Source organism: Robertmurraya sp. GLU-23 (genome assembly GCF_052983275.1).
In genome coordinates this window covers 57672-173014 of the sequence record NZ_JBRKCV010000002.1, presented here as the reverse complement: position 1 = coordinate 173014, position 115343 = coordinate 57672, and the positions used below count along the sequence as shown (strand labels likewise).

Annotated in this window: 123 protein-coding genes (2 of these 123 cut by a window edge); 34 read left to right on the top strand and 89 right to left on the bottom strand. The window is 36.9% G+C overall.

The genetic code is table 11. The annotated features are described in order from the left end of the window. The 16 genes from murG to ACVBAX_RS05130 all read right to left on the bottom strand — a co-directional run. Positions 1 to 145, bottom strand: partial view of an undecaprenyldiphospho-muramoylpentapeptide beta-N-acetylglucosaminyltransferase gene (murG, locus tag ACVBAX_RS05205; RefSeq protein WP_447116151.1) — the 5' portion only. 962 nt of this gene lie to the left of the window's left edge; 145 of the gene's 1107 nt are visible here — the first part of the coding sequence; the start codon lies at positions 143 to 145; the stop codon falls past the left edge of the window. Positions 146 to 351: 206 nt separating this feature from the next. Further along, on the bottom strand, positions 352 to 1452 hold the full coding sequence (gene spoVE, locus ACVBAX_RS05200; protein ID WP_119707456.1) for a stage V sporulation protein E: 1101 nt from the start codon (positions 1450 to 1452) through the stop codon (positions 352 to 354). A gap of 95 nt (positions 1453 to 1547) precedes the next feature. Further along, a complete protein-coding gene (gene murD / locus ACVBAX_RS05195) occupies positions 1548 to 2900 on the bottom strand; it encodes a UDP-N-acetylmuramoyl-L-alanine--D-glutamate ligase (protein ID WP_447116150.1) in 1353 nt (450 codons plus the stop codon). Next, positions 2901 to 3875, bottom strand: coding sequence for a phospho-N-acetylmuramoyl-pentapeptide-transferase (mraY, locus tag ACVBAX_RS05190; protein WP_430773832.1), 975 nt, complete (start codon positions 3873 to 3875; stop codon positions 2901 to 2903). It abuts the gene before it with no gap. A gap of 147 nt (positions 3876 to 4022) precedes the next feature. Continuing rightward, positions 4023 to 5492, bottom strand: coding sequence for a UDP-N-acetylmuramoyl-L-alanyl-D-glutamate--2,6-diaminopimelate ligase (locus tag ACVBAX_RS05185; RefSeq protein WP_447116149.1), 1470 nt, complete (start codon positions 5490 to 5492; stop codon positions 4023 to 4025). Between the two features lie 148 nt (positions 5493 to 5640). Then, positions 5641 to 7590 (bottom strand): stage V sporulation protein D, encoded by a 1950-nt coding sequence (locus ACVBAX_RS05180; protein WP_447116148.1) that lies wholly within the window; start codon positions 7588 to 7590, stop codon positions 5641 to 5643. Positions 7591 to 7687: 97 nt separating this feature from the next. After that, a complete protein-coding gene (locus ACVBAX_RS05175; protein WP_447116147.1) occupies positions 7688 to 9925 on the bottom strand; it encodes a penicillin-binding protein in 2238 nt (745 codons plus the stop codon). Continuing rightward, positions 9925 to 10278: a cell division protein FtsL gene (gene ftsL / locus ACVBAX_RS05170; RefSeq protein ID WP_119707451.1), complete on the bottom strand. Its 354-nt coding sequence runs from the start codon at positions 10276 to 10278 to the stop codon at positions 9925 to 9927. The genes ACVBAX_RS05175 and ftsL overlap by 1 nt, the downstream gene beginning before the upstream one ends. A 21-nt stretch (positions 10279 to 10299) precedes the next feature. Then, complete coding sequence (rsmH, locus tag ACVBAX_RS05165) at positions 10300 to 11232, bottom strand: 16S rRNA (cytosine(1402)-N(4))-methyltransferase RsmH (protein ID WP_447116146.1); 933 nt, start codon at positions 11230 to 11232, stop codon at positions 10300 to 10302. A gap of 39 nt (positions 11233 to 11271) precedes the next feature. After that, on the bottom strand, positions 11272 to 11703 hold the full coding sequence (mraZ, locus tag ACVBAX_RS05160; RefSeq protein WP_251515898.1) for a division/cell wall cluster transcriptional repressor MraZ: 432 nt from the start codon (positions 11701 to 11703) through the stop codon (positions 11272 to 11274). Positions 11704 to 11911: 208 nt separating this feature from the next. Continuing rightward, complete coding sequence (gene bshC, locus ACVBAX_RS05155; protein ID WP_447116145.1) at positions 11912 to 13546, bottom strand: bacillithiol biosynthesis cysteine-adding enzyme BshC; 1635 nt, start codon at positions 13544 to 13546, stop codon at positions 11912 to 11914. A gap of 96 nt (positions 13547 to 13642) precedes the next feature. Then, positions 13643 to 14032, bottom strand: coding sequence for a DUF3397 domain-containing protein (locus ACVBAX_RS05150; RefSeq protein WP_430773826.1), 390 nt, complete (start codon positions 14030 to 14032; stop codon positions 13643 to 13645). Further along, entirely contained in the window at positions 14033 to 14935 is a 903-nt protein-coding gene (locus ACVBAX_RS05145; protein WP_447116144.1) for a 2-dehydropantoate 2-reductase, read from the bottom strand. It lies immediately after the preceding gene. A 110-nt stretch (positions 14936 to 15045) separates the two neighbouring features. After that, positions 15046 to 16581, bottom strand: a complete 1536-nt coding sequence (locus tag ACVBAX_RS05140; protein ID WP_447116143.1) for an acyl-CoA carboxylase subunit beta — start codon at positions 16579 to 16581, stop codon at positions 15046 to 15048. Positions 16582 to 16618: 37 nt separating this feature from the next. Next, positions 16619 to 16831, bottom strand: coding sequence for an acetyl-CoA carboxylase biotin carboxyl carrier protein subunit (locus ACVBAX_RS05135; RefSeq protein ID WP_447116142.1), 213 nt, complete (start codon positions 16829 to 16831; stop codon positions 16619 to 16621). Positions 16832 to 16846: 15 nt separating this feature from the next. Next, positions 16847 to 18181 (bottom strand): acetyl-CoA carboxylase biotin carboxylase subunit, encoded by a 1335-nt coding sequence (locus ACVBAX_RS05130; protein WP_447116141.1) that lies wholly within the window; start codon positions 18179 to 18181, stop codon positions 16847 to 16849. 248 nt (positions 18182 to 18429) lie between these two features. Between ACVBAX_RS05130 and ACVBAX_RS05125 the strand changes: the two genes are divergently transcribed. Beyond that, positions 18430 to 18894, top strand: coding sequence for an N-acetyltransferase (locus ACVBAX_RS05125; RefSeq protein ID WP_430773821.1), 465 nt, complete (start codon positions 18430 to 18432; stop codon positions 18892 to 18894). Between the two features lie 40 nt (positions 18895 to 18934). Here ACVBAX_RS05125 and ACVBAX_RS05120 read toward each other — a convergent pair whose 3' ends face one another. The 4 genes from ACVBAX_RS05120 to ACVBAX_RS05105 all read right to left on the bottom strand — a co-directional run bounded on the left by ACVBAX_RS05120 (position 18935) and on the right by ACVBAX_RS05105 (position 21262). Then, positions 18935 to 19513 carry an RsfA family transcriptional regulator gene (locus ACVBAX_RS05120; RefSeq protein WP_430773820.1) on the bottom strand — a complete coding sequence of 193 codons (579 nt, stop codon included), beginning with the start codon at positions 19511 to 19513 and terminating at the stop codon, positions 18935 to 18937. Positions 19514 to 19633: 120 nt separating this feature from the next. Beyond that, positions 19634 to 20392: an enoyl-CoA hydratase/isomerase family protein gene (locus tag ACVBAX_RS05115; RefSeq protein ID WP_447116140.1), complete on the bottom strand. Its 759-nt coding sequence runs from the start codon at positions 20390 to 20392 to the stop codon at positions 19634 to 19636. An 87-nt stretch (positions 20393 to 20479) separates the two neighbouring features. Then, on the bottom strand, positions 20480 to 20653 hold the full coding sequence (gene rpmF, locus ACVBAX_RS05110) for a 50S ribosomal protein L32 (protein WP_023615018.1): 174 nt from the start codon (positions 20651 to 20653) through the stop codon (positions 20480 to 20482). Between the two features lie 84 nt (positions 20654 to 20737). Further along, on the bottom strand, positions 20738 to 21262 hold the full coding sequence (locus ACVBAX_RS05105) for a YceD family protein (RefSeq protein WP_447116139.1): 525 nt from the start codon (positions 21260 to 21262) through the stop codon (positions 20738 to 20740). Positions 21263 to 21426: 164 nt separating this feature from the next. On the opposite strand from ACVBAX_RS05105, the gene ACVBAX_RS05100 reads away from it, so the two are divergent. After that, positions 21427 to 22653, top strand: coding sequence for a nucleotidyltransferase (locus ACVBAX_RS05100; RefSeq protein ID WP_447116138.1), 1227 nt, complete (start codon positions 21427 to 21429; stop codon positions 22651 to 22653). Between the two features lie 7 nt (positions 22654 to 22660). Here the strand turns inward: ACVBAX_RS05100 and ACVBAX_RS05095 are convergent, their stop codons facing one another. Together ACVBAX_RS05095 and ACVBAX_RS05090 are read right to left on the bottom strand one after the other, a co-directional pair. Next, positions 22661 to 23689: a SepM family pheromone-processing serine protease gene (locus ACVBAX_RS05095; RefSeq protein ID WP_447116137.1), complete on the bottom strand. Its 1029-nt coding sequence runs from the start codon at positions 23687 to 23689 to the stop codon at positions 22661 to 22663. Positions 23690 to 23694: 5 nt separating this feature from the next. After that, positions 23695 to 24477, bottom strand: a complete 783-nt coding sequence (locus ACVBAX_RS05090) for a patatin-like phospholipase family protein (protein ID WP_447116136.1) — start codon at positions 24475 to 24477, stop codon at positions 23695 to 23697. Between the two features lie 207 nt (positions 24478 to 24684). Between ACVBAX_RS05090 and ylbJ the strand changes: the two genes are divergently transcribed. Further along, positions 24685 to 25899 (top strand): sporulation integral membrane protein YlbJ, encoded by a 1215-nt coding sequence (ylbJ, locus tag ACVBAX_RS05085; RefSeq protein WP_447116135.1) that lies wholly within the window; start codon positions 24685 to 24687, stop codon positions 25897 to 25899. Positions 25900 to 25935: 36 nt separating this feature from the next. On the opposite strand, the gene coaD is transcribed toward ylbJ, so the two are convergent. From coaD to ACVBAX_RS05070, 3 genes are all read right to left on the bottom strand, one after another. After that, positions 25936 to 26421, bottom strand: coding sequence for a pantetheine-phosphate adenylyltransferase (gene coaD, locus ACVBAX_RS05080; protein ID WP_447116134.1), 486 nt, complete (start codon positions 26419 to 26421; stop codon positions 25936 to 25938). A 13-nt stretch (positions 26422 to 26434) separates the two neighbouring features. Further along, positions 26435 to 26998 (bottom strand): 16S rRNA (guanine(966)-N(2))-methyltransferase RsmD, encoded by a 564-nt coding sequence (gene rsmD, locus ACVBAX_RS05075; RefSeq protein ID WP_447116133.1) that lies wholly within the window; start codon positions 26996 to 26998, stop codon positions 26435 to 26437. A gap of 296 nt (positions 26999 to 27294) precedes the next feature. Next, complete coding sequence (locus tag ACVBAX_RS05070) at positions 27295 to 28722, bottom strand: stalk domain-containing protein (RefSeq protein ID WP_447116132.1); 1428 nt, start codon at positions 28720 to 28722, stop codon at positions 27295 to 27297. Between the two features lie 155 nt (positions 28723 to 28877). On the opposite strand from ACVBAX_RS05070, the gene ACVBAX_RS05065 reads away from it, so the two are divergent. Further along, a complete protein-coding gene (locus tag ACVBAX_RS05065; protein WP_430773811.1) occupies positions 28878 to 29267 on the top strand; it encodes a DUF7147 family protein in 390 nt (129 codons plus the stop codon). 31 nt (positions 29268 to 29298) lie between these two features. Here the strand turns inward: ACVBAX_RS05065 and ACVBAX_RS05060 are convergent, their stop codons facing one another. The 5 genes from ACVBAX_RS05060 to ACVBAX_RS05040 all read right to left on the bottom strand — a co-directional run bounded on the left by ACVBAX_RS05060 (position 29299) and on the right by ACVBAX_RS05040 (position 31373). Further along, a complete protein-coding gene (locus ACVBAX_RS05060) occupies positions 29299 to 29574 on the bottom strand; it encodes a YlbG family protein (RefSeq protein ID WP_119707429.1) in 276 nt (91 codons plus the stop codon). Positions 29575 to 29670: 96 nt separating this feature from the next. Continuing rightward, positions 29671 to 30108 carry a YlbF family regulator gene (locus ACVBAX_RS05055; protein WP_447116131.1) on the bottom strand — a complete coding sequence of 146 codons (438 nt, stop codon included), beginning with the start codon at positions 30106 to 30108 and terminating at the stop codon, positions 29671 to 29673. A 59-nt stretch (positions 30109 to 30167) separates the two neighbouring features. Next, positions 30168 to 30581 carry a hypothetical protein gene (locus ACVBAX_RS05050; protein ID WP_430773808.1) on the bottom strand — a complete coding sequence of 138 codons (414 nt, stop codon included), beginning with the start codon at positions 30579 to 30581 and terminating at the stop codon, positions 30168 to 30170. Between the two features lie 106 nt (positions 30582 to 30687). Next, positions 30688 to 30927 carry a YlbE-like family protein gene (locus ACVBAX_RS05045; protein ID WP_430773807.1) on the bottom strand — a complete coding sequence of 80 codons (240 nt, stop codon included), beginning with the start codon at positions 30925 to 30927 and terminating at the stop codon, positions 30688 to 30690. A gap of 14 nt (positions 30928 to 30941) precedes the next feature. Further along, positions 30942 to 31373, bottom strand: coding sequence for a YlbD family protein (locus tag ACVBAX_RS05040; protein WP_447116130.1), 432 nt, complete (start codon positions 31371 to 31373; stop codon positions 30942 to 30944). 118 nt (positions 31374 to 31491) lie between these two features. Here ACVBAX_RS05040 and ACVBAX_RS05035 point away from each other — a divergent pair, with 118 nt between their 5' ends. Both ACVBAX_RS05035 and ACVBAX_RS05030 read left to right on the top strand, forming a co-directional pair. Further along, on the top strand, positions 31492 to 31977 hold the full coding sequence (locus tag ACVBAX_RS05035; protein ID WP_447116129.1) for a PaaI family thioesterase: 486 nt from the start codon (positions 31492 to 31494) through the stop codon (positions 31975 to 31977). Positions 31978 to 31989: 12 nt separating this feature from the next. Continuing rightward, the gene (locus ACVBAX_RS05030; RefSeq protein WP_430773804.1) at positions 31990 to 32358 is read left to right on the top strand and encodes a hypothetical protein; all 369 of its coding nucleotides are present in this window, start codon (positions 31990 to 31992) and stop codon (positions 32356 to 32358) included. Between the two features lie 24 nt (positions 32359 to 32382). On the opposite strand, the gene ACVBAX_RS05025 is transcribed toward ACVBAX_RS05030, so the two are convergent. Continuing rightward, positions 32383 to 33420, bottom strand: coding sequence for a CAP domain-containing protein (locus tag ACVBAX_RS05025; RefSeq protein ID WP_447116128.1), 1038 nt, complete (start codon positions 33418 to 33420; stop codon positions 32383 to 32385). Between the two features lie 194 nt (positions 33421 to 33614). Beyond that, positions 33615 to 34046, bottom strand: coding sequence for a CBS domain-containing protein (locus ACVBAX_RS05020; protein ID WP_447116127.1), 432 nt, complete (start codon positions 34044 to 34046; stop codon positions 33615 to 33617). 220 nt (positions 34047 to 34266) lie between these two features. Here ACVBAX_RS05020 and ACVBAX_RS05015 point away from each other — a divergent pair, with 220 nt between their 5' ends. Beyond that, complete coding sequence (locus tag ACVBAX_RS05015; RefSeq protein ID WP_447116126.1) at positions 34267 to 34626, top strand: YugN family protein; 360 nt, start codon at positions 34267 to 34269, stop codon at positions 34624 to 34626. Between the two features lie 26 nt (positions 34627 to 34652). On the opposite strand, the gene ACVBAX_RS05010 is transcribed toward ACVBAX_RS05015, so the two are convergent. After that, positions 34653 to 34997 (bottom strand): hypothetical protein, encoded by a 345-nt coding sequence (locus tag ACVBAX_RS05010; RefSeq protein WP_447116125.1) that lies wholly within the window; start codon positions 34995 to 34997, stop codon positions 34653 to 34655. Between the two features lie 151 nt (positions 34998 to 35148). On the opposite strand from ACVBAX_RS05010, the gene ytvI reads away from it, so the two are divergent. Continuing rightward, complete coding sequence (gene ytvI / locus ACVBAX_RS05005; RefSeq protein WP_430773799.1) at positions 35149 to 36210, top strand: sporulation integral membrane protein YtvI; 1062 nt, start codon at positions 35149 to 35151, stop codon at positions 36208 to 36210. 45 nt (positions 36211 to 36255) lie between these two features. On the opposite strand, the gene ACVBAX_RS05000 is transcribed toward ytvI, so the two are convergent. The 8 genes from ACVBAX_RS05000 to cyoE form a co-directional block, all read right to left on the bottom strand. Further along, positions 36256 to 37431 (bottom strand): GNAT family N-acetyltransferase, encoded by a 1176-nt coding sequence (locus ACVBAX_RS05000; RefSeq protein WP_447116124.1) that lies wholly within the window; start codon positions 37429 to 37431, stop codon positions 36256 to 36258. Between the two features lie 76 nt (positions 37432 to 37507). After that, on the bottom strand, positions 37508 to 37975 hold the full coding sequence (locus ACVBAX_RS04995) for a DUF420 domain-containing protein (protein WP_430773797.1): 468 nt from the start codon (positions 37973 to 37975) through the stop codon (positions 37508 to 37510). Between the two features lie 25 nt (positions 37976 to 38000). Beyond that, positions 38001 to 38906, bottom strand: coding sequence for a cytochrome c oxidase assembly factor CtaG (ctaG, locus tag ACVBAX_RS04990; RefSeq protein ID WP_447116123.1), 906 nt, complete (start codon positions 38904 to 38906; stop codon positions 38001 to 38003). Positions 38907 to 39038: 132 nt separating this feature from the next. Beyond that, positions 39039 to 39374, bottom strand: coding sequence for a cytochrome c oxidase subunit IVB (gene ctaF / locus ACVBAX_RS04985; RefSeq protein ID WP_447116122.1), 336 nt, complete (start codon positions 39372 to 39374; stop codon positions 39039 to 39041). Between the two features lie 4 nt (positions 39375 to 39378). Next, a complete protein-coding gene (locus tag ACVBAX_RS04980; protein WP_251515961.1) occupies positions 39379 to 40008 on the bottom strand; it encodes a cytochrome (ubi)quinol oxidase subunit III in 630 nt (209 codons plus the stop codon). Next, positions 40008 to 41876 carry a cytochrome c oxidase subunit I gene (ctaD, locus tag ACVBAX_RS04975; RefSeq protein WP_430773794.1) on the bottom strand — a complete coding sequence of 623 codons (1869 nt, stop codon included), beginning with the start codon at positions 41874 to 41876 and terminating at the stop codon, positions 40008 to 40010. Before ctaD ends, ACVBAX_RS04980 begins: the two co-directional genes overlap by 1 nt. 31 nt (positions 41877 to 41907) lie before the next feature. Next, positions 41908 to 42978 (bottom strand): cytochrome c oxidase subunit II, encoded by a 1071-nt coding sequence (gene coxB / locus ACVBAX_RS04970; protein ID WP_430773793.1) that lies wholly within the window; start codon positions 42976 to 42978, stop codon positions 41908 to 41910. 119 nt (positions 42979 to 43097) lie between these two features. After that, complete coding sequence (gene cyoE, locus ACVBAX_RS04965) at positions 43098 to 44030, bottom strand: heme o synthase (RefSeq protein ID WP_447116121.1); 933 nt, start codon at positions 44028 to 44030, stop codon at positions 43098 to 43100. 627 nt (positions 44031 to 44657) lie between these two features. On the opposite strand from cyoE, the gene ACVBAX_RS04960 reads away from it, so the two are divergent. Next, positions 44658 to 45596, top strand: a complete 939-nt coding sequence (locus ACVBAX_RS04960) for a COX15/CtaA family protein (protein ID WP_430773791.1) — start codon at positions 44658 to 44660, stop codon at positions 45594 to 45596. A gap of 39 nt (positions 45597 to 45635) precedes the next feature. Here the strand turns inward: ACVBAX_RS04960 and pyc are convergent, their stop codons facing one another. The 3 genes from pyc to ACVBAX_RS04945 all read right to left on the bottom strand — a co-directional run bounded on the left by pyc (position 45636) and on the right by ACVBAX_RS04945 (position 50819). Beyond that, a complete protein-coding gene (gene pyc, locus ACVBAX_RS04955; RefSeq protein ID WP_447116120.1) occupies positions 45636 to 49073 on the bottom strand; it encodes a pyruvate carboxylase in 3438 nt (1145 codons plus the stop codon). A gap of 74 nt (positions 49074 to 49147) precedes the next feature. Beyond that, positions 49148 to 50362, bottom strand: a complete 1215-nt coding sequence (locus tag ACVBAX_RS04950) for an FtsW/RodA/SpoVE family cell cycle protein (RefSeq protein ID WP_447116119.1) — start codon at positions 50360 to 50362, stop codon at positions 49148 to 49150. Positions 50363 to 50549: 187 nt separating this feature from the next. Next, positions 50550 to 50819, bottom strand: a complete 270-nt coding sequence (locus ACVBAX_RS04945) for a YlaN family protein (RefSeq protein WP_377057867.1) — start codon at positions 50817 to 50819, stop codon at positions 50550 to 50552. A gap of 206 nt (positions 50820 to 51025) precedes the next feature. Here ACVBAX_RS04945 and ACVBAX_RS04940 point away from each other — a divergent pair, with 206 nt between their 5' ends. Beyond that, positions 51026 to 51523 carry a peptidyl-prolyl cis-trans isomerase gene (locus ACVBAX_RS04940; RefSeq protein ID WP_430773788.1) on the top strand — a complete coding sequence of 166 codons (498 nt, stop codon included), beginning with the start codon at positions 51026 to 51028 and terminating at the stop codon, positions 51521 to 51523. 74 nt (positions 51524 to 51597) lie between these two features. On the opposite strand, the gene ACVBAX_RS04935 is transcribed toward ACVBAX_RS04940, so the two are convergent. After that, positions 51598 to 52977 carry a PhoH family protein gene (locus ACVBAX_RS04935; RefSeq protein WP_447116118.1) on the bottom strand — a complete coding sequence of 460 codons (1380 nt, stop codon included), beginning with the start codon at positions 52975 to 52977 and terminating at the stop codon, positions 51598 to 51600. Between the two features lie 120 nt (positions 52978 to 53097). Between ACVBAX_RS04935 and ACVBAX_RS04930 the strand changes: the two genes are divergently transcribed. Beyond that, on the top strand, positions 53098 to 53697 hold the full coding sequence (locus ACVBAX_RS04930) for a YhcN/YlaJ family sporulation lipoprotein (protein ID WP_430773786.1): 600 nt from the start codon (positions 53098 to 53100) through the stop codon (positions 53695 to 53697). Positions 53698 to 53724: 27 nt separating this feature from the next. Here the strand turns inward: ACVBAX_RS04930 and ACVBAX_RS04925 are convergent, their stop codons facing one another. After that, complete coding sequence (locus ACVBAX_RS04925) at positions 53725 to 54180, bottom strand: pyridoxamine 5'-phosphate oxidase family protein (RefSeq protein WP_447116117.1); 456 nt, start codon at positions 54178 to 54180, stop codon at positions 53725 to 53727. 143 nt (positions 54181 to 54323) lie between these two features. Between ACVBAX_RS04925 and ACVBAX_RS04920 the strand changes: the two genes are divergently transcribed. Continuing rightward, positions 54324 to 54524, top strand: a complete 201-nt coding sequence (locus ACVBAX_RS04920) for a YlaI family protein (protein WP_447116116.1) — start codon at positions 54324 to 54326, stop codon at positions 54522 to 54524. A gap of 51 nt (positions 54525 to 54575) precedes the next feature. Here the strand turns inward: ACVBAX_RS04920 and ACVBAX_RS04915 are convergent, their stop codons facing one another. Genes ACVBAX_RS04915 through typA form a run of 3 tightly spaced genes read right to left on the bottom strand, consistent with a single transcriptional unit; the run spans position 54576 to position 57049 of the window. Further along, positions 54576 to 54863, bottom strand: a complete 288-nt coding sequence (locus ACVBAX_RS04915; RefSeq protein ID WP_447116115.1) for a hypothetical protein — start codon at positions 54861 to 54863, stop codon at positions 54576 to 54578. A gap of 4 nt (positions 54864 to 54867) precedes the next feature. After that, entirely contained in the window at positions 54868 to 55188 is a 321-nt protein-coding gene (locus ACVBAX_RS04910; protein ID WP_430773783.1) for a YlaH-like family protein, read from the bottom strand. A 22-nt stretch (positions 55189 to 55210) separates the two neighbouring features. Continuing rightward, entirely contained in the window at positions 55211 to 57049 is a 1839-nt protein-coding gene (typA, locus tag ACVBAX_RS04905) for a translational GTPase TypA (RefSeq protein ID WP_430773782.1), read from the bottom strand. 182 nt (positions 57050 to 57231) lie between these two features. Here typA and ACVBAX_RS04900 point away from each other — a divergent pair, with 182 nt between their 5' ends. Beyond that, a complete protein-coding gene (locus tag ACVBAX_RS04900) occupies positions 57232 to 57417 on the top strand; it encodes a YlaF family protein (protein ID WP_119707397.1) in 186 nt (61 codons plus the stop codon). A gap of 26 nt (positions 57418 to 57443) precedes the next feature. Here the strand turns inward: ACVBAX_RS04900 and ACVBAX_RS04895 are convergent, their stop codons facing one another. From ACVBAX_RS04895 to ACVBAX_RS04885, 3 genes are all read right to left on the bottom strand, one after another. Then, positions 57444 to 57908: a GNAT family N-acetyltransferase gene (locus ACVBAX_RS04895; RefSeq protein WP_447116114.1), complete on the bottom strand. Its 465-nt coding sequence runs from the start codon at positions 57906 to 57908 to the stop codon at positions 57444 to 57446. Continuing rightward, complete coding sequence (locus ACVBAX_RS04890) at positions 57895 to 58692, bottom strand: inositol monophosphatase family protein (protein ID WP_447116113.1); 798 nt, start codon at positions 58690 to 58692, stop codon at positions 57895 to 57897. The genes ACVBAX_RS04895 and ACVBAX_RS04890 overlap by 14 nt, the downstream gene beginning before the upstream one ends. 183 nt (positions 58693 to 58875) lie before the next feature. Beyond that, a complete protein-coding gene (locus ACVBAX_RS04885; RefSeq protein WP_066059919.1) occupies positions 58876 to 59070 on the bottom strand; it encodes a hypothetical protein in 195 nt (64 codons plus the stop codon). 198 nt (positions 59071 to 59268) lie between these two features. Here ACVBAX_RS04885 and ACVBAX_RS04880 point away from each other — a divergent pair, with 198 nt between their 5' ends. After that, positions 59269 to 59889, top strand: a complete 621-nt coding sequence (locus ACVBAX_RS04880) for a DUF1054 domain-containing protein (RefSeq protein ID WP_447116112.1) — start codon at positions 59269 to 59271, stop codon at positions 59887 to 59889. A 76-nt stretch (positions 59890 to 59965) separates the two neighbouring features. Here ACVBAX_RS04880 and ACVBAX_RS04875 read toward each other — a convergent pair whose 3' ends face one another. Further along, positions 59966 to 60235 (bottom strand): UPF0223 family protein, encoded by a 270-nt coding sequence (locus tag ACVBAX_RS04875; protein ID WP_430773778.1) that lies wholly within the window; start codon positions 60233 to 60235, stop codon positions 59966 to 59968. Between the two features lie 186 nt (positions 60236 to 60421). Here ACVBAX_RS04875 and ACVBAX_RS04870 point away from each other — a divergent pair, with 186 nt between their 5' ends. Further along, on the top strand, positions 60422 to 61891 hold the full coding sequence (locus ACVBAX_RS04870) for an aminotransferase class I/II-fold pyridoxal phosphate-dependent enzyme (RefSeq protein WP_447116111.1): 1470 nt from the start codon (positions 60422 to 60424) through the stop codon (positions 61889 to 61891). Positions 61892 to 61972: 81 nt separating this feature from the next. Here the strand turns inward: ACVBAX_RS04870 and ACVBAX_RS04865 are convergent, their stop codons facing one another. After that, positions 61973 to 62101, bottom strand: a complete 129-nt coding sequence (locus tag ACVBAX_RS04865) for a GapA-binding peptide SR1P (protein WP_430773776.1) — start codon at positions 62099 to 62101, stop codon at positions 61973 to 61975. Between the two features lie 180 nt (positions 62102 to 62281). Next, positions 62282 to 62581 carry a DUF3055 domain-containing protein gene (locus ACVBAX_RS04860; protein ID WP_119707390.1) on the bottom strand — a complete coding sequence of 100 codons (300 nt, stop codon included), beginning with the start codon at positions 62579 to 62581 and terminating at the stop codon, positions 62282 to 62284. Positions 62582 to 62755: 174 nt separating this feature from the next. Here ACVBAX_RS04860 and ACVBAX_RS04855 point away from each other — a divergent pair, with 174 nt between their 5' ends. Beyond that, entirely contained in the window at positions 62756 to 63190 is a 435-nt protein-coding gene (locus tag ACVBAX_RS04855) for a DUF1885 family protein (protein ID WP_447116110.1), read from the top strand. Between the two features lie 51 nt (positions 63191 to 63241). Here ACVBAX_RS04855 and ACVBAX_RS04850 read toward each other — a convergent pair whose 3' ends face one another. Continuing rightward, on the bottom strand, positions 63242 to 63484 hold the full coding sequence (locus tag ACVBAX_RS04850) for a hypothetical protein (RefSeq protein ID WP_447116109.1): 243 nt from the start codon (positions 63482 to 63484) through the stop codon (positions 63242 to 63244). 171 nt (positions 63485 to 63655) lie between these two features. Between ACVBAX_RS04850 and ACVBAX_RS04845 the strand changes: the two genes are divergently transcribed. Further along, positions 63656 to 64033, top strand: coding sequence for a small peptidoglycan-associated lipoprotein (locus ACVBAX_RS04845; protein WP_447116108.1), 378 nt, complete (start codon positions 63656 to 63658; stop codon positions 64031 to 64033). A gap of 34 nt (positions 64034 to 64067) precedes the next feature. On the opposite strand, the gene lpdA is transcribed toward ACVBAX_RS04845, so the two are convergent. From lpdA to ACVBAX_RS04820, 5 genes are all read right to left on the bottom strand, one after another. Next, positions 64068 to 65477, bottom strand: a complete 1410-nt coding sequence (gene lpdA / locus ACVBAX_RS04840; protein ID WP_447116107.1) for a dihydrolipoyl dehydrogenase — start codon at positions 65475 to 65477, stop codon at positions 64068 to 64070. A 4-nt stretch (positions 65478 to 65481) separates the two neighbouring features. Next, positions 65482 to 66792, bottom strand: a complete 1311-nt coding sequence (locus tag ACVBAX_RS04835) for a dihydrolipoamide acetyltransferase family protein (RefSeq protein WP_447116106.1) — start codon at positions 66790 to 66792, stop codon at positions 65482 to 65484. A 93-nt stretch (positions 66793 to 66885) separates the two neighbouring features. Continuing rightward, positions 66886 to 67863 (bottom strand): alpha-ketoacid dehydrogenase subunit beta, encoded by a 978-nt coding sequence (locus ACVBAX_RS04830; RefSeq protein WP_066059899.1) that lies wholly within the window; start codon positions 67861 to 67863, stop codon positions 66886 to 66888. A gap of 3 nt (positions 67864 to 67866) precedes the next feature. Further along, positions 67867 to 68982 (bottom strand): pyruvate dehydrogenase (acetyl-transferring) E1 component subunit alpha, encoded by a 1116-nt coding sequence (pdhA, locus tag ACVBAX_RS04825; protein ID WP_447116105.1) that lies wholly within the window; start codon positions 68980 to 68982, stop codon positions 67867 to 67869. 461 nt (positions 68983 to 69443) lie between these two features. Continuing rightward, entirely contained in the window at positions 69444 to 70088 is a 645-nt protein-coding gene (locus ACVBAX_RS04820) for a YkyA family protein (RefSeq protein ID WP_447116104.1), read from the bottom strand. Positions 70089 to 70334: 246 nt separating this feature from the next. Here ACVBAX_RS04820 and def point away from each other — a divergent pair, with 246 nt between their 5' ends. The 3 genes from def to rnjA all read left to right on the top strand — a co-directional run bounded on the left by def (position 70335) and on the right by rnjA (position 73284). Further along, positions 70335 to 70889, top strand: a complete 555-nt coding sequence (def, locus tag ACVBAX_RS04815; protein WP_447116103.1) for a peptide deformylase — start codon at positions 70335 to 70337, stop codon at positions 70887 to 70889. A gap of 511 nt (positions 70890 to 71400) precedes the next feature. Beyond that, positions 71401 to 71613 carry a DNA-dependent RNA polymerase subunit epsilon gene (locus tag ACVBAX_RS04810; protein WP_447116102.1) on the top strand — a complete coding sequence of 71 codons (213 nt, stop codon included), beginning with the start codon at positions 71401 to 71403 and terminating at the stop codon, positions 71611 to 71613. Positions 71614 to 71616: 3 nt separating this feature from the next. After that, positions 71617 to 73284, top strand: coding sequence for a ribonuclease J1 (rnjA, locus tag ACVBAX_RS04805; protein ID WP_447116101.1), 1668 nt, complete (start codon positions 71617 to 71619; stop codon positions 73282 to 73284). A gap of 38 nt (positions 73285 to 73322) precedes the next feature. Here the strand turns inward: rnjA and ACVBAX_RS04800 are convergent, their stop codons facing one another. The 10 genes from ACVBAX_RS04800 to ACVBAX_RS04755 all read right to left on the bottom strand — a co-directional run bounded on the left by ACVBAX_RS04800 (position 73323) and on the right by ACVBAX_RS04755 (position 82794). After that, positions 73323 to 73982, bottom strand: a complete 660-nt coding sequence (locus ACVBAX_RS04800) for a potassium channel family protein (RefSeq protein WP_119707379.1) — start codon at positions 73980 to 73982, stop codon at positions 73323 to 73325. A 95-nt stretch (positions 73983 to 74077) separates the two neighbouring features. Continuing rightward, positions 74078 to 75904 (bottom strand): ABC transporter ATP-binding protein, encoded by a 1827-nt coding sequence (locus ACVBAX_RS04795; protein ID WP_447116100.1) that lies wholly within the window; start codon positions 75902 to 75904, stop codon positions 74078 to 74080. A gap of 9 nt (positions 75905 to 75913) precedes the next feature. After that, a complete protein-coding gene (locus tag ACVBAX_RS04790; protein ID WP_447116099.1) occupies positions 75914 to 77668 on the bottom strand; it encodes an ABC transporter ATP-binding protein in 1755 nt (584 codons plus the stop codon). Positions 77669 to 77811: 143 nt separating this feature from the next. After that, complete coding sequence (locus ACVBAX_RS04785) at positions 77812 to 78267, bottom strand: TlpA family protein disulfide reductase (protein WP_447116098.1); 456 nt, start codon at positions 78265 to 78267, stop codon at positions 77812 to 77814. 81 nt (positions 78268 to 78348) lie between these two features. Then, positions 78349 to 78891, bottom strand: a complete 543-nt coding sequence (locus ACVBAX_RS04780) for a peroxiredoxin (protein WP_119707375.1) — start codon at positions 78889 to 78891, stop codon at positions 78349 to 78351. A gap of 183 nt (positions 78892 to 79074) precedes the next feature. After that, on the bottom strand, positions 79075 to 80196 hold the full coding sequence (locus ACVBAX_RS04775) for an N-acetyldiaminopimelate deacetylase (RefSeq protein ID WP_447116097.1): 1122 nt from the start codon (positions 80194 to 80196) through the stop codon (positions 79075 to 79077). A 61-nt stretch (positions 80197 to 80257) separates the two neighbouring features. Further along, positions 80258 to 80968 carry a 2,3,4,5-tetrahydropyridine-2,6-dicarboxylate N-acetyltransferase gene (gene dapD, locus ACVBAX_RS04770; RefSeq protein WP_430773761.1) on the bottom strand — a complete coding sequence of 237 codons (711 nt, stop codon included), beginning with the start codon at positions 80966 to 80968 and terminating at the stop codon, positions 80258 to 80260. 73 nt (positions 80969 to 81041) lie between these two features. Then, positions 81042 to 81920 carry a LysR family transcriptional regulator gene (locus ACVBAX_RS04765; RefSeq protein WP_447116096.1) on the bottom strand — a complete coding sequence of 293 codons (879 nt, stop codon included), beginning with the start codon at positions 81918 to 81920 and terminating at the stop codon, positions 81042 to 81044. A 68-nt stretch (positions 81921 to 81988) separates the two neighbouring features. After that, entirely contained in the window at positions 81989 to 82432 is a 444-nt protein-coding gene (cbpB, locus tag ACVBAX_RS04760; protein ID WP_430773759.1) for a cyclic-di-AMP-binding protein CbpB, read from the bottom strand. A 125-nt stretch (positions 82433 to 82557) separates the two neighbouring features. After that, entirely contained in the window at positions 82558 to 82794 is a 237-nt protein-coding gene (locus ACVBAX_RS04755) for a YkuJ family protein (RefSeq protein ID WP_066059865.1), read from the bottom strand. Positions 82795 to 83039: 245 nt separating this feature from the next. On the opposite strand from ACVBAX_RS04755, the gene ACVBAX_RS04750 reads away from it, so the two are divergent. After that, positions 83040 to 83285 carry a glutaredoxin family protein gene (locus ACVBAX_RS04750; RefSeq protein ID WP_447116095.1) on the top strand — a complete coding sequence of 82 codons (246 nt, stop codon included), beginning with the start codon at positions 83040 to 83042 and terminating at the stop codon, positions 83283 to 83285. Positions 83286 to 83300: 15 nt separating this feature from the next. On the opposite strand, the gene ACVBAX_RS04745 is transcribed toward ACVBAX_RS04750, so the two are convergent. The 3 genes from ACVBAX_RS04745 to ACVBAX_RS04735 all read right to left on the bottom strand — a co-directional run bounded on the left by ACVBAX_RS04745 (position 83301) and on the right by ACVBAX_RS04735 (position 85696). Further along, the gene (locus ACVBAX_RS04745) at positions 83301 to 83936 is read right to left on the bottom strand and encodes a DUF3993 domain-containing protein (protein WP_447116094.1); all 636 of its coding nucleotides are present in this window, start codon (positions 83934 to 83936) and stop codon (positions 83301 to 83303) included. A gap of 234 nt (positions 83937 to 84170) precedes the next feature. Next, complete coding sequence (locus ACVBAX_RS04740) at positions 84171 to 84401, bottom strand: hypothetical protein (protein WP_447116093.1); 231 nt, start codon at positions 84399 to 84401, stop codon at positions 84171 to 84173. Between the two features lie 80 nt (positions 84402 to 84481). Beyond that, the gene (locus ACVBAX_RS04735) at positions 84482 to 85696 is read right to left on the bottom strand and encodes an EAL-associated domain-containing protein (protein ID WP_447116092.1); all 1215 of its coding nucleotides are present in this window, start codon (positions 85694 to 85696) and stop codon (positions 84482 to 84484) included. 189 nt (positions 85697 to 85885) lie between these two features. Here ACVBAX_RS04735 and ACVBAX_RS04730 point away from each other — a divergent pair, with 189 nt between their 5' ends. Next, entirely contained in the window at positions 85886 to 86509 is a 624-nt protein-coding gene (locus ACVBAX_RS04730; protein WP_447116486.1) for a C39 family peptidase, read from the top strand. A 39-nt stretch (positions 86510 to 86548) separates the two neighbouring features. Here the strand turns inward: ACVBAX_RS04730 and fadH are convergent, their stop codons facing one another. After that, positions 86549 to 87313, bottom strand: a complete 765-nt coding sequence (fadH, locus tag ACVBAX_RS04725) for a 2,4-dienoyl-CoA reductase (protein WP_447116091.1) — start codon at positions 87311 to 87313, stop codon at positions 86549 to 86551. A gap of 195 nt (positions 87314 to 87508) precedes the next feature. On the opposite strand from fadH, the gene ACVBAX_RS04720 reads away from it, so the two are divergent. Then, positions 87509 to 88390: a metallophosphoesterase gene (locus ACVBAX_RS04720; RefSeq protein WP_447116090.1), complete on the top strand. Its 882-nt coding sequence runs from the start codon at positions 87509 to 87511 to the stop codon at positions 88388 to 88390. A 13-nt stretch (positions 88391 to 88403) separates the two neighbouring features. Here ACVBAX_RS04720 and ACVBAX_RS04715 read toward each other — a convergent pair whose 3' ends face one another. The 3 genes from ACVBAX_RS04715 to ppx all read right to left on the bottom strand — a co-directional run bounded on the left by ACVBAX_RS04715 (position 88404) and on the right by ppx (position 94379). After that, positions 88404 to 90515, bottom strand: coding sequence for a putative bifunctional diguanylate cyclase/phosphodiesterase (locus tag ACVBAX_RS04715; RefSeq protein WP_447116089.1), 2112 nt, complete (start codon positions 90513 to 90515; stop codon positions 88404 to 88406). Between the two features lie 152 nt (positions 90516 to 90667). Further along, positions 90668 to 92758 carry an RNA degradosome polyphosphate kinase gene (locus tag ACVBAX_RS04710; protein ID WP_447116088.1) on the bottom strand — a complete coding sequence of 697 codons (2091 nt, stop codon included), beginning with the start codon at positions 92756 to 92758 and terminating at the stop codon, positions 90668 to 90670. A gap of 100 nt (positions 92759 to 92858) precedes the next feature. Beyond that, complete coding sequence (gene ppx / locus ACVBAX_RS04705) at positions 92859 to 94379, bottom strand: exopolyphosphatase (protein WP_447116087.1); 1521 nt, start codon at positions 94377 to 94379, stop codon at positions 92859 to 92861. Between the two features lie 188 nt (positions 94380 to 94567). Between ppx and ACVBAX_RS04700 the strand changes: the two genes are divergently transcribed. Continuing rightward, complete coding sequence (locus ACVBAX_RS04700; RefSeq protein WP_430773748.1) at positions 94568 to 95032, top strand: YkyB family protein; 465 nt, start codon at positions 94568 to 94570, stop codon at positions 95030 to 95032. A gap of 45 nt (positions 95033 to 95077) precedes the next feature. On the opposite strand, the gene ACVBAX_RS04695 is transcribed toward ACVBAX_RS04700, so the two are convergent. Beyond that, the gene (locus ACVBAX_RS04695) at positions 95078 to 95983 is read right to left on the bottom strand and encodes a chemotaxis protein (RefSeq protein ID WP_430773747.1); all 906 of its coding nucleotides are present in this window, start codon (positions 95981 to 95983) and stop codon (positions 95078 to 95080) included. A 364-nt stretch (positions 95984 to 96347) separates the two neighbouring features. Between ACVBAX_RS04695 and ACVBAX_RS04690 the strand changes: the two genes are divergently transcribed. Continuing rightward, positions 96348 to 97502, top strand: a complete 1155-nt coding sequence (locus tag ACVBAX_RS04690) for an aminotransferase A (RefSeq protein ID WP_430773746.1) — start codon at positions 96348 to 96350, stop codon at positions 97500 to 97502. Between the two features lie 38 nt (positions 97503 to 97540). Here the strand turns inward: ACVBAX_RS04690 and ACVBAX_RS04685 are convergent, their stop codons facing one another. Next, the gene (locus ACVBAX_RS04685) at positions 97541 to 98416 is read right to left on the bottom strand and encodes an NAD(P)-dependent oxidoreductase (RefSeq protein WP_447116086.1); all 876 of its coding nucleotides are present in this window, start codon (positions 98414 to 98416) and stop codon (positions 97541 to 97543) included. Positions 98417 to 98483: 67 nt separating this feature from the next. Further along, positions 98484 to 98933, bottom strand: a complete 450-nt coding sequence (locus tag ACVBAX_RS04680; protein WP_447116085.1) for a hypothetical protein — start codon at positions 98931 to 98933, stop codon at positions 98484 to 98486. A 137-nt stretch (positions 98934 to 99070) separates the two neighbouring features. On the opposite strand from ACVBAX_RS04680, the gene ACVBAX_RS04675 reads away from it, so the two are divergent. Further along, positions 99071 to 99733 (top strand): GNAT family N-acetyltransferase, encoded by a 663-nt coding sequence (locus ACVBAX_RS04675; protein WP_447116084.1) that lies wholly within the window; start codon positions 99071 to 99073, stop codon positions 99731 to 99733. A gap of 195 nt (positions 99734 to 99928) precedes the next feature. Here ACVBAX_RS04675 and ptsP read toward each other — a convergent pair whose 3' ends face one another. Both ptsP and ACVBAX_RS04665 read right to left on the bottom strand, forming a co-directional pair. Further along, positions 99929 to 101644 (bottom strand): phosphoenolpyruvate--protein phosphotransferase, encoded by a 1716-nt coding sequence (ptsP, locus tag ACVBAX_RS04670; RefSeq protein WP_430773742.1) that lies wholly within the window; start codon positions 101642 to 101644, stop codon positions 99929 to 99931. Between the two features lie 2 nt (positions 101645 to 101646). Next, a complete protein-coding gene (locus ACVBAX_RS04665) occupies positions 101647 to 101910 on the bottom strand; it encodes a phosphocarrier protein HPr (protein WP_066058111.1) in 264 nt (87 codons plus the stop codon). A 464-nt stretch (positions 101911 to 102374) separates the two neighbouring features. Between ACVBAX_RS04665 and ACVBAX_RS04660 the strand changes: the two genes are divergently transcribed. After that, complete coding sequence (locus tag ACVBAX_RS04660) at positions 102375 to 102752, top strand: PilZ domain-containing protein (protein WP_447116083.1); 378 nt, start codon at positions 102375 to 102377, stop codon at positions 102750 to 102752. 35 nt (positions 102753 to 102787) lie between these two features. On the opposite strand, the gene ACVBAX_RS04655 is transcribed toward ACVBAX_RS04660, so the two are convergent. After that, complete coding sequence (locus ACVBAX_RS04655; RefSeq protein WP_447116082.1) at positions 102788 to 103519, bottom strand: glucose 1-dehydrogenase; 732 nt, start codon at positions 103517 to 103519, stop codon at positions 102788 to 102790. Positions 103520 to 103532: 13 nt separating this feature from the next. After that, positions 103533 to 103727, bottom strand: coding sequence for a hypothetical protein (locus ACVBAX_RS04650; RefSeq protein WP_447116081.1), 195 nt, complete (start codon positions 103725 to 103727; stop codon positions 103533 to 103535). A 189-nt stretch (positions 103728 to 103916) separates the two neighbouring features. On the opposite strand from ACVBAX_RS04650, the gene ACVBAX_RS04645 reads away from it, so the two are divergent. The 3 genes from ACVBAX_RS04645 (at position 103917) to ACVBAX_RS04635 (ending at position 105604) form a co-directional block, all read left to right on the top strand. Beyond that, positions 103917 to 104105: a YkvS family protein gene (locus ACVBAX_RS04645; RefSeq protein ID WP_066058257.1), complete on the top strand. Its 189-nt coding sequence runs from the start codon at positions 103917 to 103919 to the stop codon at positions 104103 to 104105. A 154-nt stretch (positions 104106 to 104259) separates the two neighbouring features. Beyond that, complete coding sequence (locus tag ACVBAX_RS04640) at positions 104260 to 104871, top strand: CPBP family intramembrane glutamic endopeptidase (RefSeq protein WP_447116080.1); 612 nt, start codon at positions 104260 to 104262, stop codon at positions 104869 to 104871. Positions 104872 to 104947: 76 nt separating this feature from the next. After that, positions 104948 to 105604 carry a hypothetical protein gene (locus tag ACVBAX_RS04635; protein WP_430773737.1) on the top strand — a complete coding sequence of 219 codons (657 nt, stop codon included), beginning with the start codon at positions 104948 to 104950 and terminating at the stop codon, positions 105602 to 105604. Positions 105605 to 105628: 24 nt separating this feature from the next. Here the strand turns inward: ACVBAX_RS04635 and ACVBAX_RS04630 are convergent, their stop codons facing one another. Beyond that, on the bottom strand, positions 105629 to 106675 hold the full coding sequence (locus tag ACVBAX_RS04630) for a YkvI family membrane protein (RefSeq protein WP_447116079.1): 1047 nt from the start codon (positions 106673 to 106675) through the stop codon (positions 105629 to 105631). Positions 106676 to 106886: 211 nt separating this feature from the next. Here ACVBAX_RS04630 and ACVBAX_RS04625 point away from each other — a divergent pair, with 211 nt between their 5' ends. Beyond that, positions 106887 to 109028: an AAA family ATPase gene (locus ACVBAX_RS04625; RefSeq protein ID WP_447116078.1), complete on the top strand. Its 2142-nt coding sequence runs from the start codon at positions 106887 to 106889 to the stop codon at positions 109026 to 109028. 50 nt (positions 109029 to 109078) lie between these two features. Here ACVBAX_RS04625 and ACVBAX_RS04620 read toward each other — a convergent pair whose 3' ends face one another. Together ACVBAX_RS04620 and ACVBAX_RS04615 are read right to left on the bottom strand one after the other, a co-directional pair. Further along, positions 109079 to 110773: a M3 family oligoendopeptidase gene (locus ACVBAX_RS04620; protein WP_447116077.1), complete on the bottom strand. Its 1695-nt coding sequence runs from the start codon at positions 110771 to 110773 to the stop codon at positions 109079 to 109081. A 111-nt stretch (positions 110774 to 110884) separates the two neighbouring features. Beyond that, positions 110885 to 111325: a MarR family winged helix-turn-helix transcriptional regulator gene (locus tag ACVBAX_RS04615; RefSeq protein WP_447116076.1), complete on the bottom strand. Its 441-nt coding sequence runs from the start codon at positions 111323 to 111325 to the stop codon at positions 110885 to 110887. A gap of 190 nt (positions 111326 to 111515) precedes the next feature. Between ACVBAX_RS04615 and ACVBAX_RS04610 the strand changes: the two genes are divergently transcribed. Both ACVBAX_RS04610 and ACVBAX_RS04605 read left to right on the top strand, forming a co-directional pair. Continuing rightward, entirely contained in the window at positions 111516 to 113009 is a 1494-nt protein-coding gene (locus ACVBAX_RS04610; protein ID WP_447116075.1) for an ATP-binding protein, read from the top strand. Positions 113010 to 113144: 135 nt separating this feature from the next. Further along, positions 113145 to 114374, top strand: a complete 1230-nt coding sequence (locus ACVBAX_RS04605; protein ID WP_447116074.1) for an MFS transporter — start codon at positions 113145 to 113147, stop codon at positions 114372 to 114374. 27 nt (positions 114375 to 114401) lie between these two features. Here ACVBAX_RS04605 and ACVBAX_RS04600 read toward each other — a convergent pair whose 3' ends face one another. Next, the gene (locus tag ACVBAX_RS04600; RefSeq protein ID WP_447116073.1) at positions 114402 to 114923 is read right to left on the bottom strand and encodes a hemerythrin domain-containing protein; all 522 of its coding nucleotides are present in this window, start codon (positions 114921 to 114923) and stop codon (positions 114402 to 114404) included. Positions 114924 to 115134: 211 nt separating this feature from the next. Between ACVBAX_RS04600 and ACVBAX_RS04595 the strand changes: the two genes are divergently transcribed. Next, on the top strand, positions 115135 to 115343 hold the 5' portion of the coding sequence (locus ACVBAX_RS04595) for a hypothetical protein (protein WP_430773729.1). It continues 133 nt past the right edge of the window; the window shows 209 of its 342 coding nt (coding positions 1-209); it begins with the start codon at positions 115135 to 115137; its stop codon lies beyond the right edge, outside the window.

Sequence of the window (115343 nt, the reverse complement as noted above, 5' to 3'; positions counted from 1 at the left end):
TTCTAACAATGGTGTTTTCTAATCCTTTTTCGGTACCGATATATAAAAACTCAGCATTTTTATGTTCCTTTTGTATCTCTCTAATAAGGGCTAGAGCCGGATAAATATGACCACCGGTTCCACCACCACTTACAACTATACGCAATTCTTTCCACTCTCCTTAACGTTGAAAAATCAACTATTCACAGATGATAGTCATGATGTAATCTGAAAAAAATCACCCTCACGTTTTACCCCATTTTACTATATTTCAAACGACAAATCGAAAAACAACGAACGATTGTCATCTAAATGTAATAATAAACAGAAGAGAACCCTGCATGAATTACAGGGTTCTTAAGCATACCTATCTCATAATTTCGAGTGTTTACTAACATTTAGTAGCACCCCAATGGCCATAAGCATGAGTGTTAAGGAAGAACCTCCATAGCTTAGAAACGGAAGAGTAATTCCAGTAACCGGCATCAATCCTGTAACTACACCCACGTTAATCATTACTTGAATAGCGACCATTGCAACAATTCCAACTGCTAAGAAACTACCAAACAAATCTGGAGCACCTAATGCAATCCGAATTCCTCGCCACAACAATAATGCAAATAGAAGGAGAACAAAGGAGCCTCCAATAAATCCTAATTCCTCCGCCAAAATGGCAAAGATGAAATCGGTTTGGGGTTCAGGTAAATAAAAGAATTTTTGTCTACTTTGACCTAAACCTAATCCAAATAATCCACCCGGTCCGATTGCATATAGTGATTGAATGATTTGAAAACCACTGCCGAGTGGGTCCTCCCATGGATCTAAAAAGGAGGTAATCCTCTTAATCCGATAAGGGGCTGATATAACAAGCCCAACAAACCCAATAACCCCTAGCAATCCTAAGCCCACAAAATGGCCAATTCTAGCACCAGCGATAAAAATCATGACAACAGATGTTCCAACCATCACCGTTCCAGTCCCTAAATCTGGCTGTAGCATAATCATCCCGAAGGCTAGGAATACTAAGCCAAGGGATGGCATTAGACCTTTTCTAAAAGAAGTAATCTTTTTTTGATTTTCCGAAAGAAACTTTGCTAAAAACGCAATCATCGCGAGCTTCATAAACTCTGAAGGCTGAATAGAAAACGCACCAACTCCAATCCAGCTTCGGGAGCCGTTTCTTACATTTCCTATCCCTGGGATGAGTACAAGAACAAGAAGGACAAAACAGATGATTATAATCATTTTTGCGAAAGTTCGCCACGTCCAATAATCGACATTCATAATGAAGAACATGGCCACAATTCCGACCCCAGCAAACAACATTTGTCGTTTGGCAAAATAAAATGAATCGTCAAATTTATAGTCAGCCCAAATGGCACTCGCACTATAAACCATAATTAATCCGGTCGCTAAAAGGGTAAATGTTACAATCAATAATATCAGATCTGGAGTAGCTTTTTTAGTCGGCAAAAGAACACACCTCGAATGCAAGTTTTAGGGCTTACAGTGAGGATTACACCTTAATTAGATACCATTACGTTCAATAGTCTCCATAAGACAAGCCCTTACTTAAGCTTATGCACCGCATTGATAAAAATGTCTCCTCTAACCTCAAAAGTTTTGTATTGATCCCAGCTAGCACATGCAGGTGATAAGAGGATCACATCTCCAGGACTTGAGTGGGTAAAGGCAACAGGTACGGCTTTTTCCACATTATCGACACGGACAATTGTTTTTATTCCTGCCTTCTGTGCTGCCTCCTCAATTTTAGGAGCCGTTTGCCCAAACGTGACAACGGTTTTCACATTGTGTAAGAATGGAATTAACTCGTCAAACCCGTTTCCACGATCCAATCCTCCGGCAAGTAACACAATAGGTGTTTTAAATGCAGTTAAAGCTTTTTCTGTTGCTAATATATTCGTTGCTTTTGAATCATTATAAAACTTACGCCCTTCGATTTCTCCAATATATTGAAGACGATGCTTAACACCAGTAAAGGTGGTCAGTACCTCGACGATTGCTTCGTTTGAAACATTTGTAAGTTTTGCAGCAGCTACTGCTGAAAGGATATTTTCAAGGTTATGCTCACCGGGTAAAACAATTTCAGAGATTTCAATAATCTTTTCTTCTTTAAAGTACAGATAATCATCTAATACATAGGCACCATTTGGTTGAAATTGTTTTGTAGAAAAAGGAACACAGACCGCGTTGCTTCTTTGGCCTATTTCGAATGTACTCTCTTGATCTCCATTCACGATAAAGTAATCTTCATCTGTTTGGTACTTCGTTATATTTGCTTTCGCACTCCAATACTCTCCTCTGGTACCATGATAGTCTAAATGAGCATCATACAGATTTGTGAGTACAGCAATCCTCGGCTTAAATGTTGTAATTCCCATTAACTGAAACGATGATAGTTCAATAACAATCGTATTTTCAGATGTTGCTTCCTGAGCCACTTCTGATGCAACAGTTCCAATGTTCCCCGCAATTAAAGGCGCTTTATTTCCCGCCTTTAACATTTCAAAAATAAGAGTGGTTGTTGTTGTTTTTCCATTTGTACCTGTTATGGCAATAAAAGGAGCTTCTGAAATTTGATACGCAAGCTCCACCTCAGTAATAATAGGAATTCCTTTTTCAATGGCCACTTGGATCATCTCATTATGATAAGGAATACCTGGGTTCTTTACGATAAGCTCAAAGCCATCATCTAAAAGCTCGACTGGGTGACTTCCACAAATTACTGTAATTCCTTGTTCAAGCAACCCTTGAGCTTCAGGGTTCTCAGATAATGGCTTATTATCATTTACAGTGACAAACGCACCTAAACGGTGCAACAAATTTGCTGCACCGACCCCACTCTTCGCTAAACCAAGTACTAGTACTTTTTTATGAACATAATCTTTAATATCTCTCAATTACAACCACACCTCGATATAGATTCCTAATACTGCACATAATAACCCAACTGTCCAGAACGTGACAACTACTCTCCATTCAGACCAACCAATTAACTCATAATGATGATGCAAAGGACTCATACGGAATATTCTTTTACCAGTTGTTTTAAAGGAGATTACCTGCAAAATCACAGACAATGTTTCAACAACAAATATTCCTCCGATGATTATTAGCAGAATTTCTAACTTAGTTAAGATAGCAATGGTAGCGATCGCTCCCCCTAAAGCAAGAGAACCCGTATCTCCCATGAACACTTTAGCGGGATGTGCATTAAACACAAGAAATCCTAGTACAGCACCAACAACTGCCAAAGAGAAAATGGCTACATCATATGCTCCCTGGTACCAAGACAATACAGCAAAGGCTCCAAAAGCAATAGCTGCTGTTCCCGAAACTAGGCCATCTAGACCGTCTGTTAAATTTACTGCATTTGAAAACCCGACCAACCAGAAAATGATAAAAAATACATACATCCAACCAAGGTCAAAACTAATATCTGTTAGCGGAATGGAGACTGTTGTTGAAAATTCATTTTGTCTTAAAATAAAGTAAAAAATAAACGAGATTACGATTTGTCCAAATAGCTTTTGTTTAGAAGTTAACCCTAGATTCCTCTTCATGACCACTTTAATAAAGTCATCTAAAAATCCTAAAAGACCAAACCCTATTGTTACAAAAAGTAGTAAGTATGTTTGTACGGAAAGCTCCGAATATTTCGATGTCATCACAATAGTTGTAACAACGATAGATAATAAAATCATCGTTCCACCCATCGTCGGAGTACCTGATTTCTTTTGATGCGATTTAGGTCCTTCTTCTCTAATGCTTTGTCCGAATTTCAACCTTCTTAAAAACGGAATCAAAATTGGGGATAGGATGACCGAAATGAGAAATCCCACTAATATCGTGAATAATATAACTTGCTCCATCACTTTCCCCCCACTTTTTCCATCACGGAAACACTAGTATGAATAAGCTGTTTATGTAGTACAGCAATATCATATGTTTGTTCCTTTGTATTCAGAAGTTTTTCATGTGAAAATTTGTATAATATCATGTGAATTCTAGCCTTTCTTGCTTTACGCTTTATTTTTTTCTAAAATGGCTTCCTTTGCAACGAGTCTGTCGTCAAAATGGTGAATATCCTTGCCAATTTGCTGATAGGTTTCATGACCTTTTCCAGCAATGAGAATAATATCATTTTTCTCAGCTTGGGTAATCGCCTCGTAAATTGCCTGCTTTCGATTTTCGAGGACTTTATATTTTCTTCCTATAACCCCTGATTCCATCTCTTTTAAAATCTCAAATGGATCCTCACTTCTTGGATTATCGGAAGTAAAAATGGCTTCATCAGCATAATCACATGCGATTCTTGCCATCAATGGTCTCTTTGTACGGTCGCGGTCCCCTCCGCAGCCAACGACCACATGAGTCTTCCCTAAAGCAAATTCTTTAATGGTCTCAAGTGCGTTCTGTAAACTATCAGGTGTATGCGAGTAATCTACTATAACCGTAAAGTTTTGCCCTGCATCGACAAGTTCAAATCTTCCTGCTACACCTTCCATCATGCTTAAAGCGTCGGTTATAACAGATAATGGAATTCCAAGTGCCAGTGCTGCACCTATAGCGGCGAGTACATTATATACATTAAATTTCCCAACAAGTTTGATCGTCACGTTAGTTGAGCCGATAGGAGTAGTTAATAAGAAAGAGGTGCCTTTAGCTGACATGGAAATATTGGTCGCTTTAATATCTGCATCCTGTTGAATGCCATATGTTAGGATATGTGCCGAAGTGGAATGAGCGTACTGTACACTAGCTTCATCATCAGAATTCAGTACAGCATATTTCGGTTGATTGAGTGTAAATTTATTCCCTAACTGGGCAAACAATAAACCTTTTGCTCTTTTGTACTCCTCCATCGATCCATGAAAATCCAAATGATCCTGTGATAAATTTGTAAACACAGCAACATCAAAGTCTGTGCCATGAACTCTTCCTTCCACTAGCGCATGAGATGAAACCTCCATAACAGCACAATCAACAAGATTTTCAATCATTTGGTGAAAGATATTCTGTAAGATTAAGCTTTCAGGTGTGGTATTTTTTGTTTCAAGAACATCTTCTCCAATTTTCGTATACATGGTCCCAATCAGCCCGGTTTTTTTGCCTGCCTCTTTCAAGATATGGTCGACAATATGACTCGTTGTTGTTTTCCCGTTTGTCCCGGTGATACCAACAACTTTCATTTTCTGACTTGGCTGTTCATAAAAAGCATCTGCTATAATTGCCATTGCACGTTTTGTATCTTTTACAATTACAACAGGTACGTTCACTTGTAATGGTCTTTCTGCTATTACAGCTACTGCACCAGACTTAACCGCATTCTCAGCAAAATCATGACCATCGACAGTAAAGCCTTTTATACAAATAAATAAACTACCTTCTGTTACTTTACGATTGTCATTATGTATGTGTAATATGTCTGGATTTTCACCCTCGAAAGGAACAAGCGGTTGAAGGTGATTGACCAGTGTATGTAGTTTCATTTCCTCAAATCCTCTCATAATTTAACCTACTTCCAAAAAAAAGCATGCGCCCATCTATTTTACATGAAGTTATCCTTTTTCGCTATTCTATAATGTAGCATTTTGAAAAGACGGCGAAAAAACTTCGCCGCCTTCACACTGAATCAGTCTATTCTTCTTTCTCTTTGTCGTCTTCCTTCTGTTCCACATTATCAAAATACAATCGAATGGTTGATCCTTCTTTTAACTTTACCCCTGCTTCCGGTGTTTGTTTTACCACAACATTACCCTCTCCAGAGGTTTCAATTTTTAAATTAACAAATAAATCGCCAAGTTCTGTTTTGGTCATCCCTACTACATCAGGAACCTCAATCATTGGTACATCTGGCCACTTGTACTCTTTTTCTAGCTGACCCTTTCTAGGTTCTACTCCTAAAGCTCTCAAACTATCACCCATAATGCTGCCTACGATTGGCGCGGATACAACTCCCCCAAACTGAGTAGTTCCCTTAGGATTGTCAACAGCCACATACACAACGAGTTGTGGGTCGTCCGCTGGCGCAAATCCAATAAAAGAAACGATATGATTATTTTCCATATACCTTCCGTCCTTTACCTTTTGCGCTGTTCCTGTTTTACCACCCACTCGGTAGCCTTCAACAAAGGCTCTTCCTCCTGATCCTTGTGCCACAACACTTTCAAGAGCATATCGGATCTTCTCTGAAGTTTCTTCTGAAATTACCTTTCGTTTCGCTACTGGTGACTTTTTCATTACAACTTCACCGGTTCGCGGATCAACTAATTCCTTCGCAATATAAGGGGTGTATAATGTACCACCGTTAATCGCCGCCGATATCGCAGCAACCTGTTGAATAGGTGTAACTGATACCCCTTGACCAAATGCAGTCGTAGCTAATTCAACTGGTCCGACTCGATCTAGATTAAATAGGATCCCCCTTCCTTCTCCTTGTAAGTCAATTCCTGTTTTCTGTCCAAATCCAAAATCCTTTATATACTTAAATAATGTATCTTTCCCGAGACTTTCACCTAATTGAACAAAACCTGGGTTACAGGAATTTTGTACAACCTCCAAATAGGTTTGTGAACCATGTCCCCCTCGTTTCCAGCATCTTAGAGTTGCTCCACCAACCTTGACCGATCCAGAGTCATGAAAGTGATCATTCTCTAAATCTACTTTCCCCTCTTCAAGTGCAGCTGCTAGCGTTATAACCTTAAAGGTAGACCCTGGCTCATACGTACTCCAAACAGGGAGATTTCGGTTATACACTTCAGGATTCACCTCTTGGAACTCTGCTGGATCAAATCCTGGCCGACTTGACATAGCCAAAATCTCTCCGGTATTCGGGTCCATAGCTATAGCTATCATACCATCAGGATTATATTGTGCCTGTGCATTATCCAACTCTCTTTCTACTATCGTTTGGACCTTTGAATCAATGGTTAGCTTCAAATCCAATCCATCCACAGGAGCCTCATAGTCATCTGCCATATCATTCATTCTTTGTCCTTTGGCATTTGCATAGAATTTTACAGAACCTTCTTCCCCCATGAGCTCTTTGTCATAATACGCTTCAAGTCCTGTTAATCCCTGATTATCACTCCCTGTAAAACCGAGAACATGAGATAAATAGTTCCCAAACGGATAGTGGCGCTTTGAATCTTCTCCGATATACACGCCTTCTAAGTTCAAGTCACGAACTTCATTCGCCTTTTCATGGGTAATTTTTCGCCCCTCATTAATTCTTACGATCGACGCTGACTTTGTTACATATTGGTACGCCTTCTCTTTTGAAAAGTTTAATACGGCAGCTAGCTGCTCTGATGTTTTCGCAGGATCCTTCACCTGTCTTGGCACGACATAAACGGTCGGTGCACTTTTATTTGTAGCGAGTGCAACACCGTTACGATCGACAATTTCACCACGCTCGGGTTCAAAAGGAATATTCCGACTCCAAAGATCTTTCGCTCCATCGGTTAAAATATTTCCTAATGCAAATTGTACATACCCTAGCCTTACATCAATAATAAAGAAAATGAGAAACCCTACTAAAAGTGAGATCGTTAGTCTTTTTCGTACTGTAACATTTGACACTCGCATCTTCGTTAGAACCTCCTAACAACATATATGGCTCGTTCCACTATATGCTTGTACAAAAAAAAATAGAACGCACAAGCATCACTTGTACGTTCTAAGCTTATTCTGATTCATCTTCTTCTGCTTTTTCTTCTGTGCCTTCCTCTGTTTCTGTTCCCGTTTCTTCAGAAGCATCATCACCAAGCTTTGTTTCTTCTTCTGTCGGTGCCTTTAAGTGAATCACTAAATGATCACCCGCTGCCACAACGCTTCCTACACTAATATTTTGCTTTGTTACATAGCCGCTGCCAGTTGTACTCAATTGTAAATCAGCAAGCGAGGCAATCTTTACAACATCTCTTAAGGACCAGCCTGTAACATCTGGCATTGTCAAGTCTCCATCTGTTACAACGAACACCTTTTCTCCTGCAAGTATTTTCTCTCCCGCTTGTGGAGATTGTGCAATTACATTTGTTCCATTTCCAATAACAATGGTATGAGCTCCAAAACTAGTTACTTGCTCTTCAGTTTCTCCAACATTTTTATTTAAGAAATCTGGAACAGTAATTGGCTCTACCTCTTCTTGCTCAGCTGGTTCAATATTTAAATACTGAAGACTATTTTTCATCACCGGATTAAAAATCATGGAAACTGGTACAGACCCTTCTGAATAATGGTCTACTTTCGGCTGCTGTACCGCAACATAAATAATTAATCGTGGATCTTCTGCAGGTGCCATTCCTAAAAACGAGAACACATAGTCATTCTTCCCATTTAAGTACACACCATTTTGTGTCATACTCGCAGTACCTGTTTTCCCAGCAACTTGATAGCCCTCAATATTGTATCGGTTATACCCAGTTCCCTTTGGAGAACTTACAACTGTCTCTAGATACTCAAGAACCTGGTTCGCGGTTTGCTCTGAGATTGGTGTTCCAACAACTTCTGTTTCTGTTTGTTGAATTGTCTTTCCAGAGGTTGGGTCTACTATCTTATCAATAACATGCGGTTTCACCATTTTACCACCGTTTGCAATGGCAGTCGCTGCTTGAATTTGCTGAATGGGTGTAATGGCTGTACCTTGTCCATATCCTGTTGTAATTTTATCGATTGGGTATTGGTAAACGATCTTTCCACTCGTTTCGTTTGGAAGGTCAATCCCAGTTGGCTGATCAAATCCAAACTTCGTTAAATACTCTCGAAACGTATCATACCCGATCTTTTCCTTCACAAGTTTAGCAAACGCTACATTCGATGATCTTTGTAATCCTTCTAAATAGGAAATCGTACCCCACCCGCTACCATTATGGTCGTGAATCCTTTGCGAATTTTCCGTTGGTTTATATGAACCTGATTGGTACCCCTCATTCGGATTAAAAACACCTTCCTGGACAGCCGCAGCAAGTGTGAAAATTTTCATAGTCGATCCTGGTTCAAATGAGTTTTCAATCACTTCGTTATGCCACGTGTCAGAAATCCCTTCTCTTGTTGTTGGATGGAACGTTGGTCTTTGCGCCATCGCTAAAATTTCACCGGTCTTTGGATCAGCTACTACCGCGACCATTTTAGCTGGATCATACTGTTCAACCACTTTGTTCATAGCATCCTCCAGAAGAGTCTGGATCTTTTTATCGAGTGTTAAATAAATATCATATCCATCTTTAGCCGCTGTTACATTTTCCTCACCGCCGGGTAGGATATATCCCCAAAAGTCACCCGGGTAATTTACTTTCCCATTAATTCCGGTTAATTCTTCGTTCATTGATTTTTCAATTCCAAGTTGCCCTACCGTTTGATTCGTTTCTTCATCCACATCCACATAGCCAACTACGTGAGAGGAAAAAATGCCGTTTGGATAAAAACGCTTTGATCCACGTATAAATGTAATTCCTGGAAGTTTTAGATTTTCAATTTCCGTTTTTACTTGAATTGAAATATCTCTACCCTTCGTTCCGAACTCTACCTGCTTAGCACCCTCTTTAGAAAGAATTCTATAAATCTCTGATTCTTCTAAATCAATCACTTTTGACAATTCTCTAGCCGTCTTTTCTTTATCAACGACATGTCTTGGATTTTTAGGACTAGTGGTTAATGTTTCATCCAAAATTGCAACTAACTTGAAGGAAGCTGTATCTTCTGCAATCACTTCACCATTGTTGTCATAGATCGTTCCTCTTGTAGCCTCAATTGTTGCCTCTTTCTCATATTTTTGCTGAGCTAAAGCAGACAAATTCTGACCGTGCACTTCTCCTGTTGCCAAAATCGTTACATACCGAAAAATTAAGACAAAAAAGAGCAGGCTAAATATTATAAATAATATCGCTGCTCCCACATTCATATTGGGCTGTTTCTTTGTCATTACTCCTGCACAACCTTAACATTATTGTCATTAAGCTTTAATCCAAGCTTTTCTGCCATGCTACGGATTCGATCTGGAGTGCTTAACTCTCCCACTTGCATTCTTAAGTCATTATTAATCTTCTGCTGGTCCTCTAATTTAACAGAGGTATTTTGTATATCCTTATTTAACTCATAAATCGCCGCTTGATTTGAAATAATATGTACGGCACCAAAGCATAGAGCGGCACAAAAAGTGACACCAAGGATTTTCTCTCCAGGAGACAACCATGAGTTAGTCTTTCTTACCTTTTGAGGTGCTTGTACGGTTTGTTGCTGCTGTTCCTGCTGAAGCTTCCTTGCTAAGTTACTCATCCTATTCCCTCCTAGATAGGTTTACAGCTTTTCGGCAATGCGTAACTTTGCCGAACGTGCTCGATTGTTTTGCTCTAATTCTTCTTCTGATGGCACAATTGGTTTTCTCGTAATTAACTTTAGTTCTGGTTTGAACTCATCCGGGATAATAGGCAATCCTTTTGGAAGGTCTGGTGTGTCACTCGCCTTCTTAAATATCACCTTACAAATCCGGTCCTCTAATGAGTGGAAAGTAATGACACTAATTCTCCCACCAGGGTTCAGTAAATCAATCGCTTGATTTAACGAATCTTCAAATACACCTAATTCGTCATTTACTGCAATTCGGATTGCTTGAAAAATTCGTTTAGCTGGATGTCCACCTTTTCTTCGAGCTGGAGCAGGTATTCCCTCTTTAATCAAGTCCACTAGCTCTCCTGTTGTTGAGATTGGCTTTATTTCTCTTGCCGCCTCAATTTTCCTAGTAATTTGTTTAGAGAATTTTTCTTCTCCATATTTAAAAAATATTTTCACAAGCTCTTCAAAACTCCAGGAATTAATAACGTCATATGCGGAGAGGTCTGCCTGTTGATCCATTCTCATGTCTAAAGGGGCATCATGGTGATAACTAAATCCTCGTTCCGGTGTGTCTAATTGTGGGGAGGAAACGCCTAAATCATATAGAACTCCATCAACCTTTTCAATTCCTAGCTTGTTTAATTCCTCTTGCAGGTATCGAAAATTACTTTTCACAATAGTTAATTGCCCTTCATATGCAGCTAATTTTCCCTTTGCATTTTCAATGGCAATGTCATCTTGGTCAAAGGCAAATAATCTTCCTTCCTTTGACAACTTGGATAGGATAAGCGCACTATGCCCCGCTCCACCCATTGTACAGTCCACATATATACCATCTGGTTTTATATTGAGTCCATTAACAGTTTCGTGCAAAAGCACGGTAGTATGTTCAAACATTGTTGTCCACCTTTCGAATTACGCCCATGAATAGAATCCTTAAATATCAAATCCAATCATATTCTCTGCAATTTCAGCAAAAGATTGCTCAGATTCTGTAAAGTATTCTTCCCATAATGTCTTACTCCAAATTTCAATTCGGTTTGAGACTCCGAGAACGACGCATTCTTTTTCAAGCTTTGCGTATTGCATTAGTGGAGTAGCAATGTTTATTCTTCCTTGTTTATCCACTTCACATTCAGTCGCACCTGAGAAGAAAAAACGGGTAAATGCACGAGCGTCTTTTTTAGTTAATGGTAACCCTTTGAGCTTTTCCTCAATCTGATCCCATTCACTAAGAGGATAACCAAATAAACATTGATCTAAGCCGCGTGTTAGCACAAAGGTTTCTCCTAAGTGTTCACGAAACTTTGCAGGCACAATTAAACGTCCCTTCGTATCAACATTATGATGGTATTCACCCATAAACATGCCCGCTACCCCCACTCTCTACCCTAAATGTACCACAATCCCCCACTTTCCTCCACATGTTTTTATAAATTCTCCCCCCACTGTTATTTTCCTGCAAAAGTAGAATGAGAATGATTCCCCTTTTTCTTATAAAAAGCTTTAAAATCATTTAAAAATTTATAAAAACCGACAAAAAAGACCTTATCATAACGACAAGGTCTTTCCTAGTTTATAATTTTACCACTTGGTGACTTCCATCAAACAAATACGGTTGTGTTAATAATTCATCAACAAACGAGAGTCCGTAATGGTTAAGAAAATAAAAGAGGTTCCAGATTCTTTCTTGCGGTGAACCGGAAGGCTTCAGTTTACGTTCGATCCGATTATATTTTTCTATAACCACTTCATGCTTTTGTAGCAACGCAAGTTCAAGTCGATTTTCCATAAACTCAATTTGCTTTAAAAGTAAGCTTTCATTTTTTTTCAACAATGGAAGCATGCCCTTATAATGTTGCTCGGTCTTTCTCTCAATTTTCAGGTAGTTTTCGACTAGCTGGTCTTTTGTTTGAGCAAACAATGTCTGAAAACTACTGTCACGGTTGGCATCTAGAAATAATTCCTTTTGTTTTTTCGTTCCAGCAGTTAACACGTCTTCTAGCTTTAACCCTAGCTCTTCTATGTCTGAGCTCACATTTCGTTCAATCAAACTAATGTTTAGCCGTGGAACAATCGGTGGCATTTTCATATCAAAATGCTCAAACACTTCTTTTAATTCAGCCCAGTACGCAATCTCTCCTGGCCCTGCAATAAACGCTAATGTTGGAAACAAGCACTCTTGCATAAGTGGTCTCGTGACGACATTATTGCTTAAGCGTTCAGGAAACTCACTAGCAATTTCTAGCATTTCATCGTAGGAAAAAGAGATAGAACCAGACGCACCTATAAATTGTTGTCGTTCTGGAATATAATCTAATAAAATCCTCTCATGAGTATTTTCATCATAATAAAAGAGGTTTGCACAATGATCGTTAATTACAATCGTTTGTGCCATTCCTATACCTTCGAGTTCTCGCTGCTTCTTTTTTACCTTTTCGGTGATCTCTTTTGTACTTTTAATTTGATTAATAAAGTATTCTTTTTCCAGTTTTCTTAATCCCTTATCGCCGGAATCCACAATAAGTAAACCATAATCTTTAAACAGACTCATCGTAATATGTGCAAAAAAGTCAACTAACGTTACTGACTTCTCAATCGCAGCATCTGCAAAATGAAGCAGGGAATTCGTGTGTTCCGTCTCGCCATAGGAGGAGATGATGTCAGTAACCCAATTTCTTAAAACATCCTTCTTGATCTCAATATTAGAAACCATTCGTTTATCAAGAAGCTTCTCAGGGTAGATTGACTTTTCAAGTTGATTGTCTTTTTCTACAAAAATATGATTCACTTCATCATAGTCGTGGTCCTCACCCGCTATCCAGAAAACCGGAACAACCGGAACAGACAGTTCTGCTTCCTGCTTCTTAGCAAACAAAATAATAGAGAGGATCTTATGTATACTGTATAGAGGTCCTGTTAATATACCAGCTTGTTGTCCTCCAATGACCACCACGCTATCAGGATTTCTTAATTTAGAAATTGATGTATCAACCTCGTTCGAACTTGGGAACTTACTCATATACTCCCCAATATAGTCCGCAAGCTCTTCCCTTTTAAAACTTATATTTTCTAGATCCTTTACTCTTTTCTTGTAGCTCTCATTTTCTTGAAATTGATAATGAAATAACGGACGTATGAATGAATTCCCAGTACTATAATCGGTAGCAAACTGATTCGTTGATGGGAGAAAGAGATTAACCATCTCCATTTATGTACTTCCTTTCTCTTTACAGTATTTCTAATCTTCAGTATAGCACTGTGTTTATGGAAAATAAAAACCTTTGCATCTTCAACATGAATTCGTTCACCTAATTGATTCTGTTACACTTAAAAAGATACCTACGCATATTAATATGATATAGGTAGAAAAAAATAATAAGAAATTGAACCTCCAAAATCCCCGGAACACTTTTTTCAAATCAACTTCTTCATTTAATTTGTACTGAAGGAGTAAAGATAAAATGGCCATGGCAATCATTAATATAAGAATTAACCACAGTAAAGAAAAGTCCCAGATCGTAACAATAAGATAATGAACTGAAAGGATAAAAAGAACCGTAGTGATATCCAAAGCAATATGAACTGCTTTTCTATGTTTTTTTGTAATCTGCTTAGCAATAACAAAGACAACAAAATACCCTATAATTGGAACCGTCACTAATGTGGCAAATACTGTAGCAAAAAAGCTTCCCATTTACATCCCCTCCTCCTTTATTTCTTTGCCTTTAATGCAATGATAAAAGGCTAAAGTGAGCGGCACTTTTATTTCCTTCCTTTGTGCTTCCTTTAGAACATACCCGAGAATGGCATCAATTTCTGTTCTTCTTCCATTTTTTATATCCTTCAGCATAGACGACTCATTTTGCGCTGTATTTTTACACACGTGAACAAGATTTTCATGATATGTATGAGAGTCTAAACTTAGTGCAAGACAAATCTCATCAAACAACTGTTCAAATAACATTAGATAGTATTTATTTGTTAAAAGACTTCCATTGGTAACACCTAATATAGCTGTTAAAGGATTTATTACCGCATTCACAACGAGTTTTTTCGTTAGCATGACCATGTAATCCTCTTCAAATTGAGCAGGAAAATTCTTTATCGACTGTAAGATAAGTTCATCAAGTATCCACCGGTCTGCTTCAACCGTTCGAAATATTGCTAGTTTCGTTACCCCAATACCTGTATGATTCACCGTATGGTTATTTACTTTTAATGCTCCATGCTCAACAGAACCTATAAATAGGGATCTTGTATTTATTTTTTTTAGAAGATCTATATGTCCCATTCCATTCTGAACAAACAATAATGGTATGTTGGCAGAAAAAGTTAGATTCTTTACTATTTTATCTAACATATATTCCTTCACACACAGAATCACAAGTTCAATTCCAGTTTCGTCCCATTGACTAATCGGTCGAACGTTGATAGGCAAACAGAACGATTCTTCACCATTTTTCCTTACCAACCCATTCGTACGTATACTTTCACTCTGATTCTCTGACCTCGTGTAAAGGATTACATCATTTTCTTCTTGTAAGTATGAAGCGAACAAAAGACCTATTGCTCCACCGCCAATGATCGCAATTTTCATTCTATCTCCCTCGATGCGTCAATATTACTATTAGTTTACCAGAATAAACTGAAAGAAGGTATTAGAAAGGTCATTCGTATCAAAAAAGACCTCCAGAAGAGAGGCCTTTATCACACAGGGTACACCGGATGCTTTCTTGTGCTGAATACAACATCCTTTGTTTCATACATGGAAAATCTCTGACTCAACACCTGTCGCAAATCATTCGCCCCTACAATGTCATCAACAATTAATTCGGAAGCTAATTTGTAAATATCAATATGCTCTTTATATTCCTCATGCTTCTCTTTCACAAAGGCAAACCGCTCTTTAGGATCAGAGATCTCATTAATCTTATTCGAGTATACTGCGTTTACCGCCGCCTCAGGACCCATGACGGCAATTTGAGCTGTTGGTAACGCCACACAATAATCCGGTTCAAATGCAGGACCAGCCATCGCGTATAATCCTGCACCATAAGCTTTCCTAACTATGACGGAGATTTTTGGAACGGTAGCTGAACTCATGGCGGCAATTAATTTAGCTCCGTGACGAATAATTCCAGCTCTTTCTACTTTTGTACCAATCATAAAGCCTGGAACATCTGCTAAAAATAATAATGGGATATGAAACGCGTCGCATAATTGAATGAACTTTGCTCCTTTATCAGCTGAATCAATAAACAAGACGCCCCCCTTCACCTTTGGCTGATTGGCAATAATACCCACCACCCTACCATTCATCCTAGCCAATCCGGTAATAAGTTCCCTTGCAAACAGTTTTTTTATCTCAAAGAAGCTTCCTTCATCCACCAATGTATCAATACAGTCATACATATTAAATGGTGCATTTTGATTTGAGGGTACAATCTCCTCGAGATGCTTTTCAAATTTTGCATCCACGGCTTTGATTATGCTTGGCTTCTCCTGAAAGTTTTGTGGGAAATATTGCAAATAGGTAATAGCCTGTTTAATTGCATCACCTTCACTTTGAGCAAGTACATCCCCACAGCCGCTGACCGAACAATGCATTCTTGCTCCGCCCATCTCCTCTAATGTAACCTTTTCACCAATAACCTTTTCTGCCATACGTGGTGACCCAAGGTACATCGAGGCATTTCCATCGACCATAATTACAATATCACAGAACGCAGGAATATAAGCTCCACCTGCTGCAGATGGACCAAACAAAATACAAATTTGAGGGATCATCCCTGATAGTTTCACTTGATTATGGAATATTTTCCCTGCCCCCCGACGATTTGGAAACATGTCAAGTTGATCAGTAATCCGAGCCCCTGCTGAATCAACCAAGTACAGAAGGGGAACCTTTAATTTCTCAGCCACTTCCTGAATTCGTATAATCTTTTCAACCGTTCTAGCTCCCCATGAACCAGCTTTCACAGTGGAGTCATTGGCCATGACACAAACCGTCCGCCCCTTAATCTTCCCTAAAGCTGTAATAACACCATCTGCTGGAAGATCCTCCTTTTTACAATTGGCAAACTTTCCATCCTCCTCATAAATGCCCTCATCAAATAAAAGCTCTAATCTCTTTCTGACAAAAAGCTTTTTTTGTTCCTCAAGTTTCTCATGATACTTCTTGTGACCACCGTCTTCAATCTTCCTAATTCTTTCCCCTAATTGTTCCGAAAAATGCTTCTCCATCTTTTTCCCTCCTCGTCTGGTTAATGGCCTTATCTCTTTATTCCAGTACGATTAAGACGTCTCCTTCATTAACAAAATCACCCTCAGCAACTTTTATCTCCTTCACTCTTCCCGCTTCTTGACTTTCCACAGGAATTTCCATTTTCATTGATTCCAGGATAGCAATTTCTTGATTGTATTCAACTTGATCACCAACTGAGATGTTGATTTGAAGAATTGTCCCCGCCATAGTAGATGTAATTTGCACCATAAAAACTCCCCCTTGTTAGTTAAATCTTTTTATAGATAAGTAATTAGTAAAATACTTGCCGGTTTTAAAGTCAGTGTCGTTTAAAATATGCTTAAATAATGGAGCATTGGTTTTTATTCCTTGTAATTGAAATTGATTAAAAAAAACTGTTGCTTTTTCAATAGCTTCATCTCTATTTTCCGCATGAACAATACATTTCGCGATCATTGGATCATAATAAGGAGTTACCGCTACACCCGCTTTATATCCAAAGTCTACTCTCGTATCACCTTTCCCCCAATCCAATACCTCAATATGCCCTGGTGAAGGCATAAAGGTCACAGGATCTTCTGCATATAATCGAAATTCAATGGCATGCCCTTTTGATTCCAGCTCCTCCTGCTTATAAGGCAATGTTTCTCCCCTCGCCACGAGAATTTGCCATTCTACAAGATCTAAGCCAGTTATGGCTTCTGTAACTGGATGCTCGACTTGTAATCTTGTATTCATCTCAAGGAAATAATAATTCTCCTCTTCATCAACGATAAATTCTACTGTTCCAGCATTCTCATACCCTACTGCTTTTGCTGCCCGTACAGCCGCTTGGAGCATTTTCTCTTTAACACTCTTTGATAAAAATGGAGAAGGTGATTCTTCTACAACCTTTTGATGACGACGTTGAATCGAACAATCCCTTTCGAATAAATGAACAATATTCCCTGCCTTGTCACCAAATATTTGGACTTCTATATGGCGTGCATATTGTATGTACTTTTCAACATATACTTTCTCGTTTGCAAAATAAGTTTTTGCTCTTTTTTGGGTAGTTTCCAGGTTCTTTCGGAGAGTTTTTTCGTCATCACACCGGACCATTCCGATCCCACCACCACCTCCGCTTGCTTTTAAAATCACAGGATAACCTATTGAATTTGCTACTGCTACTGCGTCTTCTTCTGTCGTAAGTGCTTCATTACTACCAGGTACAACGGGAATCCCTGCTTCCAACATCTTTTCACGTGAAAGGATTTTATCTCCCATCATTTGTATGGTATTGGGATTCGGTCCAATAAAAATAAAACTTTCTTTTCTAATTTCTTCGGCAAAGCTAGCATTTTCTGATAAAAATCCATACCCAGGATGGACAGCATCTACCTTCTCTTTTTTAGCTATCTGTAAAATTGCTTTTTGATTCATATATGACTTACCGACAGGAGCTTCACCGATTCGATAGGAAATTGTTGCCTCGGATACAAAAGGTAAATCCTTGTCTGCATCTGAATAAATAGCAATGGTTTGAATACCCATCTTGTTGCATGTTTTTATAATTCTTGAAGCTATTTCTCCCCGATTAGCAATAAGAATCTTTTGCATCTTTGTTCCCCTTTCTAATTGGACATTTGAAGCATCTAAGATCATTTCTTCATTAGAATGCCAATTTCCTTCTAATTTTGAAAGCGTTTTCTTAAATATTAAGCAGAATTTTTCGTTAATTTGTTATATAATTAAAGCAATTCTAGTTCATTTGCAGTAGTGAAGATTCCATTCATGTTTATTCAAGGGGAAATAAACTTATACAAAATAAAACGAATTTCACTGCAACAAGACAAGGGGGAAGGTATATGGGGTACAAGGTTGTAAAACTAAAAGTAAATTATAAAACACTAGAAGAGTTTAAAAAGTTTAAGGAATATGGATTACAAGAGCTCTCGATGGTAGAGGATTTAGAGGCAAATATTATAGAGAATGATAGTGAATCTCCTTTTTACGGAATTTATTTTGGTGATAAGCTTGTAGCACGTATGAGCTTGTATCAAGTAGACGCTAAATACAACCGCTACTTTGAACCACCATGTGACTATTTAGAGCTATGGAAGCTTGAAGTTTTACCAGATTACCAGCACAAAGGGTACGGTTCTGCTTTAGTAGCATTTGCCAAAAATTTCGGTCTTCCGATTAAGACAAACCCAAGAGTAAATTCTAGAGACTTTTGGGTTCATATGGGATTCCAACCAGTTGAATACGATCTTGGACGGGACTTTGGTGAAAACCCATTAATCTGGTCAAGCGATTTGGAAAAGGAATAAATAGAAAAGCGGACATTTGTCCGCTTTATCTGATTATAATTTATTTTTTCTGCCGATCTTCTTCGTGTAAAACGACCATCTTTCTAGCTCTCTCCATAATATCTATAAGCGCTTTATAATCTTGTTCAATAAGCTTTAATTCCTTTTCAAGCTTCTCATTTTCTGCCGCTAAATAATAAAGCTGTTTTTCTAATTCTTGTATGTGCTTTTTATAGTTATCATGCTCTTCCTTTTGACTTGAATCTGCTTTATCGTACAGTTCCTTTAAGAAAGCAACAAGGTCATTAAATTCTATTTGATAGGAGCGAGTCTGCTGTACTTCGACTGCAGGTTGCTCAGTTAAAGCACTTTCTTCAAATTCCTCAAGCTCACTTGGAGCAATAGCATTCTTCTTTAGTTCTTTTCTCTGTTTTTTTGCTATTTCAATTCCAGATTTGTATTGCTTACGTACGTAGGAGTTCCATCTGAATCCGCAAGCAGCAGCAGTTCTTGAAAGCTGTTTTCCTACTTCCTCAAATGCTTGCAGCTGTGTTCCACCTTCTCTAATATTACGTAAAACTACTTCAGCAAGTAGCAAATCTTCATCTTGTGACCAAGCATCTTGACGATTTGTTGGCATTGTCAAATCCCTCCTAGTGTTTTTTATTCATTCATATGCTTCTACTAGGAAAGATAGACTGATAATATAAGAGGTTTCGAAACAAATTCTCTTTTAAACGTAAAAAATGTTTATAAATTACTATTTTTTTCTGTTGATGAAATGGTTCACCTTCTCATGATGGGCGTCTTTTTCCCATAGAATGGAACATTGTCGAACTTCCCTTATCACTTGCTCCTTCAATTTAAGTGGATCTCTTCTACTAAGAACAATTTGCTTATAAGCTTGAAGTACATCAATCTCTATGGACGGTATCGTCTCTAATCCTGCTCGCAAGCCTTCTATATGACTGCCTTTATACAAATAATCAACAAAACCCATTTCTTTTAACTCTGAAGCTTCATATATCTTTGCTTTCATAAGCATTGATAGAGCTTGACTAGAAGGTAGTTTCTCAAAGAGCATCGTTCCCCCACCCCACCCAGTTGTAATGGCTAGATTTCCTTGTACAAATCCAGCTGTAACACTTGAATGAGCAAATCGGAAATCACATGCCGTTGCTATTTCACAACCTCCACCAATCGCTATTCCGTTTAATAAAGCAATAGTCGGCTTTGGAAGCATAAACAAGTCAAATAGAATATCTGCCATTCTTGAGAGCATAGCGTATGCTTCTTCCTCTGTCTTTAATTTATGAAAAACAGACAAATCCCCACCAGAACAAAACGCTTTATCTCCTTCACCTGTTATAACCAGTCCTAAATGGTTGGATTTCTTCACCTCATCAATAGCTTTTTGAAGACCGTCCATCACTTCAAAATTCACTGCATTTCTTCTTTCATGCCGTTTGATAACAAATTGTAAAAAGCCTTCTTTTAATTCTATAATCTCGTAAGCCAAAGAAATCCCTCCTGCGGATAAAAGAGTAAATAAAACAAAAACGCAAAAAGCGCCTTACTATTAAGTAAGACGCTTACGCCATTCAAATTAGTCGTTTACAACTTCTTTTCCTTTGTATGTTCCACAAGCTTTACATACACGGTGAGCAAGTTTCATTTCACCACAGTTTGGGCATGCTACCATACCAGGTACTTGTAGTTTAAAGTGAGTACGACGCTTTCTTTTCGCAGTTTTAGATGTTCTTCTAAAAGGTACAGCCATTCTTCCCACCTCCTTAAAGAGTATTAAGAAAGTTATGAAGTCCAAGTTTCCTTGAGCCTCAAATGTTTCTTGTCTTCTTCACATTCATTGTGAAGAAGGATCATTTTGATCCAGTAATTTCGCAAGTCCCGCTAGACGAGGATCAATCTTATCCTGCTTATCCTGTTCATGAATAACTTCCCAATCTTTACCAGATTGAGGAGCACCATCCGCCCCAGTATAGTCTTCACAAAACACTTGCATGGGTACTTCTAGCAAAAGGATTTCTTGTATGACCGGTAAAAGATCAATCACTTCACCTTTTACTTGATGAACTTCCTCTTCAAGCTCATAATCGAGTCCTTTTAAGAGGAAAGTTTCTGTTGTTTCGACATCAATTGGAAAATTCACGTCAACTAACGTACGAGAACAAGGCAACACGAGATAACCCTTTATTTTTAAATGAAAGGTTACTTTTGACGAATCTATATCAGCCCGTCCCGTCACACGAATTGGTGATACGCGACGTATGGTAGGATCAATCTTTATAATCTCTTCCATATTAACTGTTTCATCGACAGGAAAGTCCTTGCTTCGATATTTTTGTAACTGACTTAATGTCCATTTCATACGAATCACCTCAAGGCAACAAAGGTAATTATAGCTTTCATATAATTATTTGTCAATATTTTTTCTTTACACTATAATGTAGACATTAAACATCGTTCTTAATCGTAAAAAATCATTATTTGCTTATTATCTTTATTTTTCACAATAAAATCAAGGAGTTTTTTATGAAAGCTGTTGGAGTAGTAGTTGAGTACAACCCATTTCATAACGGACATTTCTACCATGTGGAACAATCAAAAATTTTGTCAGGTGCTGATGTGGTCATCGCTGTCATGAGCGGACCTTTTTTACAGCGTGGAGAACCTGCCCTTTTATCAAAATGGCATCGAGCTAGGATGGCATTATTAGGTGGTGTGGATATTGTCTTTGAACTGCCTTACGCTTTTGCAACCCAAAAGGCGGAAATCTTTGCGCGTGGAGCAATTGACCTTTTAGCAGCTGCAGGTTGTGACTATGTCTGCTTTGGTAGTGAATCTGGTCACATAGAAGACTTTTATTCTACCCTACGTTTTATTCATACACATCAAGAAACGTATGACCTCTTAATCAAAAAAAACATGGATGAGGGAATGAGTTATCCAAGAGCAACTTCTTCCGCTTTCCAAGAGCTTAAGCCTTCAAGTCAGATGATGGACCTATCAAAACCTAACAATATTCTTGGCTTTCAATATATTCGAGCAATCGAAGAGTTAAACTTAAGCTTAACACCGCTAACTATAGCGAGAAAAAATGCGGGTTATCACGATCCAGAATTATCCTCTACTGATATTGCAAGTGCGACAAGTATTCGTAAATCTATCTTTTCGAATGACGGACAATTGAATGAGCTTTCCTCTTATGTCCCTAACACCACCTACACAGAACTTGTGGACTATAAGGAACTGTTTGGGCAATTTCTTCAATGGGAAGACTATTGGCCTCTTCTTCAATATCGTTTACTCACAACTGAAAAGAGTGAACTCGCTAGAATTTACGAAGTAGAAGAGGGAATAGAAAATCGAATCTTACAAATGGTTGATAAAGCAAATTCATTTTCCGAGTTTATGACCTTGCTAAAAACAAAAAGGTATACCTGGACACGTTTGCAACGGCTTTGCGTTCATATCTTGACATATACAAATAAAGAGCAAATGAGGGCCATGAGCGACCGAGCTAGCTATCTTCGCTTGCTCGGTATGACAGATTTGGGAAGGCAGTACTTAAACAAGTGGAAAAAGCACAGTAGTCTGCCGATAGTCTCAAGACTTGCCTCCTACAATGGAAAAGAGATTGAACTTGATATTAAGGCTGCCAAAACATATTCACTCGGTTTGGAAAAAACTTACCGTTATCGTGCATTATCCTTAGAATATTCACAATCACCAATGTTCATTTCAAAAAAAGAAGAATAGCTCGTGGCTATTCTTCTTTTTTCTCTAATCCTTCTAGATAAGTTATTGCATCTTCAAATGTATCAATTGGTACGATTTTCATATCTGTTTCAATATCCTTTGCTGTTTGGACGGCTGCTATATAGTTTGAGGCATCAGCACCATCCTCGTTTGGAGCAAAGAAAATATCTGCATCTGCTTTATCAGCAGCAATAACCTTTTGTTCAATGCCTCCAATACGTCCGACCGTACCGTTTGCATCGATTGTTCCAGTCCCTGCGATATTGTAACCTTTTGTTAAATCCTCTTTTACCAATTGGTTATATATTTCAAGAGAGAACATAAGTCCAGCTGAAGGGCCCCCTATATCACTTGTCTCAACTGTGACCTCTGGCTCCACAATAATTTCTTTATCGTCCACTAAACCAATTCCTACTCCTACTTTTGTTTGATCTGCTTCAAATGCTTTTAATGGAAGAGTAACATCTTCTTCCTTCTCATTCCGTTCAAAATATAAAGTGATTGTATCGCCTGCTTGTTTTTTACTTACATAGTTGATAAATTCTTCTGATGATTTAAAGTTAAGTTCATCTACTTGAAAAATTCGATCGCCAGGCTCTAATTGCCCCATGGCAGGCATTCCATCCATAACACTTAATACATAAACTCCTTTATATTCAAATGAGATCGGTTTATTCGCTTTTTTGTAAGCTACCTCAATTGCGGCAAGCTTAGAGGTAGACATAGAATGCAATTGCCTTACTTTATATTCCTCATCACTTTCCTCTTCCGCTCGAATGGCTGATAAAGGATAAATTTCTTGGTATTCACTTATTTTTGCTAACATATACGTATAAATATTTGCTTGCCCCATGACAACCGTAGTAAGCATAAAGCTTCCTTCTTCCTCGTACCCACCTTGCACGTCAATAATGGGTTCAAGTTCCTTTGCCATTCCGGGCTTTGTTATATAATATGGTAGTGAATAAAAGGCGCCGACTAGTAAGGCAATGGCAATTGTATATAGTAAGATACGCCCGATCCATTTTTTGTTCATTTATTCTAGTACCCCTTCCAATTACTTAACAGCTCTTTAATCTTTGGTACAGCTTTAAGAGCCTCCTCCTCTCCGATAGCGATAATCTCCTCGATATTTGTAAACGCACGAGAATTATACATTTGTACAGGAGGACGAATCATAACATCGGATTTTACCTCACGATTTGAAACAAGTTCCATTTGCATAATATCTATACTTTGCATAATCACATCATAAATCGTGGTAATTTCTGCTGTAGATTTTACTGGACTAACATCAACAGCAACGATAATATCTGCACCCATTTCTTCCACGACAGAAACGGGGATACGGTCAACAACGCCACCGTCTACAAGCAAGCGACCATTATGCTTTTCTGGCACAAAGATTCCTGGAATAGAGATGCTTGCTCGAACTGCATCTGCTATGGGTCCCTCCTTGAAAACAACCTTTTCTCCAGTCATTAAATCAGTAGCTATCACCGCAACCGGTATGTCTAACTCTTCAATATTTTTCCCATGAGTAAATACCCGGATAAGCTCCTTTACTCGTTTTCCAGCCACAAAGCCCATTTTTGGTACAGTATAATCTAAATAATATTTTCTTTTAAAGGCTTTTGATAGTTTGTATAGTCTCTCTACATCTAATCCTGCTCCATAAAAACAGCCCACTAGTGCCCCCATGCTGCTTCCAGCAACATAATCAATAGGGATACTTTCGGCTTGTAATACTTTAATTACACCTAAATGGGCAAAGCCTCTTGCCCCACCAGAACCGAGTGCTAATCCTATTTTCGGACGAGACAAGTACTCCTCCCCCTTTAAAAAGATTGCGTTACCTATTCTAATCTTATGGTCTATTTTCATTTTGTATGAGTATATTGATTTATGAGGACAAGACCTATAAAAGAAATCCTATTTGTACCTTCCATGTAGGGGTCCCCACTTTTCTCATATTTTATCACTTCTTTCCATACTTGCACAGTAAGTTCACCTTCAAGGGAGGATATAGGTGTGTTTCGATCCAGACTGAAAACCGTTGTATTAGCACTATCTGTAACATTAATGGCTATTTCATTAATAGCTTTCCCACAAGAGTCTGTTGATGCGTCTATTCGCGGCTTAGACATGTGGTGGGAAATTGTCTTTCCATCTTTACTTCCTTTTTTTATCGTATCAGAAATGCTTATAGGTTTTGGAGTTGTTAAGTTTATTGGAGTATTACTTGAGCCCCTTATGCGTCCACTATTTAAGGTACCTGGTGTTGGAGGCTTTGTTTGGGCAATGGGGATGGCATCGGGATACCCTTCAGGAGCTAAACTCACCGCAAGATTAAGGCAGGAAGGACAATTAACTAAAGTAGAAGCAGAAAGATTAGTTTCATTTACGAATTGCTCAAACCCCCTCTTTATATTTGGCGCTGTTTCCATAGGTTTTTTCGGAAATGCCAAACTCGGTTTTCTATTGGCTCTAGCTCACTATCTTGGCAATATTTCAGTTGGCTTAATTATGAGATTTTACGGAAATGATACAGAGGAGAAAAAGCGTACTAAAGAGCAGAAATTCTCTATTATTCTCGCTTTAAGAGAGCTGCATCGAACAAGATTGAAAGAACAAAGACCTTTAGGACGACTGCTAGGAGATGCCGTCATGTCATCCGTGCAGACATTACTTATGATTGGCGGGTTTATCATTTTATTTTCGGTGGTAAACAAGCTTCTGTTCCATTTGCACATCACAGCCTTCTTAGGTCAATTTGTTGAGTTTATCCTAGTTAGCTTACATTTACCCGATGTATTAAGCATTCCCTATATTTCTGGATTGTTTGAGATTACCTTGGGAAGTCAGCTAACAAGTCAGGTTCAGGAAGCAACTCTTATGCAACAAGCAATCATTACTAGCTTTATTCTTGCCTTTAGTGGATTTAGTGTACAGGCACAAGTAGCAAGTATTACCTCTCAAACCGATATTGCTTTTAAGCCTTTTTTTATTGCTCGTATTATGCACGGTTTTTTCGCAGCTATATATGCCTTTTTGCTTTGGGGAACGGTATACGAAGGATTAGCAAAAAGTGACCAACCCTCGAACGCTATCCCCGTGTCTGTCCTAGAAACAGGATCATGGGCTTTAAACACGTACTCTTACCTAGCACAAATCGGTCCACTCGTGACCATTGTTTCTCTAGTAATCTATATTTTTGTTTATACAAGAAGGTTAAATGTAAAATGAAAACGAGCACTTCTAGGTGCTCGCTTTCTTATGTATTCATTTGACCTTGTTCTTCTCCATTAGTGCTTTTTCTACTAGAGGTGGAACCAATTCAGAAATTTTACCTTTGTATTTTGCCACTTCTTTTACAATACTTGAGCTTAAAAAAGAATACTGACTATTCGTCATGATAAAGAATGTCTCAATTTGGTCATTTAAAACTCTATTCATACTAGTGATTTGCATTTCATACTCAAAGTCTGAAACAGCTCGTAATCCACGAATAATGGCACTTGCTCCAACTGAACTAGCATAGTCCACGAGCAACCCCTGAAACGAGTCCACCTTAACATTCGGTAAGTGCTTTGTTACTTCTCGGATCATTTCCGTACGTTCTTCAACTGAAAATAGAGGTTTTTTAGATGAATTACTTAATACTACAACAAAAACCTCGTCAAATACTTTTGCCCCTCTTGTAATAATATCTAGATGGCCGTATGTAATCGGGTCAAAACTTCCTGGACAAACAGCAATACTTGCCATAAGATGTCACTCCCTATTCTTCTTCCGATTTAAGAGTATAAATTGAAATGGAAATAATCCCATAATTCTCGAATTTCACTTGCTTCAAACGTCCTATCTCAACAGGAAGGAAAACATCCTTTGAGTGCTCACAAACAACAATTCCATTATTCGTTAGGAGGTTTTCAGTTTGTATGGTTTCTAGCAAGTGCTCAAGTTGTTGTTTTTTATATGGAGGATCAAGAAAAATAAAGTCAAACATGATCTCCCTTTTTATAATCGCCTTTAAAGCTCGATCCGCATCGTTTCTATATACCTCTGATTGCTCTAATACCCCACATGTTTGTAGGTTCTCCTTAATTGTAGCAATTGCCTTTCCATCACGATCGACAAAGATTACTTTTTCTACTCCGCGACTTAGCGCTTCAATACCAAGCCCACCACTACCAGCAAACAAATCCAGTCCTATTCCACCACTGAAATAAGGTCCAATGATATTAAAAATCGATTCTTTCACTTTATCTGTAGTAGGTCTTGTCGAGTTCCCAGGAACCGCTTTCAATGCTTTCCCTTTATATTCACCTGATACAACCCTCATTGTCTCACTCACCACTATCAATTCATTTTCATGTAAATTTCCTTCTTATCCTATCACAATGTCCTTTTGAAGCCAATAGTTGTAACTTATAAAGAAAATATCAATTTTCCGTGTATATCCATCCAAGGAGTGGAAATAATGTAAATAACAACATCTATTCGAGATGTTGTTGCCAACCGCGGAGAAGACTTACGTTTCCCCATAAGTTCTTCCTCCGGTTTCTCCTCTCCCTTTGCCTTCTATCCAGTAGGATATAGAAGGACCCTGCAGAAAATTTTCTGCAGGGTTTTCTTTTTTTATTCTGTTGATTCTTTCAGATAGACCGTATTTTCATCCTCTTCAATTTGTATGTTAAACAATGAGGTTAACCATTGATAATTAATATAAATGGTTTGATTAATTTTTGTCAGTGGATTTTCTAACAGTCCATAGTCTTCTTCATTATAAATAAATATATTTTGGTTAACGTAAAAGCGATAACTATTTAGTCCCTTTGTAAGCAGTAAGGTCTCATGATCAGAAAGAACCTTTACCTGAAAACCTAGCGATGATAATGTTTCAACAAATGGGAAAAGCTTTTGATCACCCATATAAATAATGTGAAGATCTTTCTGAATTTTGCCCTTTACAGATATACTTCTCTTTTCTAAGAAATACAAAGGTATCAAATTCATATCTTCTTTTTTATTATCATCAAAGAAGGTAGTTGGTTTCCCCGTAACACTTGCCAGTATTTCATCTAACTTTTGAGGAGTATAAAAAATTTCTTCTGACAAAAATACTTGGAGATAGCTCTCTAGCTCCGCTTCAGTTAGCTTCAATTTTAATTCTTGGATTATTTGATTACTCTTAGAAATTTGACTTTCACTGTTTAATAACATTGACACATGAAGATCAATTAACCAGCTTTGTTCTATTGGAAGATTGTCAAACTTTAATTTTAGTAATGAGTAAAGTAGTTTCTTTTCTAGCATTTCTGGTTTTATGTCTGGACGAGAAATAATCATTCCATTGCCATTGCCCTCTTGTAGCTGGTTCGTTATTACCACTGTTATGTGGGGTCTGTTTGAGATCTGCTGTAGGGAGGTATATGTTTGATCCAGATTGCCATCCTGCTCTGAGTAAATCCTAAGCTTCGTGTCGACTTTTTCTTGTAATAAAGAACCTGCCTGCCAATAAAGGGAGGGGTTAGCCAATTGGCCCTCAAAAACATAGTAATCAATAAGATCAAGCTTTTTGTTACCAATTAAGGGAATACCCATTACCCATGTTCCATTTCTCTTTGTCGAATCAATAAGCTCGACCTTTGTATCTGTCACTTGAACATTTGAAAATGAAGCTAACCATTGATTGAAAAGGAAAGCTTTTTCGTTAGCTTTTATCGGTAGTGTGAATTGTATTTGAATATTTCCTTTATTATCGGGTTTTATTGAGGTTACACTTTCTTGCTGTTTTTCACATTCACTTCCATCCTCAAGAAGACATTTCCAGTTAATTACTTCACTTGGAAGAGCAAAAGGTATTTCCTTATTTCCAGTAAGACCACTTAGCTTTTGTGTGATAATTAACATGTCAGTTTCTGTTTTAATAGAAATCTTTTGATTAGCAAGCTCCGTGTCAGCAGGCTGTTCCATTTCCTTAGAATAGGCATCCCATTGCCAAAGTAACAAGCCACTGATGACAGCTGATAATATGATGAAAAATGTGAATGGTATCTTCCACATATCTATTCCCCTTGTTAAAATCTCTAAAATCTCTTACCATTACAATAGCAGATAGAAGAAATAACGTCACACAGATTTTTTGAATATATTACGAAACTTGACTTAATTCGACACCATTCTGCAAGTCCAATGTAACTAAAAAGGAGGTCATTTTATTGATCCAAAGGTTTATTGAATTAGGAGAGGGCTATTCAGATATATATGAATTACTAGAAATTGCCAAAGTAAATAAACATCGACTCATGCATTTCATGGCGTTACATACAGAAATAAATAAAAGATCTGTAACTTCATTAATCGTTGTTTTAAAACCCACGGACCCTGGAAACTTCCAACCACTATATGTATGTCGTGAAGGAATTCCAAATCCACATGTGACAAGAAACAAGCGTTTTGAATTATTCGAAAAATTAGCTTTTGAATACGGAAAAGAAATCATCCAATTTGATGTAAAACCTTCTACTGCATTTTCGGAAAAGGAATTATTCTATCAATACGTAATCGGTATCTTACGTTTAAATCATTATATCGCTCCATTACAATAAAAGATCAGGAAGGGGTATCCCTCCTGATCTTTTAAATCCCCATTTTATAGTCGTATTCCTTTGCTTTATCTGGTCTCGAATTTTCGTATTCAACCTTTAAGAAAGGTTTAAAGGACGGCTCGACTTTTTTGACAAAGGAGTAGCTTTTTATTTTTTCCATGATTGTTTCGGTTTCATCTTGGTTGCAATATAAGACCACGTACTTCAATCTTTTTGATACATAATGAACATTCCCAAATTTGCGAAGCATTTTCGCTTGCTTAAGAGAAAATAGCCATACAATAATTCCTTGACGTTGACCTAGCATCGCTTTACTCCTTTTTAATTACACAATTGTCTTTTTATTCTAACACATACATTTATATAAAAAAAGCATAGGAATTCTCCTATGCTTACAGTTAGTTTATGAGCATCCACAGCTTCCGCCTGTGCTACAGCCTCCACCACAACTTGATTCAAAGAATGGATTTCCGGTTGGAACCTTGATAAAGTCAGATACTGACCGGCCAATGAGTACACTTATTTCATCAAGAAGTGCTTGGAGATCATTCTCCGCTTTTTTGAATTCAGCTATATTGAGGTCGAGATCAACTTCTCTTTTCAAATTACGGATTTCCATCATGACCGTTTTATAGTCAGGATGATATCTTCCAAAGCGTTCAACTTCTTCATAACGATCTTTCATTTGTATAAACGCTTTAACTTTTTTTTGTGTTTCTTTATCTTTTTGTACATTATTCAAGCATATATAATAAGCCTCAACCACTGTTGACTCGAGCACCATTTTAGCTAATTCATCCGCATACTCTAAAATTTCTATACTTTCTGATGTAGCAAGCAATCCGCTCACCTCCGATTCATATTTTACCATGAATAAGCACAGAAATGAACTTTTTACTTCTACCGAATCAGAACATCAAAATCTTTTTTCATATCTTCTCTTTTTTGATTTTTTTCAACTACTTGTAATTGAATTTGATGGGAGCCTTTTGAGAGCCCTTTAATAATAAAAGCAGCTGTTGTTACTACTTTTTTTTGTTTCCCATCCACTGAGACAATTAAGCTCGTATTACGATTCGTAAACGAAATATCTGGAATAAAGCACTCAACATAAACATTATTTTCCTTAACATGGTGCTGAACTGAAAATGAATGTTCTGATTTCATTCCTAACACGACCACATCATTTTCTGCTCTTACAGTGTGCATAGGTACAATGGATATTTCTCTTTTCACTTCAGGATCTGGGATATCTTTATGACATGCATTTAACAGAAGTACAATCAGAAAAACAAAGACCATTTTCCTTACCAAATCAGCTGCCCCCAATCACACAATTTTACATATTTTGTGCAATTATCAGCAAACTTAGTCAAAGTGCAACCAAAAAGCCTTCAAACTTTCGTAAAGTGAAGGCTTCCTATTGGTTACTATTCATAGCTTGAAACATACTCATCATCATATTCGCCATTTGTATACTATGATTGAATTGCTCCACACGATGCGGAATGGTCTTTTTAAAGTGGTGTAATGCCGATATTTCAAAGCTTTGTATATCATGTGGATTTCTTCCGAGCTTTCTGTACCAAATTGGCTGTTCCCTTAAGAACTGTTTTAATTGTGGTTGCATACGTAAATATTCATTTATTTCTTCTCGCATCCAATAGCCCCCTTCTAGTCTTGCCTAAATTGAAATGGATGTGATGGTGGGCTTACATTTTTTTTAGGCGGATTCTGGACGCTACTCCCTCCGTGTAGAGAGGAAATTACACCTTGAATCGCACCTAAGGCAGAACTAATACTCACGATATGATGTTGAAGCTGGTTTGGATCCATATTCTTCACAGCACCTAGTACGGTTGACATCCAATCCTTTTTCGATGATTCTTCGTTAGTAGACGATTCTTCCTTTGAAGCTTCCGTTGATTTTTTACGTTCATCAACGTTCTCATTTCCTTTAGAATCATCCTCACCGAATAGATACCATTCCTCATATAACTCTTGCCACGTTTTTGTCCCGCTTCTAACCTGTTTAATGAGTTCAGGGTGGGCTCGAACATACTCCTTGAACTTTTCGATAGAAGGATGTAGTTGCTTTTTGGCCATTATATTTCACCTCAACATAAACGAATGCCTATAATACGATATGAAAAAAAGAAAAATATGTGCACCTTAGATTTCATGATAAAATGGAACGGATAGGAAAGGTAAAGGGAGGGATAAAATGGAGAATATTCAAAAACAAATCCAAGACATTGTTCTTCATGCGACCGAGCATGACTTAGAACTGCTCGAACAGCTTCTTAAAGGTTTTCAACTTTGGAAATCAGGAAATAATACAACGTTTATCTCTAGTCTTTTGCAAATGGAACGTAAAATAACGGATATTGACTGTGAAATAACCATACCCATTTCTCCTCTTTTATATAATACTTTGCATATTGTTCATGGAGGAATTACTGCGACTTTGCTTGATACGGCAATGGGTGTATTAGCAAATTCACTTGTTCCTGATGGCTATGGTGCCGTCACTACCCAGCTGAATATAAATTATATTTCCGCTGGAATCGGTGAACATATGGTCTGTAGAGCGAAAATGGAACATAAAGGCTCAAAAACACTCGTATTGTCCGCAGAAATTCATCGTTCAGATGGTGTTAAGATTGCCATTGGGACAGGTAGTTTTCTTGTGATTGAAAAAAGAATTTAGGGTGAACCGATTTTGGTAACTGCCATTGTTATACCTATCATTATTATTTACTTTTATATTATTTCAAAGCGAGAGTTACAATCTCATACGGAGCAATGGTTAGCACTAGAGCAAGTATATGAAGAAGCGATTGTAACAGGAAAGATTCATCAAATAAATATAAGAAAAGAACGCTTTTATTATCATCGATATGTACATATTGTCGAACTCACACTTATAAATAATCAAACAACCACTCCTGTCTCAAAGATTACTCCAATTGTAAAAGGAAAATTCCTTACGAATGATGATTTTCAGCTTGGTGATGAAGTGCGTGTGTACGGTAATTGGAAGGAAGGCCATTTTCGTTTTGGTAGATATGAAATTATTCAAAAAAAATAAAAAGGAGCACTCAGCTCCTTTTCGTCATTCTTCCCATGCTTGGATAAAGTTTTGCGTGTAATATTTTTTATATACACCTACACCGATATGTGTAAAGTCTTCGTTTAATAAGCTTTCCCGGTGACCTTTACTATTTAACCAACCTTCCATTACTGCTGGTGCATCAGCATAGTTTGCGGCAATATTCTCACCAGCTACCTGATAAAATACCTCCCCGGCCTCTAAGCGATCGGAGAGTTCCCCAAACTTTTCAGATGTATGCGAAAAAGTATTGCTCTCTTCCATATCCTTACTATGTCCATAAGCTACGTTTGCCGTATTTCCATCCCATTGTAAAGTAGCCAATCCAAATCTCATTCTCATAATATTCGTAATATCAAATATTTGCTTTTCATTTGCATCCTCGACTTTTTCATCTGGTGCCATCTCTCTAGGTTCAATTTCTTGTAACTCACCAAAATAAACCAATTCATAAGGTCTTAGCTTCAATAAAGTTTCTGCATCCATTACCCTAAAGCTAGATAATGTTGCCGTGAATTTATCAATATACAGTTGAACGAAGATGTCCCCCATTTTTAACAATGGTCTTGTATTTAGATCCGACTCTGATAGCTCAAATTGGTAAGAACTTCCTTCATATTCCAACCCTACTTCTGTTTCTACATAACTTGAAGAAAAAATTTCATCTACATGTTGTCCTATTTTGAATGGACTTATATTCACTTCCGAACCGATGGCATAAACAGTTACTACCTTCCCATCTTTCACACCAATCTGAGAATAATTGGCAGGGTCAGCATTATAGATCCACCAATCAAACCCATAATAAGTCTGATCTACTCTGTTAGGTTGACCTAAGCTTTCCTCCAAGCTTTCTATAGACATTCCGATATAAGATGACACTCCCTCTGTTGGTCTGTCCGAGTTTGTTCCTTCATCGCTCGTATTATTTGATAAGTCCTGGTTACTTCCTCTCTTTTGCGTCTCGTCTTCTAAAAGTATCTCCTCGTTACCATCTTGAATATTAAAATAAAATACAATTCCTAATATTGCAGTAATCAATATCAATATTCTTCCTAAACTTCTCAGAGGCCATCCTCCTCTCTATCATTCTTTCTATCATTGTATGCAAGCATGACATAAATAGTATAGTATTTCATAGAAAATTAAATAGCTTAATATGGTAGTTATTTATCCTATTATAACCTACCAAGCTCTGTACATAAATAAAATAAAGACACCAAAAGGTGCCTTCATTAATGCATGTCAGAAGAAGTATGTTCGGAAATGTCAGATAAGGCTTGACCGGCTTGATAGTCGGTAATCTTCTCAATAGCCAAATCCCCTAGAGCTACTATTCCTACTAGTTTTTTTCCTTCTGTCACAGGAAGACGGCGAATTTGATGCTTGGCCATTAATTCGGCCGCGTCTCTAGCAGTTGTTTCAGGTGATACAGTTATGATCTGCTTACTCATGATATCTTCTACCTTTGTCGAACCAGGATGTTTTTCTGCCACTCCTCTAACGACAATATCACGATCTGTAATCATTCCGATTAACTTATCATCATCAACAATTGGAATTGCACCTACGTTTAATTCTTTCATTTTAAGTGCAACCTCGTACACATTATCCAGAAGCGTACAGCATTCAACTTCCTTAGTCATTAATTCTTTTATGGTCTTCATCCTGTGCCCTCCTAAAAAATATCTGTCAGTTTTATCGTTCCCTTTTGTATGGTCAACTATTCCCGTATTGTACACAAGGGAAACATATCTGACTTTTGTGAACGTTCTCATTGCAACTTCCTATAATTTCTACTATTATTAAACATGAAGAAGTTATCATTACATAGTGAAAAGTTCAGTTTCAAGTAGACGGGTATCGTGTTTTGTAGGAGGGAAAATAATGAAGTTTGAAAATGTTGGTCTTGAGAGCGTTAAAGCGGATTTAAATCGTTTGGACGAAGTTATGCTTGATCATGGATTAGTTCGTGAAGGACAATGGGACTATGAAAGAGTAACATACGACCGTAAGTTTATCCTAAAAGAAGGAACTTTCTACCTTCGTGTATTCGGATATGCTGTAGAAGGTGATGTTGGCGCACACAAAGCAACCGTTCAATTAATGACACCACTATTAGGGAAGCATTATTATCCACACGGTGTAGAATACGGTGAAGGGGAAACCTTTCCAAAAGGACTAGTCAGTCAATGCGAAAAACTTCTAAATGAAGTTAAAGTTGAAGTGGAGAAATTTGCTAAATAAAAAGACGCTTTTTTGCGTCTTTTTTTTTATCTAAGTTTCACATCAATATAACTTACATTATACCCAGTCAACAAGTACACTTCTTCTTGAATTGCAGCTTGTAAATTTTCTATTTTTCCAATAATTCCTCTATAATTAATGGCACTTAATCTTAAAATGATACCAACCATGCTTTCTTTCAGTATCACTTCGTACGTTTGATTTTTTGTCGGATGGAATGGCCCTTGAATGCGATCAATGATATTTCCTCTTTTATTGTGTAGGACATAGTCATTGCTTTCATTAATATTAGACTCGACTATTGCTGAAATAATGTTGTGAACGGCTCGATTGCTTTCGTTTTGCTCAAACATACATATACTTATCAACATAATCCCTCCTTTAGGCTCGTCTAATAAACACCTCAAAAATTTATAACTTCATATTTTTATTATTTTCATTGGTTATTTTATTAAATGCATACTATAATTTAAGTGTTCCGAAATGAACAAATATTTTTTATTTATGGAAGGAGAACATCTTTTGTTACTAAGCTTTTTTAAGAAACGTTATTTTTTCATTATTCTAGGAGTCTGTATTGCAGCCCTTTTGTTATATCTTATCCTACCTGTTTCTATACCTTTAATTACTGCATTTATAACTGCTTTATTTCTTGAACCGCTCGTACGAATGCTACAAAATCATACCAAACTTAATCAGAAAGTATCTGTCTTAGTTGTATTTATGGGCTTTTTGCTCTTTGTGGGCGTTACCGGCTACTTCATTGTTACAAAGGTAATAACAGAAGCCATTCAAGTAGTTGAATACGCTCCACAGCTAATAAATGAAATAAATCGAGCTTGGTTAGATACAGAAGAGAAATTAACCTCAGCAGCAAAAGAATTACCGAAAGAAATAGTAGATGGAATTAGTAGCCAAGTACAAACTTTTCTTAACCAAACGAAAAATGATTTAGTAGCTTATGTAAACATCGATAATGTCCGGTCATTACTTACAAATATCCCTAGCTATCTTGTCAGTTTTTTAGTCTATCTGATCGCACTATTTCTTTTCTTATTAGATTTACCAAGGTTAAAAACTTCTTTATACAGTCATTTAACTGAGAAAACAGCTGATAAAGTTCATTTTATGACCTCTCGTCTATCATTTGTTGTAATAGGTTTTGTAAAAGCTCAATTTCTTGTTTCTGTAATCATTTTCTTAGTTACATTAATCGGTTTATTCATTATCACTCCAAAAGTAGCTTTATTAATGGCCACCATCATTTGGATTATTGATTTTATCCCTATCATCGGTTCTATAGTAATTATGGCACCCTGGGCTTTATTTCATTTCATTACCGGTGATGTAGTATTAGGTACAAAACTTGCTATTTTAGCAGTTATTTTGTTAATTATTCGCCGAACAGTCGAACCAAAAGTAATGGGAACACATATCGGCCTTTCACCATTATCTACATTAATAGCCATGTACCTTGGTCTAAAGTTGTTCGGAATACTAGGGTTTATTATTGGCCCTTTACTATTAATTGCATTTAATTCGGCAAAAGAAGCCGGAATAATTAAGCTGAATTTTAAAATTTAAAAAAGCGCGGTCTTCATATTTGTGAAGTCTGCGCTTTTATATATATTAAAAGAAATCAGGAAAAAATGGGCGCAATCTTGGAATTTTCCTCTCTAGCTTCTTTATATCTTCTAAGCTTCCTGTAATTTTCCCAATGTGATACAACTCTTCAGTCGTTTTGTATCCTAACAAAAGAGTAGACAATGTTCCTATGTCCATTTGCAACCCTACCTTAGGTGAATGTGCACAGACACTTCCTTCTTTCTCCTTGAAAGCAGTTATAGTATCATCGGCAAGTAAATATGAACCAATATTCCATCTACAGTATTCATCATTCACATGAATAAATACCTTTTCACCAGTTGACCTAAAAGAGTAGGATTTTAGAAACTCTTCTACATTAACAATTCTAGCCATAAAGTATGGATGGACTTCAGTCTTTTGTTTTGGTTGTTTTAAGTAGTATGGGAATAAATCAAAAGACGAAGTGTTAACTACTACCTTATCTACCATGGAGTCATGCTGACAGATAAAATTCCACAGACCAATCGCTGCCTGATGGGTAATAGTAATGATTTCAATGACTTCCAACTCTTTATTTTTCACTGAATATACAATATAACCCTCGTACTCACCATTGTCATTTACATACGCAGCTATATGATCCTCGCTGTAAACATGGTCATTCCACCAATCTTGTGTACGAACAAGCATCCCACTATGAGATGTCGCAAAAGACTCATAAACTCTTTCAATTTGTGCTCTTTCATGCTCAGGAATATCCCTTAACACCCTGCCTTGGTAGGAATGCAACATAACCAAATCTTTTTTTTCAATCGTTACCTTTTTGTTATCTGCAAAAGTCTCCCAACCAAATCTACGGTAAAAGCCAACATCAAAAGGGTGAAGAAAAGATATGTATTGCTGTTTCTGGTTCATATATTTTAAGGCGTCAGTAATGAGTTGTTTCACAAAGCCGTGCCGACGATATTCTGGATACGTGGAAACTCCAGCAATACCTCCCATTTGAAACTTTTTTTCGTTAATATAAATAGAAAATGGGATCATGTGTAATTTTGCAACAAGCTTTTGTCCATCTTTAACAGCAAGAATATCGTGTGATTTTAACATTTGTTTTCTTTTAGGTATATCTTCCTCATTTATCTTGTATTGAAAAGCATACATCGACAATTTCATGGCTTCTTCATAATCCTTTTCTGTTAACACAACATATTCCATCATTCCCACCCCTTAACAAACTTCTATATAATTTATTCAAAAAAAGCGCTACAAGTACTTGTAGCGCTTTTTTGCTGCTTTAAAACCCTAGGATCGCTTTGATAACTGAGGTAGTTTCTCCTCCGTGGTAAAAAACGTATAATAGCAAATAAACTGCTACACCGGTTATAGCTGTAAAAAACCATACAACGCTTGTAATAGGTCCAAGTTTTCGATGCTTTTCTAGTTGTTTTTTATAGCCTGTATACAACGATATAATCCCTAATACTGCTCCAACCGTCGCCAACGTAATATGAAAGATCAAAAAGATTGTATAGTATATTTTAATATCCTCTGGTCCACCAAACGCTGTGTTACCAATAAAAATAGTTCTACTAGCATAGATGATAAAGAAGATAATAGCAAATATAGCTGCTAAAAACATCGTTTTTTGATGGGCCTGTATTTTACGCTGCTTGATTTGCCACCATCCAATGGCAACAGTTAAACCACTTAGCACAATAAAGGTTGTACTGATTGTAGGTAATATAGGTAATGTAAACTCCATTTGTTTCTCCTCTTAATAACTTATTTTATTTAGTAGGCTCAGGTTGAAAGCTAGTTTGACTTGTAGGTAACTCATCAATCGTTTGTTCCTTTTTGAACCAACTAAAGAACACTTGTGCTAAGATCAGTCCGTACACAACCTCTTGAATTACCTTCATTAACACTCCGCCTGTTTGTTGATCCTCAAGAAGCGACATCGAATTAAACATTTCTGGCCCACTTAAATTCAAAGAAGCTAGTGTCGTTGATGGGACGCATAATTCAAGTGCACTAGCCCATGCGTTGGGATCAGAAAAAGTAGAATACATCGGTGTATCTGCAAAGATAATTAATGCACAAGCTGGAGTTAACAAAATACCATCTGCAAAAATATAACCTACCTTTTTTAACCCGTTTAATGTTTCATACTCTTCTAATTCGTTCACTAGTGGCCACCACATACAAATTGCTAATAAAAATAGTATGGAAGTATAGACCGCGTGCAACCACATATCTGTTTTAACAATATCAAAAATATTAGGCACGTGGTAAAAAGAGAACACTCCATTAAAAAGAATAAGTGCAATAAGAGGTTTTGTGAAAAAATCGAACAATGGTTTGATAATTGGTCTAGTTAGTATAGATCTCCATACCCATGGAGGAATTCCATAAATAAATAGAATCGGAATCACTAAATATAGAATTGCCATCTGGATCATATGGACATAAAACATTATATGCCCTAGCAAATCAATGGGAGATCCCTTCACCACATATAATAGTAAAATGGCTGAAACAAAGTTGATCCATTGTTTTCTCGTTAATGCTTCTGATTGTTGAAAATGAGTTCGATACTTCGTAGTTACGAGAAAATAACTAGCTAAAATCACAAGTAATAGGATAAGAAAAAACGGACTCCATAATGCTCTAAAGCCAAATATATCAAGCGACAATGGCGATCACCTCGTTATTTTTAAGTCAGTTATATTATACCTGATTTGTAATGGATTCTACAATAAATGAGGTTTTCCTATATTTAGTGCAAAAAGAAAATCGGCTCAGGAGGCCGATTTTCTTTCACTCATTTACCACCAAATAATGGTCATAAAAGCTAATATTGTTATTAACCCAACTAATAAACCTGAATATAGGAAGAGCGCTGGCGCTTCATGTCCCTTATGACTCATATGCATGAAGTAATATAATTGAAAGACTACTTGCACGATTGCTAACAAAAGAATGAAAGGAACGATAAACCATGCCGAAAAGTCACCATAGCCTACAGCAACAAATGCTACTAAAGTCAAAAAGATCATCATAGAAAATGATACGATTTGATAGCGCATTTCCTCTGCACTTTTCTTTTTACGATATTCAATGTCTACTCTAGGGTTACCTGAATGTGTTTGTTCACTTGCCATCAGTTTATCCCACCATTCCCATTAAATATACTACCGTGAAGATAAATACCCACACCACGTCAATAAAGTGCCAGTAAAGACTTGCAACATAAAACTTTGGAGCATTGTACAAATCTAACCCACGCTTTGCATTTCTCACCATTAAAGTGACAATCCATAGAAGACCGAAAGCCACGTGACCTCCGTGGAAGCCAACAAGAGTATAAAAGGCAGATCCAAATGCACTACTAGTAAATGTATGATGATATTCATGTACATAGTGATTGAACTCGTAAATTTCAAGAAGCAAGAATGCAAATCCTAACAGCACAGTTAAGCCTAACCATAGCTGCATCTTTTTGAAATTGAAGTTTTTCATGTGGTACATTGCATATACACTTGTTAAAGAACTAGTTAAAAGTAGCATCGTTGCCACAAATACAATTGGCAATTCAAAAAGATCCTTTGCTAGTGCATGTTCAGCATTCGGAACCTTATCCTTTAATGCTAAGTAAGTTGCAAAAAGTGATGCAAAGAGAACCGTTTCTCCGCCTAGAAATAACCAAAAACCTAAAAATTTATTCTTTCCTTCAAGGGTTTGCTTTTCAGGTGCGGCAGGCCATGTTTCAGCAGTAAACTTATCTTCTACATGCATTATGCCTTCCCCCCCTTATCATCATCATTTAATAGATCTTCCTTATGAATATGGAAGCCATGATCATCCTTAACAGAACGTACAAACATTGATAATAACGTAATGCCCATTCCTGCAATAAGAACCATTACACCCCAGTTATAATCTTCACGATAAAGTGCACCAAAAGCGGCGACAAATAATCCAAGTGAAATCATAAATGGAGTAAATGAATTGTTTGGCATATGGATATCACCAAGCGGCTCAGCCGGAGTCATACCCTTTTTGCCTTCCATTTTTTCAATCCATAGTGGATCTAATCCACGAACAAGCGGAAGCTGTTTAAAGTTATAGAAAGGTGGTGGTGACGGAATTGCCCACTCAAGTGTACGCCCATCTTCCCAAGGATCATTTCCAACCTTTTCATTTTTCACACTAGTGATCACAATGTTAATTAACAGAATTAATGTAGCAATCGCCATAAAGAATGCACCAATCGTACTGATTAAGTTCCCCGCATCCAAACCTTGGTTAGGTAAAAATGTGAAAATACGTCTCGGCATCCCCATTAATCCTAGGAAATGCTGGATAAAGAATGTTAAGTGGAATCCAATTAAGAATAACCAGAACGTGATTTTTCCTAATGTTTCGTTTAACATTGTTCCAAACATTTTTGGCCAATAGAAATGGGTCGCTGCTAAAAGACCAAATACAACTCCACCAACAATAACATAGTGGAAATGCGCAACTACGAAATAGGAATCATGGTATTGGTAGTCAGCTGCTGCTGAGGCAAGCATAACCCCAGTTACCCCTCCACCTACGAACGATGGAATAAATGCAACTGCATAAAGCATAGGTGTTGTGAACTTGATGCTTCCTCCCCACATTGTGAAGAGCCAGTTAAAGATTTTTATACCAGTTGGAACAGCAATTGCCATTGTGGCAACGGCAAAGATTGCATTGGCAATCGGACCTAATCCTGTTGTGAACATATGGTGAGCCCATACCATGAATCCTAAGAATCCAATTAGAACTGTAGCGAACACCATTGATGAATATCCAAACAGACGCTTTCTCGAAAAAGTAGCAAAAATTTCCGAGAAAATACCAAATGCAGGTAATACTAAAATATAAACCTCTGGGTGTCCGAAGATCCAGAATAAATGCTCCCAAATGACAGTATTTCCACCATTTGCAACATCAAAGAAGTTTGAACCGAACATACGGTCAAAAATCAGCAAGAACAGTCCCACAGTAAGTGGAGGAAAAGCAAATAGGATAAGTGCTGATGCCACAAATGTAGACCATGTAAACAATGGCATTCTCATATAAGTCATCCCAGGTGCACGCATGTTGATAATCGTTACAAGGAAGTTAATCCCCCCCATTAACGTACCCGCACCGGAGATCTGCAATCCTAATGCATAAAAGTCTATACCGTGTCCCTCAGATGCCATCGATAGAGATGCATAAGAAGTCCAACCAGCATCCGGTGCACCACCTAAGAACCACGATAGGTTTAAGAAGATACCACCAAAAAAGAATAACCAGAAACCAAGTGCATTTACAAAAGGAAACGCAACGTCACGTGCTCCAATTTGAAGTGGCATAATGGCATTCATAAAAGCAAATAACAGTGGCATGGCTGCTAAGAAAATCATTGTTGTTCCATGCATGGTTAAAATCTCGTTATATAATCCAGCGCTTACAAAATCATTGTTTGGTACTGCAAGCTGGATACGAATAAACATTGCTTCTAGACCACCTAAAACAAAGAATAGTCCACCAGCAATTAAGTAAAGGATAGCGATTTTTTTATGGTCTACTGTAGTTAAGTAATCCCAAACAGTCGCTCCGAACCCCTTTTTCTGAGCATAGGTACTCACAATTCTACCTCCCTTTTAACAAAGTCCCCTATTAATCCTGTACCTTTAAGTTCATTAAGTATTCTGCTACAGCATCTAATTCTTCTGGAGTTAATTTGTTGTATGCATTTGTCATTTTGTTCCCAGGCTTATAAGCTTCAGGATCAGAAATCCAGTTTTTAAGTTCTTCTTCTGAATGATCTAGTACCCCAGCGATACGAGATCTTTCACCAAAGTTTGTTAAATTTGGTCCAAGTCGTGCAGCTTCCGGAGCACCGGTTGCTGGTGTGACGGCATGACAACCAATACAGCTGTTATTAAAGACTTCTTGTCCTTGTTGTGCAAGAGGTGTTTCAGCCTTTTCAGGTTCTTTAACAGATTGCATATCAGCAACCCATTGATCAAACTCATCTGGTGAAATCGCTTTAACTTTAAAGTCCATTAAAGCATGAGAAGGGCCGCAAAGCTCTGCACATTTCCCGTAAAATAAATCTCCAGCCTCATTTGCTTTTTGCTCATCAAATTGCAAATAAAAACGGTTTACGTTGTCAGTGTTTGTATCCATTTTCCCACCAACAGCAGGAATCCAGAACGAGTGCTTTACATCTGATGCCTTTAAGTTAAAGTACACCTTTTGTCCTGTTGGAACTACTAGGTCCTGACTCGTAATAATTTCTTCGTTTGGATACTCAAATTCCCACCAGTAAAGATTCGCACGGACATTAATTACCAATGCATCCGTTTTACCATCTTCATTTTTCTTATCCATTTCTGATACATCTGCAAACTTGAATGTAGAAGCTACTGTTGGAACAGCTAGAATAAGAAGTAGAATAATCGGGATAACAGTCCAAATAATTTCTAACTTATGACTTCCTTCCACCTGCTTTGGAATGCTATTATCCTTACGGCGGAACTTTACAACCACGATCGTGAAGATCAAGGTTACGACGATAATTACCCCTACCATTATCGCCACTGATAACATCATTAAATCAAATTGCTCTTTAGCAACCTCACCGGCTGGCTGAAGCGTTGACAAGAACGGTTCACCACATCCGGAAAGTAGCAGCGTTATGATTGCAAACATTGAAATCATTCGCCATTTCGCAAGCCTTTTCATAGCTTAATCAAACCCCTCTTTCGTAAAATATTTCTTCCCTGAAATGTTTGATCAGTAAAAAAATTTATAGACAACCTCACCCTCAGACAGGAGGGTAAGGTTTTTCTAACAAACATATTTTATATTAGTGTGACAATTACCATAGCAACAAAGAGAATAGTTAGATATTGTAGTGAATAGACAAACATGATTTTTGCCCATTTCATATCGTCCTTTTTCTTATAGCCATATAAACCAGTAACTAACCATCCAACATTTAATACTGACGCTAAAATAAGAAATGGAAGCCCTAAGCTAGTCAGTAGGAATGGAAGCGGCAACAACGCAACAATCCATAGAATGATATGCTTTTTTGTTGTTTCGAATCCTTTAACAACCGGTAACATGGGAATGCTAGCAGCTCTATATTCTTCTACCCTTCTCATCGCTAGTGCATAAAAATGAGGTGGTTGCCATGCAAACATTATTAGGAATAAACTCCATGCCATGATACTCAAATCTCCATCAACCGCTGACCAACCAATAAGTGGTGGTACGGCACCCGATATACTTCCTATGATGGTATTTGAAACAAGCTGACGTTTGGACCACATCGTATAAAGTACAACATAGCTAAACACTCCTACAAGTCCAATAACAACAGCTGTTAATGTTGTTAACGCAAGAAAAATAGTACCTACTGTAATTAGGACTAACCCCATAATAATTACTTTTCGTGGTTGTATGTTTCCCGTTACAGTTGGTCTATCCTTTGTGCGTTCCATTAGAGGATCAATATCTCTATCATAGTAATTATTTATGGCACAGGATCCTGCTATAATGAGCGAAGATCCAATTAATGTATAAAAAACAATATCTAGATTTGATAAGAAGCTTTTTTCTCCAAAGTGAAGCGCTAACCAAAGTCCAGTAAAGGTAGTAATTAAGTTGGAGTTTACGATTCCAATTTTGATCAAAGCAAGGAAATCCTTCCAAGCATTTGTCTTTGGTATCTCAATGCCGTTATCATCACCGTTTATCGTTGCTTCACTTATTGATCTTGAACCCGCCATTTTCTCTCCTCCTTTCCCTATAAACAAATCAGGTCACACGACACTACAATAACTATAGTACATTATTAGTTCTAATGCTATATTGTAATGAAAAACGAATATCACCGATTTTAGTCAATATTCTGCCAATAGTTTTCATTATCTTAATAGTGGAAATAATGTTAAATATTTGTGTAGAAAAATAACATTTCCTCAATCTATTAAATCATACTTCGCTCCATTTTTGTGAACTTTTTTTGAATTATTTTTGAATTATTTGTGTCCTGATTTGTTTCGTAAAACAGGCTATTTATTTTGTTAAAATAATATTTATGTGATTGATTGGTCGTGTGATCTCATTAAAATCAACTCCACTATGTATCTAGATCACCCGTAGAATTATATCCTAAAAACAATCCATTAGTTTCCAATTTACTCATAGTGTTAAATACTTAATATATATTGTAAAAACTCGGTAGATTGTGTAGTATCAAAAATGCAGTATTTCTCATATTAACTTCTATTTTTTTTCCTACTAATTCGTTATGATAAAGATATATTAAAATGTGGTTATTATTATACTGTTCATTATACATGTCAATAGAAACTTATGACAAATTTGTGAACTTGGATGAGAAGGTGATTTTTTTGAACAGAGCCTTGAAATGGTTTTCTGTCCTTACAACGATTGGTATGTTATTGATTCTATTAGGAGGAGCTCTTGTCACAAAAACTGAGTCTGGAATGGGTTGTGGTCGTTCTTGGCCTTTATGTAATGGACAGCTTATTCCAACTGACATATCACTAGAGTTAATTATTGAACTTGCTCACCGTGTGGTTTCTGGTGTTGTCGGCTTAATGGTATTGGTATTATCCATCTGGTCTTGGAAAACGATTGGTCATATCCGTGAGACAAAATTTTTATCGGCATTATCTTTTTTCTTCCTCGTATTACAAGGATTAATTGGTGCTGCCGCTGTTGTTTGGGGACAGTCAGATTTTGTACTAGCTTTACATTTTGGTATCTCATTGATTTCATTCGCAGCTGTCTTACTTTTAACACTCCTTATTTTTGAAGTAGACAAGCGTTTTGAAGCTCATAAATTAATCATTGATACACGTTTGCGTAAGCATATTATTGGAGTTAGCGTATACAGTTATGTAGTCGTTTACACTGGCGCTCTAGTAAGGCATGTGAATGCTAGCCTAGTATGTAGAGACTGGCCATTTTGTTTGAATAACTCAATTGGCTTACCCACAAATTTTTACGAATGGGTACAGATGGGGCACAGATTTGCAGCTGGCTTAATTTTTCTTTGGATTGGATATATTACTCTATTAGCTTATAAACATTTCAAACATGAGAAAGTTATTGTTTGGGGTTGGACAATAGCGTTTATACTAGTATCCCTTCAAGTAATGACTGGAGCCTTAATCGTTTTCACTCGACTTAACTTAACGGTCGCCTTAGCACATGCATTTTTTATCTCTTGCTTATTCGGGGTATTAAGCTATTTTATCCTCCTCGTTACTCGAAGTAAAAAGAATCAGATTGCTCTTAACAAGAAAAATAATCACTCGCTGTAAAAAAAGGTGTTGCACTTAAGTGCAACACCTTTTTACTGTTTACTTTTGTAACTCGATAAGGAGATCGCCTGTTTGAATTGCTTCTCCATTTGATACATAAATGTCTTTAACAAAGCCTGAGTACGGAGCTTGAACCGTCGTTTCCATTTTCATAGCTTCTGTAATCATTAAGTGATCTCCTTTTTCGACCTTTTCGTCTTTTGAGACTAACACTTTAATTACTGTCCCTGGCATAGAAGCACCGATATGTGTTTCTTTCTTCGGATCAGCTTTAATCTTAGTGGCAACAGTGGACTTAATACTTTCGTCCTTAATAACAACCTCTCTCGGTTGTCCATTTAACTCAAAGTAGACAACACGAGTACCATCAGCTTGAGGCTGACCAATAGAGATAAGCTTCACGATTAATGTTTTACCTGTTTCAATTTCGACTTCTATTTCCTCTCCTAGTCTCATGCCGTATAGGAAAGTAGGTGTATCTAACACCGAAATATCGCCAAACTGCTCAACCATAGTCGTATAGTCTTTAAATACCTTTGGATATAATGCATAAGCAATGGCATCAAAGCTCGTTACAGGTCTTCCTAATTCTTTGAATAACTTTTCTTTTAAAGCTGTAAAATCAACATCCTCTAATAGTTCTCCAGGTCTTACCGTGATTGGCTCACGACCTTTAAGGATCACTTTTTGAAGTTCTTCTGGGAAGCCTCCAACAGGCTGTCCTAAGTATCCTTCAAATAATTCTACAACCGAATTAGGGAAATCGAGACTATCTCCTTTAGAAAGGACATCCTCTTCCGTTAGGTCGTTTTGAACCATATATAACGCCATATCACCTACGACTTTTGAAGAAGGAGTAACTTTAACGATATCACCAAACATATGATTTACTCGCGCATACATTTCCTTCACGTCTTCCCACTGGTCAGCAAGGCCAACTGCCTTTGCTTGTTGTTGAAGATTGCTATATTGACCACCTGGCATTTCGTGCTGATACACTTCTGTATGAGGAGACATCATTCCACTTTCGAAATCGTGGTAGTACTTTCTCACATCTTCCCAGTAGTAAGAAAGCTGTTCTAACGCTTTAATATCTACCTTCGGCTTACGATCATTGCCTTCAAGTGCATAGTACAATGTGTTTGCACTTGGCTGTGACGTTAATCCTGCCATTGTACTTAATGCTGTATCTACAATATCTACACCAGCCTCAATGGCTTTTGCATACGTAAATATCCCATTACCACTTGTATCATGAGTGTGTAGGTGAATCGGAATATCAATAGTTTCTTTTAATTCAGAAATTAATTGATATGCAGCTTGTGGCTTTAATAACCCTGCCATATCTTTAATAGCTAAAATATGTGCCCCTTGATTTTGAAGTTCTTTAGCCAAATCCTTATAGTAGCTTAAGTTATACTTCGGTCTTGATGTATCAAGGATATCTCCTGTATAACAAATCGCAGCTTCAGCTATTTTCCCCGTATCTCTTACGGCTTGGATAGCCACTTCCATTCCTTTAACCCAGTTCAGACTATCAAAAATACGGAATACGTCTATACCAGCATAAGCAGATTTCTCTACAAACTCACGAATCACATTGTCTGGATAATTTTTATAACCAACAGCATTTGAAGCTCTTAGTAGCATTTGGAATAATACATTTGGAATCTGCTTTCTTAAAGTTAAAAGTCTATCCCATGGATCTTCCTTTAAGAAATTGTACGCAACATCAAACGTTGCTCCACCCCACATCTCCATGGAAAACATATCAGGTAGTAATAACGATGTCGGCTCTGCGATATGCTTTAAATCTGTCGTACGAACACGAGTAGCTAACAAGGACTGATGAGCATCTCTAAAAGTAGTATCTGTTAAAAGAACTTCAGGTTGCTCTTTAATCCACTTTACTAAGCCTTCTGCTCCTCTTTCATCAAGAATTTGCTTTGTTCCACTTTGAACACTTAATGAATCTGTTAATGGGATTCTTGGCTTATCAAAAACAGGCTTTTTCTTTTTCTCAATTCCTGGGAAACCGTTAATTGTTACATTCCCAATATAAGAGAGCATTTTTGTCCCTCTGTCTTTACGGACTGGGAACATAAATAACTCAGGTGAAGAATCAATAAAGGATGTATCGTAATTTCCACTGCGGAAATCTTTATGCTTTACAACATTCTCCAAGAACGGAATATTCGTTTTAATTCCACGGATACGGAACTCTTGTAGATTTCTTACCATTTTGGCACAAGCTTGCTCATACGTTAAAGCATGGGTAGATAGCTTAACAAGCAAGGAATCATAGTATGGAGTAATAATTGCTCCTTGGAAACCGTTACCTGCATCCAATCTTACCCCAAAACCACCACCTGAACGGTACGTCATTAATCTTCCTGTATCAGGCATGAAATTGTTCAACGGATCTTCCGTTGTGACACGAGATTGAATCGCATATCCCATAATACGAATATCTTCTTGTTTTGGAATACCTACCGTTTCATCATGCAGCTCATGTCCTTCTGCAACCAAGATTTGTGTTTGAACAATATCAACACCAGTGATCATCTCAGTAATAGTATGCTCAACCTGTACGCGCGGGTTTACTTCAATAAAGTAGAATTCGTCACCTGAAACAAGGAATTCTACTGTTCCAGCATTTAGATAATCTACATTTTTCATTAAATCAACAGCTGCTAAACAGATTCTATCTCTAAGATCTTCTGAAATAGAGATACATGGTGCAACCTCTACTACCTTTTGATGACGACGTTGTACCGAGCAATCTCTTTCATAAAGGTGGACAATATTACCAAACTCATCTCCGATAATTTGAACCTCGATATGCTTTGGCTTTTCAATATACTTTTCAACGTAAACCTCATCATTTCCAAAAGCTGCTTTTGCTTCAGATTTTGCTCTCGTGTAGGCTTCCTTTACTTCTTCTAAGTGCCTAACGATACGCATACCTCTTCCACCACCACCGAGCGATGCTTTAATGATGATCGGATAGTGATATTCTTTCCCAAAAGCAATAACTTCCTCTAAGCTATTTACAGGACCATCGCTACCAGGAATGACTGGAATCTTTGCAGCTTGGGCTTGTGTTCTAGCTTTTACTTTGTCACCAAACATGTCAAGATGCTTTGATTTTGGACCAATAAAGATGATCCCTTCTTCTTCACATCGTCTTGCAAAATGAATGTTTTCTGAAAGAAATCCATAACCTGGGTGAATAGCATCCACATCACTGTGTTTAGCAATGTTAATAATTCCTTCGATATCTAAATAAGCATCAATCGGTTTTTTACCTTCTCCGACGATATATGCTTCATCGGCTTTATAACGATGATATGCACCGGAATCTTCTTTTGAATATATAGCAACTGTTCGTATATTAAGCTCTGTACAAGCTCTAAACACACGTATAGCTATTTCTCCTCGGTTTGCAACTAATACCTTGTTAATCTTTCTTTGCAAGTAAAACACCCCATTCTGTATATTTATACTATATTGTATTTATAAAAAGCGCTTGGTCAAGAAACCAAGAGCGCTTATTTTTTTATTTGAACGCCTTCAAATCGGTTATTAGGATGAACCGTTTCTACTTTCTGATCATTCGTTTCCTTAAACTTTTTCTCATAATTAACGAACATAGAAACATTCACTAAGATGCCCATAGCAATGGAGAGTTGCAGAATAGATGAGCCTCCATAACTAATAAACGGCAATGGAACTCCTGTTAACGGAATGACTCCCGAAACCCCTGCTAAGTTTACAAATGATTGTATACCTATCATGCCCGCAATTCCGATTGCTAGCAAACTACCAAAAGCATCCTTTCCTTTTAAACCAATGTAAATTCCTTTTAGGACGATAAAACCTAAGCCGAACAATACAAATGCAACTCCAAATATTCCGAGTTCCTCAGATATTACAGCCATTATAAAGTCCGTATGGGGCTCAGGTAAATACCCTAATTTTTGGACACTTTGTCCCAATCCTAGACCTTTAATGCCCCCAGCCCCTAAGGCCAGGAACGAATTAACCATATGATAGCCTTCCTTTTGGGCTATCTCTTCAGCAAAAGGATTAAAAAATGCTTCAAACCTTCCGACACGTACGGAGGAAAATATTTTATCCTGAAATAATATAAGCATTGGGATAGATGGAATCGCACCCAACATAACTAATTTTCCTATATTTTTGATATTCATTCCAGACGAAAGGATGATCACGCCTGAAATAGCTACTATTAGAGCAGCTGTTCCAAAGTCAGGCTGAAGTGCAATTAAAAAACAAGCAATGATGATAAAAGCAAGTGGTGGTAGTACACCATGATTAAACTGATTAATATACGATTGTTTCTTCGCATACACTGCTGATAAGTAAACTATAGCACTTACCTTTACAAATTCAGATGGTTGCAGGCTTAGCGGACCTATCTTATACCAACTTTGAGCATTTCCCGCGGAATGACCGAATGGAAATATGAAAATGAGTAATGCAAATGAAAATAACACAACAGGAACTAAAAAACGATTGCTAAGCATAATTTTGTAAGGAAATACAGAAAAGAAAAGAAATAAAACAGCACCAACTACTAAAAATAGTTTTTGACGATCATAAAAATGATCACTTTCATATCCATACCTTTGAATAGCTGTAACCATACTTGAGCTATATATCATAACTAGTCCAAATATAGATAACAATACCACAACTAGGATTAACGAATAATCATAAGATTTTAATATTTTTTTAAACATGTAACCCTCTTCCTCATCTTCTTAGTCGTAATATGTATTATATTATAACATTGAATTTCCTGCATTTGATGTGAAGAAAAGTACAACTAAAAATTATTATCTTAATAATATCAAATTTTCAGAAAAAATACTTTATAAAAAAACTCAAACAGTCTCTCTCGAGAAAGTTTGAGCTTTCGAAAGTACGTTATTTTCTTTGCGATGCTTCATGAAGGGCTGATAGTTCTCTTTCTAATTCTCCTAAAATCGCCTTACCTTCTTTTTCTTCAATCAAGCCAAGGCGAACAGCAAAATCTATTTCACGAGATAGACCAAACATTTGTGTATCCAGAACCTCTTCATATAACGGACACTGAGGCATCGTTAAGTTATCCATTTGTACTTTAATTAACTTTAGAATTTTATCAGCGTCAGCCTTTAACAAGGCATTTGCTCTTTCTTTATGATCTAAAACCATGTCAGACGCCAACTTAGTCCCCCCGTTTCCGAGCGTTTATCCTATCTATAAATTTTATACGTTTAAGAGGAAAATTGCAAGGATAAACAGGAGAACCCGTAGAAAGATTCAGGAAATTTTGAATATCCTCCAAAATTTTGATTATCCTCCAAAAATGACTTTTATCCTCTTTACGTCTATACTAAGGATACAAAGGGGGAACTGTTATGGAAAATATTGTACCAATCCAAGGGAAAGTAAAATTCACAATCACCTTAGACCCTGGAGTATGGATATTTGACGATCGTAGAGTAGATTTAACTACCTATTTTGAGGAAAGTCAAGTAGAAGTAGATGATTTGGAAGAATATAAAAAAAGCATGTCCAAGCATTGGGACCGTGAAATAATGGAGGGAGCTGTTTTTCCTCCCACTTTAAAGACGGAGAAAAAATTTGAAAAAGAAAAAGTTCTGACGGGTACATTTGGAATGCCGCTGAAGCCATTTTTAAAAAATGCAGAGATTAAAGATGATGCAAAAAACTTAACACTCGTGACCACAGATGGCGAGGTATCTATGCCACTAGCTGTAGGACAAGAACTAATTTTAGGTTTCTCAAAGGATGGTAAGCCATTAACAAAAGATGGACCCGTGTATGCCTTTTACGGGGACGGTTCTAATAAACATCAGCCAATAAAAAATATCCGTGCGGTAGCTATCGAATAAAAGAAGGCTCAACCTTCTTTTATTTGATAGCTTGTTAATGCTTGTGCCATTTAAGAGTAAAAAAATCACTTTACTTATAAAAGATCAGCTGCTAATTGTGCAAGACCAGATCTCTCTCCCTTAAATAACTTTACATGGCCGGATATCGATTGGTCCTTAAACCTCTCGACTACATATGTAAGGCCATTGTTATATGCATCAAGATATGGATGGTCAATTTGCTCAGGATCGCCCATCAGGACGATTTTACTTTTTTCTCCAACTCTCGTAAGAATGGTCTTCACTTCATGTTTTGTTAAATTTTGGGCTTCATCAATAATAATGAACTGCTCAGGTATACTTCTTCCTCTTATATAAGTAAGAGCCTCTACTTCAATCGACCCCATACCTGCAAGAATGGCATCAAGCTCCCCAGGCTTTTTCACATTAAATAAGTATTCTAAATTATCATAGATGGGCTGCATCCATGGCCGTAGCTTTTCTTCCTTTTCACCTGGTAAAAATCCAAGGTCTTTCCCAACAGGAACAATCGGTCTAGCCACTAATAACTTCTTATATTCCCCGAAATCTTCCGTCTGCATTAATCCTGCAGCGAGTGCCAGAAGAGTCTTCCCTGTTCCTGCCTTACCGATTAAAGTCACAAGTGGAAGGTCTTTTCTTAGAAGCAACTCAATCGCCATGGTCTGCTGAACATTTCTTGAGCGAATTCCCCATATATGATCATGATCAAACACTAGCTTTTTAATTCTTTGTCTCTTTGAATCGACCATACCAAGTGCTGATTGCGAAGATCCCATTGCATCCTTAAGCACCAAGAACTGATTTGGATAAAAAGAATACGTAGAAAATAATGATATTGGAATTTCTCCCTTTTCATAAAACTGATTTAACACATCCACGGCGACAAATAATTCTGCATAGCCAGTATATATGGCATCATTTTCTATGACTCGATCACTTAAAAAATCTTCTGAATTCAAACCGATTGCATCAGCTTTTACTCGTACTAATGCATCTTTACTGACCAAGATTACAAGTCGACCATTTTCTTTTGTTTCTTCTTCTAAAGATAAATTTTTGGCTACAGCAAGTATCCTGTTATCATTTGTTTTCTCAACAAAAATATCCTGGAGCTGATGAAAGGATCGATGATTCAACTCAATTCTCATCACTCCACCATTTTCAAGTGGAATTTTTTCATGTAATTTTCCAGTTTGCCTTAAATTATCAATGAGCCTTGATACTTGTCTTGCATTTCTTCCGATTTCATCCATATACCTTTTTTTCGAATCCACTTCCTCTAGTACTACGGCTGGTATTACCACCTCATTGTCCTCAAAGGAAAAGATGGAATATGGGTCTTGTAACAAGACATTGGTATCTAATACGTAAATTTTACTCAAACTGATGCCTCCTGCTCCTCTTAATTCTATAGTAATTTGAATTAACCACATGTCCTTGCCAAAATTTCTGCTTAAGAAAAGAGCTTTGGTAAACTATATGTTTTCTTGTATAAAGATAGAAGAATTTTTGCACAATAAACGGTAACCAAACATTAATCGGAGGTGGACTTTATGAAGAAAACCCTTGCTATACTGGCATGCTGCTTGTTTATTTCCGCGTGCGGAAGTCAGGATAATACAAAATCTAAAGCAAACCAGAACGAAGAAGCACGTACCATAAATGTCAAAAATAGTACCATACCTAATATTGACCGCGAAACGGGCCAAGAGGTTTCCAAACATCTTGTTGATCTAGCGACTTCTATCCCTAGTGTGAATGATGCCACGGCTGTTGTTTTAGGAAGATATGCGATTGTTGGTATTGATGTAAATGAAGACATCGACAGATCTCAAGTAGGGTCAATTAAATATACTGTTGCTGAAAGTTTGAAGAATGATCCACATGGTGCAAGAGCAGTGGTTATCGCCGATCCAGATATGACCGCGCGATTAAGAGAAATTCAAGAAGACATTCAAAGTGGAGAGCCTATTCAAGGAATTGTAAATGAATTAGCTGATATATCCGGTCGTTTAATGCCAGAGGTTCCTGCAGATATTATCGATCCAAATGCAAATAAAGCAACCGAGGAATCAAAAAACAAGCTGAATGAAGGAGAAACAAAAGAGTTAGATAAAGCACAAGAAAAACAATCACAAGGTCATAAGGATTAATAACTAACAAAAGCTTAGCCCAGAAGGCTAAGCTTTTCTCATTGCATCCATTACTTGATTATCAAGACGTGTTGCTGCCGCTTTGTCATATGTTTTATCATATTCTGGCTCAACAGTTATTTTTGAACCATAGAACATAACGTCACGCACTTCTTTAATGGAAATTTCTATTAAAGCAAGCTTTAGTGGTACATCATTTATTTTTTCCATCCTAACACTTGCTTCTCCACTTATTGAATAAGTTGATTCATTCACAATTAAGTTTACAACGACTTGATTGTTTTTTTGAATGTTTTGTACAATTCTCGAACGATTATCTACAGCAAAATAGATTTTTTCATCGGTCTTTGCTAAAATCCAAGAGATGGCACTTACATTCGGTCCCCCTGTTTCAAAGTCTACTGTTGAAAGCGTTACAAAACGCTCTTTTTGCAAGGCATCAAACAGTGGCTGAATTAATTTTTGTTCAACTTGGTTAGGCATACCATTCCCTCCTTATATTTCTATATTATAACTACTTAATGGTAGTTTCAACCTTGAAACCCATTTTGTACTGCTAGTCCTATCCATATAGAAAATTTTACTATACAATACAGAAAGAAGATAAATGTTGAGGTGTACCGATTATGAGAGTAAAATGTGTAATTTGCGATAAGATTGAATCTATACCAGGTGACTCCTTTCAAGCGAAACGACTTCGGAATCGTCCGATACATACCTTCATGTGTAAAGAATGTGAAGAAAGAATTGCTACTCGCACAAAGGAAAGAATTGCAACCGGAAACTTTAGGCTTAATAAGCCGAAAGATGAGGAAGATGATTGGTAAACCGAAAGGTTAAAAAAATCCGCCCCGTTATTAATAACGGAGCGGATTTTTTTATTCTGGGTAATTTGCGTATCTTTCTGGTGACTCATTGATTTGGTTTAACATGACTTCAATGAGCTCTCTTGGGAATCGATTTGACTTTCTCTCCCCACCTAAATCGTAATGAACGTAATACATAACTGCATCAGTGGTAACCTCAATATTTTTTATACCTTGATCTTCAATAAGCATATCATAAAACATTTTCTCTGTATCCACTGCAGCAGTATCGTCCGGGCGTTCATCAACTACGACTTTAATCGTAAGCCAGTTATAGAGTGTATCTTGTAGTGATTTCATTTGATTACTCCTCTACATCCACTTGATTATGCTTTTTCTCTTGATGCAGGCGGATTTTATATATGATGAGAATGAGCGCTGCTACAGCTAATCCCTCCACAATTGGGAGACCGTAGGAGAAAATCAACAAAACAAAGCAGCCTAAAACTAAACAAGTGTATATGACAACATTTTTTAAAATGGACAGTTTCTTTGCAAAACCTAATTTGTAAACAATTACTGTCAAAATAATTAATGTCACAAACTGAAGCCATGTACCCGTTTTTACATCGGTTAGTTCGATAAAAAATCTAAGACTAGGTGAAAACCCTTGTAGTCCTTCCACGCTACCCCTCTCCTTTAATAGCTTAGCTCATTTCCGCCATTTTTTTCTTCTTAGCGATTCTTTCTCTCTCATTCTTATCAAGAATCTTTTTGCGGAGACGAATTGATTCAGGAGTTACTTCACAATACTCGTCTTCATTTAGGTATTCAAGTGATTCCTCAAGTGTCATAATTCTTGGCTTTTTCATAGTTGTTGTTTGATCTTTATTTGCAGAACGAATATTTGTAGCTTGCTTTACCTTCGTGATATTAACCGTAATATCATTTTCACGAGTATGTTCACCAACAATCATTCCTTCATAAATCTCAGTACCTGGCTCAACAAAAATGGTTCCACGGTCTTCAACACCCATAATGCCGTAAGAAGATGCTTTACCTGATTCCATTGAAACAAGTACTCCTTGACGTCTTCCGCCGACTTGACCTTGTGCCATCGGTTGGTAGCTGTCAAAACTGTGATTGATAATACCGTAACCACGAGTTAATGTTAAGAATTCAGTTGTATAACCGATTAATCCTCTCGCAGGAACCATGAATATTAAACGCACTTGTCCACTACCATTATTAATCATATCAACCATTTCACCTTTACGAGCACCCATTGATTCCATAATTGAACCAGTATGCTCCTCAGGTACGTCAATTTGAACACGTTCTACAGGCTCACAACGAACTCCATCAATGTCTCTTACGATAACCTCAGGCTTTGATACTTGAAGCTCATAGCCTTCACGACGCATGTTCTCGATAAGAATAGAAAGATGTAGTTCCCCACGTCCTGAAACAACCCATGCATCAGGTGAATCAGTGTTGTCTACACGTAAGCTCACGTCTGTTTGAAGTTGAGCACGAAGTCTTTCTTCAATTTTACGAGCAGTTACGAATTTCCCTTCTTTTCCAGCAAATGGACTATTATTAACAAGGAAAGTCATTTGAAGTGTTGGCTCGTCAATTCGTAACACAGGAAGTGGCTCTTGGTGCTCTACAGGACATACCGTTTCCCCAACGTTAATATCTTCCATACCTGAAACAGCGATCAGATCTCCTGCGAAAGCTTCTTGGATTTCCTGACGCTTTAGGCCGAAGAAACCAAAGATTTTTGTTACGCGGAATTGCTTTACTGAACCATCAAGCTTCATAAGGGCAACCTGTTGTCCAACCTTCATCGTCCCACGGAACACACGGCCGATACCAATTCTTCCAACATAGTCATTGTAATCTAATAGTGCTACCTGGAATTGAAGAGGTTCCTCACGGTTGTCAACTGGAGCTGGAATATTCTCGACAATTGCCTCATATAAAGATTCCATGTTCTCATCCTGCTTATCAGGAGTCACACTTGCTGTTCCATTAATTGCTGAAGCGTAAATAACAGGGAATTCTAATTGTTCTTCTGAAGCTTCTAATTCAATAAATAAATCAATTACTTCGTCAATAACTTCAGCTGGTCGAGCGAAATCACGGTCAATCTTATTAACAACAACAATTGGTGTAAGATTTTGCTCTAATGCTTTTTTCAATACAAAGCGTGTTTGTGGCATACAGCCCTCGTAAGCATCAACAACAAGTAGTACACCATCAACCATCTTCATGATACGTTCTACTTCTCCACCAAAGTCAGCGTGGCCCGGTGTATCAAGGATATTGATTCGAGTATCTTTATATTGGATTGCTGTATTTTTAGCAAGGATCGTAATACCACGTTCTCTTTCTAAATCATTCGAATCCATCGCACGCTCTTCCACGTGCTCATTTGTACGGAACGTTCCTGATTGTTTTAATAATTGGTCAACCAGTGTTGTTTTTCCGTGGTCAACGTGGGCAATAATCGCAATATTTCTAATGTCTGTTCTTAAGTTCAACATGTTCACTCCTACATTTTTATATAAACTTTTATTTAACTTTTTTAGTCATAACTGAAACATTATATCATATTCGAAGTGGAAACCTAGTAATATTTTGTGTAAAATAATGAAGGGAGCGTATTCATTTTATTTTTAACAAAACAAATACATTCTAATACCTCGCTCAAGGAGGTTTTATCTTGAAATCAATTAAGTGGCCATTATTATTTTTTGCTTTTGCTTCAGCAGCCTGTATGATGGGAACAGGAATAGCTATTAGTTATCGTAGCATAGGGGGTATCCTTGCTTCGTTAGCTGCACTTGTTATCGTAATGGGATTTGGATTTACGACTAAGAAAAAAATGCGAGAACAAGGAAAACTTTAAAAGGGTTGGCATTTGCCAACCCTTTTTTAATACAACGGAGAAACCATGATTAAAAACATTTGGTTTTGTTCATCTTTTTCAACTTTAAACTGTTCAAAATAACAGTCTGATAAAAATTGAATCCACATATCAGCTTCAACTGGTACTCCTGCAAAAATCGCCTTATGCCCTTTTTCTCGCAATTCTTCTTTTAAATGCTGCATTATCCTTATACCTAAACCTTGCCTTCGCTCGTTTGGGTTTATAATTACCATACCAATCCAAGGCTTATTGTTAGATGGTGCACACTCCAAATGATAAGTGATAGCTACATCTCTTTCCTCTTGCTGCCACACTCTCCATTCTCCATAAAAATATTTGTTCATATATTCTTTAGCTGTCCAATGTTCCATTTCAATCCTTTTCCACAGAGAATCAAATTTTGTAAAATCATGTAATAATGTAGCATCCGATTCAAGCATTTTTCGGTAATGAATGTTACCAATTTCCATTATTTAAAAAATCCTTAAGCACTGCTTCGTGAAAACTTGCATTCGCAATAAACACAGAATTTTCTCCTAGCAAATTAAGCTTCTCACCCTTTAAAGTCGTACACTTACCTCCAACCTCTTCCACCAAAATAATTCCTGCTGCGAAATCCCATGGAGATAATCGAAGGGTCATATATGAATCCAGTCTCCCAGCAGCCACATATGCCATTTCTAGCGCTGCTGAACCGTATGATCTCGTTCCTCTCACCGCTCTGACAAGTGGAGACAGAATACTGCTATCAATTCTTCGGTTCTGAGTGACCCACGTACTATTTATCCCAATGACTGCCTCCTCTACCCCCACAGGTGAAAGGGGAGAAAGTGGTTTATCATTAATATAAGCACCCTCCGCCTTCTTAGCATGATACAATTCATCATGGACAACATCATATATGAGACCAATCATACCAACACCATTTTCATAAATTCCAACCGATATAGCAAAGTTTCTTTGTTGATGAATAAAATTCATCGTACCATCAATGGGATCAATGATCCAAACTACACCTGACAATTCTTTAGGGTTACTACCTACTCCCTCTTCTCCTAACACGCGATGGTCTGGAAAATGGCTTTTTAGCTTATGTATGAAATATTCTTCAATCTCCTTATCCATATTTGTAACGAGGTCGTTAGCATGTGATTTGGTTTCAATGTTTAGTACTTTTGAAAATGATTTTTTTATAAGTTCACCCGCTTCTTTAACCAATTGTTTTGCAAATATGTCCACTGCATTAATATCCATGTATATCATCTCTTTCCTATGTAAATATCTTTATTCTTATAGAGTAAAACAATTAGAATCAACAAACAACTGATACGAATGTCAGAAATAAAATAGGCGATCATAAGTATGCACTTAATGTTCGCCTTTATGATTCCCTTTGTATTTTTTTAAAATCCATCCATCTATACCATCCTTACAAAATTACAATGCCTTTAACTTTACAAGTTCCATTCTGATTCTTTCTAGTTTTTCTTTCACTTGTGTTTTCTTCTTTTCATTTTTCTCCGTCATAGCTTCAAATAATGTAGCAAGTTCATAATCCATTTCCAAACGTAGAACAGCCGTTCTTTCTCTTTCTGCGTTATTCTTTTTCGCTGAGCCAATCAGCTGTTTCATAGTAATACACCCCTTTTTGTAATGGTAATTTTCAGATAATTTTTACTATTATAATATGAACAAAATGCTTTTGATGCAACTAATTTGCGCTTTTGCCTAACATTTTTTATTTTCTATGCAAAAGTCTACATATTTCTCGTTCTTTCTACCATATGCTACAATTATCTACAGAGAGATTTATTTATGGGAGGAAAAACAATGCAATTTACTGGATTTACTGAAGAGGACTTTGAAGTTTTTACAATAGATGGTTTGGATACAAGAATGGATGCTTTAAAGACTACAATTAGACCAAAGCTTGAAGCACTTGGAGAATATTTTTCTCCTACTTTATCGGCTTTAACTACTAATGAAATGTTCCCGCATGTAGCAAAGCATGCAAGGCGAACGATTAATCCTCCTAAAGATACATGGGTAGCCTTTTCAAGTAGTTCAAGGGGATATAAAATGCTTCCACATTTTCAAATTGGTCTCTGGGAATCTCATGTTTTTGTTTGGTTTGCCATGATTTACGAAGCTCCAAATAAAGCAGATTTCGGAAAGACATTAGAGAAAAAACTATCTTCTATTTACAAAAATACACCAAAGCATTACGTTTGGTCTGAGGACCATATGAAGCCAGGTGCTACAACGCATCAGCAACTAAAAAAAGAAGACCTCCGACTCATGTTCGAGCGATTACAGACGGTTAAAAAGGCAGAAATATTATGTGGGATCCATATAGAGAAAAACGATGCGATTAACATGACTGCTGACGATTTCCTAACAGAAGTTGAGGGTGTCTTTAAGACATTATTACCCCTGTATAAATTAGCGTAAACAGTTTTCGGAAAAAATGGGCAATTAAATAAAAGGGAGCCACGAAGGAGTTGCATTCTCCGTTGGCTCCCTTTACTTATTTCATTTTTATTTTTTCTGAATTGCCTTCTTTTGCTTTTTTTACAGTTAAGTACGTGGAATATCCACTTGACTCAGCAAATTCATCACATATCTTTTTTTCTTCTGATTTACTCGGAACAATCTCCTTAAATCTGCGATACGATTTCATAAATTCGTCTCGACCTACTCCTTTTTCATAAGCAGCCTCAACAAACTCAAAAAACTTAATAACATCGATAATTTCATCAGTTGACCATGTATGGTCAATCGGGTATTGATATTCCAAAATACATTCACTCCGTTACATTTAATTTCTCTTAAAGTGTACCCTAAAAATAAGTTACATAGCAATCTGACATAATAATGAAATAGGAATAGGTTTTTCTATGCAAGGAAAGTGAATAATGCTATAATTTCACTTGTTTTATGGGTGAAATAACCTGACTATTAATTAAAGAGGTGTGGAAATACGTTGTCTCAATACGAAACACCGTTATTTAGCGGACTTATAGAGCATGCAAAAAAGGATCCAGTTCAATTCCATATTCCTGGGCATAAAAAAGGAACAGGGATTGATCCGGAATTTAGAAATTTTATAGGTGATAATGCGTTGTCAATTGACCTGATTAATATTGGTCCACTTGATGACCTTCATCAACCAAAAGGAATGATTAAGCAAGCACAGGACCTCGCTGCTGAAGCTTTTGATGCGGATCAAACTTTCTTCTCTGTTCAAGGGACTAGCGGTGCTATTATGACAATGGTCATGACAGTTTGTGGACCTGGCGATAAAATCATAGTACCTAGAAACGTTCATAAATCAGTTATGTCAGCGATTGTTTTTTCTGGTGCAACACCAATTTTTATCCATCCAGCCATCGATGAGAAATTAGGAATTTCACATGGTATTACAACAGATTCGGTTGCACGTGCACTAGAACAGCACCCAGATGCTAAAGGTGTTTTGGTTATCAACCCAACATACTTTGGAATGGCTGCCGATCTAAGGAAAATTGTTGAAATTGCTCATTCGTACAATGTACCAGTCCTTGTGGATGAAGCCCATGGGGTACATATCCACTTCCATGATGATCTTCCTTTATCAGCCATGCAAGCTGGTGCAGATATGGCTGCGACAAGTGTTCATAAGCTCGGAGGCTCCATGACACAAAGCTCTGTTCTAAATATTAAAGGAAATCTTATTAATCCAAAACGCGTACAATCCATATTAAGTATGCTGACAACTACATCAACTTCTTACCTGTTACTAGCTTCCCTAGACGTAGCACGGAAGAGACTTGCAACCGAAGGCAAAGAGTTGATTAGTCAAACCATTGACTTGGCTCAATATATTCGTCGAGAAGTAAATACAACCCAACATATTCATTGCGTTGGAGAAGAAATCCTGCAGTTGGATGCAGTGTATGATTACGACCCTACAAAGCTAATAATTTCTGTTAAGGAGCTTGGTTTATCTGGTTTTGATGTAGAAAAATGGCTTCGTGAAAACCACAATATAGAAGTAGAAATGTCTGACTTATACAATATTCTGTGCATCGTAACACCAGGTGACACGAAAAGAGAAGCAGATCTTTTAATAGGTGCATTAAGAGAACTGGCATCTCAACCAATTAAAAATAATGAAATGGTAAAAGCAGAAGTACTATTACCAGATATTCCATTATTAGCATTGACACCACGTGATGCTTTTTACGCAAAAACAGAGCTTGTGCCTTTTGATGAATCGGAAGGAAGAATTATCGCCGAATTCATCATGGTCTACCCACCTGGTATTCCAATTTTTATTCCAGGAGAGATCATAACTGAGGATAACTTAACATATATTCGAAAAAATATGGAAGTTGGTCTTCCTGTACAAGGGCCGGAAGATTTTGACCTTCGATATTTACGAGTCATTAAGGAACAGAAGGCTATAAAATAGAATGAAAAGAGAGCGAGGGTTATCCCCTCGCTCTTTATTTACAATCACAAATTCATATGTGTAATTACAATTACATATAATTTACTTCTCTTCTTCCCCGTGAGTATGACAGCAATCTCTACAATGTGACTTCGCATAAAGAACGGTAACTTTTTCATCCTCAAAATGATCAATCGTTGAATTACAAGCTTGACATACGATAGTTCCCATTTTCCCATTCCCCTTTATTCGTATTTAATCACAAGTATTGAAAACGCTTCAACATCTTTATATTAATAATAATATAACATTATTAATTTATCAACCTTAAATTGTATAACACATTAAAAAATTATGTTGACTATAAAACAAAAAAAATTACAGACCTTTTTGGTCTGTACAAAGTACACTTTATTCATATTGTGTTTGAAAAGGTGTTTCTGGTAAGGCCTCTGAAAAGAATTCAACTAAATCCTTCGCTTGTTGGAGGTCTTTTATTCTAAATGCTGACTGAATGTATTCGATATCATCGAGGTCTTTAGGGTCGAGGAGTGTTGAGCGGCCTGTTTGCATACATATTACGAGAGGCTTACCAAAAAACATATCTGTGTAAACAATTCCAAAGTCATAGCGCGTTTGTTCTGTAGCAAAACCGACAAATCGAACTCTGACCTTTTCGTGCTCATCATAGAGCTTGTCAAAAAAATCCATTATTGCCACCTCCTATATTTTCTTAATATTTAGAATTTTATTATATCTCATAGGCCCAAAGAAAAGCAACCACAACTTAATACGATAACTTGTTGTACTTTAATTTTATACAATGCTAGAATGAAGATGAGCAAAGAAATATGTATATTTTCGTACAATAATGGGGGGATTATGGTGGCTACTAATGCATACATAAAGCTCGTGCCAGCATCAATAAAAGAAAACGTTACCACAGATGAAATAAAAGAGCTTTTTCACTATTATAAGGACATAACTTCAAAGACGGGAAAGCAACTTGATTGGCAGTATGAGGCATCAGCCTTTCCTTATGAAATAAAGGAAGAGCCCTCAGGAAAAGGAACCTGGTTTTATTTGTATTCTGATCAAGATAGGTATCATGCGATTTTATTAGGGGTAGACCAGGAGACCATTGTAGATACAGATGGAAATGAGAACAAACAAACATATATTCAAGTTACACTTCCAGAATCCTCGACTTTTGGGGATAAAGGAAAAGCAAATGAGTTTTGTAAATTTGTAGCTAAAAAGCTTCAAGCAGAACTTCATTTATTTAACGGTCGAATTATGTACTACTACCCAAGAAAATAAGTTTAATGTAAAAGCAAGTAGCTATCCTATTAGCCACTTGCTTTTTTATCATTAATAGACGAAAAATGTCATGGTCAAATGAAAAGAACTGTAAAGCATCAAACTTATCATTGTTACTATCATTGTCTTTTTAGGTGAACGAATAATATGGTTTCCAGTAGAAATAGCTAAATAGAAAAAGACAAAAAACATTAAGATATTGTAGATTAGTTGATCATGTTTTGAAAGCCATTCTGTCAGAGTGTATCCACTCCATATCATCAATTGTATGATAATTACAATGTAAACCTTCATACTGTTCACCACCGCTCTATTCTTCTATTCTCACTTGTCCTACTTTATTTTATGTTTAAACTTCTCATTCTATTTTTCATTTCTGTAACAAATAGATGACATTGAATAAAAATTCCCAACTGTATGGTAAAATATGTTCAAAAATTACAAAAAGAAAATGGAGGCGATATATTGAAAGGGTTATCTATGTTTATAGTGATTATGCTCTTACCGATTATCGTCTCCTGTGATCGTTCAAAATCTAATGATGTTTTACCCTTTGATAAAGATGTCAAACAACTAGTTTTCCTTTCTGATGAGTCGGAGTATCAATTTGAAGCCGCCTATTATGATGCCTTAATAGAATTAAAAAAAACCTATCCTGAGGCCGTTAAAAACATGAAGACGATTAATCCCAATCGCTCAGATGAGTATCTTGACTTTCTTACCATAAAAGAAAATCCAGCCATTTTCGTAGTTTATAATAATGAAATAGTAGCCACAGTGAACGGAGAAGAAACTGTAGAAGAGATTGTCCAGCCCATAGCAAAAGTTCTAGACGAAAAATAAGACCTGCATCCATAAGGAAGCAGGTCTATTTTTGTTATTTTACAATATGAATTGGATTTCCAAGCGCAACTTCAGCAGCTTCCATCGTGATCTCACCTAAAGTAGGATGAGCATGGATCGTCATTGCTAAATCTTCTGCTGTCATTCCTGCTTCAATAGCTAGGCCTAATTCAGCAATCATATCAGATGCGCTAGGTCCAGCGATTTGTGCTCCGATAACTAATCCATCTTCCTTACGAGTTACAAGCTTTAAGAAGCCTTCAGCAGCGTCTAGTGCTAGTGCACGACCGTTAGCTGCGAATGGGAACTTAGCTGCAATTACATCAATTCCCTCATCTTTAGCTTGCTTCTCAGTGTATCCTACTGAAGCTAACTCAGGATCTGAGAATACCACTGCAGGGATAGCTAAATAATCGATTTCAGACGTGTGTCCAGCAATCGCTTCAGCAGCTATTTTACCTTCGTATGATGCCTTGTGAGCCAACGGAGGACCTTCTACAACATCACCGATTGCATAAATATTGCTTACATTCGTACGACATTGCTTGTCGATCTTGATAATTCCTCTTTCTCCTAGTTCAACACCAGCTTGCTCTAAACCAAGCTCATCAGTGTTAGGACGACGACCAACCATTACGAACACATAGTCCGCTTCAACAGATTGCTCTTCTCCCTTTACTTCGTAAGTTACTGTTACACCTGTATCTGTTTCCTTTACACCTTTAGCAAGTGCCTTTGTAATGATTTCCGCACCTTTTTTCTTTAGGTTTCGCTTAACAATAGCAGACATTTGCTTTTCGAATCCGTTTAGGATTTCATCAGTGCCTTCTAAGATCGTTACCTTTGTTCCAAAATTAGCGTATGCTCCACCAAGCTCAGTACCAATATATCCTCCACCGATAACAACGATATGGTTAGGAATCTCATCTAAAGCAAGTGCTCCAGTTGAATCAAGTACACGCTTTGTATATTTGAATTGAGGTAATTCAATTGGACGTGAACCTGTTGCAATAATAGCATTTTTGAACTTATACGTTTGTGCAGAGTTCTCATCCATTACGCGTACAGTTGTGTTATCAACGAAATAAGCTTCTCCACGAACTATGTCAACCTTATTTCCTTTTAAAAGTCCTTCTACTCCGCCTGTTAGCTTCTTAACAACTCCAGCTTTCCAAGCTTGAACTTTTGAAAAATCTACTTTTACGTTTTCAGCTGTAATTCCAATAGCATCAGAATGCTTTGCTGTTTCATAACGGTGACCAGCAGCAATCAATGCTTTTGAAGGAATACAACCAACATTTAAACAAACTCCACCAAGAGTGGCTTTTTCTACGATTGTTACTTTTTGTCCTAATTGTGCAGCACGGATAGCAGCTACATAACCACCAGGTCCAGCTCCAACGACAAGTGTATCTGTTTCAATTGGGAAATCTCCAACTACCATTTTTTTACGCCTCCATTAACAATAGTTCTGGATCGTTCAACAAGCGCTTAATATGGTTAAGTGCGTGCTGAGCTGTTGCTCCATCAATCATACGATGGTCAAAGCTTAAAGATAATGCTAATACTGGTGCAGCAACAATCTCACCATTTACAACGATTGCTTTTTCTGCAATACGACCAATCCCTAGAATTGCTACCTCAGGATGGTTAATTACAGGAGTAAACCATTGACCACCAGCAGAACCGATGTTAGTGATTGTGCAAGAAGCACCTTTCATTTCATCAGGAGCTAACTTACCGTCACGTGCTTTTCCTGCAAGCTCATTGATATCATTAGAAATCGCGAAGAGTGACTTACGGTCTGCATCCTTTACAACAGGAACAAGTAATCCTTTTTCAGTATCTGCTGCGATTCCGATATTGTAATAGTGCTTGTGAATGATTTCGCTTGTTGCATCATCAATCGATGTATTTAAAGCAGGGAATTCACGTAATGCACTTGTTAATGCCTTAACTACATAAGGTAAGAATGTTAATTTAATTCCTTTATTTGCTGCCACATCTTTATACTTCTTACGGTGTGCAACAAGTTTCGCTACATCAATTTCATCCATTAATGTTACGTGTGGAGCTGTGTGCTTAGAGTTAACCATAGCTTTTGCAATTGCTTTACGAATTCCACTCATCTTCTCACGAGTTTCTGGATATTGACCTTGTGGAATTGGTGTTGCTGCTGGTTTAGCTGTTTCTTGAGCTGCTTCAGTAGCAACTTCAGTGGCTGCTGGTGCAGTTTCTACTGCAGCTGGAGCTGCTCCACCGTTTAAGAATGCTTCAATATCTTCTTTTAGTACGCGACCGTTCTTACCAGAACCAGCAACTAAAGTAATATTTACACCTTTTTCACGAGCATATTTTCTAACCGAAGGCATTGCAACCACACGGCGATTAGGATCAACAGAGGCCTGCGTTTCTGCTACACCATTGTTAGTTGTGCTAGCTTCTGCAGCAGGAGCTTGCTCTTCTTGCTTTGGTGCTTCCTCTTCATGATCGTCACCTTTAAATTTAAGGTTTTCATATCCAGGAGCATCAAATGTAATAAGGACTTGACCTACTGTTGCAACAGTTCCTTCACCTACTAGAACTTCTTCAACTGTACCAGCAACTGGTGATGGAATTTCTACAACTGCTTTATCGTTTTGTACTTCACAAAGTACATCATCTTCTTGAACTTTATCGCCAGCTTTTACAAACCACTTAACGATTTCACCTTCATGGATACCTTCACCGATGTCAGGTAATTTAAATTGGAATGACATGTATTCACCCTCCTATAGATACGAGCTTATTCAGAACTTTTCAAATAAGGAAAGGGAAAATGGTGACCCATTCCCCTCTTTTATTAATAATTTTTAGAAGCTTAAAACTTTCTTTGCTGTTTCAATTACATCTTTATAGTTAGGTAACCAAACTGTTTCCGCTTGAGAGAACGGGTACACAGTATCAGGACCAGCTACACGTAATACAGGAGCTTCTAAGCTAAGAATGGCACGGTCGTTAATTTCAGCAACAACTTGAGCAGCAATCCCTGCTTGCTTTTGCGCTTCTTGAACAACAATTGCACGTCCTGTTTTCTCTACAGAAGCTACAATAGCGTCAATATCTAATGGTGCAAGTGTACGTAAGTCAACAACTTCTACTGAGAAACCTTCTTTTTCTAGTTCTTCAGCAGCTTTTAATGATTCATGTACCATTGCTCCGTAAGTAATAATAGATAAGTCTTTCCCCTCACGCTTCACATCAGCTTTTCCAAGTGGAATTGTATACTCCTCTTCAGGAACCTCTTGACGGAATGAACGGTATAGCTTCATATGCTCAAGGAAAATTACCGGGTCATTATCACGAATTGCTGATAATAATAAACCTTTAGCATCGTAAGGAGTTGATGGAATAACAACTTTTAAACCTGGTTGTTGTGTCATTAATCCCTCTAAGCTATCAGCATGTAGTTCAGGTGTATGAACCCCACCACCGAATGGAGAACGGATAGTAACAGGAGAATTGTAACGTCCACCTGAACGGTAACGCATACGAGCCATTTGACCAGAAATAGAGTCGATTACTTCGTACACAAAACCGAAGAATTGAATTTCCATAATCGGACGGAAACCTTGTAAACCAAGACCGATTGCTAAACCACCGATACCAGATTCAGCAAGTGGTGTATCAAATACGCGCTCTTCTCCGAATTCCTTCTGAAGACCCTCAGTTGCACGGAATACTCCTCCGTTATTTCCTACGTCTTCACCGAATAGTAACACGTTCGGATCATTGCGCAATTCAATACGTAACGCATCCGTGATTGCTTGAATCAATGTCATTTGCGCCATGGCTTACTTCGACTCCTTTTCTTTATAAATAGCGTATTGCTCTTCAAGATTTTGAGGCATTTGTTCATACATATTTTCCATTAGGTCAGTAACCTTCTGTTTTGGTGCCTCATCTGCTTTTTTGATTGCCTCTTTAATATCTTCTTTTGCTTTTTCAATTACTTCGTTTTCTTTCTCTTCATTCCAGATTCCTTTTTTCTCAAGGAATTTACGGAAACGTACTAATGGGTCTTTCTTCTCCCACTCGTTATCTAAATCAGAAGTACGGTATCTAGTCGGATCGTCTCCTGCCATTGTGTGTGGACCATAACGGTATGTTAATGTTTCAATAAGAGTTGGACCTTCACCGTTAATCGCTCTTTCACGCGCTTCTTTTACTGCTGAATAAACAGCAAGTGCATCCATTCCATCAACTTGAATTCCAGGAATTCCAGCTGCTACAGCCTTTTGAGCAATTGTCTTTGCAGCAGATTGCTTTTCAACTGGTGTAGAAATAGCAAAACGGTTGTTTTGTACAACGAAAATTGCTGGTGCCTTAAATGCACCTGCAAAGTTAATTCCTTCATAGAAATCACCTTGAGAAGCTCCACCGTCACCTGTGTAAGTGATCGCAACAGATTTAGCTCCACGCTTTTTCATTCCTAAAGCTACGCCAGCAGCTTGAATGATTTGCGCTCCGATAATGATTTGTGGCGAAATTACGTTTACTCCTTCTGGAATTTGATTTCCATGGAAGTGCCCACGAGAGAATAAAAACGCTTGATATAATGGAAGTCCGTGCCAAATCATTTGAGGAACATCACGATAACCAGGAAGAATGAAGTCTTCCTTTTCTAATGCAAATTGAGATGCAAGTTGTGATGCTTCTTGACCTGCAGTTGGAGCATAAAATCCTAAACGACCTTGTCTATTTAATGAAATAGAACGTTGGTCAAGAATTCTTGTGTAAACCATACGGCTCATTAATTCTTGTAGCTGCTCATCAGTTAGATCTGGCATTGCAGCTTCATTAACTACTTCTCCTTCTTCGTTTAACACTTGAATAGTTTGAAACTGCTCAGAGATTTGCTCGAGTTGCTTCGTTGCATCGAACCCTTGATTCTTCGTTTTAGAAGCCATCGGAGTCACCAATCCTTTCTTTGGTAGAAAAATAATAATAAAAGCTTAATTACGCACAAAAATTAGGATACCCAAAATCAAATCTTCTTAGAAATAATCATCATTATTAGATTTGACCTGTTCTAAACAGAGAGAAGCTATTATTTATTAAGTAGTTTCCCACAAATCTCGTTTATAAAAACAGAAATTGTAGATTACATGCTTATGATATTCTGTATCACTAACTTATGCAACAAAATTGATACAATAAATTGATTCGTTTCTTAGTTTACATCATTGAAAATACCTGCGTCAAATATTAAATCTGTAAGTTTTTAAATATATACATAGTAATTATTATTTTAATGATAATCATTTCCTGTATCAATCAATAATCACATCTGTACTATATAACATCTCCCTGTTCATCGACCTGTTATAAATCAAAAAAAGCCGACCTTAGTTGGTCGACTCTTCTATATCTAGTCCTGTAGTTCATAAAAGGCATGTTTTGTATCATTATAATCCTTCGTTAGATCATTAAATTTTTCATTGGCTGCAATAACTTGTTCGTATATTTGATTTATTTTAACTATTTGTTCCTCAAGCTCTCCTAAAGACCTTTCCTCTGCTTTTAGCATATTATACAGATTTTTGTCCTGCTCGAGGCCTTGTGTATATGCTTTATATAGCTCATCATGGGTACGATATCTTTCAGTCATTACTGAGAATAATTCGTCTGCTTTATTTTTCACTTGCTTCTCATCAATTTGCTCAATCAAAGGTTTAACTCGTTTAAATTCTTCTTCTGATTCCTCTAGGCTTTTTTGTTCATTTTCGATATGAACCCGTCTTTTTTCTACTATTTCTATAGCTTCATCCGACTTTTTTACAATATCATTAAGATTCTTTGTTCCTAGTTCCATTATCTCTTGATATATTCGTTGCTCGTCCTTTTCTAACAGTACTAACGGTTCCTGCTGTTCTTCAAACAAAGCTTCTTTTGCTACTACATCTTCCAATACTTCGTGAATTTTTTCGGGAGTTGATTGAAAAGGACTACAGCCTGACAAAAACAGAATGAAAGCGAAACATAAGATACCTATTAAAAGTTGATTTTTACGCACAATTTAGCCCTCCTATAACAATTTAACTATATCTAGTAGTGGGACGAATGACAATACTATTACAATGCTTTATTTTTAAAAATGGCTAGGCTTGTCCGTTTTTTTACATCATATTTCTAAACATTCATAAATATGTATTAAATAAACAAAATCAGGAATGATGATTAACTTTTAATCCAAACTTTGATAGACTATTATCGATAAACAACGGACGAGTGAAGTCTTGTAACTTAGGAGCGTGTATTTATGATAACAATGGATGATATCATACGGGATGGACATCCAACCTTACGTAAAGTAGCCGAGGAAGTTTCCATGCCTCCCTCTCAAGAAGATATTGAACTGTTGAAAAGTATGCATGAATATTTAATAAATAGCCAAAATCCAGAAACCGCAATGAAATATCAATTGCGAGCTGGAATTGGAATTGCAGCACCACAGATAAACGTTTCGAAAAGAATGATCGCAATTCATGCAAAAGATGAGAAAGACCAACATCATAGCTATACATTATTTAATCCCAAAATTATTAGCCATTCTGTAGAAAAAGCCTATCTTACATCTGGCGAGGGATGTCTCTCTGTAGATGAAGCATTCCCCGGATTTGTAACAAGATATTCAAAAATTACAGTTAAAGCATTTGACCTACAGGGAAAAGAAGTTAAACTTAGATTAAAAGGAATTATGGCAATTGTATTTCAACATGAAATTGATCACCTTAACGGAGTGATGTTTTATGATCATATCAACAAAAAAGACCCATATTACGTACCTGAGCATTCAATTGCCGTAGAAAGATAACCATGGCTGCTGGTAAATCTACCAGCAGTTTTTTTATTAATTCACTAAAATACCAACTTTATCCACGAGAAATTTTGTTAAAAGAGCATATAATATAAGTAGAAGAAATGCTTCCGGGACAAATTTTCTTTACTTTGGACAAGGATCGTTTAAATATTACTTGTAAGGAGATGATCCACCATGTTAAAGAAGCTTAGAAAAAAGCTTGTTAGGCAGTGGAACGAATTATTACGTAAAAAAACAATTGCATAATTTTTCACCTTCCTGGCTTGGGGCTTCCCCAAGCCAGATCTTATACTATATATTTTTTCTAAGAGAGAGCCCTTCTAAACTTGCGAAGGGCTACTTCTTTATTGTAAAGTTAATCATTGTCACTACATATTCTTTTGCAATAATGTAAAATAATGGTTAATTACACATAATCCTACTATTTAATAAGAAAAAACATGAAATACATGTTATTTTTAGATATAATAGAAAAAGTTACTATCGGAACAAGGAGAGATTTTAAATGATATTTAAAGTTTATTTTCAAGAAGACAAAACACAGGTAGCTGTAAGAGAAAAGACAAAAACCGTTTATGTTAAAGCGGATTCAGAACGAGAAGTCCGTACAAAATTGGCAGACCGACCATACAATATCGAGTTTGTTACACCAGTAACGGGTGCATTCTTAGAGTATGAACAACAAAATGAAGATTTTAATGTATTGGAGATTGATTAATTTATGAAATTTGTAAAGAACGATCAAACGGCCGTGTTCGCCCTTGGCGGCCTTGGGGAAATCGGAAAGAATACGTATGCAGTACAATTCCAAGATGAAATTATCTTAATTGATGCCGGTATTAAGTTTCCAGAGGACGAGCTACTTGGAATTGACTACGTAATTCCTGATTATACTTACCTAGTAAAAAATGTGGACAAAATAAAAGGTCTTTTTGTTACACATGGACATGAGGATCATATTGGTGGGATCCCCTATTTATTAAGAGAGGTAAATATCCCTATTTATGGCGGAAAACTAGCACTTGGCTTAATTAAAAATAAGCTTGAAGAACACGGATTACTTCGTACAGCTAAACTAATCGAGATTAAAGAAGATGACATCATCAAGTTCAGAAAGACATCGGTTACTTTCTTTAGAACTACCCATAGTATTCCGGATTCATATGGAATAGTAGTGAAAACACCTCCAGGACAAGTCGTCCATACTGGAGATTTTAAATTCGATTTCACTCCTGTCGGGGAACCAGCTAATTTAACTAAAATGGCGGAAATCGGTAAAGATGGCGTGCTTTGTTTGTTGTCTGATAGTACAAACAGCGAAGTCCCTGATTTCACTATGTCAGAGCGACGTGTTGGTGAAAGCATTCAGGATATATTTAGAAAGGTAGAAGGTCGCGTTATTTTTGCTACCTTTGCTTCTAATATCCACCGCCTTCAACAAGTAACAGAAGCTGCTGTAGCACAGGGTAGAAAAATTGCAGTATTCGGTAGAAGTATGGAAGCAGCCATTCGTATCGGACAAGAATTAGGTTATATTCGTGCACCAAAGGATACATTTATTGAACCACAACAAATTAATCGTATTCCAGCTAATCAAGTGACCATTTTATGTACGGGGAGCCAAGGCGAGCCCATGGCAGCTCTTTCACGAATTGCCAATGGAACACATCGACAAATACAAATCATTCCTGGAGACACGGTTGTCTTCTCTTCTTCACCAATTCCAGGAAACACGGTTAGTGTTAGCCGGACCATCAATATGCTTTCCCGTGCGGGAGCCGATGTTATACATGGTTCATTAAATGACATCCACACTTCTGGCCACGGTGGACAACAGGAACAAAAGCTGATGCTACGCCTGATTAAGCCTAAGTTCTTCATGCCAATCCACGGGGAATATCGCATGCAAAAAATGCACGCCAAACTTGCAGTGGATTGTGGCGTAGAAGAAGAAAACTGCTTTATTATGGATAATGGTGAGGTTCTAGCTTTAAGTGAAGATACGGCACAGGTTGCTGGAAAGATTCCATCTGGAAATGTTTATATCGATGGAAGTGGAATCGGTGACATCGGTAATATCGTTTTAAGAGACCGTCGTATCCTCTCTGAAGAAGGACTAGTCGTTGTAGTTGTTAGCATTAATATGAAGGACTTTAAAATTGCTGCTGGTCCTGATATCATCTCTCGTGGGTTTGTGTATATGAGAGAGTCTGGTGACCTGATTAACGATGCTCAATCGTTAATTTCTAAGCATTTAAATAAGGTGATGGAAAGAAAAACAACACAATGGTCAGAAATCAAAAATGAAATTACTGACACATTATCTCCTTTCCTATATGAAAAAACAAAACGTCGTCCGATGATTTTGCCGATCATTATGGAGGTATAAAACAAAAGCCACTCTTAAAATGAGTGGCTTTTGTTTTATTATTGGATGACTTTCTTTTCAAAACGATTGATGTCAACATCTGCACCAATAACGATTAAGACGTCATTTGCTGCAATAGGTTCATTTGCTTGTGGTGATACAATGATATTGTTTCCTCGCTTAATAGCAACAATGTTAATACCGTATTTCGCACGAATATCTAAATCGATAATAGTATTTCCTACTAGACGATCACTTGCCACAATCTCAACAATACTATGCTCATCCGAAAGCTCAAGATAATCTAACACACTGTTCGATATGATATTATGAGCAATTCTTTTCCCCATATCTCTCTCAGGATGAACCACATGGTCTGCTCCAATTTTTCTAAGTACCTTCTCGTGATAATCATTTTGTGCTTTAACCGTAATATTATTTACACCAAGCTCTTTTAATATAAGAGTAGTTAAAATACTTGCTTGTATGTCATCACCAATAGCAACGATCACATGATCAAAATTACGAATACCAAGACTTTTTAGAACTGACTCATCAGTTGAGTCGCCTACTACGGCATGAGAAGCAATCATTGAAAACTCATTCACTCGATCCTCACTATTATCAATAGCCATTACCTCCATACCCTCTTCAGCAAGAGCACGGCAAATACTTCCTCCAAAACGTCCAAGTCCAATGACAGCAAATTCTTTTTTCATAAAAGGTTCCTCCGAATACTGTTCAAGTATTTTACCATTTTAGCACAAAGCACCAAAAGGAAAAAGCCCCCATCTCAGGTTGGGAGCGGGCAGCTTTAACTCGCTGTGTTTAGGGTAAATTGTGCTCTTACTAGTGAATAATATTCCCCTTGATAATCCATTAATTGTTCATGATTACCTTGCTCAATTATTTCACCATGATCTAGAACAAAAATTTGATCTGCTTCACGTATCGTAGATAAACGGTGAGCGATAATTACAGCTGTACGGTTTTTTAATAACGTCCTTAAGGCATTTTGAATTTTTTGTTCAGACTCTGTATCAATACTTGCTGTTGCTTCGTCTAAAATCAGAATTTTAGGGTCTGCAAGCAAGGCTCTAGCAAAGGAAATTAACTGTCTCTCCCCTACGGAAAGAACATTTCCTCTCTCCTCTACCTCTGTTTCATACCCATTAGGAAGTCTTTCAATAAAACCATTAGCACCAACTGCCCTTGCCGCTTCTTTTGCCTCTTCCTCCGTAGCCTCTGGGTTTCCGAATAATATATTTTCCATAATCGTACCGGAAAATATGAATGTGTCCTGTAATACTACACCTATTTGTTTTCTTAAACTTTTTATTGAAACATCCTTTAGATCTGTACCATCGATTGATACTGTACCACTAGTGGGGTCGTAAAACCGGCTAATTAGGTTGGCAATTGTTGTCTTCCCTGAACCAGTATGCCCTACCAAGGCAACGGTCTGACCTGCTTTCATCTCTAAAGATATACCTTTTAGTGCTTTACGATTTGAATCGTAGGCAAACTCAACTTTATCAAAAATGATTTGACCTTGAATATTTTTGAGTTCAAATGCTGCTTCCTTTTGAGACACAATTGGTTTTTCGTCCAAGAATTCAAAAATACGCTCAGAAGATGCCATCCCCATTAACAATTGATTATACACTTGACCAAGCCTTGAAATCGGCTCCCAAAACATTCCTAGATAAAAGGCAAAGGACACAAACTCACCAATCGTTATCGATTCATTTTGAATTAGATTTGCTCCAAACCAGATAAGAACAGCTGTCCCGACCGCATTCGTTAATTCGACCATTGGGCGGAACATTGCATTTTTTTGTGAAGCCTCTCTCCAGCTTTGGAAATTCTCAGTATTCACACCATCAAAAAATGCCATGTTTTCTTGTTCCTGTGTAAAGGACTGAGTTACTCTTATACCTTGTATACTTTCATTCAGATGAGAGTTGAGTTTTGACTGTTTGAGACGTACAACCTGCCATGATTTTCTAATATTCCTTCTAAGACTTGTAGAAATAAAGAACATGATTGGTAAAATGACCATGATAGCTAATGTTAATTCCGGACTTAAGGTAAATAATATAACCACTACACCTATCAAAAGAATAACATCCATTAATAGATTAATAACTCCATTCGTAAATAGCTCCTGAAGAGAATTAATATCATTCATAATTCTTACAAGAATGGAACCTGCTGATCTTTGGTCAAAGAACCGATGTGAAAGATTTTGCACATGTGTAAAGAGGTGTTTTCTTAGGTCATATATGACATTTTGCCCAAGCTGATTCATCCATTTTATCCGGAAGAAATTGGCTATGTAAGAAGCCATATATAAACCAGAAATGATAACTACAAGAGTCGTTAGGAGTTTTGCATCCTTATTTACGATTGCTCTGTCTAACGTGTACACCCCTATCAACAATGGGATAATAAGTCGTACAGCTGTGTTGATCAGTACCATAATCATTGAAAAGGGAAGTAAATTTTTTCGATAAGGTTTCATATAACTGAACAATCGCAGCATCTGACCCCAGTTAAACGGTTTATCAATTATCTGGTCTTGTGAATATTCAAATCTTTTTATTGCATTTTCACTAACACGTGGTTGTTTCTTACTCATATGATCCCCCTATCCGATATGCGATTGCATAATTTGCTTTTGATCTTGGTATTGAATATCATACACGCGCTGATAAAGTCCGTTTTGATTTACTAGTTGTTCATGGACTCCACGTTCTACAATTTTCCCTCTATCTAGAACCAGTATTTCATCAGCATGCTTAAGCGATGAAATTCTATGGGCTATGATAAATGTTGTTCTCCCTTTCATAACCTCATGAAGGGCTTGCTGTATTTTAAATTCGGTTTCCATATCAACAGCACTTGTAGCATCATCTAAGATCAGTATACTTGGGTTCACACAAATCGCCCTTGCGATCGCGATTCGCTGTTTTTGACCTCCTGATAACCCCATTCCACGTTCCCCAAGCATTGTGTCGTAGCCATCGGGTAGCTCCATAATAAAATCATGTGCTTGAGCCCTTTTCGCTGCCTCAACGATCTCTTCCATTGTCGCCTCCGGTCTTCCATAAGAAATGTTTGCTTTAATGGAAGACGAAAACAGAAAGGATTCCTGTAACACAAACCCAATGTTTCTTCTTAGAGATTTAAATGCAAAATTGTTTACCTTCTCACCGTCAATTAGTATTTCTCCTTCATTAACGTCATAAAACCTAGTGATGAGCTGTGTAATGGTGGTTTTACCTGATCCAGTTGCTCCTAGTAGCCCAATTTTCTTTCCAGGCTCAGCTACAAAAGAAACATCGTATAATGCCTCTGAATCATCCTCAGTATATTTAAAGGTAACGTTCTTAAATTCTACCCTTCCTAGCAATCTATCAACCATTAATTGCCCTTCATTCTCTTCAATCTCTCCCTCTGCTTCTAGGATCTCCAATAACCTTTCCCCAGAAGCTTTTGATTGTGAAAATAAATTAATCACAAACCCAAGGTTCATAATTGGCCACATAATGTACCATACCAAACTGTAAAAGGCCACCAACTCTCCAGGTTTAAGCTCTTCTTGGATGACGAGATAACCCCCATAAGATATCAATAAGACAACGCTAATATTACCGAGCAACTCCATTAGCGGGAAATACTTTGCCCAAATATTGGACGTAAAAATATATTTATCCTTATAGTCACCATTTGAATGGTTAAACTTTCCGATTTCAAAGTCCTCTCTTGATAATGACTTCACCGTGTTAATACCACTAATATTTTCTTGAACTTTAGTGTTTAATTTCCCAAAGGATTTTCGAATTCCTCTAAATGCAGGATGAACGGCTCGATCGAATTTATAAACAACAACCGCTAAAAACGGAAGCGTGATCAAAGTAACAATGGTTAGTGGAACAGAGTAATAGAACATAACACCAAAAGTGATAGCAATTAAGACGATAAAGCGAACCAATTCTGAAAACCCAAATGAAAGAAAAAAACGAAATCCTTCTACATCTGCCGTTAACCTCGACATAAGATCTCCCGTTTTGGCATTATCGTAATAGCGAAACGGTAAATACTGCAGTTTCTCATAAAGGCGATTTCTCAATTTATAAACGGAGGTTATTCCAAACAAGTCTCCTGTATATTGATGAATATACGTTCCAATCCCCTTGATCACCATAACACCCACAAAACCTAAGCTAACGATTGGAATCCATTCGTACCTTCCCCCCAGCACTATGTCGTCAATCGTTATTTGAAGAATAATTGGGTATATTACAGTGATTCCTGTAATAAGTAATAGAAATGACATTGACCATAAGAAATAGCTTTTATAAGGCCAGTAAAATTCTTTCAGCTTTTTAAAAACCTCCATGAAAATCCCCCTTCATTTGTCAGAATTTCTAAAAAATTCATGAGCATAGTAATAAATATATCGGTTTTCGAAATAAATTTCCACCCTTTTACAACATTTTTTCATATAAAAAAAGACTAGGGATCCTAGTCTTTTAAAAATTTTTACTCCGCTTTTTCCATTTCATCTAAAACACGATTTACGCGTTTTTCTAGCATTTTCATTCCGCTTCCACCAGCTTGGAAATGACGAAGATTTCCATCTTTATCAAACACATAGTAAGCAGGTACGTACTGATTTTCAAATGCTTCCGTTAATTTATGTTCGCTGTCAACAAAGATGGGTTGTGTAATACCGTGTTCGTCAGCTGTTTTCTTGATTGCTTCAAGATCTAGATCTTCTTCGCTTCTTGGCATATGAACAGCGAGAACATTTAATTTATCCTTATAATCATCACGGAATTGATTCACTTGTGGCATTGCCTCTTTACATAAATAGCAGCTTACTGACCAAAAGTGAATTAATGTAGGTTTTTCTCCAACTAAGTCAGCTTTCGTTACCTCACCATTTAACCATTCGGTTGCTCCAGTTAACTCTGGCATTGGCGCTCTAAGTTTCATTTTACAACTCTCCCTGTAAATAATTTTCATAACTTAAAGAAAAGACCTAACATTACGTTAAGGCCTTTTCCACTTTGTTGATTAAAGAGTTTTTTGACCTGGCTTCCAGTTTGCTGGGCAAAGACCACCAGTTTGTAGCGCTTGAAGTACACGTAATGTTTCATCAACGTCACGACCGATATTGTTGTGGTTTACTACAGAGTACATCATTTCACCTTCTGGGCTGATGATGAATAGACCACGTAAAGCAATACCTTCTTCTTCAATTAATACTCCATATTCGCGTGAAACAACATGGTTTGTATCAGCAGCTAAAGGATATTTAAGATCGCCAAGTCCGTTTTCTTTACGATCTGTGTTGATCCAAGCTAAGTGAGTGTGAATGGTGTCAGTAGACACACCAATTACTTCAGCATCAAGGTCTTCGAACTCATCGTAACGATCCGACAATGCAGTGATTTCTGTAGGACATACGAAAGTGAAATCCATAGGATAAAAGAAAAGGACAGTCCACTTGTCGTTTTTCATGTTTTCTTCAAGACTAACTTTACCAAATTCCTTATTTGCAAGTACAGCATCCATCGCAAAGCGTGGAGCTTGTTTTCCTACCATACGTTCTGCCATTATAAATCCCTCCGTGTAAAAATATGTAGATATTGTGAAAAAAAATACAAATACAATTATAGTAGTAACCTAATGCTTGAGTCAATTGATATGAAAGAATAGATGTTAAAAAAGAGTTATTAAAACAGCAACTAACCCACTATATGGTTTGCCCTATTTTTTTGTAAAATAAACTCTCATATTTTAATTTCCTTTATAATTTAAGTATGAGGTTAGAAGCATAATCGCTTTCTCAATTGCATCTTCATTGGGATTTAATTTTGAATGATGTAGTCCATGCTTAGACTCAACCCCTAGCCAAAACATGAAGCCGGGTATCTCTTCTAGCATGTACCCAAAATCTTCTCCTGTCATCGCTTCCTTACATTCAATCACGTGAACAGAGGATTGTTCCTCTACAAAATTCATAAATTCTCTTGTTAAGGAATGGTCATTATATACTTGATGATACATACTACCGTAATCTATCTTAACCTCGCACTCGTATCCAGTAGCTACCCCTTGTATGATAGACTCAATTCTTTTCTTCACTTTTTTCATCGAATCAACTGAGAGGGTCCGTATCGTGCCTTCTAGTCTAGCCTTCTCAGCAATGACATTCTGAACAGTCCCACCAGTAATTTTTCCAATCGTAATAACTGCGCTATCCAATGGGTCAACATTTCTACTGATAATCGTTTGTAGTTGACTTACAAGGCTGCAAGCGGCAATTACCATATCATTCGTTTGGTGAGGATAGGCGGCATGTCCACCTTTTCCGACTAAGTCTATAAAAAGTTCAGATGTATTAGCAAATAAAAGGCCTTCTCTTGTTGCAATTGTACCAACAGGATACTCTGGTGCAATATGCAGGGCAATAATCATATCGGGCTTCCACTCTTGCATTTCCCTAGACTTAAGCATAGGTTCTGCCCCACCGGGACCTTCCTCAGCAGGTTGAAATATAAACAGCATGTCATCCTGAATAGGTTGGTGGACGATGTGAGTTAATACTCCTAATCCAATACTCATATGAAAGTCATGGCCACAAGCATGCATTTGTTCAGCATGAGTAGACTGAAAAGGAAGCTCGGTTTCTTCTATTATTGGCAGCCCATCAATATCAGCCCGATAACCTATTAGTTTTCTTGGATTTAGCCCATGTACCTTTACGAATAAACCTGTTTCCCATATCTTTACTTCTATCCGCTCTTTTGGCAAAGATTCAATATAGGATAATAAATATTTCTGCGTTTTAAACTCCTGAAAGCCAAGCTCAGGGATTTGATGCAAGTCTCTCCGTATTTGAACAAACGGATTACTCATTACTTCTCCCCCTTTATTTAAGGAGAAAGCGTGGATAGCAATCCACGCTTTCAAAAATGTATTATAGCTGACGTAATGCTTGGATTACTTCCGTTTTTGATAATGTTTTCTCATCCGCTTGTTTGATGACACGTGCAGGAACACCTGCAACTACTGCACCAGCTGGAACGTCCTCAATAACCACTGCACCAGCAGCTACACGAGCACCTTTTCCAACGCGAATTCCTTCTAAGACAACAACATTTGCTCCAATAACAACATCATCCTCGATCACAACAGGGCTTGCAGAAGGTGGTTCAATAACGCCTGCTAACACAGATCCAGCACCGATATGGCAGTTTTTACCTACAGTAGCTCGTCCACCTAAAACAACGTTCATATCGATCATCGTTCCTTCACCAACTACCGCACCAATATTAATAGATGCGCCCATCATGATAACAGCATTGTCACCAATTTCAACTTGATCACGAATAACAGCACCTGGCTCAATACGCGCCTTAATATTTTTCATATCTAAAAGTGGAATAGCTGAGTTTCTTCTGTCATTTTCAACAACATAGTCCTCAATTTTTCCTTTGTTTGCTTCTAATGCTTCACTAACTTCGCTCCACTCACCAAATACAACTCCTGTATTTCCAGTGATAAAGGCCTTTGCGCTTGCCCCAAAGTCAACTCCTTCAAGATCACCTTTTATGTATACCTTTACTGGTGTTGCTTTTTTGCTATTTTGAATAAACGAAATGATTTCGTTTGCATCCATCATTTTCATATCTTTCCCTCCAATTTGTACAATCTAAAAATTACTTTAACAAACAACCGCATTCAAGACAAGTGGGAACCCTTTAGCTTTCATTAATAAATTCTTTAATTATTTCCACAAATGCTTGGACTTGTTTTAACTTAAAGGAAGATTCATATCCCATAAGCCAAGTGTCCCGTTTTAAGGGCATTCCAGCTTCATCAAGTAATGGAATTTTAAATATATCGTTATCCATCTGATTTAGTGTAATAGCAGGTAATATGGCAAAGCCAATTCCATTCAGAGCCATTTGTTTGCATGTTTCAATCTGATCGACGACTAATGTTCTTTTTGGTGAGGTTTGAAAATTCCGGTACCACCAATCTTGGATTTCCTGAAAATAATTGGAATCGCTTTTAAATTGAATAAATGGTCGATCTGTTTTCAATACTTGTTCTGGGCTAGTGATCACCTTGTCCACTAAATAAAGACTATCTTCGAACAAATGCATCTTTACACCCTTCCATTCAGGTGTACCACGGATTATTCCGATATGGGCTTGATCTTCATAAAGTGCCTTTGAAATTTCACTGCTCCAGCCAGTTATAAGAGCTATTTTTGCATGAGGATATCTGTTCATGTATTTCTTTAGTACTTTGGGAAGCCAGTTTTGACCTACTATGGAGGCTACAGCTATTTTTAACGTTCCATATACCTCTGTATCAAGTCCGTGAATCGCTTCTTTTACTTTTTCTTCTTTCCCTAATACTTCGTTGGCAAACTCAATAACAAGCTCTCCTGCTGGAGTAAGTGTTAATCCCTTTTGTGAACGAATAAATAGCTTCGTTCCCCATTCTTTCTCAATCGTTTGTAATCTTTGAGAAAGAGCAGGCTGAGAAACAAATAATCTCTCTGCGGCTTTTCTCATATTCATTTCAGTTGCTAGTACGGATAATAATTGAAACTCTGATAGTGTAGACACAACATCCCTCGGTTAATAAGTTTTACTTATATTATAATTGAAAAAAGCCCCCAAAAGGGAGCATATCTTTATTTATTTAATTTTTTTATATGCTTATTTAAGTGGAACAAAACCGTTCTGCGAGTTAAAATTCCTTCAAAAATTCCCTCAGCACTTTCGATACAAATAAACGGATGGTCAATAAGAGTTTCAAGAGAGCTTTTTATACTAGCATCAATTGATATCCGAGGAACATCTTTATTCATGACCTCTTCAACCTTCTTTTCCTCAAGTTTCTCAAACTCAATCCGCTCTAAACCTAATATAGACTCCATAATAATCGGCGTACCTATTAATCCATGAAGCTTATAATGTGGATCAAGAACTGGTATAGCCGTATAGCCACTTTTCGTTAACACCAATAAAGCATGTTCTAAATTGTTTTTAACTTGCACATGTGCTACACGTTCAGATGGTATCATTAAATCTCTAATATTGATTTCTAAAAATTCCCCACTGTGAAGACTTATCATCGTCGAAAACTCCTCATCTCTTGTTTTCAGCTATATATATTTTATCACAGTTTGAAAGGGTTTGCTCTTTTTAACTTCTTTACATACAAAAGGGACCAATAAATGGTCCCTCTATGTATAAGTGGTTACTGTATGAGATCAAAGATTTCAATAGTAATCATATCGATGTTGTCGAATTGGTATCTCTTCGGTTTTTCTTTGTCATTGTATACTTCTAGTTCAAATGTTTCTGTTTTTGGGTGAAAAGTAACCTGACACTTTCTTTCTCCATTAACTTCAAAAAAGCGTTGAGCTGGCTCACCTGAACTCGCTTGCTCTTGAAGATTTTTTAAACGTGTAATGATTCCTTGAAGCTGCGACATACTCTCTCTCCTTTCGAAACAAACCTATTGATACTCCTAGGTTTCTCTTTTGACATGTTTCTATACGAAAAAAGAAATCAGAAAATTCGTGCCATCCTTCTTTACATGCCAATAATAACAGCATAAAATAATGAAGGGTATTTGTACAAGGAAAAGTATAAAAAACGAGGGTTTTTTTTGAAAAATGTAGAAACCACTCAAAAATTGTCGACAAAATAAACATAAACCAAGAATAGAGGAATACAATGAACAAAGTTACCTTATACACCCAGCCAGGCTGTCCCCCTTGCGAATTTACGAAAAACTTTTTTAATGATCAAAATATCTCCTATGAACTAAAGGATATTAAAAAAGATTCATCCGCTCGAGATGAATTAATTAAGCTTGGTTCTTACTCTACGCCAACCATTGTAATTAATGGAGATGTGATTATCGGATTTGAACATGAGCGAATTATAGAAGCACTTGGTCTATCAAACAAAAACGAGTAGAGCTTTTATTACGCTCTACTCGTTTTCAATTGCTAAGTAATGGTTAAAAAAGCTCGCGGTCAACTTTATTTGATGAAGAGTGCTAATCAATAGTGCTTGAAATGGATTGTTTTTTTCTAGACTACTCTTTTTTTCCTCTTCTTTTTCAGGAACAATATCTGTGGATGGATTAAAGTCGTATAAATAATCACTTACTTTCCATACCCCTGTATTCTCCTTTTTCAAAATGATCGCTTCATAATGGTCTTTATAAGTTATCGGTCCCTCATTTTGCCCTTCAAAAAATTCATACACATAAATACTGTTTTTATTTATGATTACTTCTGTTTGATCAGAAAATTGAAAAAACGGAATGTAGTAAGGTGCAAAGTCCGTTCCATATGTAAACTGTAAGCCATTTTCCTCCACAATATTTTCTTTTATAAAAAGCTGATTATAGGAATCCGTAAAGAAAGGCTTTAATATCGAATTTACTTCTTCTTCTGTTCTTCCTTCTTCACTTAGCATCATTTGTGCCTGAAACGCTTCATGCAATAAACCAAGAACATCTTCTCTTGTTTCAATCGTTGATTTAGAAGCAGCTTGTCCAATTAAAGGAAAAAAGAATAGAATGGAAAATACCAATAATAGCATCCGTTTTTTTCGACTCATAAGCTCACTTTCCCTTCCTCTTAATAATTTCCATTTTAACAACAATCTCATCCCTTGATGCACGCATTCGTTCGTAAAATAACGTGCTAATCTGACATTTATATAGATGAAGTTACCCTTTGTGACAACAGATATAACTTTTTATGAAGAAAAAGGCGAAAAAATAAGGAAATATACCTACAAAGATAAAAAAGGATGTTCTAAAAAGCCAAAAAACCCCTAAAATAGAGGTTTTTACGAAAGGTTATAAAATAAGATGATTAGAATCAGCAGCAAAAAGAATATCCCATATGTTAGAAAAACCGGATTTCGCAAATATATATGCGATTGGACCTTTGTTGGAAGAGGTGTATCCGACTCTGGTTTTAATTGCTTTGGTCTTCTTGTTACGGCTAATGTATATCCTAATGAAAAAACGAGGACACCCATGGAAACAAATAATAAGATTGACATATAGGCACTCAAGGAGAACTCCTCCTTTATAATTGGTCATATCATTACGATTCCACAATAGTCCTCGTTTATTCTTTTATGAACAGGGCAAATTATAACAAACCGTCATTGTCATAAAGAAAGGCATACGAAAGGTCGATAAACAAGTAATGCTTTGCGCTTAATGGGTAAGAGAATGTTCGAATATTATCACCAATTTCAATATCGCTGTACACATCCGATAATATGCCTTTTTTCTCTAAGCGCATTTTATGAATATTTTCTAAAAAATAGGGTCTCCAGCTCCAGTTTTTATTCATATATTCGACTTGGCTAACCCATTCTTGATCACCTTTAAATAAGTTTGGTGATACTTGGAAGCCATCTTCATCACAAATGTACAAGCGAAAAGCGATTGAATCTAATTCCTTCGTTAAGGATCCTAAAAATTCCTCATACTTTTCTTGCTTTTTATATTTGGATACTAAATCCTGCATTCGAAGTTGAAAGGATTCTGTGATTTGATGTAAAGTTTCGATTCGCTTTTTCTCATAGGCTATAAAGCGGTGAAACTCTTCCTTTAGTTTATCCTTTAATATCGTACGTTCTACAAAATCTTTTGCAGGTTTATGTAGGTAAAACCCTTGGTAATATCTTCCTCCATTTTTCCATGCGAATTGGAGTTGGTAAACCATTTCAATGTTTTCAAAGAGTAGAGTTGCACCAATTTTTCGCGCTAGTAGAGAAAGTGAGTACAATATATCTTGAAACCCTTGTGAAGAACGGTTAGAACGAAGGGCACGCAAGTCCACTTTCAAAATATTAGGAGAAAGCTGTCCAATTCGATCCAAGTGACTGCTTTCATGTCCTAGCTTATCTATCGCTATTTTAATCCCTAATGTCTTTAAATAATTGAGAAAATGATCGAGTTGATCAAGCTCACCTTTATAATTAGATTCCGAAATTTCAAGCACATATCTATTTAACGGTAATCCAAGCTCTTCGTATTCGTGCAGTACTTCTAAAAAAGGATCATCTGCACCCTTCATCAACAAATCCGCATCTCTGTTAATAAAGATTAAGAGGTGTTCATCAACCTCTAGAAAACGATCGAGTGCTTTTTTTAATACAACTTGGTCAACTTCCGTTCTGTATTCTTCGGGAATACTTGAATCATGAAAAAACGGACCAAGACTTATATACTCCGAGCCATCATAGTACCTTCCTAATACCTCATAACCAATAACCTGGTGTTCATCCGCACTGAATATCGGTTGAAAAAAAGGAAGTACATTTTCAAGATCAGTTAAGATATCCAATGCATCCAATTACGATCGCTCCTTACATCCATCTTTTCAATAATTATACCATAAAAAGGCTTAATATTCCTTTTCCATGAACCACTTCCAAAAACCTTACCTTATAATCACCCTTCCTTTTTTGCATTCTAAGCTTAACCACCGAAAGGAAGGTACAAAATGAAAATAAAATCAATATTACTTTCCATATTTTTAGTGATGAGCATTCCTTTCTCAACATTCGCACAAAGTAACACTTTACTGGATGTTCCTCTAATCAAGCAAAATCCAGAATTAAGGTATGGATGTGAGGTTACAAGCCTCGCTATGATGCTGCAATTTGCTGGAGTGAATACAAATAAAATGGATCTTTACAATAAAATAAAAAAAGACAATGATCCATTGGTAAAACAAAATGGTGATATTATTCGTTGGGGAGATCCAGATGTAGGATTTGTTGGAGATATGACTGGCCAAAGAGCTGGATATGCGGTGTTTGATGGTCCAATGATTGATTTAATTAATACTTATCTGCCAGGAAAGGCCGTTAATTTAACCCATAAACCGTTCCATGAAATTGAAGCACATGTTGCAAAGGGCTTTCCTGTTGTAGTGTGGACAACAGGTGATTACCGTTTACCAGACAGACCTGAATCTTGGATGCATGGTAATAAAAAGATTGATACACCTCTTGATTTACATGCAGTTGTTCTAGTTGGCTATGATCAATCATTTGTTTATTTGAATGATCCTTTATCCGGCGGAAAACAGGTGAAAGTGAATAAGCAACAATTTCTACAATCTTGGAACGCATTAAAAAATAGAGCGGTAAGCTATCAATAAAAAATAACAGGCTAGTTCCGACTAGCCTGTCTATTTATCTTAAAATGGATGCTGATTAAGCCATTGCCCACCGTCCATCGTAATACAATCTCCATTAATGTATTGCGCACCTTCTGAGCTTAAAAAATAGGCCAATTCAGCGATTTCCTCAGGAGTACCTAGTCTTCCTAGCGGGACGCTTGAAAGAGTTCGATTGGCTGCTTCTTGGGACTCCCATAACCGTTGTGCACCACCCGTTCGTTCAATCGGTCCAGGTGCAATAGCATTAACTCTTATGCCATATCTTTGTCCCCACTCAACAGCAAGCGTTCTTGTCATGGATAGTACTCCCGCTTTTGCAGCTGCTGAATGAATCACTCCCGCACCTGCATTCCATGCATATGTAGCAACCATATTTATGATAAATCCCTTTATCCCTTTACCAATCCAATACTTACCCACCTCGCTGCTACAATAAAACGTACCGTTTAACACAATATTTATCACGGAATTCCATCCATTCACAGATAGCTTTTCCGCTGGACATATAAAGTTTCCAGCTGCATTATTAATGAGAATGTCGATCCGCCCAAATGTTTCATCTGTGAGCTCGACCATTCTTTTGACGTCCTCCACTTCTCTAACATCCATTTTTATAGTTAGAACTTGGTTATTTTCTTTTTCAATTTCTTTTTTTGCCGCTTGTAGTTTTTCCTCATCTCTTCCTGTAATAACCACATAAAAACCGCTATTAGCAAACTTTTCTGCCATTGCTTTCCCCATGCCGGATGATCCGCCTGTAATAATAACAACTTTCCTCTCCATCTTCCATCCCCCTTTTTTTAAAAAAAAGAATGAACAATCATTCATTTATATTTTATCATTTTTTATTCTACATCTGTATACATATATTTCATGGACAAGAATTTAATCACGCCTTTTTAGTTCTCATATCTCCCTGATTTTGTTAGTATAAAGTGGATTGTCCTAAATTTAGAAATGAGAATAGGTTGATTAGTAATGAACACAAAAATGTCGAGAAGACGATTTTTGAAAAGAGGAATTGGCACTTTTCTAACGGGAATTGTGGCTGTCGGTGGAGGTGGCTTCTATGCTCGAGAAATTGAGCCAAAGCTATTAACGATAAAGAAACACACGATCACTCACCCCAAGATTCCCAATGGTTTCAACGGCTTTAAAATACTACAATTCAGCGATACGCATGTTGGATTTCAATATGATTTATCCCAACTTAAAGAATTGGTCAATAAAATAAATTCACTTGAGCCCGACATGATTCTTTTTACGGGTGATCTAATGGATACACCTAATCAGTATGTTGAAATTAACTCCCTCGCACCGATTTTAAAAAATCTCCAAGCTCCATTTGGTTCGTTTGCTATATATGGGAACCACGATCACGGAGGCTATGGTTCAGATTTATATCGAAATGTTATGAAAGAAGCTGGGTTTACCCTTTTATTGAATGAAGCTCATCAAGTCTCTCTTCTTACCAATGAGAGTTTATATATCGCTGGAATTGATGATGCAATGTTAGGCAGGCCAGATATTCAAGCGACATTGGAAAGCATCCCTGATGATGCTTATACCATCCTTTTATCACATGCACCTGATTTAGCCGACCAGGCTGCTGACATAGGAAATGTTCAACTCCAATTAAGTGGACATAGTCATGGTGGACAAATTCAAATTCCTTTTTTAGGAGCTATTATTAAGCCCCCGTTTGCCAAAAAATATTATGAAGGATTTTATCAAATTGGACAGACCAGTGATCCTTTGACTCTATATGTAAATAGAGGCTTAGGTACAACTAGGCTTCCCTTTCGGTTTCTCTCTCCACCTGAAATTACCTTATTTACTCTTCAAACATTACAAAAATAAAACAGACCGCCCATTATGTGTTGGTCGGTCTGTTAAAAATAATTTGTTGAATATCCATGTTACTTAATGGTTTTGAATAAAAGTAACCTTGTCCTTTATGACAGTTTGTATTTAAAAGAAAATTTGCCTGTGCTTCTTCTTCAATCCCCTCAGCAACTACTTTCATGCCAAGGCTATTTGCTAGGTGAATAATCGTTGTTGTAATAGCAGCATCCTTTTCGTTATTATGGATACCTCGGATAAACGATTGATCTACTTTGAGAACATCAATGGGAAAGCTTTTTAAATAGTTTAAGGATGAGTACCCGGTACCAAAATCGTCAATCGCAATACTAATCCCTAAGTCCTTTAAACTTTTAAGTATTGGAGCGGTTTCAGCCGTATCCTGCATCACTCCCTCTGTAATCTCAATTTCAAGCAAGGAAGGATTAATTTGAAACGTTTGAATCGCCTTTTGAATCGTACTTACAAGAGTTGGTTGTTGAAATTGTTTCGCTGATATATTTATTGCAATCGTAATTTCTTCTGTACAAAGTTCATTCCATTCCTTTATTTGCATACAAGCTTGTTCAATGACCCAATTACCTATAGGAATAATTAAACCCGTATCTTCCGAAAGAGGGATAAATTCCGTTGGAGAGACCAACCCAAACTCCTTTGAATCCCACCTAATCAGCGCTTCAAAACTATTGATCTTTCCGCTACTTAGTTCTACCTGTGGCTGATATAATAGTATCAATTCATCACGCTCTAGAGCTTTTCTAAGTTGCGTCTCTAACGAAACGGTATTAGCAAATGATTGTGTTTTATCACTTCGATAAAACTGATAATGTGCTTTTCCCTTCTCTTTCACACGAAACAATGCTTCATCAGCGTTTTTGATTAATGTTTCTGCATCTTGCCCATCCTGTGGATACATGCTTAATCCTATGCTTGGTGAAATATAATATTCATGTGAGTCCAAATAAAAGGACTTTGCAAATCGGTTCAAAATATTTTGTGCCAACTGGTTCGCGCTTTGACGATTTCCCCTTAATAGAACAATAAATTCATCTCCACCCTGTCTGTAAACCTTATAATCATCAGTTCGATCAACACTTAATCGTTCAGCCACCTTAATTAATATTTGATCACCTGCAAAATGTCCTAGAGAATCATTTAGTTGTTTAAAACGGTCAATATCAATGGATAGAAGAGAAAAAGGTTCCTCTTTATTACTATCAGAATGATTTAATAGTAGATCTAAATCGCGTAATAATGCCCTTCTATTATATAACCCCGTTAACTGGTCATGAAATGCCATGAACTTTATCGTCTCAGCATTTATCGCCTGCTCCGTAATATCTCGAAAAATCAAATAAATTCCTGTAATTTTATTATCAATGGTAAAAGGTATCGTTTTTAATTGGACCGTAATTTTCCTTTTACTGCTGTTAACGAACCGGAAGTCTAAAGTTTCTAAAGAAATCCCCGAGAGAGAATGCTCGATAAATTCTCGAAATTTATTAACATCAGATTCATCAACAAAATCAAAAATGGTTTTTTTCTTTAACTCATCGACCGTAAATCCTGATAGAATTTCACTAGCTGGATTCGCGTCAATAATATCGCCTACACGAGTAGCGAGAATAACCCCATCCAGATTATGATCCACAATAGAACGATAACGCTGTTCCGTCACTTTAAGCCGACTCTTTTCCACCTCTAACTCTGTAATATCACGAGTTACAGACACAACAAATCTGACTTCTTGATTTTCATTAAGGACTGGCGTTAAAATCGACTGCCCATGAACCAGCCTTCCATCCTCTAATGTTGATTGATCAATAAGAACTTGAATTTCTTTTGATTCTATTACATTCATGTATGCGGCTTGAAGTCTTTTAGCAGTCTCTGTAGGCATTACCTCAAATAAGGTTTTCCCCATCGTTTCCACTGTCAGCCTTGCATGTGTCGCACCAGATTTATTGGCAAAAACGTATCGAAATTGATCTCCGTCCACCTTCATAATGAACACCATATCATTAATATGGTTAAGGATAATATCAAAGATCATTCCTTCTATTTCACGTCTATTTTTATCATTAATCACTTCACGAGAGATTACCTTTTTAAACTGCTCCATCCCATCATCCTCGTTTGTACCTGAGCATTTGTGTGTTGTCTTAGAAAACTTCTTAACTTATATTATCCTTAAATATCGATAGTATCGTCAAGATGTTTCGTAAAGTGGACAACTTTTGAAAAATAATAAAAAAAGAGATACCCTTTTGTATCTCATTCTTCATCTTCTCTTAATTGATAGGTTTCTTTCATTAGTTCTACTTGGTGGTTTAGTAAATTCTCATTGTTTGAGGAGACATAAGAGTACTTCCCATCTTGATGCTGTTCTCTGGCTTTCACATTGTCTGAAAGCTGGAGATTCAATATATGGGTGATTCTGTCTTTGTGATGATTTTCAAAGATTGGAAATAGAATTTCTACTCGTTTCTCCATATTTCTAGTCATCATATCAGCAGAAGACAAATAGACTTTCTCCTCCCCGTTATGGTAGAAATAATAAATACGGCTATGCTCCAAAAAACGACCAACAATACTTATGACCCGAATATTTTCACTGACCGTTGGAATCTTTGGTTTTAAGCAGCAAATGCCACGAATAATTAAATCGATTTTTACTCCAGCAGACGAAGCTTCATAGAGTTTCATGATCAATTCCTTATCGGTTAGGGAGTTCATCTTTGCAATAATCCTGCCATTTTTGTGTAGCTTATGATAGGCTATTTCCTTATCAATTAATTCAATAAACTTTCCCCTTATATCATATGGTGCAACAACGATATGATTATACTTTGGTTTCTCTGTATATCCACTCAAAAAATTAAAAAAGTTTGTTGCATCAATACCAAATTTTCGTTTAGAAGTTAAATAACCAATGTCTGTATAATAATTGGCTGTTATATCATTGTAGTTTCCGGTCCCTAAATGAACAAATCTTTCTATCGTTTGATTTCTTCTTCTAACTACTAATGTAATTTTACTATGCGTTTTTAAATGGGTCATACCATAAATAACATGACAGCCAGCTTTCTCAAGTTCTTTCGCCCAATGAACATTATTTTCCTCATCAAACCTAGCTTTTAACTCGACTAGAACAGTCACCTGCTTTCCGTTCTCGGCAGCATTTTTAAGAGCGGTAATAATGGGGGAATCACCACTTACACGATACAAAGTTTGTTTGATCGCTAAGACATCTGGGTCACTGGCAGCTTCTGTAACAAAGTCGACAACAGGTTGAAACGATTCGTACGGATGATGTAATAAAACATCTTCTTCAAGTAACTTCGTAAATAGATCTTCGTCAAAATCAAGATCCACAGGCTTTTGAGGAATAAAGGCTTCAAAGCTTAAATGCTCTCTTTTTCTTGATAAATGCTTTGAAAACTGGGCTAAAAATGTATGATCGAGTGGCCCATTAATTCTGTAAATATCCTCTTCGTCCAATTCTAGTTCTTTAGTTATATGTTCAACAACAGAGTTATCAAAATGGTCATCACTAATCTCTAAACGAACAGCCGCTCCCCATTTTCGTTTTTTCAACTCTTTTTCAATTTCTAGTAATAGGTCTCTTGACCCTTCTTCATGAATCGTTAAATCAGCATTTCTCGTAATACGAAAAGGGGTTACAGATACTACTTTATATCCTTTAAACAACTTGTGTATAAAATAGCAAATCACATTTTCTAAAAGAACAAAGGAGCTACCTTCGTCACTTGGTATACAAACAAAACGATTAAGAACCGCTGGTACTTGAACAAAAGCAAGACGATTACTCACCTGGCCCTCTATGTACTCTTGTAACAATACGGCAAGGTTTAAACTTTTGTTTGATAGCATCGGAAAAGGACGATACGCATCAATAGCCATTGGAGTTAAAACAGGAAAGATCTGTTCATCAAAATATTCTTCTAAAAAGGAAATTTGACTTTTATCTAAAGCAGTAATGGCAAGGAGGTAAATAGATTCCTTTTTAAGTTCCGGAAGGAGGATGTTGGTAAACGTTTCACATTGAGTATTCACCAGATTATGAGTAAACTTTGAAATTTCATCAAGCTGTTGCTTTGGTGTTAATCCTGCTTTATTTTCTGGTCTATTATATCCAGCATCCACTTGGTCCTGTAATCCAGCAACTCTAACCATAAAAAATTCATCTAGATTAGAACTAAAAATCGATAGAAATTTAAGCCTTTCAAGAAGTGGGTTACTCTTATCAAGTGCCTCTTCAAGTACTCTTTCATTAAATGCTAACCAGCTTAACTCACGGTTATTATAATAGGAAGGTAGATTGTATTGCCTTTCACCATTCATTGGTCTCCCATCCTTTATCAACAGTATTCGACATTGATATATTTTCATCTTATCAAAATTATCAAAAGGATTTTGTAAAGAAATTGTTAATTTGTACCTTTTAACTTTTTGAGACGAAATTAAGAGTAATCTTATATTTTAATGACTTCTCTAAATGACGAATCTGCTTTTCTGCTTGATACTGTTCAACAAATGTATTACCCTCACAATATAATCGAAGCAGAAGCTCATCCTGTCTTTTTTGTACTTTAATTTTTTTTACCAGCATACGTTTAGATGAATCGAGAGCAGAGGCAAGCTTCACCATTGCACCAGCTATTCGAATATCCTTTAATTCTTCCTTTGAAAACCATTCTATAAAAGGCGTGGAATATTGCTTTAGTAGTGCCCAGCTTTTAAATGATGCAATAAAGGCAAGAATAAGTCTTTCCTTGTGCGTAATCCCGTCTATTGATTGATGAGCTAGGAGATTAAAGGTATGCTGGCTGCTAACATCCGAATCGACGTATTGCCCGATATAATATATGCGTGCACTTTGTTCAATTAGACGCTCACTATATTCATTTGTTGTATTCCCGAACACATTAGAAAGTTCGAAATAAATTTGTTTTGCTAACCATGCCACATGATCAGAATGGCCTTCCTCAATCCCATAATCTCTTATCAAGTGATCAATACTGCTTTCTAAAATAAAATCAGATGGTTTCTTTCCCCCGCTTTTTTCTTTGTAAAGGATTCCTTCTCTTAGGCCCCTTTTACTAAAAATAAACCGTGTTGCTTGAACATACATACAAAGCATGTCGAATACTTCAAGGGCTGGAAGGATGATGTCTGCTCTGTCTTTTGAAAGTCCCTCTAATTTTTCAATATCAGCAATTTCCATACTCGCCATCATTTGTAATATATTATTTAGATCATCAGGACTCATATCATACTGGTGAATTCCTGCTAATGGATAGTTTTTTAAATGTTGATGAACTTGAGCAATGTTTCTCGCACTTCCTCCAATAGCAACAATCGGAACCTGTTTGTTCTTCAGCCAAGTTAATGATTCAAAAGCTTCAGAGATCATTTTTTTCAGAGCCATTCTTTCATCATTTGTCATCCGACTTCCACTCGAAAATTTTTCCTTTAAAGACACAACACCAAACGGAAAACTATGCGATTGTACTAGCGTCTTATTTTGATAATACGTTATTTCTGTGCTTCCCCCACCAATATCTATAGTCACACCATCTTTTACAGCAGTAGTGTTCACTACGGCCAAAAAGCCAAGATAAGCTTCTTCTTCCTCACTTAAAATGTCGATATCAAAGCCTAGCTCTATTTTTATCTTTTCAAGAACTTCAGACTTATTTACTGCCTGTCGTATGGTTGCTGTAGCCACACATTTTACTTCTCTTATTCCATGAAAGTTAATAATTTCTTTAAATCCTTTAAGGATTGTTAGACATTTCTGAACACCTTCACAGGAGAGAACTTTCTCTTCATTTAAATACTTTCTAAGCCTTGCTACAGCCTTAATATTTTCAACTTCTTTGTAGAAATGGTTGATGGTTTCTATATAAATCACTAATCGTATGGTGTTCGATCCTATATCGATTACAGCCCACTTATTCATCTGTTCAAACTCCTTTACTTTTCACTATTATATTTATTCTATTCCACGTTTGACATTCCTCTAACCATTCAACCTTACCAGGTACCTTGTTTTTTTATCAACAAACATCTCAGAGCCATTTTCTTTCCAACTAAAAAAAGGTATAATAACAATACAGTAGTTTGAATGAGTGAAAGGAGCTCAAAACCTTGAGTCAGGAAAAAACACATCATCCTCCCATAAAACCAACGATAGAAAACCTCTCACAGGCAATCTTCATTGTGAATCGTCATGCAAAAACCGCTCCAAATCCAAAGTATTTATACGAGTTGAAGCGAAACGCCTTACAAAAACTTATAAAAGAAGGAAAAGCAAGAAAGGAAGGATTACACTTCTCGAACAATCCTAGATACAGCCAACAACAATCAGATGTACTCGTTGTGTGTGGAAACTACTCCTTTCATCTTCCCCCATCAAAACAGGACTTCGAGAGTCTACCACACTTAGGAAAATTAGATAATAATATTCGTAATCCAAGAGCTGTTCTATCTCTTAATCAGGCAAAGAAGCTTCTATCTAAATACACCGGAATGAAAGAAGAAATGAATACTACTTATAAGAAAAAAGGTTATGAGAAACCTGTCTTTAAAAAACTAGGTGAAAGCTATTTTTAAAAAAAGGGTGTTCCTAAGTTTGAACTTAGGAACACCCTTTTATCTTTATAAAATATGCTTGTCTATCAACTGAACTAATTCAGCTATTTCAGGTTTACTAACTTGTGCATTTGCACCAACCATTTGTCCTTTATGACGAAGGTCATCGGTAATTAAAGAAGAGAAAATAATAACCGGTAATTTTGCCGTTTGATTATTTTCTTTTATTCTTCTTGTAAAATGATGTCCATCCATCTGAGGCATTTCAATATCCGTGATAACAAGCTGAACTTCATCTGTTATGTTTTTCCCTTGAGAAGTGATGGCTTCTAAATATTGAAGCGCATCTTTTCCATTTTCAAAAAACTCAATATTGGTAAACCCTGCTTCATTTAGCGTGTCATGAAGAAGCTTTCTTAATAAAGGTGAATCCTCTGCAACCACCAATTTCTTCGTGGATCTTTCTCTTTGGCCAAGCTTCTTAACTTGCTGAACATTAATCCCTGTTTCTGGGTTGATCTCTACTACAATCTTTTCAAAATCAAGTAGCAAGATCATTTCACCATGAAGCTTTACAACTCCAATAATTTGACTCTCAGGTCCTTGATACATTTCTGAAGGCTTTTCAATTTGGTCCCATGAAATCCGGTGAATTTGTGTAACAGTATGAACGTGAAAGACAATCTTTTGTTTGTTAAATTCTGCAACAATAAATTTATCCTGTTCAGGGGATTGTGAAGGAGGAAACCCTAATGCATTAGCCACATTCACAACTGGTAATACTTCCCCTCTTAACTCAATGATTCCCTCTACATGCGGATGGGAATGAGGTACCTGAGTAACTTGAACGGGATTTATTATTTCCTTCACTTTTATAACATTAATACCAAATTTATTTTTTCCAATACTAAATTCAACGATCTCTAGTTCATTTGTTCCACTTTCTAACAAAATTCCTTTTTTATTTTCCATTAACGGTTCGACCCCTTTTGGCTAGCAAATATCTGTGTTAGCATACAAATACTATACCATGAAACGGTCTAATTAACAGTTAACTTTCACATAAAATATGTTACTTTTCTACCATCTTTAGACAACTAGTAGACTATGAAAGTAACACTTCTAATTGATTTTTATGATGATAGTCATGCTGAATGAAATCTACAATATATTCACGTATCGTTAGTTGATAATCACCAATAGTAAATGAAGTAAAACAATTTTTCCAACACTTACATAATAACCCATTAGTAGCTATTTTTAATATGAAAATTAAGAGGATTTTTTCACTCTCAAACCTCCACATGATAAAATAAACGAATAGGAGAGTGATCACTTGGAACATTTGGTTAATTCAAAAGTAAAAAACATTGAAATATCAGGAATTCGTAAGTTTTTTAATATGGTTGCTGGCACAAAGGATATGATTTCATTAACTCTTGGCCAACCGGACTTCCCTACACCAGAGCATGTAAAAGAAGCAGGAAAAAAAGCCATTGATGAAAATTTCACTACATATACTCATAATGCTGGATACATTGAACTACGAATAGCAGCTGCTCAATTTGTTCAAACGAAATACGGTTTATCTTACAATCCAAACGATGAAATTATTATCACTTCAGGAGCTAGCGAAGCGATAGATATTACGTTTCGAACTATTTTAGAAGAAGGTGTGGAGGTTATATTACCTGGACCTGTATATCCTGGTTATGAGCCAATTATAAAATTATGCGGTGCAGAGCCCGTATATGCGGATACAAGAGATAACAACTTCCGAATGACTGCTGAAATTATTAGCAACTACATAACGGATAAAACTCGTTGCATCGTCTTACCCTATCCGTCCAACCCTACTGGTGTGAGTTTAACAAAGGAAGAATTAAGCGATATTGCCGAATTGCTGAAAGACAAAGAAATATTTGTATTAGCTGACGAAATATACAGTGAATTAGTATTTGACCATAAGCATTTCTCAATTGGTACGATTCTAAAAGAAAAAACGATTGTCATCAATGGTCTTTCTAAATCACATTCGATGACCGGTTGGAGAATTGGAATGATTTTTGCTCCTAGTTCTATAACTGAACATATCTTGAAGGTTCATCAATATAATGTCTCTTGCGCTTCTTCCGTTTCACAAATGGCTGCCTTAGAAGCACTTACTGCAGGCATAAATGATGCAATTGATATGAGACAAGCCTATTTGGAACGAAGAGAATATGTATATGAGAGATTAACCACCATGAATCTGTCAGTTGTGAAACCAGATGGAGCCTTTTATTTCTTTGTAAAGCTACCAGAACCGTTTACCAATTCGTTTGACTTTGCCCTACAATTAGTCCAAGAACGAGGAGTTGCTGTCGTACCTGGAAGTGCATTTTCTCCGCTTGGTGAAGGATATATACGCATCTCGTTTGCTTATTCCATGGAAGTACTTGCTGAGGCATTAGATAGGCTGGAGGCATTTTTAAAAGATCATCAGTCATAAAAGTGAAACCCAAGCTCTTCTTCGAGCTTGGGTTTCATTTATTGCCAATATTTATATAGAGCCTGTGTACCACTATTTTCTTCACCTTGTTCCGCCAATTGCTCGTATATTGATTTGGCAAGTGATAATCCAGGAGTCATCATTCCCATTTGTTCTGCCTCATCTAAAGCAATGGTCATATCTTTAATAAAGTGTTTGATATAAAAACCTGGAGAAAAATCCCCTCCAATAATCCTTGGCGCAAGATTCGAAAGAGACCAGCTCCCCGCTGCTCCCGATGAAATACTTTTAAGTACTGTTGTTGGGTCAAGCCCTGCCTTTTCAGCGTATACAACCGCCTCACAAACACCAAGCATATTAGATGCAATGGCAATCTGATTACACATTTTGGTATGCTGACCAGCTCCAGCACTTCCTTGATACACAATATTACTTCCTAACACCTGAAAAATAGGTTGTAATGCATCAAAAACCTTTTGATCTCCACCAACCATTATGGAAAGCTTGCCCTCTCTCGCTCCAATATCTCCACCTGAAACGGGAGCGTCTACAGAATAGATTCCCTTTTTCTTAGACTCATTATATATTTTTTTTGCCAATGTAGGTGTGGAGGTCGTCATATCTATTAAGAAAGAACCTGGACTTGCCGTATGTATAATTCCTTTTTCTCCGAGATAAATTTGTTCAACATCAGATGGATATCCAACCATTGTTATGATAATATCAGCCATATCAGTAATAGCCTCTGGAGATTCAATCCAAGCTACACCTTCATCTAAAATATCTTGTGCTTTTTCTTTTGTACGAGTATAAGCAACGACCTTATAGCCTGCTTTTACTAGATTTCTCGCCATACTTTTCCCCATGACACCTAAACCAACAAATCCGATTGTGCTATTTGCCTTCAGTTCCATACTCACTTCTCCCCGCTAGAAATAAGTAGTATTTTATCACTTATTTCCAATTTGTTCAAAGAAATGACTATAGCTGAGATTGAAAGTTCTGAACATAGCCTGAAACAATCATATCATTTTCATTAAAAATCTGTACCTTGACCGCTTTTTCTTGCTGAATCATCTCTTCTAATACGAATGTATGTAAATCGATCTGTAGAGGAATGGGATCCATTGACAGATATATTTCCTCTTGCTTTCCTACATGGAGTAGCTTTCCATCATGAACATATTGCTCTCCATAATAAATTTCAGCTGTTCCTAACGCTTTTGCTAATTGTTTATTTTCGATTAAGACTTTTACTTTGTACATATCTTCTTCAGAAAATAATCGTTCATCAAATTTAAACCGAAACTGAAGTTCATTATTTTTTGTAAGTAATACATCTGCATACTGATTAATAAACGATTGTTTTTGGCTTCCTTCACATCCTACTAGAATAAGTGAACAACACAATACGAAAATGGCTTTCTTCATGATCGTCCTCCTTTATCACTTACCTTAGCCTAGAAATGCAAAGTATAAACGGTCAATTAGAAAAGTTTACAATTCATTGAGATTTGACTACACAACTCGATTCATTTTAAAATCAGGGAAAAGAAGGGGGAACTATTATGTATTTTAAAGAACTCTATGTGTTTAACTCCTCAAAACCAACAAAAGCGATTATTCGAACGTATACAAAAGACGATTTTCAAGAATTAATACGGATTCAACAAGAAGCATTTCCTCCTCCCTTTCCTTCTGAGCTTTGGTGGAAAGAAGAACAGTTAAACAATCATGTCGAACTATTCCCTGAGGGAGCATTATGTGTAGAAGTGGACGGTGTGATTTGCGGTTCGATCACAGGATTAATTACTAATTTTGATAAAAACCATCCAAGTCATACTTGGGAGGAAGCAACTGACAATGGCTACATTACTAATCATGCGGCAAATGGTAATTCCTTGTACATAGTCGATATTTGTATTTCACCCGCTTATCGAAAACTAGGATTAGGAAAATGGCTGATGCAGTCCATGTATGAAACAGTGGTTCAACTTAAGCTTGAGCGATTATTAGGAGGAGGGCGTATGCCAGGATATCATAAGCATGCGGATCAACTTTCGGTAGAAGAGTATGTTGAAAAGTTGATACTAGGAGAATTACAAGACCCTGTTATCACCTTTTTATTAAGATGCGGTAGAACACCTGTCGTAGCTGTAAAGGATTATTTAGAAGATGAACATTCGTTAAATTACGGACTTCTGATGGAGTGGAAAAATCCTTTCTTATAAGAAAAGCGCAAGCGCCTTGGTAAGCTCCGACAGGCATAAGTCGAAGTACGAAAGAGGTCCTGACCTCTGTAGGGCTTTGGCTTATGACCCCGAGGAGCTAGGCGCTGGAGCTAGACACTGTTCAAAGTTCAAAAACTTATACTTTCTTATCTTAACAAAAAAACCCAACTGATTAAAATCAGTTGGGTTTCTCTTTTATCGTTGAGTTGCTTTCGCTACTGCCTCTAACACTTCTTCCGTCGTGCTCATTTGAAGCACTTCTGAAGCCAATGCTTCCATATCCGCTTTTGATAAGTTACGGATTTGAGAACGTGCTTTTAGGATAGAAGTTGCACTCATAGAGAACTCATCTAAGCCTAAGCCGAGAAGAACAGGGATCGCTTGCTCGTCGCCAGCCATTTCTCCACACATTCCTGCCCACTTGCCTTCTTTGTGTGCAGCGTCAATAACCATTTTTACTAAACGTAAAATAGCTGGATTGTATGGCTGATACAAGTAAGATACTCTTTCGTTCATACGGTCTGCAGCCATTGTGTATTGGATTAAGTCATTTGTTCCAATACTGAAGAAATCAACTTCCTTAGCAAATTGATCAGCAATAACAGCAGTAGAAGGAATTTCTACCATGATTCCTAGTTCAATTTTCTCAGAAACAGCTACTCCTTCAGCTTGAAGCTTTTGACGCTCCTCTTCAAGAATTGCTTTTCCTTCACGGAATTCAGCTAGTGTTGCAATCATTGGGAACATAATTTTTAAGTTTCCATATACACTTGCACGAAGAAGCGCACGAAGTTGCGTACGGAACATATCTTGCTCTTCAAGACATAAACGGATCGCACGGAATCCTAAGAAAGGATTCATTTCCTTCGGTAAGTTTAAGTAAGGAAGTTCCTTGTCTCCACCAATGTCTAATGTACGAACAACAACTGGCTTTCCATCCATTCCTTCTAGAACAGCTTTGTATGATTCAAACTGCTCCTCTTCTGTTGGAAGTTGGTCACGACCCATGTAAAGGAATTCAGTACGGTAAAGACCTACACCTTCGCCACCATTGTTAATAACACCTTTTAAATCTTTTGGTGTTCCGATATTTGCAGCAAGCTCCACATGATGACCATCGGATGTTACCGTTTGCTCGTTAACAAGCTTTGCCCACTCAGCTTTTTGTGCTTCAAAAGCAGCGTGCTCGGACTTGAAACGTTCAACTTCTTCAGCAGTTGGATTAATATAGACTTGTCCATTTAATCCATCAACAATCACAAGATCGCCGTTTTGAATTTCTTCAGTTGCTGTCTTTGTACCTACAACTGCAGGAATTTCCATTGAGCGAGCCATAATCGCAGAGTGAGATGTTCTTCCACCGATGTCAGTTGTAAAGCCTTTCACAAATTGACGATTTAGCTGAGCTGTATCTGATGGTGTAAGATCTTCAGCAACGATAATTACTTCTTCTGAAATCATACTAGGGTTAACGATTTGTACACCTAATAAATGAGAAAGAACGCGTTTTGTTACATCGCGAATATCAGCAGCTCTTTCCTTCATGTATTCATTGTCCATTGACTCAAACATCGCCACAAACATATCAGCTGTTTCTTTTAAAGCAAATTCAGCATTTACTTTATCGGTTTTAACTTTATCTTCGATTGGAGAAACAAGCTCTGGATCACTTAGTACGAGCAAGTGCGCTTCAAAAATAGCTGCCTTATCAGCACCTAATTCTACTTTTGCCTTGTCTCTAATACCTTCAAGTTCAACCTTTGATTGATTTAATGCCGCACGGAAACGATCTATTTCAACTGTTTCATTATCGATTGACTTTTTTGTAAAGGTTAAATCAGGTTCTACCAAACGGTATGCTTTTGCGATTGCTATTCCACTAGATGCAGCAATTCCATTTAAAAAGTTCATTTTTATGCTAAACCTTCTTTTTTCAAAGTTTCTTCAAGACTAGCTAGAGCTTCTTGCTCATCTCCACCTACTGCAGAAATAGTAATGTCAGCTCCTTGTCCAACTCCTAGAGACATAACACCCATGATTGACTTAAGGTTTACTTTTTTCCCCTTGTACTCAAGGTTAATATCAGAATCGAACTTACTAGCTGCTTGTACTAGTAATGTTGCAGGACGAGCGTGAATTCCTGTTTCAGCTATAATTTTAAATTGTTTTTCTGCCATGGTTAATCAAACTCCTTTTTCCTATACATATATTTGATAAGATGTTTCTCGTTAATTGTCTAATTCCTTCACTTTACCTATTTCATTCAGACATTGAAAAATATATAGCATACTTTAGTATTTTTTCCACTGTCCATTTTATTCATTAAATATAGCTAACGCCGACTAAAGTTCTTAGGGTTATCAGACAATCGACATCTCAAAAAAAAGAATAGCATTTCCTTAGCTTGTATACAATGAAAAAGCCACAAATGTAGAGGAATTTTCACAGTTTTTTTATTTAACCGCTTACATTTTTACTCATAATAATTAAATTTTCCAACATGCGTTAGAATGGTAAATATTATCCAATAAAGTAAGCTTTTGATTAGAACAATGAAAATAAAATACTTGTAATCAATAAATGGAAAATGTATGATTTTAGTAATAGTAAATTTGTTACATTTTCTCACAAGGTGATATGTATGATTTATAAAAGACAAGAGGCCTTTCGATTTCAATTTCAACAGCCTATTCATGGGACATTTAAGATTGTAAGCATAAATGGAATGCAAGGGGATGTTAAATCCGCTCTTGCTTATATAGTAGATATTAGCCCCAATGGGATAAAATTCAGATCACCAATTAACTTACCCATTGAACAAAATGATTTTTTGCTAGAGATATCATTTATATTAGCTGACCGCTTAATTCGCGTTCTAGGAAAGCCAAAATGGAAAAAGACCGAAGGCAAAATGTGTGTATACGGATTTACTGGTTTAGATGACAAGGAAACAAAAAAAGAAATCGTCAATGTTCTTAAAATATATGCAAAAATGATTCATCACGAATCAAAAACTTAGACTCGAAAGCTACCAACTATTAGGTAGCTTTTTACTTACTCATCGTATATCATCTTTTTCGTCATTCCTCCATCAATGGTTATATTTGTACCAGTCATGAAATCATTATTCGGGTCACATAAGAATAAACACCCGCGTGCTATGTCACTTGACTTACCCACCCTTTTGGAAAAATGCTGTGAATGGTCGATCTCACGCAGATCTTCATAATGATTCGTTTCAATCCAACCTGGACTTATGCAATTTACTCTCACTTTTTTTTCAGATAATGTAGCAGCTAATGCATGAGTTAATGCTATAATCCCACCTTTTGATGCTGCATATGCTTCCGAATGCGGTTCGGACATAAAGGCTCTAGTCGAGGAAATATTAATGATTGATCCACCTACTTCAATCACCTTGGCTACCTCCCTCGAACAGAGAAAAACACCCTTTAAATTGGTATTAAGTACTCGATCCCACTCATCCACGGTCATTTCGTAGAAATTTGAAAAAGAGGAAATACCAGCATTATTAATCAAAATGTCGACTCGACCGAATTTTTCCATTACATAGGTAACTAAAGAAATAACTGATTGCTCGTTTGAAACATCGGTTGCAAAAAAACTTATCCTCTCATTGTTATATTTCTTTTCTGCTTTCTTCCCATTCTCAGCATCATTATCAGCAATAACTACCTTCGCTCCAGCTTCATAAAAAGCATGAACAATTCCAGCACCAATCCCGCTGGCACCTCCTGTTATTATTACGGTTTTTTCACTGTACATATTTCTTCCTCCCCTAGCTTCTAGGCTCCTGTAAATACTGATAAATCACATCTCCGCTTCTTTGAGCAATTCCTCTAAAATGTTTAAAATCCTCCAGAGCAACAACTATAGCCCTTACATCAAGGAATACTTCTCTATGTACATACCACTCATTTATTTGTCCACTTCTTAATTTTTCGATCATTTCTAAAATCAGGTCTCTTTCCATTAGTAATCCCTCCCTCTAGAGCTATTATATAAGAAAAATAAACGGTTTCAAAATCGACTATTTATTCTCTTAAAAACTATTACTATAATAAATAATTATTAAAATTCACAAAAAATTCTTTACGTACAGGAGAAAGTAGTGCAAAATGTTTATAATATCGTCATCTGGAAAGAAAAGGAGAGAGCGACATTGAAAAGAGCTGAAGTGGGGAACGTGATTGAATTTAGAGATGGGTTACAAGGCATTGTTGAAAAAGTAAACGAAAATTCAGTAATTGTTGACCTTACCTATATGGACAATTATCGAGATCTTGAATTAGACCAAAGAACTGTTGTAAATCATAAAAACTATAAAGTTATTAAAGAATCTTCATTTTAAAAACGAACTATTGGAAGCGCATTCTATATGTTTAGTAGTGTGATTTTGTCTCAAAAATGAAAATAGGTTATAATATGGGGAAACCTCTTATTTAGGAGGTTTCTTCTTTTTTATTTAATAAATGCAAGACCATTCTTTAGAGAGGAGTCATCATATGTTTCAGAAACAAATGGATGTAAAAATGATTTTCGGTATATTACTTGCTCACGTATTATTATTTTTTACTTTTCAAGAGAAAAGTGTATTTTGGTACATATTCACAGCTTCGATGCTGTTTTTAATTACTTATTCCATTCTTCAAGAGGAAATGGATGATCAACAACCGTTTAGAATTTATATTACATTTGGTGTCATTTCGGGAGTAAGTTTGTTTGGCTTATTTTACCTAGGTAATATCTTATTAAATATGGTTGATCTTCCGTTAAAAGGGTCGGTCGCAAAGCTGTACAAACAAATGTCCCCTTCTCAAATATGGCAGTACATCGTCATATTTCTTATCATAATTCCAGGTGAAGAGATCTTTTGGAGAGGATTTATTTTAAAACGACTTCTTGGACGGATAAAAATCCTACCCAGTATTTTGTTATCAACATTATTATATACTTCTGTCAACATATACTCGGGGTCAAGTCACCTGATTCTCGCTTCGATTGTTGCCGGACTAGTTTGGTCAAGCCTCTATGTTTGGAAGAAGAGCATTCCTTTACTAATTGTTTCACACCTCGTATTTGATTTATTTTTGTTAGTCTTATTCCCTTTAGGTTAGTTTAACTTGTAACCTTTTTAAACCATCTCCGTCTATTATCATGAGACTCTCAATAGACAACTAGGAGGAAATGTAATTGAAATTTATTAATATGTATATAACAATTGGCATACTTGCTGCGGTGTTAACAGCCTGTGGAACTGGAGAAACAAGCTTAGAGGAAGCAAAAAATGGGACATCCTCCGAACAGGGTAACATAGAACCAGAGGAAGAACCTATTCAAGAGGAGAATAATGAAGAAACCGATCCATCAGATACAATGATTCGCCTTCTTGAAAACAAGTTAACCTTTACATTAAATGGAGAAACAAAAGAAGAAACAGCATTTTTAAAACATAGTGATAATCAAGGATATTCAATGTATGTTCTTCCAGAGTATGAACTAACAGCAGAGGAACCAAATAAAGATGTAGTCATGCTCTCAAACGATGGTGAAATTTTCATGAGGGTCGAACTCTTACCAGAGGATGTGGACTGGGATGCTACTGAACAGACTGCGATCGACCAATTGCAGGCTGTATCTGCTGAAGTAAATGAGGTCACACCACCGAAACTTGAATTTTTTGCAAATAGTAAAGTGTATGAAGCTAAGATAAACGGGGAAGTTATTACTTCTTACCTAGTAAACAACAATGAAGGGGTAATCAAACTAACATCGTTTACAAAAGAGTCTGCTGATCATCGTGACTCATTTATCAAAATGGCAGAAACCATTGTTAACGAAACCCATTAAGACTCAGGGATTTTCCCCCGAGTCTTATTTTTTTACGGAATCTAGCGGCTTCACCCACAATAGAACAATAAAGATGATCGTGACGTAACCAAATATAGGGTATAGGTAAGAAAGCAATGTTCCATAATTTACAAAACTACCTAAATAGGAAATGATAAAAATAATGCATACCCAAGCAATCCTAGGTAGTTTTAAGTAATTATTGAGTTGCTTCTCAAGACCATACACATTTCCAATAACGGATGTAAAAATCTCTCCATATATAATAAGTACATAAATCCAATAGAAACCATAAGCCAGATTTTTCATAATTGCAGCCATTGGAATCTCATATATTTCTAAATTAGGAAGCATGATTAATGTCGCATGACTAGAAAGGAGAATAACCGTTAACGCAGCACCTCCGATAATCCCCCCCCACTTTACCGTATCCTCATCCTCTATTTCTGCTGCAACAGGGACAAGCACCGCTTGGGCCAGCCCAATATTAAAAGCCGTATAGGAAAACGGGTTAACAACAGACTTCCAGCCATCGTCTGCCGGAGGAATTAACAAGAGCTGTTCAAGAAAATTAGGTTGCTGAATCGTAACCATGAATAACAGAAAACTAAAACATATCATCATAGGTACCACAAAAGTGTTAACGGCAAATAAACCTTTTGTTCCAACAATCATGACGATAAATGAAAGGGCAATCGTGAGCATAATTCCTAAACTTCTTGAAAGACCAAGCTGCTCCTGAAAAACGGCACCGGCACCGCTTAACATAACAGCACTAACTCCAAGTAACATGAATAACATTAAAATATTTATAGCCCCTCCTAAATAAGGGCCGAACAAGAATGTATTTAACTCCTGATACGATTTTGCCCGTAATCTTGCAGCAAGTCGCATCAGCTTAGAGCCTAAAAATATAAAAATATAACCACTCATTAAAATCCCAATTAGTCCGATAAAACCAAATCGGGAGAAAAACTCTACGATTTCCTTTCCTGTGGCAAACCCAGCACCTACCACAGTTCCTACGTAAACTGCAGCGAGCTGAAACGCTGCCCCCCATTTCTTTTTCACTCCATCTCCCCCTTCCATTTATTTATATGAACAGAAGGACAAACAATGACGAGCTTTTTCAGGAAGATAAGAATAGCAGACACCTTTGGAACAAACTTACAAAAAAAAACAGATCAAAATACTTGAAAGTCAAAAAAGGTCAAAGTATAATCGAATTACAAAAGGTCAAAGTTAGTCAAAGTCAAAAATATATAAATAGGAGGAAAAATGAATGCTTTGTCAAACATGTCAAAAAACAGAAGCTACTATAGCTGTAAGAATGACTATTAATGGGAATGAAAATCAACTACATCTTTGTCAAAGTTGCTTCCAGAAGGAGCGCGAAAAGATGTTATCGACTTTTGGACCAAACCTATCTGGTTTTCAATCTTTTTCCCCTTTTGAATCATTCTTTCAACCTATGAATATAAAGCAACAAGAAAAACAACAAAGAAATATGGGGACTTCTCAGAAAAGTAGTGGAAATAAAGGTTTTATTGATCAATATGGACGAAACTTAACTACATTGGCACAAGCTGGTTTAATTGATCCAGTGATTGGACGTGACGAAGAGGTTAACCGTGTCATTGAAATATTAAATAGAAGAAATAAAAATAATCCTGTCTTAATCGGTGAACCTGGTGTTGGTAAAACAGCCATCGCCGAGCATCTAGCAGTTAAGATTGCTGAAGGAAGTGTTCCAAACAAGCTTAAAAAAAGCCAAGTCTATCTTTTGGATGTGGCTTCTTTAGTATCGAACACAGGTATTCGTGGCCAGTTTGAAGAAAGAATGAAAGAAATAATGCTTGAGCTTCAGCAAAAGAAAAATATTATTCTATTTATCGACGAAATTCACCAGTTAGTTGGTGCCGGGAGTGCAGAAGGATCGATGGATGCAGGGAATATTTTAAAACCAGCATTAGCACGTGGAGAACTTCAACTTATTGGTGCAACAACTTTAAAAGAATACAAAAAAATTGAGAAAGACGCCGCCCTTGAGAGACGCTTCCAACCCGTTCAAGTACTAGAACCAACGATCTCTGAAGCGATTGAAATTCTTAAAGGACTGAAAAGTAAATACGAGGATTATCATGAGGTTGTATTTACAGACGAGGCGATCGAAGCATGTGTGAATTTATCACATCGATACATCCAAGATCGTTTTCTTCCAGATAAAGCGATTGATTTACTCGATGAAGCTGGTTCAAAACTGAATTTAACCGCTAATTATTCTAATACGGAAGGCATCGAAAATCGCTTGAAGGAAATCGCAAAAGAAAAAGAAGAAGCTCTAAAGGTAGAAAAGTATGAGCTCGCAGCCAAGCTACGTGAAGAAGAAAAAGAACTTGAACAGAAGCTTTCTCATGGGGAACTAGATCAACGACCACTTGTAAAAGTGGAGCATATCCATCAATTAATTGAAAAGAAAACAAGAATTCCTGTGGGTAAACTTGAGCAATCAGAACAAGAAAAGCTACAAAACCTTGAAAGCCATTTATCAAATAAGGTAATAGGACAGCAGGAAGCTGTGAAAAAATTAGTTAAAGCCATTCGCCGAAGTCGAGCTGGTTTAAAAGCAAAAGGACGCCCTATTGGATCCTTCCTATTCGTTGGTCCAACCGGTGTCGGGAAAACAGAACTTTCCAAGTCATTAGCTGAAGAACTATTTGGTTCAAAAAACTCTATGATTCGCTTAGATATGAGTGAATACATGGAAAAGCATAGTGTTTCTAAATTGATTGGTTCTCCTCCTGGATATGTTGGACACGAGGAATCAGGACAGTTAACGGAACAAGTAAGACGTAACCCATATTGTATTATTTTGTTAGATGAGATTGAAAAAGCTCATCCAGACGTTCTAAATATGTTCCTTCAAATTCTAGAAGACGGTAGATTAACGGACAGTCAAGGAAGAACCGTCAGCTTTAAAGATACGGTCATTATTATGACTTCCAATGCAGGTGTAGGCCATAAGACGGTGAAGGTTGGCTTTGGAAACGATCATCATGAACATGAAAGCAATTTATTAGCCACATTAGGATCATACTTTAAGCCTGAGTTCCTCAATCGTTTTGATGCGATTATTGAGTTTTCATCATTACAAGAAGAAGATTTACTCCAAATTGTTGATATTATGATTAGTGACTTAAATATTATGCTTAAAGAGCAGCAGATGACAGTGACAATAACGGAAGAAGTGAAAAGAAAGCTTGCTACATTAGGATACTCCCCTTCGTTTGGGGCACGTCCATTAAGAAGGGTGATTCAAGACCAGATTGAAGATCAAATTTCAGACTTCATTATAAATGATCCTGATTGTAAGGAATTAATCGCGGTTGTTGAGGAAGACAAGATTATTATTAAGAAAGCATAGGAATAGAAAGAGCGGAGCCACCTTTTTTATCATTGGCTTCGCTCTTTTTCTTATAACTTTTGATCTTCGATTGAGTTTAACCAAGCCTCAATTTCGCCTACGACAGATTGTACGCATCCATCTTCAAACGGTGAAATTAAGTTTGCTGCTTTTACAAGCTCAGTAAAAGGCATGCTACCGCCTAAAGTACAAAGATGTAGATAATCGTTCCATGCTTTTTTATGATCCTCACCAGAACGCTTCCAGAATTGGAAAGCACAAATTTGTGCCAATGTGTAATCAATATAATAGAACGGAGTCGTGTATATATGACCTTGACGCTGCCAGAATCCGCCACCCTCTAAATACTCATTTCCGTCGTAATCTTTGTGAGGCATGTATTTCTTTTCAATCTCACGCCAAGCTAGCTTTCTCTCCTTTGGTGTAGCGGTAGGATTTTCATACACCCAATGCTGAAATTCGTCCACACTTACGCCATATGGAAGGAATAAAAGGGCGGAACTTAAATGAGCAAACTTATATTTATCCGTGTCTTCCTTAAAAAATAGCTCCATCCATGGCCAAGTGAAAAATTCCATACTCATCGAATGTATTTCCGCTGCTTCATAAGTAGGCCAATTATATTCTGGAATTTCAAAATGACTGCTTGAATACACCTGGAATGCGTGCCCTGCCTCATGTGTTAATACATCGATATCACCTGACGTACCATTAAAATTTGAAAAGATAAAAGGTGACTTGTAGTTTTCAATATATGTACAATATCCGCCACCAGCTTTCCCTTTCTTTGCCACTAAGTCCATTAAATGATTCTCTACCATATAATGAAAGAACTCGCCTGTTTCCTTTGAAAGTTCATCATACATCTTTTGTCCATTTTGAATAATCCACTCAGGATCACCCTTCGGTACCGCATTCCCTGATTTAAACTTGAAGTTTTCATCATAATACTTAAGAGTGTCAACATCAATTCTTTGTCTTTGACGTTCTTTTAGTTTTGTAGCAATCGGTACAATATAATCTTCCACTTGTTTTCTAAACCCAGCGACCATTTCCGCGTTATAGTCCGTACGATACATACGGTAATAAGCTAGTTCAACGAAGTTCTTATAGCCAAGTTTTTGAGAAATCTCTGTACGAACCTTGACCAAGTCGTCATATATACGATCTAACTCACCTTCGTTTTCAGAGAAATAATTAAAACGCGCTTCACTTGCCTTTTTTCTCATATCCCGGTCTTTTGACTCTGTAAACGGTTCCATTTGAGCCAATGTACGTTCTTCTCCCTCGAAAGGAATTTTCGCAGCAGCAAGGAGCTTTGTATATTCTGTGGTAAGTTTATTTTCTTGTTGAAGCAAAGGAATGATATCAGGAGAGAACACCTTTAACTGTGCTTCGGCTAAGGCAAAAAGCTGTTTTCCCCACTTTTCTTCTAGCTCGAACTTAAAAGGTGAATTTACAAGCTCTTCGTAATATTTAGTAACTAACCCCTCAACACTTGGTTGAATTTCATCTATATAATCTTGTTCTGCCTTGTAAAACTCATCATTCGTATCAATCGAATGTCGAATATATACGAGGTTAAACATCGTGCCTAAATCATTACGTATTTGATTTATATCTTTCATCGCCTCATTTTGCTCATTTGCAGAGGCTGCATTTGAAAAAACCTCTAATGCATCTAAAAATTGTTTTTCAACAACCTCAAAATTAGGTCTCTCATATGTATACTGTTCGAATTGCAAAGTGAATCCCCCTTTGTTTAAAAATTTTGAAAAAAATACTCTTTTATTATAACTCAGGCGGCAGAGAAGCACAAAAAAAACAAGGCGTCCCAGCGGATACCTTGCATACTATTATTTCTTATTTTCTATAGATAATCCCAATTTCTTTAGCAGTTCTGTTGCTTGATCTTTTTCATCAACTGTAAGCTCTTTCATTAATTCATGTATTTTTTGTGCATGGTCTGGAAAAATATCCTCGATAAACGTCTTTCCTTGCTCTGTGATTTGAGCATACGTTACTCTCCGATCACTAGGACAAGCGACTCTAGCTAGCAATGCCTTTTGTTCCAGCTTGTCAACCACGTACGTAATACTTCCACTCGCAAGAAGGATCTTTTCTCCTATTTGCTGTAACGGCTGATCTCCTTTGTGGTATAAAAGTTCAAGAACAGCAAATTCTGTTGGATTTAGTCCATATGTTTGTATCAGTTTATTAACATTTTCATTGACTGAGCGATATGCTCTAGATAGCACAATAAAAAGTTTTAAAGATTGACTGATTTCAGCTTCCATTATTCTCATTCCTTTAAGATCCAATATACTTACTTTTTTGGTGACATATTTTTAATTAAGACTATTATAGAAAAACTAGCTTTGTTCTGTCAAATATTCATCTAATCCATAATTCCTATAAAAAGCTTGCTTATATAGTGATATAATAAGCGAAGCTATGCAAAAAACAATATGTGCTTGGAGTAATTACATGAAAAGACACTTCCTAAACCTACTTTTATATAGCCTCATCGTAGTACTACCAACACTAGGTGGCAGTTATATATTTTCACAGATTGAAAAAGAAAGAAATCTTTTAGAGCAGGTTCAACATGCTGAATGGGTTGCTTCTATTCATAAATCACATTGGGATCAATTTATTAGTGAAACAGTCACTTCTATTCAAACTCTGTCTCTTACGTCTGAAATATACGTTAACAGCCCAGAAAAAATGGCACCATTACTACAAAAGGCGTTTCAGACAGATCCTAGATACAGTGGATTGTTTTTATTGAATGAAGAAGGCCGAATGATTGTCGGCTCTAACAAGCTACTAGACGATAATCTGTACAAAAACTCGTATATTCAGGAAGTTATTCGTACCAAGGATATTATTATATCTGCTCAGGTGAATACTTTAAAAAATAACCAAAAGGTGATTGGACTAGCTTCGCCTGTGTTGGATGAACAAAATCAACTAACATTTATCACTCTTGCACTGCTTCGAGTTGATCATGTTCAAAACATCATGAAAATCCTAACACCCGAGACACCTATAGTCATCCTCAATCAAGAAGATCAAGTGATCATTGATTTCGATTCTGAGCACCTATACAAACAAGGTGGACATTGGGTATCAACACCGATGAATCAGCTACCTTGGACGATTAAAGTACAGGTAGCTGAAGAGGCCGCACGAACAAATATCTCTCATATAGTAGGAACGATTACTTTGTTCTTTATTTTGACGCATATCCTGTTTCTGTTAGTTAAATATATTTTACTAAAGAGACAATCAATTAAGGAAAGAAAGCAAAATGAAGCTCAAAAACTCGAGTTGGTTGGAACATTAGCTGCTGGGACGGCACATGAAATACGAAATCCATTAACTGGCATTAACGGCCTTGTCCAATTACTAAGTGAAAAACATAAAGATAAAGAAGATCAATTTTATTTTTCGGTTATCAATAATGAGATTAAGCGAATTAATCAAATTGTGAGCGAGTTTCTGATTCTCGGAAAACCGACAGCCATGAAAAACGAGCCAATTGATTTAAAAATGATCATCCAAGAGCTACAACCACTTATTTCTTCTGAAGCAAACTTATACAATGTGATATGCCATTATACATTTCCTGAAGAACCGGTTATCGTTCTATGTACAAAGGATCAAATGAAACAAGTCATTTTAAATATTACAAGAAATGCATTTGAATCCATGTCTACAGGTGGCACACTTGACATCCGTATTTCGAAAGAAAGGGAAAAATGTGTCCTTACGATATCTGATACTGGAGTTGGGATTGGAAAAGAAGAACTTGAGAAGATTTTCCACCCCTTTTATACGTCAAAAGCCTCTGGTACTGGCTTAGGACTTGTTATTTGTAAAAGAATCGTCCAATCGTTTCATGGTGAAATTCAGATTTCAAGTATCGAAAACAAAGGTACAACTGTTTCAGTATCCTTTCCACTAATGAAAAAATAGAGAGCTTGATTGGCTCTCTATTTTTTTATGGAAACTATATACTTTGCCTTACGAAATAAACCATTTCATAATGATTGGAAATTTAGTAAGATATCTTTAAACCATTCTTCAACAATTAAAGGAGATCTTTTTATTATGGCACAAACTGCTACTGTTCAAGAATATAAAAAACCAGACAGTGCAACAACGTATAAAATCTTATTCATTATCGCATTATGTCACCTGTTAAACGATTCCATTCAGTCGGTTGTCCCCGCCATGTTCCCTATACTTGAACAATCCATGGGACTAAGCTTTACTCAACTAGGCATCATTGGATTTTCTCTAAATATCGTATCCTCTATCATGCAACCCTTTGTTGGTATCATTACAGACCGTAAGCCCATGCCATTTGCTTTACCCATTGGCCTAACGTTCACACTAATCGGAGTTCTGGGTCTCGCCTTTGCCCCTAGTTTCCTACTGATTGTTATTTCGGTGGTCTTTATTGGATTAGGATCCGCTGTATTCCATCCGGAAGGTTCAAGAGTTGCCTATATGGCCGCTGGACCTAGAAGAGGGCTTGCACAGTCCATTTATCAAGTTGGTGGAAATTCCGGGCAAGCACTCGCTCCATTAATTACTGCACTCATACTTGTTCCTTTTGGCCAAAGAGGCGCTGGCTGGTTTACGATTGTCGCAGCAGTTGCCGTCGGACTGCTTGTTTATATTGCTTTTTGGTACGCGAACAAACTCAAAATAGATAGTCGTAAACCGAAACAAAAGCAGACTTTAGCTCCTCCATCATTTTCATTTCAACGTCAAATTCGCTTCTATTTGCTTGTAATCTTGTTCTTAATCTTCGCTCGTTCATGGTATATTTCAGGAATCACTAATTACTACGCATTTTATGCGATTGACAAGTACAGCTTTTCCATACAGCAAGCTCAACTTTATTTATTTGTTTTTCTCGTTTCAGGAGCTTTAGGTACATTTTTCGGTGGACCTTTAGCTGATAGGTTTGGGAAAAAAACCATCATCTTACTATCCATGATTGGTTCTGCTCCTATCACCATTTTGCTTCCCTTTGTGCCTCATTATTTTGCGGTGGTTTTACTTGGGATAGCGGGTTTCATACTCATGTCTAGTTTCTCAGTTACCGTTGTTTATGCACAAGAACTCGTTCCTGGGAAGATAGGTACCATGGCAGGTTTGACAGTAGGATTAGCTTTTGGAATGGGTGCTTTAGGATCTGTGTTTTTAGGGATATTAGCAGATACGATTGGATTGCCTTTAACGATTATTTCAACCGGTTTTCTCCCATTACTGGGGTTCCTAACACTGCTCCTTCCTTCAGACAAACAAATTGCAGATATATACAAATAAAACGGAAGAGGTGCACCCTCTTCCGTTTTATTTATTAATTCTTTCCTTTAATTCCTGCTTTTCTTCTTCTGTAAAAAAGTTTTGTGCCATGGGGAATAGCACATTTTCTTCCTTAGCAAAGTGATCAACAAGAGTGTAATACGCATTTTTAATAAGTCCAGCAAGTTCCAGAATATTTTCATCTGTAAAAGCGTCATTAGATTGTGATGCCTTTAAAAATGTCCCGATAAAGCCTTTTGCCTGATCATGCTCGTATTCCATTACTGCAATCGGTCCACTTTCCCTACCAATATATTTTTCCATCATTGAGAATAACACGCCCTCTTCCCTCTCTGAATGGGGCTCTAATTCATGAAAAAAGGCTTTTACCTTTTGAGTTAATTCCTGAAACATCTTTTCCCTTGTAGTTTCAACACGCTCTATTTGCTGACATGTTTCAAGCAGTCCATCAAGCATTAAAAGCAATGGAAGATGCTCATTTTTTAATTGCTGTAATCCCTCACATAATTCTACATTTCTATCCATCATTGAGCTCATACAACCTTGCATAGTTCATTTCTCCTTTTAATCATATTGTTACTAAAATTATAAGAAAGTTAGAGCTTTTCTGTTGTGATGCGTATCACAGAAGCAGATAGATGGAAGCGCTTTTAAAATTCTAAAAATTTTAACAACTTAGGAGGTAATTTTTTATTAAAGCTCATATAATGAAAATATAGAAAGTTTCTTTTGTAAACATGAGAAGTTAGGAGGGGTTAAAATGTATCAATGTAATCTACAAGAATTTTACCCAACCGCATTTATTCGAATTGGAGAGAATGACCAGTCCATGCTAAAAGGAAGTCGATTCATGTCTGAGACTTCTGTACACTGGCTAGTCGCATTAGACGGTCATCCTAGAAATGGCACTGGAGATTTTTATGTTTGGAACGTTCTTGTCTACCTAGCAGACATTCATGGGAACTTTGA

Excerpts from the sequence above, each read along its gene's own strand:
- ACVBAX_RS05185 (WP_447116149.1), bottom strand. The coding sequence starts at position 5,492 with ATGAAACTACATACACTGGTCAATCACCTTCAACCGCTTGTTCCTTTC.
- ACVBAX_RS05180 (WP_447116148.1), bottom strand. The coding sequence starts at position 7,590 with ATGCGAGTGTCAAATGTTACAGTACGAAAAAGACTAACGATCTCACTT.
- ACVBAX_RS05175 (WP_447116147.1), bottom strand. The coding sequence starts at position 9,925 with ATGACAAAGAAACAGCCCAATATGAATGTGGGAGCAGCGATATTATTT.
- ftsL (WP_119707451.1), bottom strand. The coding sequence starts at position 10,278 with ATGAGTAACTTAGCAAGGAAGCTTCAGCAGGAACAGCAGCAACAAACC.
- rsmH (WP_447116146.1), bottom strand. The coding sequence starts at position 11,232 with ATGTTTGAACATACTACCGTGCTTTTGCACGAAACTGTTAATGGACTC.
- mraZ (WP_251515898.1), bottom strand. The coding sequence starts at position 11,703 with ATGTTTATGGGTGAATACCATCATAATGTTGATACGAAGGGACGTTTA.
- bshC (WP_447116145.1), bottom strand. The coding sequence starts at position 13,546 with ATGGAGATGGTTAATCTCTTTCTCCCATCAACGAATCAGTTTGCTACC.
- ACVBAX_RS05150 (WP_430773826.1), bottom strand. The coding sequence starts at position 14,032 with ATGGGAAGCTTTTTTGCTACAGTATTTGCCACATTAGTGACGGTTCCA.
- ACVBAX_RS05145 (WP_447116144.1), bottom strand. The coding sequence starts at position 14,935 with ATGAAAATTGCGATCATTGGCGGTGGAGCAATAGGTCTTTTGTTCGCT.
- ACVBAX_RS05140 (WP_447116143.1), bottom strand. The coding sequence starts at position 16,581 with ATGGAGAAGCATTTTTCGGAACAATTAGGGGAAAGAATTAGGAAGATT.
- ACVBAX_RS05135 (WP_447116142.1), bottom strand. The coding sequence starts at position 16,831 with ATGGTGCAAATTACATCTACTATGGCGGGGACAATTCTTCAAATCAAC.
- ACVBAX_RS05130 (WP_447116141.1), bottom strand. The coding sequence starts at position 18,181 with ATGCAAAAGATTCTTATTGCTAATCGGGGAGAAATAGCTTCAAGAATT.
- ACVBAX_RS05125 (WP_430773821.1), top strand. The coding sequence starts at position 18,430 with ATGGGGTACAAGGTTGTAAAACTAAAAGTAAATTATAAAACACTAGAA.
- ACVBAX_RS05120 (WP_430773820.1), bottom strand. The coding sequence starts at position 19,513 with ATGCCAACAAATCGTCAAGATGCTTGGTCACAAGATGAAGATTTGCTA.
- rpmF (WP_023615018.1), bottom strand. The coding sequence starts at position 20,653 with ATGGCTGTACCTTTTAGAAGAACATCTAAAACTGCGAAAAGAAAGCGT.
- ACVBAX_RS05105 (WP_447116139.1), bottom strand. The coding sequence starts at position 21,262 with ATGAAATGGACATTAAGTCAGTTACAAAAATATCGAAGCAAGGACTTT.
- ACVBAX_RS05100 (WP_447116138.1), top strand. The coding sequence starts at position 21,427 with ATGAAAGCTGTTGGAGTAGTAGTTGAGTACAACCCATTTCATAACGGA.
- ACVBAX_RS05095 (WP_447116137.1), bottom strand. The coding sequence starts at position 23,689 with ATGAACAAAAAATGGATCGGGCGTATCTTACTATATACAATTGCCATT.
- coaD (WP_447116134.1), bottom strand. The coding sequence starts at position 26,421 with ATGGCAAGTATTGCTGTTTGTCCAGGAAGTTTTGACCCGATTACATAC.
- rsmD (WP_447116133.1), bottom strand. The coding sequence starts at position 26,998 with ATGAGGGTTGTATCAGGTGAATATAAAGGGAAAGCATTGAAAGCGGTT.
- ACVBAX_RS05070 (WP_447116132.1), bottom strand. The coding sequence starts at position 28,722 with ATGTGGAAGATACCATTCACATTTTTCATCATATTATCAGCTGTCATC.
- ACVBAX_RS05060 (WP_119707429.1), bottom strand. The coding sequence starts at position 29,574 with ATGCTAGGTCAACGTCAAGGAATTATTGTATGGCTATTTTCTCTTAAG.
- ACVBAX_RS05045 (WP_430773807.1), bottom strand. The coding sequence starts at position 30,927 with ATGCGAGAAGAAATAAATGAATATTTACGTATGCAACCACAATTAAAA.
- ACVBAX_RS05040 (WP_447116130.1), bottom strand. The coding sequence starts at position 31,373 with ATGGCCAAAAAGCAACTACATCCTTCTATCGAAAAGTTCAAGGAGTAT.
- ACVBAX_RS05035 (WP_447116129.1), top strand. The coding sequence starts at position 31,492 with ATGGAGAATATTCAAAAACAAATCCAAGACATTGTTCTTCATGCGACC.
- ACVBAX_RS05020 (WP_447116127.1), bottom strand. The coding sequence starts at position 34,046 with ATGAAGACCATAAAAGAATTAATGACTAAGGAAGTTGAATGCTGTACG.
- ACVBAX_RS05015 (WP_447116126.1), top strand. The coding sequence starts at position 34,267 with ATGAAGTTTGAAAATGTTGGTCTTGAGAGCGTTAAAGCGGATTTAAAT.
- ACVBAX_RS05010 (WP_447116125.1), bottom strand. The coding sequence starts at position 34,997 with ATGTTGATAAGTATATGTATGTTTGAGCAAAACGAAAGCAATCGAGCC.
- ACVBAX_RS05000 (WP_447116124.1), bottom strand. The coding sequence starts at position 37,431 with ATGATGGAATATGTTGTGTTAACAGAAAAGGATTATGAAGAAGCCATG.
- ACVBAX_RS04995 (WP_430773797.1), bottom strand. The coding sequence starts at position 37,975 with ATGGAGTTTACATTACCTATATTACCTACAATCAGTACAACCTTTATT.
- ctaF (WP_447116122.1), bottom strand. The coding sequence starts at position 39,374 with ATGGCAAGTGAACAAACACATTCAGGTAACCCTAGAGTAGACATTGAA.
- ACVBAX_RS04980 (WP_251515961.1), bottom strand. The coding sequence starts at position 40,008 with ATGCATGTAGAAGATAAGTTTACTGCTGAAACATGGCCTGCCGCACCT.
- coxB (WP_430773793.1), bottom strand. The coding sequence starts at position 42,978 with ATGAAAAGGCTTGCGAAATGGCGAATGATTTCAATGTTTGCAATCATA.
- cyoE (WP_447116121.1), bottom strand. The coding sequence starts at position 44,030 with ATGGCGGGTTCAAGATCAATAAGTGAAGCAACGATAAACGGTGATGAT.
- ACVBAX_RS04950 (WP_447116119.1), bottom strand. The coding sequence starts at position 50,362 with ATGTTTAAAAAAATATTAAAATCTTATGATTATTCGTTAATCCTAGTT.
- ACVBAX_RS04945 (WP_377057867.1), bottom strand. The coding sequence starts at position 50,819 with ATGGTTTTAGATCATAAAGAAAGAGCAAATGCCTTGTTAAAGGCTGAC.
- ACVBAX_RS04940 (WP_430773788.1), top strand. The coding sequence starts at position 51,026 with ATGGAAAATATTGTACCAATCCAAGGGAAAGTAAAATTCACAATCACC.
- ACVBAX_RS04935 (WP_447116118.1), bottom strand. The coding sequence starts at position 52,977 with ATGTGGTTAATTCAAATTACTATAGAATTAAGAGGAGCAGGAGGCATC.
- ACVBAX_RS04930 (WP_430773786.1), top strand. The coding sequence starts at position 53,098 with ATGAAGAAAACCCTTGCTATACTGGCATGCTGCTTGTTTATTTCCGCG.
- ACVBAX_RS04925 (WP_447116117.1), bottom strand. The coding sequence starts at position 54,180 with ATGCCTAACCAAGTTGAACAAAAATTAATTCAGCCACTGTTTGATGCC.
- ACVBAX_RS04920 (WP_447116116.1), top strand. The coding sequence starts at position 54,324 with ATGAGAGTAAAATGTGTAATTTGCGATAAGATTGAATCTATACCAGGT.
- ACVBAX_RS04915 (WP_447116115.1), bottom strand. The coding sequence starts at position 54,863 with ATGAAATCACTACAAGATACACTCTATAACTGGCTTACGATTAAAGTC.
- ACVBAX_RS04895 (WP_447116114.1), bottom strand. The coding sequence starts at position 57,908 with ATGGAAATTGGTAACATTCATTACCGAAAAATGCTTGAATCGGATGCT.
- ACVBAX_RS04890 (WP_447116113.1), bottom strand. The coding sequence starts at position 58,692 with ATGGATATTAATGCAGTGGACATATTTGCAAAACAATTGGTTAAAGAA.
- ACVBAX_RS04885 (WP_066059919.1), bottom strand. The coding sequence starts at position 59,070 with ATGAAACAGCTGATTGGCTCAGCGAAAAAGAATAACGCAGAAAGAGAA.
- ACVBAX_RS04880 (WP_447116112.1), top strand. The coding sequence starts at position 59,269 with ATGCAATTTACTGGATTTACTGAAGAGGACTTTGAAGTTTTTACAATA.
- ACVBAX_RS04865 (WP_430773776.1), bottom strand. The coding sequence starts at position 62,101 with ATGGGAACTATCGTATGTCAAGCTTGTAATTCAACGATTGATCATTTT.
- ACVBAX_RS04860 (WP_119707390.1), bottom strand. The coding sequence starts at position 62,581 with ATGGATTTTTTTGACAAGCTCTATGATGAGCACGAAAAGGTCAGAGTT.
- ACVBAX_RS04850 (WP_447116109.1), bottom strand. The coding sequence starts at position 63,484 with ATGAAGGTTTACATTGTAATTATCATACAATTGATGATATGGAGTGGA.
- lpdA (WP_447116107.1), bottom strand. The coding sequence starts at position 65,477 with ATGGTAGTTGGAGATTTCCCAATTGAAACAGATACACTTGTCGTTGGA.
- ACVBAX_RS04835 (WP_447116106.1), bottom strand. The coding sequence starts at position 66,792 with ATGTCATTCCAATTTAAATTACCTGACATCGGTGAAGGTATCCATGAA.
- ACVBAX_RS04830 (WP_066059899.1), bottom strand. The coding sequence starts at position 67,863 with ATGGCGCAAATGACATTGATTCAAGCAATCACGGATGCGTTACGTATT.
- pdhA (WP_447116105.1), bottom strand. The coding sequence starts at position 68,982 with ATGGCTTCTAAAACGAAGAATCAAGGGTTCGATGCAACGAAGCAACTC.
- def (WP_447116103.1), top strand. The coding sequence starts at position 70,335 with ATGATAACAATGGATGATATCATACGGGATGGACATCCAACCTTACGT.
- ACVBAX_RS04810 (WP_447116102.1), top strand. The coding sequence starts at position 71,401 with ATGATATTTAAAGTTTATTTTCAAGAAGACAAAACACAGGTAGCTGTA.
- rnjA (WP_447116101.1), top strand. The coding sequence starts at position 71,617 with ATGAAATTTGTAAAGAACGATCAAACGGCCGTGTTCGCCCTTGGCGGC.
- ACVBAX_RS04800 (WP_119707379.1), bottom strand. The coding sequence starts at position 73,982 with ATGAAAAAAGAATTTGCTGTCATTGGACTTGGACGTTTTGGAGGAAGT.
- ACVBAX_RS04795 (WP_447116100.1), bottom strand. The coding sequence starts at position 75,904 with ATGAGTAAGAAACAACCACGTGTTAGTGAAAATGCAATAAAAAGATTT.
- ACVBAX_RS04790 (WP_447116099.1), bottom strand. The coding sequence starts at position 77,668 with ATGGAGGTTTTTAAAAAGCTGAAAGAATTTTACTGGCCTTATAAAAGC.
- ACVBAX_RS04785 (WP_447116098.1), bottom strand. The coding sequence starts at position 78,267 with ATGAAACTTAGAGCGCCAATGCCAGAGTTAACTGGAGCAACCGAATGG.
- ACVBAX_RS04780 (WP_119707375.1), bottom strand. The coding sequence starts at position 78,891 with ATGGCAGAACGTATGGTAGGAAAACAAGCTCCACGCTTTGCGATGGAT.
- ACVBAX_RS04775 (WP_447116097.1), bottom strand. The coding sequence starts at position 80,196 with ATGAGTAATCCGTTTGTTCAAATACGGAGAGACTTGCATCAAATCCCT.
- dapD (WP_430773761.1), bottom strand. The coding sequence starts at position 80,968 with ATGAAAATGATGGATGCAAACGAAATCATTTCGTTTATTCAAAATAGC.
- cbpB (WP_430773759.1), bottom strand. The coding sequence starts at position 82,432 with ATGATAAGTCTTCACAGTGGGGAATTTTTAGAAATCAATATTAGAGAT.
- ACVBAX_RS04755 (WP_066059865.1), bottom strand. The coding sequence starts at position 82,794 with ATGTCGCAGCTTCAAGGAATCATTACACGTTTAAAAAATCTTCAAGAG.
- ACVBAX_RS04750 (WP_447116095.1), top strand. The coding sequence starts at position 83,040 with ATGAACAAAGTTACCTTATACACCCAGCCAGGCTGTCCCCCTTGCGAA.
- ACVBAX_RS04745 (WP_447116094.1), bottom strand. The coding sequence starts at position 83,936 with ATGAGTCGAAAAAAACGGATGCTATTATTGGTATTTTCCATTCTATTC.
- ACVBAX_RS04730 (WP_447116486.1), top strand. The coding sequence starts at position 85,886 with ATGAGCATTCCTTTCTCAACATTCGCACAAAGTAACACTTTACTGGAT.
- fadH (WP_447116091.1), bottom strand. The coding sequence starts at position 87,313 with ATGGAGAGGAAAGTTGTTATTATTACAGGCGGATCATCCGGCATGGGG.
- ACVBAX_RS04720 (WP_447116090.1), top strand. The coding sequence starts at position 87,509 with ATGAACACAAAAATGTCGAGAAGACGATTTTTGAAAAGAGGAATTGGC.
- ACVBAX_RS04715 (WP_447116089.1), bottom strand. The coding sequence starts at position 90,515 with ATGGAGCAGTTTAAAAAGGTAATCTCTCGTGAAGTGATTAATGATAAA.
- ACVBAX_RS04710 (WP_447116088.1), bottom strand. The coding sequence starts at position 92,758 with ATGAATGGTGAAAGGCAATACAATCTACCTTCCTATTATAATAACCGT.
- ppx (WP_447116087.1), bottom strand. The coding sequence starts at position 94,379 with ATGAATAAGTGGGCTGTAATCGATATAGGATCGAACACCATACGATTA.
- ACVBAX_RS04695 (WP_430773747.1), bottom strand. The coding sequence starts at position 95,983 with ATGGAAAATAAAAAAGGAATTTTGTTAGAAAGTGGAACAAATGAACTA.
- ACVBAX_RS04685 (WP_447116086.1), bottom strand. The coding sequence starts at position 98,416 with ATGGAACTGAAGGCAAATAGCACAATCGGATTTGTTGGTTTAGGTGTC.
- ACVBAX_RS04680 (WP_447116085.1), bottom strand. The coding sequence starts at position 98,933 with ATGAAGAAAGCCATTTTCGTATTGTGTTGTTCACTTATTCTAGTAGGA.
- ACVBAX_RS04675 (WP_447116084.1), top strand. The coding sequence starts at position 99,071 with ATGTATTTTAAAGAACTCTATGTGTTTAACTCCTCAAAACCAACAAAA.
- ptsP (WP_430773742.1), bottom strand. The coding sequence starts at position 101,644 with ATGAACTTTTTAAATGGAATTGCTGCATCTAGTGGAATAGCAATCGCA.
- ACVBAX_RS04665 (WP_066058111.1), bottom strand. The coding sequence starts at position 101,910 with ATGGCAGAAAAACAATTTAAAATTATAGCTGAAACAGGAATTCACGCT.
- ACVBAX_RS04660 (WP_447116083.1), top strand. The coding sequence starts at position 102,375 with ATGATTTATAAAAGACAAGAGGCCTTTCGATTTCAATTTCAACAGCCT.
- ACVBAX_RS04655 (WP_447116082.1), bottom strand. The coding sequence starts at position 103,519 with ATGTACAGTGAAAAAACCGTAATAATAACAGGAGGTGCCAGCGGGATT.
- ACVBAX_RS04650 (WP_447116081.1), bottom strand. The coding sequence starts at position 103,727 with ATGGAAAGAGACCTGATTTTAGAAATGATCGAAAAATTAAGAAGTGGA.
- ACVBAX_RS04640 (WP_447116080.1), top strand. The coding sequence starts at position 104,260 with ATGTTTCAGAAACAAATGGATGTAAAAATGATTTTCGGTATATTACTT.
- ACVBAX_RS04625 (WP_447116078.1), top strand. The coding sequence starts at position 106,887 with ATGCTTTGTCAAACATGTCAAAAAACAGAAGCTACTATAGCTGTAAGA.
- ACVBAX_RS04615 (WP_447116076.1), bottom strand. The coding sequence starts at position 111,325 with ATGGAAGCTGAAATCAGTCAATCTTTAAAACTTTTTATTGTGCTATCT.
- ACVBAX_RS04610 (WP_447116075.1), top strand. The coding sequence starts at position 111,516 with ATGAAAAGACACTTCCTAAACCTACTTTTATATAGCCTCATCGTAGTA.
- ACVBAX_RS04605 (WP_447116074.1), top strand. The coding sequence starts at position 113,145 with ATGGCACAAACTGCTACTGTTCAAGAATATAAAAAACCAGACAGTGCA.
- ACVBAX_RS04600 (WP_447116073.1), bottom strand. The coding sequence starts at position 114,923 with ATGCAAGGTTGTATGAGCTCAATGATGGATAGAAATGTAGAATTATGT.